The following is a 110,258-nucleotide window of genomic DNA, read 5'->3' on the forward strand; positions in this document are numbered from 1 at the left end:
CAAAACGGCTGTTACCAGCAATCCATATCCGATAGCAGAAGAAAGACTTACCCCTTCCAGTCCTGAAGTAATCTCAGGAAGATCGAGACCAATGAGTACGAATACCAGACCATTCAGCACAAAAGCAAGACTTTCCCAGACATTCACTCCGCGTATACGAGATGAGGTACTTAAAAAAGTATGCCTGTGATTGGATAATAATAATCCTCCGCTGACAACCGCTAAAACCCCTGAACTGTGCACCTCTTCAGCTGCCATATACATTACATACGGAGCAACAATCGTCAGAATAGTATCCATATTGGCATCTGTCGGAAGGTATTTCTGACCTTTCATAAACAACCAGCCTATCAGCAGGCCGATACCTATTCCGCCAATAACCATCCATGAAAAATTGAGGGCTGCTTCATACCAGATAAACTGCCCTGTAGCTACCGCAATCATAGCAAATCTAAAAATGATCAGCGAGGAAGCATCATTCAACAGGCTTTCCCCTTCTAAAATAGAAGACATCCTTTTAGGAATTTTCACAAACTTTAAAATCGCACTTGCACTTACCGCATCAGGAGGAGAAACGATACCTCCCAACAAAAATCCCAGAGCAAGAGAAAATCCGGGGATAAAATAATTGGCAACAAAGGCAACAGAAATTGCTGTAAGAAAAACCACCACAAAGGCAAAACTTCCTATAATACGCCGCCATTTCCACAATTCTTTCCATGAAATAGACCATGCTGCTTCATACAGTAACGGAGGAAGAAATATGATAAAAATAAGCTCGGGATCTATACGGATCATAGGAATTCCGGGAATAAAACTTATCATTAATCCGGCCAGTACCAGTAAAACGGGATAGGCCACCTTAATTTTATTGGCCAGCATTATAAGCAGAATAATCGCTACAATCAGCGACAAATAGAAAGGGAAGTTTTCTATCATATTGTGTTGGGGATTTTAATCTTACAATGATAAGGATTTTGATTCTTACAATCAAGCAGTTGTCTCAATATGATTTTATGTTAACAAAACCAATAAAAAAGGAGACCTCTGCCTCCTTAACTTTTATGATGATCATTTGTATCCCTTCAAAAAGAATTATCATTAATATAACCTTTGTACGGATAAAAATAATTCTCTGGTATTATCTGCTGTATTTCCGTCTGTGGTGGTAGCATTACTGGATCCCGCCGTAGATTTATTATCAACCCGGAAAGCATAGTATACTCGGTACCATCTCGGTTCAGGTTCCTGAAGTGTAATATCGAAAGTCACTGTTTCATTGTGAGTCTGTGAAAGATAAACCCCGTCATCAAACTGTCTGTAAGCTCCCGGGGAAAGTTTTATATTTCCATTATCCGAATCTCCGGTATGCGTAGACATTTCCGAAACCCACATTTTAATATCTCCGGTTCCCACATTATACAGTCTCGGATTAAAGGTTGTCACTGCACCATTTCCGGATGAATTACCATCAAATTGGGCATCCAGTCTTAAAACCCCACCTAAAACAGGAAGATCACTCAGATAAGTGCTTGCCAGGATATTCGCTCCCGAAGTACTGGCAGGAATACTTCCGTGGTAATAAACCAATTCGCCCACGACAATATCATCATCTGTACCCCCGAATGCAAATTTCCAGGTTTCTCCGTTATACATATAGTATCCCGGTTTGTCAACCTTTGCAGTTTTTAACGAAGGGGCTGTAACTGCCTGCGTTACATAAACCAAAGCTCCAATCTGATCGTTTTGATAAACAGCGTCTTTTGCCCTTAACTCATCTCCGGTAAGTTTCGGGGCAATTACCCCATCCGGAGAATCTGCAGCCGAAGGTTTTCCAACTACGTCTAACGTAGCTTTTGGAGACGCTGTATTGATCCCAACCTGGGAAAATACAGATATTGAAAAAAAGCTCATCATGACAGCACACAAAGATAATTTCATCTTCTTCATTGTTTTATATTTATTGTTTTTCTGATCTGTTTCTTTTATTTCCTACCACTTCACTATCTTTGCATAAACATTACATATTAATCAGTTATTTAGTTGATTTAATAAAGCATAAATGAATTTTCGGGATAAAAAATATTTTTGAAGTCACAATATCTGAATATGTGATTGAAATTTTACAGGGACAAAGTTACTGGGATAATCAAATCAATTTTGAGCTCTCTCAATGAAATTCTAAAATTCATTTATAAAAACACAAAACACTATCAGTCAAAACATTAAAGCAATCATTTTTGACATTTGACTGATAAAAACACAAATAAAAAAATTTGACTTAACTTAACACAACAACACTGATGGCTGAGGATTATTCGAAAACTCAAAAAATAGAAAAATATAAAAGAGAACTCATCCGGAATTATATGATTCTGATGGCTGTTGTACTTTTTATATTTGCTATTATTTTCAATTTTTTCATTGAAGATAAAATAATGGCGTGGTATACTGCAGGAGGATTATTTCTGTTAGTTTATTCTTTTATTATCATTCGCAGAAATTATTCAATCAATATTTTAGTTCATTCCTATATTATTATTGCGACTATTTATGACTTTTATATCATGCTTGCTTTTTGGAACAACTCGGTTGCCAGCTTTGTATGGCTGATCCCTATTCCACTTGCGGCTTATGTCTTTTTTACCCGGAAATATGTTATCCTCTACAGTATTTTTGTTCTGTTCTGTATTATTTCAGGGTTTTTGATCTCAAATTATTTTGATTTCAATTTTATAAAACACAGTACGGATGATATTAAAATTACAGACACCATTCTGGTGCTTTCAAATGTTGCAGTCATTTCTCTGATTATTTATTATAAAGACAAGATCAGAAAAGTGGAAGTTTATCATGAAATTGAGGAAAAATACAAGACAGAATCTAAATTTGTTACTCATGCAGAAAATGAGCTGCCTGTTCATGATGAATTATTTGACAGAATAGAACTGGTCATGAAAGAAAAAAAACTGTTTAAAGATGTCAATTTCAATATTTCAAAATTATCGGCTGAGCTGGAAGTTAACAACAGTTATATTTCAAAATCAATAAGAAATCAGGGCTATTCCAATTTCAACAATTACCTTAACTTATACAGGATCAACTGTGTAAAAAAGCTTTTGCAGGAAAATGACCTGGAAAAAGTAACCCTTATGTATATTTATACGGAAGCAGGGTTTTCAAATCAGTCTACTTTTAACCGCGTTTTTAAACAGATTGAAAAAATTACACCTTCAGAATACATCCAGAATACGCCTACATCTGCCACTTCTTACTAATCGTTTTTTCCGATGAATATTATCGAAATAAAGCGTTTTACCAATCAAAAATAATTCAGGAACTTTACCTCTATAAAATTCCGCTAAAAATTCATTTTTAAGAGGGATTCTAACGTCATTACATCATGAATACGACAGAAAAAGCAGACAGACAAAGTAAGCGTTTTCGATATATAAAACTTTGTATCTTTTTTTCGGGGCTTTCGGTATTTGCACAGCTTTATCTCTTCCAGCCTTTGCTTCCGATGGTCACAGAGCACTTTCATACGAGTGTAGGTGACAGTTCGTTACTGGTTTCATCAGCAACTATTGGCATGGCTCTGGGTTTATTCTACTTTGCTTTTAAAGCCGACAGTTATTCCAGAAAGAAACTGATGATGTTTTCATTATTTTCATCAGCTATTCTTACCATTATTTCAGCATGGATCCCAAGTCTGACGTTGCTTATTTTTATTGGTGTCTTAAAAGGTTTTGTAATTTCCGGAGTTTCTGCGGTGGCTCTTGCCTATCTTACCGAAGAAGTTGAAGCAGGTGTTGTGGCATTAGCGATCAGTATGTATCTCAGTGGAAATACCATTGGTGGAATGAGCGGAAGAATTTTAGCAACCATCCTTGCGGCAGAATTCGGCTGGCAGAATGCCGTTTTAATCATAGGCCTTGAAAGTTTAGTGCTGGGAATTATTTTCTGGAATTTTTTTCCGGAATCAAGATTTTTCAATCCTCAAAAAACGGATTATTCTTTAAAAATGAAGCAAATGAAAAGATTCTTAACAGACTCTTATATGCTTCGTCTCTACATCATCGCAGCACTGTTAATGGGAAGCTTTGTAAGTGTTTATAATTACCTGACCTTCAGACTTGAATCCACTCCTTTTTCATTAAGCCACTTTTTCATTGCATTTATTTTTCTGATGTATACTTTCGGAGTATTCGGAACGATGATTACCAGCAGACTGTCCAAAAAATTCAATCAAAATACTATTCTGAAAGGAGCTATTCTATCAATGCTTTTCGGGATTATATTTTTGATTTCTGAAAATCTCTATCTTGTTATTTTTGGACTTGGCCTTTTTACCCTGTCTTTCTTTGCCGCCCATACGATGGCCAGCCAGATGACCGCTTTAAGAGCTAAAGACGGGAAGTCTTCGGCAACTTCAATATACTGGCTTTTTTATTACTTCGGATCCAGTATTCTAGGAAGCGGGACCGGATATATTTTACATGCCACTTCATGGACATCGTTTATTATCATTCTTATAATAGCCATATTAACTGCTTTGATTCTCACCCTAAATACTTCATTTCAAAGACTGAAAAAAGCATAGACATTTCTTTAAGATACCACACACATACCATATAATTATTTTTTTATAAAATCATGATTATGATAGTATTTTCAATATATTACTCTAAATCATTTGTTTACATTAAAAAAATTAACACAATAATTAACATAACATTAAAAATATATCATACGTAAGGCATAGTATTTGCAACTGTTCTTTTACCAATCACTCTTACAATAATAACCTTAACACAAAATATTATGAACGTTGCCGATCTAAAAATTAAAAATTTAGTGGAATATAAAAATCAGATCTTTACCATCTCTGAAATATTCCAGAATAATGAAAAAGATTATTTTGTTAAAATTGAAAATGACATTCACAGTATTTCTGTGCCTGCAGAAGCTATCAGACCTATACAGATAACCGAAGAATGGCTTGAAAAATTCGGATTTTCAAGAACGTATAGTTCAGAACAGAGAATTCGTTATGAAAGACCGGAAACTTTTATCAAATATGATATTGATCTGAGCTCAAGAAAAATTGTTGAGGGATTAAAAATTTACGGAAATTCTATAAAGTGTAAATACATTCATGAATTTCAGAACATTTTTTCATGTTTGTTTGGTAAAGAACCGTCACCCGTCAATTATGGGTTGATAAAGACCGAATCTTAACTATAATATATTACTACAAAACGGCTGTCAGAAAATGACAGCCGTTTTTTGTTTATACACACGCCTTAGAATTTTATAAAACAATCTGAATATTTTGTAATTAATAATTGAAAAAATAATTTAAATAAAAATGAATTCAACACTGAGCAATCGGTTGAATTGTTAAATAATTCAATAAAATTTAAATTAAATTAAAAAATAATTAATACATTCGCTTATTAATTTTAATAAACACAATTCATTAAAATTGTATAATACTTAATTTTTAAAAAGAAAATCATGTAATATTTAGTTTATCTCACCAATTAACAAATTAATTCAAACTATGAAAATTAACATTAAAATGATGCTATCTACAGTAGCATTCAGCGCAGCATTTGTCTTATCAGGATGTAGCTCTGACGATTTAAAAACCGAAATTGCCGAAACATCCAGCGAATTAAACAATGAAGTTTCCGGAGATATTATTCCTCTAGCTAACTGTCTCGCACCAGGATGGGCATCTCAAAACGGCGGAACAACAGGAGGCGGAACGGCAGCAGAAACCACAGTCTCAACCTATGCCCAACTGAAAGCCGCTCTTGAAAACACTGCTGTAAAAGTTATTAAAGTAACCGGAACCATCACGATCACTACCCGACTGAATTTACAGGATCAAACTGGAAAAACCCTTTACGGTGCAAGCGGTGCTAAACTGGTATCTACAGATCAGACCGCAAGCGGATCAGGGATTATCAATATCAAAAGATGTAATAATATCATTATCAGAAATCTGATTTTTGAAGGCCCGGGAGCTTATGACACGGATGGCTGGGATAATGCTATTCTCGATGACTGCCGAAACGTATGGATCGACCATTGTGAATTCAGAGACGGAGTTGACGGAAATTTCGATATTAAAAATAAATCCGACTTTGTGACTGTTTCCTACACCAAATTCCACTATTTAAAAACGCCAAAACCTGGAGGATCAGGTGGGACAGATGACCACAGATTCTCGAATCTTATCGGCTCAAGTGACGGAGCCACTGTTGATGCAGGAAAATTAAATGTAACTTTTGTTCGTTGCTGGTGGGCACCAGGATGCAGAGAGCGTATGCCAAGGGTAAGATTTGGAAAAATTCATATTATTAACAGCTATTTTAACAGCTCTGTGAGCAATAAATGCATTGCTGCAGGAGTTCAGGCCAATATTCTTGTTGACAGAAATGTTTTTGAAAACGTAAAAGAACCGATAAACTTAATGAGTGGCTATACTGCCGTTACCGTTAGTGGAAACAGTTTCGTCAATACCACCGGAAATATTACAGGAAGCGGAACAGCTTTCACTCCACCCTATTCTATTCCTGCATTATCAGTCTCTTCTGTAAAAGCTGATGTTACAGCAAATGCAGGGGCAACTCTGGGAGGAAATATCTGTAATACATTATAATATTTAGGTATTCTTAGATATTGCATGATTAATTTCGGGCGAGACGTGGTCTCGCCCGAAATTTTATTATTTATTTTGTTCAACAATAAGCTGATAAAAACATGAGCTATCATCCTTAAGTTCTTTTACATCCATTATAATATTTACATCAAGACCCATGGCATCACAAGTCCCCTGTATGAAAGGTTTAAGAACAGGCCATTCCAGCTGATCGGCAATCTGTAATCTATACGCGATCCTGTGATACCGGTCAATACCTTTTATCAGAACTTCCGCTTTTTTATCACTTAGCTCAACAAATTCAAAACTATATTCGGGACTGGATGTAAAAATTGTCCCTACAAGTATTTTTGCTAAAGATGAAATACTTTGTGGCAAATTAGGATACTGAGCTTTGTTTCTCATCACAATTTTCGTTCCCAGATCATGCATAAAAGCATCAGAAAGCTTAGTAATTGCATCATCTCCATAAAGAACACCTGCCTGTTTGAGCATACCGCCGTAAAATAATCCTGTTATTTCCGACAGACGACCGACAAGTTCAGGAAAGGTGGCCGGGAAAAAAGCTGAAATAATCTGTTCCTGATTCATTTCAGGAAGATATACATCGTTTTTTCTTAAATCTGAAAGTGCAGTGTAAGTTTCAGGTAATAGTTTTTCTGTAGTGTTCATAATATCGAATGTTAAAAGTTTTCAGAATAATTTTTAATTCACGAATAAATGAATTTAGATGAAATTTACTGAAAATTTAAATACAAATCATTAAAAATAAACTAATTACAGCATAGCAACTCCAAAAAACATAATGGCCTAAAAAAGAAAAAAGCCTTTAAAGATTGAACTTTAAAGGCTTTTTAACTTTTATAATTATCATTTAATATTTAAATAATCTTTAATAATTTTCAGCACGCCGAAATTATCATTTGTACAGGCTTCAAAACTGGCCGCTTTTTTTACTGAAGGGTGCGCATTTTTCATGGCATAGGAATATTTTGAATTTTCAAGCATCTCAATATCATTCATATAATCTCCGAAAGCCATGGTTTGCTGAGGCGAGATGTTCAAAGCCTTCTGTAATTTTTCCAGGGCATTGCCTTTATTGATATTTTTGTTCATAATATCCAGCCAATATTGCCCGGAAATTACAATTTCTAGCCCATATTTTTCAAATTCTTTTAACACCGGATATACATTTTTTTCAGACCCTTCAGGATGATAAACTGCAATTTTGAAAATACTGTCATCAACTCCCAGTGTAAGATCTTCACGTCTTTCATTATCAGTATAAAACTGTGAAATATAATCGATAAAATCCTGATTTTCTGTTTCTACGTAAGCTTTCTTTTTTCCAGACAAAACAGCGGTAGCTCCAGGAATGTTTCGTACAGCGCTGATGATCTCAGCCATATGATTCTCCTCCAGCTTATCTGCAAACAATTCTTCGTTTTTATAAATCACATAGCCTCCGTTTTCAGCGATAAAAGCCATTTCGTTTTCTATTTCGCCAAAATACTTTGTGATCCCCAGCATCTGTCTTCCACTTGCAGGCACGAATAAAATATTTCTTCTTTTCAGTTCTTCATAAATTTCAGGAAATTCCGGACTTACTTCGTGTGAAGAGTTCAGGAAAGTTCCGTCCATATCGGTAACAATTAATTTAATATCTTCCATATACTGTTGTAAAAATAAATCTATCAGGAGATTTCAGGTATAAAACTACTGAATTCATTTTTAAAATTTTAGTTTATAATTGGTTTTATTCTTTTTTTATGACAAGCTTTTGCGTTAATCCCGAGGTGAAAATTATATTTACCATACTATTTTTAAGACGTCAAAATTTCATTTATGATAAGGGGTTTACCACGTACAACTGAGTCATCTTTTTGAAAACTTTATTCTTTTAACTCTATTCCATAAAATAATTAAACTCTTTTCTGTATTGTGAAGGGCTTTTCTGAATATATTCTTTAAATGTTTTATTAAAGTAGCTGAAATTATTAAAGCCTGATTCAAAGCAGACTTCCGTAATACTCAACGGCTTTTCCGCCAACAGTTTTAATGAGTGGGTAATCCTGTATTCATTAACAAACTGTGTAAAAGTTTTGTTGGTGATTTTTTTAAAATAGCGACAGAAAGACGGCACTTTCATATTCGCCAGCCCAGCAATTTCTTCCAATGTAATCTGTTCTTTAAAATGATCTTTTACATAGTTGAAAATAACATTAATCCTTTCATTATCTTCAACTTGTGTCTGAAGGTAGTATTTCCCTGCATTCAAAATTCTGTAATCCTGAGTGGAAGCTAATGTTTCTAATATTTCCAGAAACTTTACAAGCCTCTCCAAAGATGAAGATTCATGCATTTCCACAATCTTTTTTCCGACGGTTTTCTTTACATTTTCACCAAACACAATTCCTGCTTTTGATCTTTCAAGCAGATGGGCAATTTTGTGCATTTCAGGTAATTCCCAAATAAAATCCCCTAAGAAATCAGGTTTAAACTGAATCACCATTTCATAATCATTATTTGTATTTTCATTGGTCATTCCGCAATGTGGAAGGTTGCTTCCCATTAAGACGAGATCTCCCTCTGTAAAATACGAAATATTACTTCCGATCTGCCTTTTTCCAGAACCTCCGCAAACAAATATCAATTCAACCTCAGGATGATAATGCCATACATGGGATTTAATATTTTCATTCCGAAAAAACATGAGACTTGTGAAGCTGCTTCCGATATTGGGCTTCACCGCTTCAAAGGCAGGATTTGAATGCTTCATTTTACAAAAATTATTTCATGTACAAAATTAACAATTAATATTAAATAAAATAATTTAAAGGTTAATATAGCACATAAATATGAAAATTGTATTATAGATTAAGTCCATATCCTGCTATACATTTGCAGTATAAAACTTATTATTATGAATGCATTATTAAAATCTGCTTTTCTTATAGGGTTCTTATTTACATCATCTAGTCTGATGAGTAAAGACCGAGATTTTTCTCTTTCCTTTAAGACAACGAAAGCAAAAACCATAAGTTTTGAAGTTCTGAATGCACAAAATATTTCTTTGGTCATCTACAACGATACTTACGGAGAACTGTTTTCTGAAAAACTGGAGAAAGAGAATAATGTAACCAAATCATATGACCTTAAAGACCTGAATTCGGGAACTTATTATCTGGTTGCAGAATCTAATCAGAAAATTGAAAAATATAAAATAAATATAAGCAATACCAATACTTTAGAGATTGAAAAAACTCCATTTTCAGAAATTTATAAGCCTGAATACACCATTTCAGGAAACAAGGCAAAACTTCATCTTTCAGGACTGAAAAACAGCGCAACTATTTCTGTATCCGACTTTTCAGGAAATGTCTATTACAATGCAACTAAAAACGCAAAGGATGGAGAGCTTGAGATGACTTTCGATCTTAATCCAAAAACATCTGACAGATATGTGATCAGTGTTGAGGAAATGGGAAATGTTTTTAACAAAATAGTTACTCTTAACTAAAACTAAGAGATTCATATATTTCCGTATTTATATCGGAACTAAAATTTTACGTACAGTTAGCATTGGGGCAACTCTTCTTTTTTAAATCACGAAGAACGAGTTGCCTCAATTTTTTTAATTATGATGCTTAAGATCAAGTTTAATTTTTTTCAGATCATCCAATTCATGAACAGGTCGTTCAATCTCATAAGGAATCGGCATTTTTGAAAATGTCTGGAAGTACAACAGACATGCATCTTTCCACCAAACAGCATCTTTTGACTGAACTTTGAGTTTTGACTGAATCTGTCTGAATCTTTCAGCGTCTACATACGGTTCCATTTTATCCCATGTTTTCTGATATGCGCGAACATTTTTTACGCCTGAATCATATTTAAAACTTATTTCTTCCCATAAGGTCTTGCCATCTTTCATTTTATAAGTCCAGGGTACATGGTGAAACCAAAGAAGAAGATTTTCCGGGCAGGTTTCTATATTTCCAAAAATAGCATTTAATGGCGGAAAATATTGTGAAACGGCATTACTTCCTGTTTCCGTCCTGTCAAAACCCAGTCCGTTTTCATCCGCTTTGTGATAATAAACCGGCATCCAGTCCGGTCTTCCGCCGGGAATATCTCCCCAGGGTTCCGGTCCGTAATGATGATCGAATGCAAAAATATGATGTAAGCCCAGCGGCATCATATAATCAACGGTTGTTTCGCGTGACGAAAGCATCATATCTTTCACTGGATTTACAAATTCCTGCTGATTGGTAAAAGTCATTTTAATCCATTCATCAGCAATTTTTTCTGAGCTTAATTCATGGTTCCACGCTAATCTTCCGAAAGCATACCAATTAGCCTGAGCGAAGATATTTCCGGTCCAGTTGGTATCTTCACCAATATTGGCAACACCAGCAATGGCCGTTATTTTAGTATTCCGTAAACTTCCGTCTGTAATTTTAGCTACTGTTGAACCTTTTCCATCAGCGTAAGTATCACTCTCCAGTGTTTCTTTAAACAAAGGTGCTAAAAAAACCAAGTGGTTTGAAAATCCCAAATATTCCTGTGTGATCTGAAACTCTGCCATTTCTGAAGTCTTTTTCAACGCTCCAAATAAAGGATTAAAGGGCTCACGAGGCTGAAAATCAATAGGTCCGTTTTTAATCTGAACAATCACATTATCTCTGAATTTTCCGTCTAACGGAAGAAACTCCAGGTAAGCCTGTTTTGCCCTGTCTTCTTTGCTAGGACTGTAGACAAATGCTCTCCACATTACTATTCCTCCAAAAGGTTTAAGAACATCGGCCATCATATTGGCGCCATCAGCATGAGTTCTTCCGTAATCCTGTGGTCCGGGCTGTCCTTCCGAATTGGCTTTCACTAAAAACCCTCCGAAATCAGGGATTAATTTATAAATTTCTGCAGCCTTATCTTTCCACCACTTGTGGACCTCTTTATTCAATGGATCTGAATTTTCAAGACCACCCAGTACTTTTGGAGAAGAAAAATTAACCGAAAGATAGACTCTGATCCCATATGGTCGGAATATATCTGCCAATACTTTTACCTTTTGAAGATAATCTGTCCGAAGCATATTCGGGGAAGCATTCACATTATTAAACACCACAGAATTGATCCCGATTGATGCATTTGCTCTCGCATATTCTTCATACCTGGGGGAAAGTTTATTGGGTAAATCATCCCATTTCCAAAGCGATTTTCCGGCATATCCTCTTTCCACACTTCCATCAAGGTTATCCCAATGATTGAGAATTCTTACGTCATAAGAGGGCTTTTCTGTTATGTTCAAATGGCTAATATCAGATTTAGTTTGCTGAAGCCTCAATATATGGTACACGCCATACAATAATCCGGTTTGTTTTCCGGCGGAGATTACAATCTTTTCAGGGGTTGAATAGATTCTATAGCCATCTTTCAGATAGTGCAATGATTTTTCCGTGCGAAGTTCTACTATCTGACCCTGCCAGTAAGTTGTTAATTCCTTTTTAGCAATATCGAGCGTCAGGTTTTTACCCTTCGAAATGATTTTAGCAGCTGAAATTCCGTTTTGGGAATCGGGAAATCGAAGCCAGAGCTTGCTTCCGTCTTCTGCGAAGAGAATTAATGGAAATAAAAGAAAAATTAATAAATAGGTTCGGAGGTTTCGCATTTGAAATGGTTTTATCTACGTTTATTTGCTCCATAGGTTTTAACTATGGCTATTGATATTGAACCCTTCGGGTTCTGTGGAATTGATAAATTATTCTAAACCTTCAATTGTTTTGAAAGTTCCGTCTTCATTGTACTCCAATTCAACAACTTTCATGCTTCGAAGCCAAGTTCTTCCACCACTCGGAACAGAATCATGGAAAAACAGATACCACTTTCCTCTAAACTCGACGATACTGTGATGGGTTGTCCAGCCAACAACGGGAGTCAGAATCACCCCCTGATAGGTAAACGGACCATAAGGGTTATCACCAATGGCATAACATAAAAGATGGGTATCTCCTGTTGAATAGGAAAAATAATATTTCCCATTGTATTTGTGCATCCAGGAAGCCTCAAAAAAACGATGCTCATCTCCGTGAAGCAAAGGATTTCCGTTTTTATCAAGAATTAAAACATCTTTCGGTTCCTCAGCAAATTCCAGCATATCATCACTTAGAAGAGCAACTTTTGAAGGAATAGCAGGCTCATTATTTTCAGGAATTACGGCAGATTCCAGAGCTTTGTTATTTCTGTACCGCTGTAACTGTCCGCCCCAGATTCCTCCGAAATACATATAATATTTTCCCTCTTCCTCAAAAATACAGGGGTCAATACTGTAGCTTCCCATCATCGGATGCTTTTCAGGAATGAAAGGACCATACGGTTTATCACTCACTGCCACCCCGATTCTGAAAATATCATTTTTATCTTTTAAAGGAAAATACATATAATATTTACCGTCTTTATGGGCTACATCACAATCCCAAAGCTGTCTTCCCGACCATAAAATGTCTTGTACAGAAAGCACAACTCCATGATCTGTAATTTCTCCATTTTCAATATTATCTATAGAAAAAACATGATAATCATTCATATCAAAGTGATCGCCGTTATCATTTTCTTCAATTCCGCTTTCTCGGTCGTGAGAGGGATAAATATATAATTTGTCTTCAAAAACATGAACAGACGGATCTGCCATGAAGTCTTTTGGAAATAGATATTTTGATTTGTTCATTATTTATAGTAGAATTAGATTTTAGATATTAGATTTTCACCTGCCTTCTTCAGCAAGCCTAATAAGTTTACCGACGATTGGTTTTGATTTATATTGACGGTCAAAAAGCAGTGGATAATCTGTTCGTCCTTTGATCGGAAAATCATTTTTCCAGGACAGATTATCGCTTACTCCCCACAATGTCACTCTCCGTATATTTTTTTTATGTTTTAAAAATAATTTAAAAAAATCTTCATAACGATTTTCCCACTGGATCTGAACATCTTTTGGAAGTCCGTTTCTGTATGGATTCATTTTTTCATCATATTGTACTTTATCCGAAATATTAGCAGAAGTTCCCCAAGGTGAAGGGAGTGCACTGATATCCAATTCTGTAATATTTACTTTCACTCCGGCTTTCGCATAGTCAAGAATCGCTTTTTCATACTCCCCAATAGAAGGGGAATCCATCCCAATATGCGCCTGCATTCCTACAGCATCGATACGGATTCCTTTTGCTTTTAAATTTTTCACCAGCTGAGTCACTGTTTTCACTTTCCCCGGATGCCATTCATTATAATCATTGTAATATAATTCGGCATTTGGATCAGCTTCCTGAGCATACTGAAAGGCTAAAGGAATAAACTCTTCACCCAAAATTTCGTAAAACTTAGATTTTCGGTAAGATCCATCTTCGAGGATCGCTTCATTCACCACATCCCAACCTTTTACTCTTCCTTTATATCTTGAAACAATGGTTGTGATATGATCTTTCATTCTTTGTTTTAAGACTTTAGAAGAAACATTATTTCCGTTTTTATCGGTGAAAAACCAATCCGGAGCCTGAGAATGCCAGATCAGCGTATGTCCGATAATGAACATTTTATTTTTGTCTCCAAATTCAACGAACTGATCAGCGTCATCAAAGAAAAACTGTCCTTCCTTAGGCTGCAGATACATACTTTTCATACAGTTTTCAGCAACAATCGAGCTGAATTGTTTTTTAATAATGTCTACAGATTTTGTATCTGTTCCGTGAATCTGATCAAGGTTCATCGCTGTTCCGATGTAGAACTTATTCTGAAAAGCCTTTTTTAAGGAATTATCTGATTTTTGAGCATTAAAACCGGTAGCTGCAAAAGTCATTATGCTCCATAACATGATTCGTTTCATTGTATTTATTTTTATCAAACCAGACAGGTTTAGTTTAACATTATTCAACAGATTATTTTCTTCTTTCTGCCAGATCTTTTTCAATCTGCACTTCCATTTTTTTATTGATTTCATAAAAATACAGAAGTCCGCAAGCCACTATAAAAGGAATTGCCGGAAAAATACTTACCAACATTTTAGCACCGACGGCTACCGTTTCAGGCTGAATAACATGCTGCGTTCCTCCAGAAGAAATGTATCCGTATTTTCCGATAATTAATGCCACCAGTGAGCTTCCGATGCTTAAACCAACCTTTAAACCAACCATCATTGCAGAAAAGATAATAGCGGTTGCTCTACGGTTATTTTTCCATTCCGAATAATCGGCTACATCGGCAATCATCGTCCATAAAATCGGGGTACTTATACCGTAGAAAAAACCGTGACAGATTTGGGATAAAAACATCAGACCCACTGATTTCGGAGGGTAAAAAATAAATAAAATGATAAATAGTGTCGAAATAAAAAGCGATGCCGCAAATACATCTCTTTTTCCGTATTGATCGGCAAATCTTTTAGAAAATGTAATTCCGACAATCATCATAATAATCCCCCCGGCATTGAATAGACCAAAGCCTGCAGATTTTGCATCTTCCCCAAAGAAATTCATTCCGACAGAGTCAAAAAATGAAATAATAGGGGCTATAAAGTTTTTCAGGGCTGCTTCATCTACATAATTGTTAAAATAGTAGACATACGAACCTCCTTTCATTGCCAGTGTAATGAAAATCAAAGCCGTAACAGAAAGCATAATAACCCATGGTTTATTTTTAAACAGATCTTTTACATCTTCTTTTAAACTCGATTTTTGTTCAGGTTTAGGAATCACCCTTTCTTTGGTCGTGAAAAATGTGATCAAAAGCATGATGGCTCCGATAATAGCCAGCCAAGTCATTACAATCTCAATTCCGACTGCTTTATCACCGTTTCCGACAGACAGAATAATCGGTAGCATAAAAACCTGTACAAAAAACTGTGAAAACATCACCGCCACAAAACGATACGAAGAAATACTGTTTCTTTCTCCCATATCTCCTGTAATAACACCACTCAATGCTGAATAGGGTAAATTATTTGAAGCATACAGCAACAATAATAACGAATAGGTAACTGCTGCATAAATCACTTTTCCTTTATATGAAAAATCAGGGGTACTGAAAGCCAGTAAAGCTGCAATTCCCAACGGAACGGCAGTAAATAAAATCCAGGGACGGAACTTCCCCCACTTGGTATGTGTACGGTCTGCTAATGCTCCCAACAATGGATTGAATCCAAAACCGGCAATCAAACCGACAACCAGAGTGATAACCGAAGCATCTTCGGCTTTTAGGCCATAAATATCTGTATAAAAATAGGCCAGATAAGTAACCAGTGTCTGAAATACAAGATTGGCCGCCAAATCTCCGAGGCTGTACCCTATTTTTTCAATAACCGATATTTTTTGAGAATTATTCATAGTTTAGATATTAGATAATAGATATCAGACTGAAAGCAACCTTTTACAATCCAAGGCCTATTTAGTTTTTATATATTTTTTAATTCAATTGATGTCTGCTATTCGGTGGTGAAAGGAGACGCCGGCAAGCCTCTTTTATTTTTAAGATTTGCATCGGGATTGTCTGCCCATGCGTATCGGACAGCAATCGGATTTTTAATTTCATCATTCCACAGGATGATTTTACTATCTTCTATTTTTGCATTTGCCCATTTAAAAACTCCGTCATTTCCTTTGATGGCAAAGCCTTTTAATTCTGAAACTGTTACAAAATCATCTGTTCCTTTTTTAAATGATAAAATAATTCTGTTGCCATCAGTTTTCATGGATTGATACAGGGGACCGTCTGCTATGATACTTTGGTCAAAAAGAACTTTTTGAGCCTGTAGGGACAATCTTTTTCCGACTTCTTTTTTGTTTAAAGGATGAATATCATTCCATTCTCCGATATCAATAGTCACCGCAAGTCCTGTATTGGGTATGGTTTGTGAAACTTTTCTCTGTTGCTCTCTTAATTCGGCCCAGTTACTGTCAACAGGTTCCGTTTTTCGTTCCATAAAATTGGCCAGCTGAACAATAAAGAATGGTAAATCTTTCTGATTCCATTGGGTACGCCAGTCCAGAATCATGGTAGCCAGCAGATCCTGATATTCTTTAGGTTTTGCGGTGTTGCTTTCGCCCTGATACCACAGAACAGCTTTTATCGGATACTGAATCAGAGGATTCAGCATAGCATTGTACAATCCGGTCGGTTTCCATCTGATGAAAGTTTGTCCGGGTGCCGGGCGGTTCATAATCGTCCCCACTTTATATTTCCATTCTCCTTTCAGATCAATTTTTTCTGAACCGATCTGTAAAAAATAATCTTTATCTTTTATAAATTCTCCTTTTCCGCTGCCGTTGATGATTCTTACCGCAATACTATTTTTACCTTCTTTTAAAATCCCAGGCGGAATATCATACCAGCGTGGAGGATATTCGTAAGTAACATTTCCTACTTTCTGACCATTAATATAGGTGACATCAGCATCTTTGATTCTTCCTAAATTCAGAAATGCACTGTTTTTTTCTGAACCTTTTGGAATAAAAATTTCTTTTCTGAACCAAACAGAACCATCAAATGATTTTTCAAGATCTTCCCAAGAGCCGGGAACATTCATTTTCTTCCAGTCAGAATCATTAAAATCAGGTTTTTCCCAATGATTTTTAATACCTGCATCTCCGTTGTCCAATTCTGCATACCATGCATTACTTAAAGCTTTTTCCGAAGACTCGGTCTGAGAAATGAGTTCATTATTTTTCCATTTTTGAGCTTCGGAAAGATATTCGGGATATTTTTTTAATGACGCTGCATTCATCCATGCCTGAATCGGTGAACCTCCCAGACTTGAATGAATAATTCCCACCGGAATTTTATTATACAGATACATTTCTTTAGCAAAAAAATACGCAACCGCAGAAAAATTCTGTATGGTCTGAGGATCTATTTCTTCCCAAGTGCCACCATCTAAATCATTCTGGGCTTCGTTAAAATTATATTTCTGAGGAACCGTAAAGAAGCGGATATTTGTGTTCTTTGCCGATAATAATTCCTGAGGATATACTGTTTTTACCCTCCGCATCGGAAGCTCCATATTGGATTGACCGGAACATAGGTACACATCTCCAATTAAAATATTTTTCAGCGTAATTTCATTGACAGTCATAATATAAGGACCTCCGCTCTTCATTTCAGGCAGAATGATCTGCCAGTTTCCGGAATGATCTGTAACCGCCGTATATTTTTTATTTTGAAACTGAACGTCAACTTTTTCTCCGGCATCAGCCTGACCCCAGATTTTCAGTGCTTGATCACGTTGCAGTACCATCCCGTCTGAAACCAGTTTAGGAAGTCTGATTTTGGCATGAACGAGACCAAAAACGCAAAAAATGACGGCAGAAAATATGATCCTGAAAAATTTTGTTTTATTCATTTTTATCATAAGTTTTGGCTAAAGCCTTCATGAATATTTATTTTTTGTAAACGAGCTACAGCCCTTTACTATTGATAACCTTACTGATATTCATATAATTTTACATGAAGAATTTGGAAATCATCGACGCCGATCCGGACATGCCTGCCCTGATGGGTCTGATCTCCGTTTAACCTTCTTATCGGAATAAATTTTCCGTTTTCATCAATACTGATTTCATCTACCGGACCGATTCCGGCTCTTTTTCCTCCAGCCCAGCTATTCAAAGTCTGTGATTTTCCCCCTTGTGTTGCAAAACCGTCTTCACCTAAATCTTTGACGTGAATTTCTTTTTTCTCATTTTCTTTTTCAAATTCGACAACAATACCGCTTCCTGCGATAATGTATTCATCTTTTGCCAGTCTGAGAATCAATCCTCCGCCTTCCGGCCATGTCGTTCCGTCTTTTGCACGGGAATCCCAGGGAAGCGAAAAAAAATGCTTTGCTGTAATTTTCAGGTCATCGAAGTTGATGATACGTTCTGTATTTTTCTGATCGAAAAGCAAACCTTTGGACTGTCCTTCTCCCTGATATTTTGTGAGCACCGGCATCAGCTGCTTCAATTTTGAATACGCTTCAGAAAGTCTTTTACTCCCTGCCTCCGAATTATTTTCAATGGAAAATGGACTGTATCCGATTGCATCATGTTCCCCAAAAGCATAAAATGCCTGTACTCCATTATTCTGAGTCATTTTAATTTCGGGAACAAACAACGGATTGTTGTGAAGTCTGTATTTTGCAGACCAGCTTGAAAAATCACCATCATACAAATCCGGTGAAAGCATATCGATATTGGGAGCCCCGGCATGCCAGATATCAATCAGATGAGCCAACGGTCCGCCTGCAGGATATTCTCCGGGCTGCCTGTTTCTGCTGTTCATCGCCGCATTGACGTATAAAGGAATATTGTGAATGGAGCGGGCTGTTTTTGCTAACTTTTCTACATACTGGGCATAAGAATAAGCAGTGAATAATTCGTCTGTATACAAATCAGCACCAAAAATTTCCTGCCAGTTTCCTTTGGTCTTAAAACCTTGCTTACTCCATTTTTCAAGTAATAAAGGATGAAGTTCTTTTCTATTTTTAGTTAAAAATTTCACGAGTGTTTCAGGAACCTGAGTATTAAATGCTGCATTAGCTTCCTTTGAATAATCGCGGGCACCTTCCAGCATTCCTATTTCATTTTCGACCTGAACCATCACTACCGTTCCCTGAGTTTTATCAACCGTTGAAATATGCTTCATCAGTTCACCGAAAACTTTATTATCAGCCTTCAGTACATTTTCAGAAAAGGAACTCGCAATTTCCATTGGCTTTCCGGCTTTTGAATAAGCTCTCAGATATTTTTTATAGTCTTTTTTAAACCAAAGCGGAGCATAGCATGTCATCGAATTTTTCCAGGCTCCGAACCATAGGAAGATCACTTTAAGATTGTTCTTTCTGGCCTGCTCAATCGTTTTGTCAATTAAGCTAAAATCAAATTTCCCCTCTTCCGGTTCTATCAAATCCCAGTATGCAGGCACCAAAACCGTATTGAGCTGCATTTGCTGAAGCTTTGGAAAATCTCTTTCTATATCCTGAAAAGATGATGCAGAAGAATTTCCCAATTCGCCTCCTAAAATTAAAAATGGTTTTTTATCTACGACAAGCTGTGTCGCTGTTCCTTTTTTCTGCAGGCGGGGAATCTCCTGAGCCTGAGAAAAAAATGAAAGGAAAATTCCGGAAAGAATCAAAGCTTTATGCATATTCATCGTGAAGGTTATTTATTTTTAACTTAAAAAACTTAATAATAATTCATATTTACCATCTAAATATTTCGTGATTTTTAAAAATAAAAGAAAGTATTTACATATAAAACAGTTTGAGGATACTGAAGATTTTACAGATTCGTTTCAGGAAAAATTCAACATATCTTTTCTTTAAATCAAGACTACCTTATCATAAAAAATAAGATTATAAAACTTCGTCAATACAATCGTTAAATCAAAGGAAATGTATTCATATTGAGTTTCAGATTATTTCAAATAGATGCAAAAAACTGAACCGTGAAAACTTATCATATTTTTAACAATAAGCCTTTTGAAATGTAAAGCTTTCGCAGTAAAAATATCCTGTTTCAACTTTAACATTAATTTAACATTTGATTCATCTTATTTACTTCAGTTTTATATATAAAATCAATATTATCTACTTAAGATTTTCCCCTAAAACGCTCTCTAAAAAGCATTTTCATTTATTATTATTTAGCTGAAAACCTGTAGATTGTTTTTGTTTCGTACTTTTCACCTATTTTTAATACCACCGATGGAAAAGATTTTCGATTGGGAGAATCAGGAAAATGTTGTGTTTCCAGACAAATTCCTGTACGTGGATTATTTTTACCTCCTGTTTTGGTTTCAAATTTCCCATCCAGAAAATTTCCGGTATACCCCTGAATTCCGATCTGATCTGTAATGACTTCCATCTTTCTGCCACTCTCCGGATGATACAGTTCCGCCACCAGCCTCATGCCTTCTCCATTCAAAACCCAGCAATGATCATAGCCTTTTGCGATTTTTAACTGTTCATCTTCTGCATCTATATCTTTACCAATTGTTTTAAAATTTCTAAAATCAAAAGGGGTCCCGGCCACTTCTCTAAAACCTTCCAAAGGGATGGAAGAATCATCAGTTGCGATAAACCGACCGGCATTCATTTGAAGTTCATGATCTGTAATTGACTGTGAAAAATTCCCTGAGAGATTAAAATATGAATGATGAGTCAGGTTAATTACCGTATCTCTGTTTGTTGTAGCTTCATAAATAATTTCCAAAGCATTTTCATCTGTCAGTGTGTAAAAAACAGTTACCATCAATTCTCCGGGGTAGCCTTCTTCACCATCTTTACTTGTGTATGAAAGTTTGAGCGACTGAGTATCTGAGATTATTTCTGCTTCCCATACTTTTGCAAAAAATCCGTTTTCACCGCCATGAAGATGATTTTCACCATTATTTTTATTCAGATTAAAATTTTCCCCATTTAAACTGAACTTTCCATGAGCAATTCTATTAGCAAATCTTCCGATGATGGCCCCAAAAAAATAGGAATTATCATTGAAATAATTTTCAGGATTTGTAAATCCCAATACCACATCTTTATATGCTCCATTTCTGTCAGGAGCTGTTAAAGCCGTTACAATTCCTCCAAAACTGATGATCTCTGCCTGCATTCCGTTTTTGTTGATGAGTGTATATTTCTTTATGATGTCTCCTTCTTTCGTTATTCCAAAATCTGAAATCTGAATATTTTTCATTTTGTATTGGTCTTTTTTAATTTAGCTTGAGTTTGGGATAAAAACCTTCGCAATTCAAGAGTTTTCTGTCATGAAATGAAAAAAAATGTATTAAAAACATTGATCAAATTAAACTTTTCAATATAATTTTTTACAAAATCTACCCGAACTGACATTGTCTTCTCTAGAAACTCAAATTATTGTATATTTTGGTTTAGTTATCAAAATCACTCTCCGGGGCTCCAAGATATGAAGGCTTCAGGCCGCCAGTATCGATCAGGATTTTTTCAAGAACAATTCCCGGATCTAAAACGCGGAAATGCAGAATGTGTCTTCCCGGTTTCGTGATCTTATGTTTTGTCTGTGATTTTATAATGTGCTCTGATTGCCATTGTCCGAGTTCGCCCCGATATGCTCCATTGAAATTAACCATCTGTGGTTTTTCGTCATCAAAAGAAATCTCATAGCGAAGCCCTTTGTTATTGTTAAAATTTAAAGTTGGCGCCAATAGCAGCTGCAGTTCAAACTCACCTGTGGAAGAAAAATCCATTTCATATTCAACATATATATTTTCCTTTTCTTTGGGATATTTATTTTGTGGAAAAGTGGTGATTCCTGACAATGTCTTTCCAAAATCCGGAATCACTTCCCACTGAATATTGTCCGAATTATTTTTGCGTGAAAAATGCTCGGCTTCTATTGAAATGTAACCGTCTTTTTCTTTAAAGACTTTATTTTTTGTCGCCTCATTTTCTGAAATATAAAACACTTCAGGCATTATATTTTTTTCCGGCTGTTGCCAGTTGCTGTATCCAATTCTGGTCTGATCCATCATATGCTGCCATTTTCCACCGGAAATTTCATGATTGTATTTATTCTGTAAAACAGCATCATATTCAAAATTTCTCTTTGCATTATCTGCAAAACCATTGGCTTTTCTGTCTTTTTCAGAAGCAAGCCGGTGATTTTTTGCCACATTAAAATAAAGCTCATACAAATTACTGCAGGCATCAATCGGATAAAGAACCAACTGGAAATAGGCATCTTTATATTCTTCGGGAATCTCGTTGTAGAGCCTGTTCGCATCAAGAGATAAATTTCTGTAATCGTTGACTGCCTTTTCAAATTCATTATAATTTTCAAGACTATAGGTATTCCAATTAAGGGTTTCGGGAGTTACACGACGGTTGTATTTTGCATAGGTATTAATCATTCTTGCAATGTCTTTTGAATATTGAGTTCCAAACTGTTCTTCAGACCAGTTTTCTGTGAATTCCAAAAGATTGTCAGCTTTAAACTTCTTTGGATTCCAAGCCATTTCCATGAAAAAACTGATGGGAAACTCCATTGGTTTCAAATCTCCCACATTCACGACCCAAAGTTTATCTACTTTATGTTCGTAGCTCAGATTCATCTGCTCCCAAACTCTCTGAATCGGACTGATATTAATCCATTTGGAATTCCTCGGTCCGCCTACGTAATCAAAATGATAGTACATTCCGTAACCACCTTTATGCAAGGGCTTCGAAAGGTCCGGAAGCTTTCTGATATTTCCCCAATTATCATCACAGAACAGTAAAATCACATCATCCGGCACACGCATTCCTTCATCATAATAATCCTGAACCTCTTTATACAATGCCCAAACCTGAGGGATTTTATGTGCTTTTTTTCCGGTTACCTTCTCTATAATTTTTCGTTGATCGTGAACAATTTTCTCCAATAACGCAATATTGGTTTTATCTCCCATTGCTTCATCACCATCACCACGCATTCCAACGGTAATCAGTTTTTCCCAGTTTTTGCTGCGTTCCAGTCCTGATTTCCAAAATTGCTGCAGGACTTCTGAATTTTTAGAGTAGTCCCAGATATTTGGCAGATTATTCTTTTTAATGTACCGATGCCAGTCGGTTTGTGCCAAGGCCATCGGCTCATGATGGGAAGTTCCCATAATGATACCCATTTCATCTGCCAGCAGTCCGTTTTCAGGATCATCGTCATAGAAAGCCTTTCCCCACATTGCAGGCCAGATATAATTACCTTTTAACCGGAGAACCAGCTCAAAAACTTTTTCGTAAAATTGGGAATTAATTCCGCCAAAACCAGCTCTTGCCCAGCTTCCCAGTGAAGGTTCTTCATCATTGAGGAAAATTCCGCGGTAGTCTACCGCCGGTTCCCCATCTGTATATATACCTTTTTTAAAATAGAGATTTTCTTTATGAATTACCGGAACATCAGCCCAATAATACCAAGGCGAAACCCCTATCTGCCGTGAGAACTCATAAATTCCATAAATCGTTCCGCGTTTATCACTTCCTGCAATAATGATCACTTCAGAAGCTCCGTTGAAATCTTTTGTATTCTGAATGATAAATTTTTCTTTTTTACCTTTCAGCTCTTTTTCATTTAATTTTTTTTGTTTTATCAACTCATCAATGATCGAATTGGTTCCGATAGTTCCAATCACAATGACCGGAGATTGAGAAGCTGAAATCTGATCTGAAAAACCAGGAAAAACGCCTGTTACTTTCTGAAAATCAGATTTAAGATTATTTACGGCCCTTAAAACGCCTTTATCAATTCCTTTATCTGTAAATAATGAAAACTGAGTAGACTTTTCTTTAATAACAAGCACATCCGTTTTTTTTTCTGTCGTGATAAAAGGCTCTGCCGCTTTTATTTTAATTCCACAGAACAAAAATAAAAGCAGGACAACCAGTGATTTTGATAAAGAATTCATCATGTGAAATTTGTTATTGATTAGAAAAAATTAAGGCTGAATATCATTCGATGATGTAGCATACAAACCAATCAGACTTCCTGTAAATCCTCCTGCCACATCCGTTGACAGAATATCTCCGGAAACTTTTCCGCCCAGATTATGGAAGTTTTTACCATCTACCGAATACCTGAACTGGTAGTTATCTTCTTCGGCCATCACCTGAAGCCGTATGTTTTTTGAAAGTGTGATTTTTTCACTTGAAACCAACGTTGAATTTCCTTTTTCCGTTCTTGCCAATACCAAATAAAAATCTTTCTCTTTTTTTGTCAGTCCGAAAACATAATTTGAATTTTCACTCTGGTAACAGGTGATTCCTGCTAATTCTTTCTCTGACTTTGGCTTAAAATCTAAACTTACCGTTGCTTCAAACGAAGCATGCTGCTGTCTGTGAAATAATGCAGAAACAGGAGCTTTTGCTTTAATATTAGTTGTAAAAGGATTAATTTTCAATCCATTTTTCGTAGAGGAGATAAAATTTTCGCGGGCTCCTCTCATGGCTATCCATCGGAAGTCGAGCTGCGAATTTTTTAAATGATCATTAAACGTGAAATTTCCGTTTGGAAAAAATCCATTTTGACCTGTTTGATTTTTAGCTCCATCCGGCATTTTCAACTTGGGTTTCATAGGAACCAGACCATTTTGAAACACAGGATATGTTCCGCTCCAGTCTACGGGAAGAATAAAGGTTTCCCGACCTGTATTCACTCTGTTTTTCTCATTCGGACGTATCCCCAGAAATACTCCGTAATATTTACCATCAGGAGTTTCGACCAAATCTGCATGGCCAGCCCAATCTACTTTATCTTTTCTGTCTTTCGGAAAGTATCTTTGGGTTAAAATAGGATTATTGGCAGCAGGAACAAACGGACCTTTCGGATGATCACTCATAAAAATAACTTCACTGTGATTTCCTCCGGTTCCACCTTCGGCGCACATCAGAAAATATTTTCCATCTTTTTTATACAGATGCGGGCCTTCGATCCAGATTGGTTTTTGAGTAATATCTACACCACCATTGACAATAATTTTATCCGTTCCGGCAACAACCTGGTCTTTTTCCAAATCGTAGTCCCAAATTTTGATCACGCGATGACCGCTATATTGCTCTGTTCCTTTTGGTGGTGCATCATTATGAACAATATACGCTTTTCCGTTATCATCAAAAAAAATGGAAGGATCAATCCCGTCAAAATTCAGTTTTTGAACCTCACTCCAACCCTTTTCAGGGTCTTTTGTTTTTACGATCATGTTTCCGATACCACTCGCAATCTGAGTGGTAACCATATAAAAAGTATCGTTGTATGGATTATATTTGATATCAGGAGCATAAATCCCTTCAGAAAATCCGGCTTTTTCTACTTTCAGTTGCGACGGACGGTCTAATACATGCCCAATCTGCCTCCAGTTCACCAAATCATTAGAATGAAAAACAGGAACTCCCGGAAACATGGAAAATGAAGAATTCACCAGATAGTAATCATTTCCTTTTCTCGTGATACTCGGATCGGGATAACAGCCCTGAAGAACAGGAGAATAAAATTCGTTTTCTTTAAGAGGATTTTCAACGTATATTTTATCGTTGCCTTTATAAATAAAATCTGAGAAAATTTGTGCTGAACTATTTTCAGATAAAAATAAAACAGCTATTGCAAAAAGAGGTTTTGTAAAAAAAGTTTTCATAGTATTTTATGATTATGGCATGGAAAAATTGAGCTTATATTTAAAATCACTTATTTTTTGTCGTCTTTCATTTTATCAAAACAAGTGGATAGATTTAATTCAAACTAGAAAAAACAAGGTCAAGTCAAACTAATATGAATGACCTTGTTTACTAACTATATAAAACTGATTGTGATTAATTTAAACGCCGCTAAAAGCACTGAAACCTCCATCAATAGGAAGTAAAGCTCCTGTAATGAAGCTTGCCGCGTCCGAACAGAGAAATTGTACGGCTCCATTCAGTTCATCAGCATCTCCAAAACGTCCCATAGGTGTTTTTGCAATGACTTTTTTACTTCTGTCGGTTAAAGAACCGTCAGGATTCAATAAAATGGCGCGGTTTTGATCGCCTATAAAAAATCCGGGAGCAATAGCATTGACACGAATTTTGTCGCCGTACTTCAATGCCAGATCTGAAGCCAGCCATTGGGTAAAATTGGTAATTGCTGATTTGGCTGCAGAATATCCCGCAACTCTTGTAATTGCAGAATAAGCCGCCATTGAAGATATATTGACAATACTTCCACTTCCCTGTTCTGCCATTACTTTTCCGAAAACATAACTCGGATAGACCGTTCCGTTGATGTTCAAATCGGTCACCTCATCCCATCCATCCAGATTCATATCAAAAAAAGACTGCTCGGGAGAAAGAGTCGCCGCAGGAATATTTCCGCCGGCAATATTGAGTAAAATATCAATTCTTCCGTATTTTTCAAGAATCTTTTTTGATGCTGATTCAAGGCTTTCGATATTCATAACATTGGCTTCAACGGCAAATGCATCACCTCCTGATCCTGTTAATTCTTTAACACGATTATCCAATGTTTCCTGATTCCGTCCCAAAGCAACTACTTTTGCTCCGGCTTCGATGAAGCTCCTGGCAAGGGTTTCTCCTAGAACTCCTGAAGCTCCTGTAATGACGGCTACTTTATCTTTTATGCTGAATATTTCGTTCATTGTATTTTGGTTGATGCTTAAATGTTAATGGATAATTGTTGATTGTTTTTGATAAGGTTTTATCCTGGTCTTTAACTCTTTTTCTTTCTTTACTTTTTAAAATAATTATTACAAACTGTTGAATTAGCTTTGCGGTAATTCACTTTGTATGGTTGCGATCACCCCCTGGATCTGCCCCAAAGCCAACATTCGCCCCAGAAATGAATATCCCGGATTGTAGCCTTTATCAATATCATCTGTCAGCAGACGACCGTGGTCAATACGCATCGGCAGGCCTGGATTTTCTTTCTCAAAAATCCGGATCACATCGATAATTTTTCCTCTTCCTTCTAAATGATGAGCTTCTATAAAATCTCCGTTTTCGAAGACATTTGTACTTCTGAGATGAACAAATTTTGTACGGGAAGCGTATTTCTGAGCCAGTTTGGGAACATCATTCTGCAGCCCTGCACTCAAGGAGCCTGTACAGAAAGTCAGTCCGTTATGTGGATTGTCAACCGCATTTAAAAACCAGTCGATATCTTCTTCGCAAGTTATTATTCTTGGTAATCCCAGTAATGAAAACGGAGGATCATCGGGATGCACACACATCTGAATTCCGTACTGTTCGCAGACCGGCATTATTTTTTCGAGGAAATATTTCATGTTTTGACGCAGCTGATCTTTATCTATTCCGTCATATAATGCCAATAAGCTCTTAAAAATAGCAACCGGATTCTGATCGCCTTCTTTAATATTACCATTAACAAAACCTTGTGTTTTAACAATAATAGAATCAATTAATTCATTTTTATCCTCTTCGGTAATCGTCTTTTTTAATTCCTCAACTTTAGCAAGAATTTCGGACGTATATTCCTTTTCGGCATCTTGTCTTTCCAGAATATGAATTTCAAAGTAGGCAAATTTTGCTTTATCGAAATACAGTGACGACGAACCGTCTTCCCATTGATGAAAAAGATCAGTACGCGCCCAGTCGAGGACTGGCATAAAGTTATAACAAACCGTTGTAACTCCTGCTTTCCCTAAATTTTCAAGGCTCTTTATATAATTTTCGATCAGGAAATCCCTGTTCTCACCACCATATTTGACCGCTTCACTTACCGGAAGACTTTCTACAACAGACCAACGCAATCCGAAGCTTTCTATGTAATTTTTATATTCATTAATTGCTTCCAGAGACCAGATTTCTCCATTCGGAATATCGTGAAGAGCAGAAACAATACCTTCTACCCCAATCTGCCGGAGCATATCTAATCTGATTTTATCTTTTTTACCAAACCAGCGCCATGTTTTTTCCATAATTTTTGATTTTTATTAAACAAAACAGGCGGGCCAAATCACCTGCTTTGTTTTTTTGATATGAATGTAAAAAATTAATTTTAAAATCCCTTAATATCCCGGATTCTGGTAAGCTGCCAATTCTGCCTGCGTCCCCTGCATTTTGTCTATCTGATCCTGAGGAATTGGTCTTAAATACAAATAATTAGATATATTTCTTGTAAACGTCTGCGGAGTGTGGTTTCCCACTGCCGGACCACAGATCGTATAGTTTTTTGCCAGGTCTCCCCATCTTTGAGTACGCACCAGATCAAACCATCTGTAGCCTTCCCCATAATATTCGCGGGATCTTTCTGCCAGAATATAATCGATTGTAATTGCTGAAGGCGTTGCTGCAATCATTGCTGCGCTGTTGTCTTCTGTTTTTGCAATGTTTCCGTTGTTATCCCAACGCCATTTTCCGGCGCGGGCTCTTATCACATTAATTAAATCTCTGGCACTCATTGCACCTGAAGCTCCTTTTACCACAGCTTCTGCTGCCACAAAATAGAACTCTGAGAATTTAGCTACCGGAAACGGGCGGGTAATTCCTCCGTTTGGCTGTCCCAGACCTGTTCCGTTATCTGTTCTGTAAGTTCCTATTTTCCAGAGATTCGGATAGGCATACCTGCTGATTCCGCTTGGAGCAATCACAAAGTCGGCTCTCCCGGATACCACTCCTGCTCCTACATTACTTTTGTAGATACTGTTCGAATAATCTATTGTTCCTGCAGGATCATTATTTAAGAAAGTCAGAATTGCACTTCCCGGCTGTACCGGAAGTCCGTTTGCTCCGTACAAGGTAGGTGTGGCAATGCCGGCTTTGTTCCAGTTTCCACGAAAAGTAGTGACAAAAGTTCCGTCATATCTTGAATCGTTTGTTTTATCTGCAAAAGTATTTTTCACCACCTCAATAGTCGGAGCCATTGTTTTCCAAGGTCTTCCGTAAGCCTGGGCAGCTTCTCTCTGTACAGATCTTACAGGATTAATATTGTTTTGTGCATTAAACTGCCACTGTGGATTTGGAGAACTTTCAAGGAAGGTATAATCCCAGGTTGTCATCCATGCGGCAAAATTTCCCGGTGACGCTCCTGTATTGTAAGAATGGCTGGAACCGTCGTAATATTCACTGGATTCTGTGTGATCGGCATAAAGCATCATTTCTTTATTTCTGTCATTCTGTGCAAGATTCACATCATAATAGGTAGACTGAAGACCATAGTTTCCAGGGTTGTTGATACCTTCCAATGCCATATCATATGCATGCTGAAAATACCACGGTGCAGCTTGTCCGTTCGGATCTATTCTGTCCGCCTGCGGATATGTGGGAATACCGTTTGGATTCTGAAGCCACCATCCGTACGTAAGATAAGCTTTTGCTAAAAACAGTCTGGCTACATTTTTAGTTACTCCACCTGTTATGCGCGGGGCGCTTGGTAGATCTGCCAGAGCTTTTATTAAATCCGGAAATATAACTTTTGAATACACTTCCGGAACCGTATTTCTTTTTGAACTTCTGGATGTACTAACATTGAACTGCAGTTCTCCGGAACCTAAATCCAAGGGAACACCTCCAAAAGTCTGAACCAGCATAAAATAATCAAAGGCCCTGAAGAATCTTGCCTCAGCAATGATCGCATCAGAAACTCCTACGCCCGAACCTTTGGCAATCACTCCATTAGCGGTATTAATATTTCTGAAAGCATTATTCCATAAAACATCGGCACGGCTGGAAGACGGCGTTAAATTTCCGGCTCCCGACATATCCATATCTTTGAAATTCCCGTCACCGGCATGTCCATAAGTATATTCATCAGTTCCTGTCTCACAAGCATTTAACCAATATCCGTTTCCGTAGATATATCTTAAATGGGCATACATCGAAGTAATTCCACCTAAAACCCCGCCTTCAGTCTCAAAATATTCCGGTGTATAGATATTGCGCGGCTCTTCTTCCAAAATATCTGAACAACTGGAAAGTACCACTGTACACAACAAAATTTTTGCTGCAGTATTTATTCTGAATTTTTTCATGTGAGTAAATTTTTTAGAATGTTAAGTTTAAACCAATCATATAATTTCTTAAAGACGGTGTATTTGTTCCTATGGTCAGGAATCTTGATGGAATTTCGTTGTTCACAGCCTGATTTTCGTTTCCATATGAGTTGGTTTCAGGATCCATTCCTGATGCTTTATGATAAGGTGAGAAAAATACAAACGGATTCGTTACCGTAGCATAGACTCTCATTTTACTGATTCCTGCTTTTTTAAATACTCCCTGTGTAAAATTATATCCTAAGGTGATGGTTCTGATTTTAAGATATGAAGCATCAAAATAGGCTAATGTACTGCCATATTTAGGATTGTTATTGCTTTGAATACTTCCTGGTCTCGGGTAATAGGCATCTGTATTTTCCGGGGTCCAGTAATCGACATCTACGTTATTTCTCCGTCCGTTCATCATGTTCAGATATCCGGTATTTCCATACAGTGTACTGATTAAGATACCACCGCTTTTAAAAGCTCCGACAATGCTCAGATCAAAATTTTTATAGGCTAATCTTGTATTAAAACCACCCTGAAAGTCCGGATCAGTATTCATAATCTGTCTGTCTTCAGCATTAATAGCCCTCATTGGAGTTCCGTCTGCATTATAACCTCCTGTATATAAAACTTTAATAGAACCCTCAATCAATTTAGGGTCGCCCGGCTCCAAAATACCCATGTAAGGATCGCCCGGTTGCCACAGTCCGGCATATTGATAATCATAAATAGAGTTGATTGAATGCCCAACGAACCACCAGTTTCCGGTATTTCTTGTTTCTCCGTCAGACAATGAGGTAATTTTATTTCTATTGGCATAAAAATTCACACCCAAATCCCACGAGAAGCCATCAGGATTATTGATAATTGAGCCATTTAATGACACTTCAATCCCTTTGTTACTTGTAGATCCTACGTTTCCGGTATAGCTGTTTACGCCCGAAGTTGCAGGTAATTTAACATCTAAAAGCAGATTTTTGGTATTGGTCGTATAATATTCCACCGTACCTGTCAGTCTGTTTCCGAATAACCCGAAATCTAAACCGTAGTTAAGTGTTTCTGAAAATTCCCATCCTAATTTGGAGTTGGGTAATGTAGAAACATAGGTTCCGATCGCATAAGTATTTCCGAAATTATAAGGTTCCGTAGTCAGTCTTCCAAAAGTAGAATATGGCGCTACAGCCTGATTGGAAGTTTCTCCGTATCCGAAACGCAGTTTCAGATTATTAATGTATCTGGAGTCTCTTAAGAATTTTTCTTTCGCTACGTTCCATCCTGCAGAAAATGCGTTATAGATATTCCACTGATATCCAGGTGCCAGTACCGAAGAAGCATCTCCTCTTATGGAAGCGGTGAACATATAACGTCCGTCATATTCATACATCACACGGCCCATCCAGGATTTAAGTCCTCTTTTATAGTAGCCCTGGTTATCCGGATTAATGATAACTTCTCCCTGAGCATGTCCTAAATTATAAAACTGAAACTGGTCTGTAGGGATATCTCTTGCCGTAATATACGAGCTGTTAAATGTTCTTTGTTCCTGAGACTGCAATGCCACAACATTCACTTTATGTTTGCTCGCAAAAGTTCTGTCATAGGTTAAGATATTTTCATTTACCCAATGTGTCAATAGAGAATTCCCGATTGATGCTGTAGATAAATTATTCGGTTCTGAACTGAAAACACCCTCTCCTGTATAACTTCCGGTATTGGTCGTTTTAAAGTTCAAACCTACATTGGTTCTCAGGGTAAGACCTTTTACCCACGGGATTTTAAATTCACCAAAGACATTGTTATAAGAACTGAATGCTATTGCTTTATCAATCCATGCATCTCCTAAGCTTTTGATGCCATCTCTTGTGTACACATATTGTGTATCTGCGGACATTATCACACGTTGTTTCAAACTTCCGTCAGCATTATAAGGATTGGCAACAGGAGTATTGCTTAAGGTATTATAAAGCCCAAGATTGCTTCCTTTATTTACTGTATAAGCATTATTTGTAGTAATTCCAATTCTGAAATACTGTCCTAATTCCTGATCAAGGCTTCCTCTTAAATTAAATCTTTCAAAATTTTGCCCTGGAAGAACAGACTGCTCATTGTAATAGCTCATTCCAAAGTTATACGAACTTTTTTCTGTCCCTCCTGAGATTCCAAGATCATGATTGGTAACGATCCCGTTTTTATACATAAGATCCTGCCAGTCGGTATTGACTTCTTTGGATTCGTCGGCTCCATATTGAGTAAAAAGTCCGGCATCTTCACGAAGTTTAATAAATTTCTGAGCATCCATCATTGGATATTTAGAAAAAACAGATGTAATACCTGTGTATGTATTATAACTGAATGTTGCTCGTTGACGCTTTCTACCTGTTTTAGTCGTTATTAAAATAACTCCATTGGCACCTCGGGATCCATAAATTGCCGTTGCAGAAGCATCTTTAAGAATATCCATACTCTGAATATCATTCGGACTGATATCTGCCAGTGATCCCGGAAAAGGAATCCCATCCAATACGATTAGCGGATCATTATCTGCTGTTAAAGAACGTGTTCCTCTGATTCTGATCTGCATTGGAGCTCCGGGCTTGCTGGAAGTCTGTGCAATGTCAACTCCGGCCACTCTTCCCTGTAAAGCCTGACTTACATTTGCAGAAGGAACTTCTCTTACCACATCTCCTTTTACAGATACCACAGATCCTGTTACGGCCTCTTTTCTTTGTTTTCCATATCCAATTACAACCACCTCATCTATACTCTTCTCCTTCTCAACAGTATCTTTTTTAACCTGTGAATACACCATGCCAGAAGGCAATAAAGCCATTGCAAAGAATAATGCAGCCTTATTTGTTTTGGCAAAATAAAATCGGTTCATAATTATTATTTTTAAATATTAGGATTGAATAAAAAGGCCGTTAATCATTATCAATATTGAAATTCCTTAGTGTTTGGCAGCCTTTTTACTGATATTAGATATACATATTCACGATCGCTTCAAACAGTTCCTGTTTTCCGCTTTTTGGCTGAGGTTCTCCGATTTCGTGGGCGATTCTCTGAAGATCTTCCAGAGTAAGAGCACCATCTTCGAATGCTTTTCCGTTTCCGTTGTCAAAAGAAGAGTAACGGTTTGTTCTTAATTTTTTATAATCAGAGTTTTCAAGAATATCTGCCGCAGCCAAAAGCCCTTTTGCAAAAACATCCATTCCCGAAATATGAGAGATGAATAAATCTTCAGCATCGGTAGAATTTCTTCTGATTTTGGCGTCAAAATTAACTCCTCCATTTCCTAAACCTCCCGCAGGAAGCAGTACCAGCCAAGCCTGAACCATATCGTAATAATCTATCGGGAACTGATCTGTATCCCATCCGTTTTGATAATCCCCTCTGTTGGCATCAATACTTCCCAGAAGCCCGGCATCAACAGCAGCCTGAAGCTCATGCTCAAAAGTGTGCCCGGCCAACGTGGCGTGGTTAACTTCAATATTTAATTTAAAATCTTTATCTAATCCGTAATGTCTTAAAAATCCTATCACGGTTTCTGAATCATAATCATACTGGTGTTTTGTAGGCTCCATCGGCTTAGGCTCAATCAGGAAAGTTCCTTTAAAACCTTGCTGACGCGCATAGTCTCTTGACATCGAAAGGAAACGCGCCAAATGATCTTTTTCACGTTTCATATCGGTATTTAAAAGGCTCATATATCCCTCTCTTCCGCCCCAGAACACATAATTTTCTCCACCAAGAGCGATCGTTGCATCGATAGAATTTTTAACCTGAGTTCCCGCACAGGCCACCACATCAAAATTCGGATTGGTAGAGGCACCGTTCATGTATCTTTCATGAGTAAAAACGTTGGCTGTTCCCCATAGAAGCTTGATGCCAGTTTCCTGTTGTTTCTGTTTTGCATAGTCTACAATAGACTGAAGGTTTTTTTCATAATCTTTCCAGTTGTTCGCAGGATCTACCAGATCAATATCATGGAAACAGTAATACTGAAAGCCTATTTTAGACATAAATTCAAAACCGGCATCCATCTTTTGCATCGCTCTGGAAACGGCATCATGTCCGGCATCCCACGGATGATGAATTGTTGGCCCGCCAAATGGATCGCTTCCGTTGGCACATAACGTATGCCACCATGCCATTGCAAAACGGGTCCAGTCTTTCATGGGCTTTCCCATAATTATTTTTTCGGCATCATAATAGCGAAATGCCAATGGATTTCTGCTTTCTTTACCTTCGAATTTGATTTGATCTATTCCCGGAAAATATTCCTTTGTACCTGTTAAAGTGCTCATATTTATTTGATTTTATTTTTAATTTGTTTAATGATGACCGTTTGAATATCTGAGGCTTCGAAAAGTTCATTCTGACTATGCTGATTATCAATCATTGGTAGTAGAAATATCAAACACAACCTGCCAAATTACATTTATAAACCATTAATTGTCAAGCATATAAAATACAAACACAATAATAATTTATTTTAAAATTTAGCATAAGAATCCCCTTCTCACCGATTTTGAAAGTCGGTAAGAGCAATGGAAAACTCCGTTGTAAGGTGGATTATATTATTTCGTTAAGATGCTTTGTCCATCTTGAGTAAGATTCTAAATACTGATCTCTTTTTTCGTGTTCAGGCTCTATCACTGCAATTTTTTCGAGGGAAGAAAAGGCTTCTTTAGAATCTGCATAAAAACCGATTCCCATTCCTGCAGCTCTTGCAGCTCCTACAGCTCCGTCTGTATCATAAAGCTCAATCACCGCATTACTGACACTGGCAAGCGACTGTCGAAAAATTGAACTTAAAAACATATTGGCATTTCCGGCCCGGATTACCTGAATATCCATTCCGATATTTCGCATGATATTCATTCCGTATTCATAGGAAAATACGATTCCTTCCTGTGCTGCACGCAAAATATCTCCTTTTGAATGGATGTTAAAATTAATTCCGTGAATCGAGCAGCTGGTATCTTTATTTTCCAGCACTCTTTCTGCACCGTTTCCAAAAGGAATAATGCTTAAACCTTTAGAACCAATCGGCGAAAGAGATGCAAGATCATTCATATCGCCATAAGATGACAATGATGTTGCAAAATTATGTTTTAACCAGGAATTTAAAATACCTGTTCCGTTGATGCACAGTAAAACGCCTAATCTTGTCTGTTCCGGAGTATAATTAACGTGTGCAAACGTATTGACTCTGGATAATTTATCGTATTCAAGCTGGTCCAGAACACCATACACAACACCTGAAGTACCTGCTGTAGAGGCAATTTCGCCAGGATTGAAAACATTTAATGATAAAGCATTATTAGGCTGATCACCTGCTCTGTAGGAAATAGGAGTTCCTTCTTTCAATCCTAATTCCTGTGCTGCTGTTGCAGAAACTGTGGATTGAATTCCAAAAGTAGGAATGATTTCAGGGAAAAAGCTCTTTGGAATCCCGTAATGATTGATCACATCTTCAGAGATACAGTTATTTTTAAAATCCCAGAAAATCCCTTCAGACAGCCCTTCGATGGTCATTCCGATTTCACCCGAGAGTCTCATGGCGATATAATCTCCAGGAAGCATTATTTTATCTATTTTTTCAAAAATTTCAGGTTCGTTTTCTTTTACCCAGGCTAGTTTTGAAGCCGTAAAGTTCCCCGGAGAGTTTAAAAGATGCGACAGACATTTTTCTTCTCCGATTTCTCTGAAAGCCTTCTCACCATAAGGAACAGCGCGACTGTCGCACCATATAATCGAAGGTCTTAATATATTCTGATCTTTATCTACTAAAATTAAACCGTGCATCTGCCATGTAATCCCGATTCCTTTGATATCTTCAGGATGAATTCCTGATTCGTGCATCACGGCTTCGTGCGCCAGTTTCAGGTTGGTCCACCAGTCTACAGGATTCTGCTCTGCCCAACCGGGATTGACAGCAATGATTTTCATCTCTTTTTTCGGAGAAAAGTCGGATGCAATAATTTTTCCACTGGAAGCCTCGATGAGACAAACTTTCACGGAAGAACTGCCTATGTCATATCCTAGTAAATACATAATTCAAAAACGGTGTTATTTTATTAGTTTAGTATTGTTTTTCTTAAAAATTTTAGCATCAAATCTGTAATATCTTGCAGCGCGATGCGAAACATTGGTTTCTATTTCCTCCAATGGAATAATATAGTTGAACGATGAAATCTTCTTATGAAAATTTTTAATATCAATTCGTTTTTCACTTAAAGCACTGTACAGCTGATACAACTGTCTTATGGTAAATCTTTTCGGCAACAGTTCGAAAATAATTGAGAAATCAGATTCTATCCATTTTCTGATCTCAACTAAAGATTCACTGATAATTTTGTTATGATCAAACGGAAGCGACGGAACCTCATCTATCGGATACCAGTCTACCGTATCATATTTTGTACTGTTGATCTTATGATCTATTTTACAGAGAGAAAGATAAGCCACCGTAATAATTCTGTCGATATGATGCTTATATTCCATTCCCATCCATTTTATATCATCCTGACTGCTGGCACGTAAAGGATCTGCAAAACATTTAAACTGCTTAAGAACCATTTTTTTAATGCCGGTCAGCTCATGAAGCACTCTTTGTGCTGCATCATCTACATCTTCGTCACTAAGTATTAAACTACCCGGCAATTTTCTCTGCCTTTCTGTAGGTACATCATCCAAGCGGCGCTGTACCAATAATATGTTGAGTCGGTTTTCGTGGTCAAAGCCAAAAACTACACAGTCGACAGAAACATACGTATGAATAAAATTCGGAACCATTTCTATGTTAACATTTACGTAACATGACAAATATAAAAATTCAGTTGAATAAAAAAAATAAAATTACAATTACTTACTGCTTATCAATAGTTTACATATCTATTTCTGATGATAAGAATACCATAAAAAATATGATAAGGTTATCGTAAAAATGATGATATATTTTTTAGAAAGAATTCAAAAAGAGGTTATTATGAAAATAAAAATCTAAAAAAAATTAAAATATTTTTTTAAATTAAAATATGATAAGAAAAACTTTAAAATTTATTTAATTTTTTTCAAAATCATCCTCAAAAAGTATCATTTCAGGGATAAAAAGAAGGTTAATTAAAGAAAAAAATTCACCAATTTTAACACTGAGATTGCAATTTTATCAAGCAGAGAAAATAATTAATGAAAATAAAGCATAGAATTGCTCATATCATCACTAATTATACATTACAGGAGATGGCATATTTAAAAATGAAAACAAAAAAGCCTTTAAAATCATGATTTAAAGGCTTTTGGTTATTTAAAAAAGTATAAAATTCAGTTATTCATGAAGACACTGCATTTTGTGAATCATTAAAAAAATAAGGCTTTAAGATATGTTCAAAATTATAATATCCTTTTTCTTTATTTTTAATATTCTTAGCAACGAATAAAGCTCCGTTCCCAAATGCTTCTCTTGAAATAGATTCATGTACCAGACGTACGGTCTGATAAGGAAATCCAAAAATAACTTCATGTTTTCCGACTATTCCTCCGGCTCTGACAGAATTTATACTTTCTGCATCAATATCCAGGGTTTCAGCAATTTTAACGGCGGTTCCTGAAATTCCGGATTTAGCCTTAAAATGTTCTTCAATGACTTCAATATCTACATCCGGCGCAATATTTTTAAGTAAAGAAGCTGCAAATAACAAATAATTGACGCCAACGGTGATATTAGGCGACCAGAAAACAACCGAATTTTCCGAAAGCTTTTTCAGGAATTCCTGTTCTTTCTCCTGATAATGCGAAATCGCAGAAATAATCTTAATTCCCTTTTCTGAAGCCGCTTTTCCGTAAGTGTAAATACTGTCTTCCGTCGAAAAATCAATAATAAAATCTACAGGATGATTTTCAAACAGCGTATGAATGTCTATATTTTGCTGTGAAAAAATATGTGCAGGATCATCACTTGAAATGCCTAAAAATTCCTTTGCTGAAGCGAGCTGTAATGTTTTGGTGTTTCTCAAAACCCATTCTAAAGAAAAATCGGGGTTTTGCAGAATGACATTTGCCACTGCCTTTCCGGCTTTTCCAAATCCTATTAAACCTATTTTCATATCAGTATATTTTGTCGTTAATTATCAAATTTACTCTGCATAAATTAAAAGAAAACACAAAATATTAAGCCTATTTGTGATGCAGAATTTGGGAAAAAGTATTTTTTTTCCGCTTAGAGACTTCAATATATGGAAAATATTTTAGATTAGATTTTAATAAGAAGTGAGTACCAACAAGCTTTATAAATACCAGTCTTTATACCTTTTCAGTGCTTCCAGAAAATAATAATCTGCATAAATCAAAGGAACATCAATTTCAGAATGCAGAGGTAATGCGCCGGTGCTGTGCATCAATAGAAAACCTCCGTTCTCGCCTAATTTTGGCTGATATTTCTCCCCGGACAAACTGATTAACATTTTTTCAGCAGTTTCTACATAGTTTTTATTTTCTGATCCTTTTGTATATTGACCCAATTCCAATAAAGCAGAAGCGATAATCGCAGCGGCAGAAGCATCTCTTGGAACATTGGGAATCTTCGGGTCATTAAAATCCCAGTACGGAATTTTATCTTCCGGTAATGTGGGGTTGCTAAGAATAAATTTCGCAATATTTTTGGCCTGGTTTAAATATTTTTCATCTTTTGTAAAACGGTACATCATGGTATAGCCGTATAATGCCCAACCCTGCCCTCTTGCCCAAGCAGAAGAATCTGCATATCCCTGAAACGTTTTTTTGCTTAAAACTTCCCCTGTATTTTTGTTATAATCAATAACATGATAGGAACTGTAATCGGGGCGAAAATGATTTTTCATTGTAGTATTGGCATGAGCAACCGAAATATCTTCCAATTTTTTGCTGCCTCCATTTTGAGCGGCCCAAATCAACATCTCAAGATTCATCATATTATCTATAATAACCGGACCTTTGAAATCTGCCATTTTATCCCAGGACAGAATCGCCTGCATTCCCGGATAAAACCTTGTGGATAATGATTCTGCAGAGGTGAGAATGGTCTCTTTATATTCTGGTTTTTTGGTAATTCTATAGGCATTGCCGAAGCTGCAAAACATCATAAAGCCCAGATCATGATCTCTGGTAAATGTTTTATTGGATTCAATAATTGACAATGCCCTTTCAGCTTCTTTTCTTATATCCTTATTTTTTGTCTGTTCATAAATCATCCATAAAGATCCGGGATAAAAACCGGAGCACCACCAGCTGATATCTTTGGTCACAACCTTTTTTTCAGAAGCATTGTATGACTGCGGCATTTTATCATTGGGAATGGCCTTCATCAAATATTTATACTGTTTTTCGGCAAACTGAAACTCATTTTTAATCAATGCAGACATTTGTTTATTATTCTGTGCATTGATTGTAAAGCAAAAAACAATTGCCATACTAAGGGATATCTTATGTAAAATCATCTGATATAATTATTCTATATTATAACTATATCAAAAATAACAATCTCATACTTATTTTCATTAATGGCAAACAAAAAACTCCGGATTAATTTCCGGAGTTGATTTATTTATATTTCTTCAATTACTTCTTCATAACTTACAGGATCTGCAACCTCCTGATAGTGTTCCCATTCAGCTTCACGCTGTTTATTGGTTCGCATTTCTTCTTCAAGCTTTAATGTTTCATTATACTGCTTTGCTTCTGCCACCATCGTCCATTTACAATTAATATCCATCGATTCCAAGTAGGACTTAACATCATTTAAACCTAATTTGAAAAACTCTTTTCTAGGATTACATTTATTCACCTGTTTTTTCAAAAACTGTTTGTGAATCTGCCTTTCCAAAGCTGGTGCATCTTCAGAATAAATCATTGCATGGACATCAAATTCAAACGGAACACTTGCATCACCCAATTCACGAACCCTATCTAGCGGATCTAGGCGTCTGGTCATGCCTATTTTATATACATTTTCTCCAAAAGAACCAATATTTGAGATCACGTACACATTACCGGTCTTGGTCTGCTGAGCCATTGAAATTGCCCGCTGATTTTTCTCCTCTGTCTGCTCAAGCTTATTTTGCAGCTCTTCTAATTTTTGTTGGAAAAGTAATTTTTGTTCTTCATTTGCTCTGGCTACCTGAGATTCTGCCTTTTCAATCAATCTTTTTAAAGTTTGTTCTTCTTTTTCGGCCTCTTTCATTGCTTTTTCGAATTCTCTTCTGGCTTTTTCTTCCTCGCGGATCTGTTCTCTTATCTGTCGCTGCTCTTCCTGTTCCTGAGCTTTCAGTTCCTGAGCAACAACTGCCCATTTCAGCTCTTCGAGCCTCGCCTGATGATATATATCAGATATTCTGGCATTTCTGAAAGCCTTACCATTGAAATTAACTAACTGGAAGGCATCATCCATTTTTTGTTTTAAAATTCCAAAATTATCTTTTTTAACTGAAGCCAAAATAGAATCTACCTTACCATTATAAGCATCAATCACAAAGTCTACAGCCGTAATTCGTCTTTCATCATCCATATATTCGCAAATTCCGGCTTGCCTGCTGATGATCATCAATTTATTATTCTGGCGTAGTTTTTTAAGATTTTCGCCAGCTTCTTTATGTCCAAAATCCTCAGCAAGCTCATCCAATAAAGTATAACTAGGAACAAGATATTCGTTTCCATACCCTTTGATCACATTTTGCATAGCCTTTATTCTTTCAGCAATTTCACCGGCTTCCCGTATACTTCTGTACGCATCACCAGCAATATTCTCCGCATTATTTTCTGCGTTTTCTATGATTCGTTGGGATTCTTTTAGTGCGTTTTCATACAACAGTTCGATCTCGCGTTGTTTTTTCTCAGTATACTCTCTTGTGATTCTGCGTGATTCTTTAGACTGTTCCTTCGCGGCAGCAAGTTCCAGCTCAGCATTTTCAGTTAGTTTAAGGCTTTGTCGCTGAGCTTTTTGAAGAAGATATTCACATTCTACTTTTACATCAATGATATCCTGATATTTCTTCAATTCATCATTTTTGCTTCTCAGTGACACCATTTGATTATCCAATGAACGCTTATCCATCTGAAGATTGGATACTTCACTTCTTAAGCGTTGAATTTTATCATTTAATGATATTTTATCTGAGTTCAGGCTTATATTTTCAGAATTCAATTGCCCTATTTTCTGGTTCAGAAGAGTCATCTGAACATCTTTCTGAGTTAATTCTTTCTTTAATTTGTTGATCTTAATGAATGTAAAAATTACAAGACCAATCAATACAATGATTAATACAATTCCCATGATTATTTAAATTAGTTTTCGTTTGCGAAATTATACAATATTATTTAATTTAAAAGCTTATCCTCTACGGAAAACCGTAAAACCGACTAACAATTTTGTAAGTTCTTTCAAGCCCAATTTCAGTTATTTACCTTTGAACATCAAAAAAAATCATAATGGAATTAACAGAAAATATTACGGCATTTCATCATGTCTCAATTAAGGCTCAAAATTTTGGAAAAACCGTTTCATTTTATCAAAAACTGGGCTTTGAAGTAGTTCACGATTGGTCATTACCAGATTTTAACCTTGAAATATGTGCAATGTTGCATCACAAAGCCATTAATTATTATCTTGAAATATGTGACAAAAATGCTGATATGCCTACACAGGGCAGAAAACGCAAAGATCACGATGAATATATAGAAAATGCTTTACTTCATATTTGTTTTACAGTGAAAGATGCTCATCAGGCAAGAATAAAAGCAATAGAATTAGGTGCTATAGATTTAAGCAATGGTGAATTTGAGCTCGATTTAATTAATAAAGATAAATCAGTCCGTGTCAAAAACAGCCTTGTATACAGCCCAAATGGCGAAGTGATAGAATTTCTGGAACAGGTACATTTTGGATAATTTAATCCTGAAAATCTGAAAGTGATTTTAAAATAAAATCCAATTTTCTTCCTTTGTCCGTTAATGAATAGACAGAAGACACCTTATTTTTCTCCTTAGAAATCAGCCCGTCGTTCTGTAACTCCTGCAGCTGTCGGGAAAGTGTTCGATCGCTTATTTCCGGCAGCAAAATTTTAAAATCAGAATAATAAGTATCATTCTCAAGCAGTTTAAATAAAACAGAAAGTTTCCAGCGTCCGCTGATCAACGCCAACGTTTTTGAAGCATTGCAAAAATCCTGCATTGCTTTTTCATTAAATAAATTGGTAGAACTTTCTTTTCTCATGTTTTATTCAGGTAATTTTGGAGGAGTAATTCTTTGAGTTCTTGTAGATAAAGTTCCTAAAAAAGCTTCCAGTTGAGAAATTTCTTCATCCGTCAAATCCAGCAACCTCAGCATTTGAGATTTTTCAGAATGCAGCGCAATGCCCTCATACACTGTAGATTTTTTTTGTGGCGGCTCTGAATTTCCTTTATTGTAAAAATGAATAACGTCCACAAGCGGCATAAAAGATCCGTTGTGCATCCACGGTCCTGTTCGAGTCACTTCTCTCAAACTTGGAACACGAAATTTTCCGACATCCTCAGGCTTTTTCGTCACAAGATACCTGCCCAAATCTTCATGTTTTGATCCCAATAAAGAGGTTCCTACATTTTCAAATCTGTTATTGGAAAAATACCCTGAATTATGGCAATTGATACAATTTGCTTTGGTTCGGAAAATATGCATTCCCATCACTTCATTATCTGTAAAGGCATTTATTTTTCCATCGATAAACAAATCAAATTTGCTTGGCGGACTTTTTATTGTTCTTTCAAAGGTAGCAATCGCTTTAGCAATTCTGTCTTTGGTAACTGTTTTATCACCAAATGCTTTTTCAAACAGTATTTCGTATCCTTTAATCTTAGCGATTTTTCCGGCAGCGATATCGATATGTTCGCTCATTTCCTTTTTATCCTGAATCGGCATCTGAGACTGCTCTTCCAAAGATCCTGCTCTTCCGTCCCAGAATAGAGATTGAGCATAGGCAATATTAAGAATGCTCATTGCATTTCTCGTACCCAGCTGTCTGTCGTGACCGAAAGAAAATGTCCTGTTGTCGCACCAGCCCAGCTCAGGATCATGGCATGAAGCACACGCAATCTGATTGGAACCCGACAAACGTGGATCATAAAAGAGCGTTTTTCCCAAAAATGATTTATCTGCAGAATATGGGTTATCCTCAGGAAACTGAACTTCCGGCAAATGTCCGATTTCAGAGAAATAGGGCTTTGCTTCTTCATCTAATAAAGGAGCCGGCCATTTTGAAGAATCTCCGGAAGAATACATCTTCCTCAGTTTTGCAATAAACGAGGTTTTTTGATTGATTTCTCTCTGAACTTTAGTGCTAAGGCAATTGTTCAAAAGAGATACAGTGAGAAATAAAATTAAAATCCAGCTTATAGCATTCTTCATTTTTCCGGCTAATTTCAACAAAAATAAGTATTACATTTAAAATATTCTAAAAAACCTCCTTAAAGATGAACAAGAGGTAATGAGATTTAATATCCTGGATTCTGTTGCATATTGCTGTTAAGATCCAGGCTCTTTTGAGGTATAGGAACTACAAATTTATTATTAGGATAAGTAGGATTACAGTTATTTGAAATACAGCCGTTATTTCTTACGATATTTTTATGATTTCTCATCAAATCGAAGAAATATTGATTTTCAAAGACAAACTCTTTCCTTTTTTCTTCCAATAAAACATCAATCGAAACAGAGGATAAAGAAGACAATCCGGCTCTGTTTCTGATTGTATTAATATCGTTTAAAGCTTGTGTTGTATTTCCCAGGTGGAGCGCTGCTTCGGCTCGGATAAAATAGATTAAACTTAATCTGTAGACTAAATTACTAGTTGTTTCTTTATACTTTATTGTAAAATTATAGGGTAAGTTAGTGGTACTACCGGTTGTTTTTAAACTTTTTACTTCAAAAAGATTTTTTCTTAAATCATCGGATGTATACAAGTTATAGATATCATCAGACGCTACATAATTTGCATAAGAGCTACCAGATCCCACATTATAAAGACTTTGAAGAGGTGATGCATTTGCATTTTCTCCAATTTCCCAAATAGTCTCAGCAGTAGCCCAGTTGGATATTAATTCATTTTGGATCGTTAGACTAAATCCTGAACCTGAAATAATTTCATTACTGTAATCATAAGCTTTTTGCCAGTCGTTTTTATAGAGTGCAATTTCTGCTGCGATTGATTTTGCTGCCGTGGGGTTAATAAAGTTTTTATTTTCTCCTACAGGAATTGCATGATTTGGCTGAATGAAATTCAATGACTGAGTGATATCATCTTCAAGTAACGTAAAAGTTTCTGCAACGGTTTTTCTGGAAGGATAGTCTACCCCAACTTTTAGAGGAGCTGTATTATAAACAATTCCCAAATGAGAAGCATCTGATGTATAGGTATAATTCTGGGCATAATGTTTATACAGCTGAAAGTGAACAAACGCTCTTAATGCCAGAGCCTCAGCTTTGATTTCTTTAATTTCAGATTCACTAGCATCTGTTAGATTATCAACATATTGCAAAATTAGATTAAGATTATTAATGATAGAATAATTGTCATTATAATAATAATTTAAGTCACTTTCTGACGCTTCGTCATCAAACTGATAAATATTTTGAATATTGGTAGCAACTGATATATTTCCATTAGTTCTTGGGGAAAATTTCAGGTTACCGGATAGTAAATCTCCATAAGTATAACCCACCTCAGAAAAATAGGTAGAACGAAGACTATAATACGCTCCGTTTAAAGCTTCCAATACACCTTTTTTTGTAGACAACTGTGTATTCACAGAAATTGTTTCCACAGGTTCATGTTCAAGAAAATCTCTACAGGAAACTGTAGACAATAATGCTAACGATAGAAAGAATATTTTTTTCATTATCTTTAAATTTTAAAAATTAGCTTTAAATCCAAAGCTAAAAGTCCTCATTTCAGGATATAAATATCGAAACTCACGAATTCCGTTTTTACCGGTTGGAGATTTTTCTTTATACCAATACAAAACATTTGTACAGTCTATGAATATGCTTGCATTTTTTATAAAACTATTTTTAATAGTACTTAGAGGAAGTTGATAATTAATATTGACATTTTGAAGTTTGACATGGCTATTGTCATAAACATATTTGCTCGTATTTGGAATTGTTGTTTTACTGGTAGGCTTTCTATTTTCTGCAATATCACCTGGTACCATCCAATAATCCAATGCATTGACGCTCATATTTCTGTTAACCAAATTACTGTACTTATCAATCAATTCTGAACCGACCAGAGCATCTCCCCCCCATTCAAAATTGATAAGAAATGTCATACTTAAATTCTTATAACTTATCCTGTTGCTAAGACCTCCTGTAAAATCAGGTTGAGTATTTCCGATAATGGTATACTGCAATTCATTATTCGCTGTAAATTGTCCATAATCTTTAAGTTCTCCATTTACCAAATATGTATCAAGTCCATTTGCCGGATTTACTCCCATCCATTGATATCCCCAGATTGCAGATGTAGGTGATCCTATTTTCTGTGCACGTGCCAATGTAGAACTAGAAAACTTATCGGACAAACCAAAAAGATCAGTCACTTTATTTTTTACGGTTGCAATATTAAATGTTGTATTCCATTTAAAATTTTTCTTGGTAAACCAATTTCCACGCATAGAAAATTCGATACCTTGGTTATACATTGCTGCCCCATTTATTTCTGCACTACCATACCCCGTTTCAGGAGGGACATCACGATTAAGAATCATATCGGATATATTATTTCTGTATACCTCTACCGTAAAATCCAATATTTTTAAAATACTAAAATCTAACCCCAAGTTGATTTTTTCATTTCTTTCCCATGAAAGTTCTCTGTTAGGAGGAGAACTGGTATCCGGATAAGCATAATCATAATTGTAGTCAAAACCATTATAAGATACTTTATATAAACCAGATGATCTGTAGCTTCCGATTCTTGAATTCCCGGTCATTCCCCAAGAAGCACGTAAACGTAAAAAACTCAGAACCTTATTGTTACTCAAAAAATTTTCTTTTGAAATCAACCATGAAGCACCAATTCCTCCATTAAGAGTTGCATTGATATCTTTTCCGAAAGCAGAACTTTCATCTCTTCTTATTGTTGCAGAAAGAAAATATTTTTTATTAAAATCATAATTCAACTGTGAAAAAAAGCTTCTCCCACTGTTTTCTTCAGTAAGAGCTTTGAAAATCGGAGTATTAATAGAATTCCACGGTAACTGATAATTTGCAAAGTCTTCAAAATTGGTTCCTATGTTAACCTCTTTATAATCTTTGTTATGACGTAATTCCATACCTATCAAAATATCCGCATGATGTTTTTTAAGAAAATCTTTTTCATAATAAAGATGTGTACTCCAATTCCATTTTTTACTGTCAGAAGTATTTATTCTGCTTTTTCCAAAATTTTTACCCGTTATTCCACTTTCATTAAGTCCTGACTTCCAGTTTACATTATTTTTATAGGATAGATCAGCACCAAATAAACTACTTACTTTTAACCCCTTAGCCAGCTCATAGCTTACGTTTAAGCTTGAAATTAAAGAATTATTTTTAACATTACTTATATTTTGGGTAGTCGCCTGAAGTGGATTGGGGTTACCATTAAAACCACTGGATGCATAACTTCCATCATCATTATATATTTTATTAACAGGAGCCAGTATGAAATTAAAATATGTATTAGGCTGATCTTTTTCAAAGTTATTATAAGCTGTATACAGACTGATTTTTAATTTCTTGTAATCAAATCCTACACTTGCATCAATTCCTTTTTTTTCTAAAGAATTAAGAACTTTTGATTCATTATTTTTGGAATAATCCAAACCTACTCTGTAGGTAAAATATTTATTTCCTCCACTTGTTGTAAAATTGGTCCTGGAAAAGTCTCCGTTACCATTCATCACTTCAAACCAGTTGACATCTGTTCCATTCCATGGATATCCGGAGCTGCTTGCATTATTATTTTTCAAATAATCATTATAGAGCTGAGCATATTGCTGACCATTCAGATATTTTACTTTATTGATACTCTGAGACACTCCATATTGTGTAGAAAAAGAGTAAGTCGCTTTTCCTTTTCGTCCTTTTTTTGTTGTAATCAAAATGACTCCATTAGCAGCTTCTGCTCCATACAACGCAACTGCTGCTGCATCTTTTAAAATATTGATGCTTTCAATATTATCAGAATTAAATCTTGCCAATGGATTGATATTTAATTCAGAATTAGCTTCCGAGCCATCAAAATAGGCTTGATCAAAACCATTATCTTCCCTTATGATCACACCATCTACGATGATTAACGGTTGTGTAGACGTACCAAAATTTCCATTAATAGGCACCAGTGATCCTAATCCCCTGATATTAATGCTTACAGGTTTTCCCAATTCAGAATTATTTACAATCTGAACCCCCGGTGCCAGACCCGCGATCATTTTGTCAATACTTTCAAAAGGCTGACTCGTGCTGATATCTTTATCGGTGAGAGTCACAATGGAACCTACTACCTCTTCTTTCAGTTTTTTGGTTCCGTAAGAAGAAGTGACAACCACCTCTTCAATCGATTGCACGTCTATAGAATCTTTTTTTTCTGACGAGGTCTGTGCATGTATAGAAACAGCTCCACAAACCATCAGAATGCTTGCAACGAATTTCTTCATTTATCGGAATATAAATTTTGGATATAGATTAATTAAAGAACTGATGGTTTTTAACGGAAAAATGATCTGCAAAAACAATTGTAAAATCGCGATGGTAGGAAAAGAATATCTGCCTCATAAAAACCTCTTTAATTAGAATTAATAAAAATAATTGCAAAAATAATCATTATAATTAATTAACGCCTGTTTTAAACCCATAAAAATATCAAATACTTAAAAAACTATATCTTTAAATAATAAAAAAAATAATATCTATTTCATGATCCCGGTCATATCTTCAAAATTCTGAAAACAGTATTTTTATTTAATCATTTATTATCTATCATAATGAAAGCAAAGCAAATTTCCGGTATACCCGAACAAAAAAAAGGAGGCTTTCATGATACCGAAAGTCGGCATTATTTTGATAGTCCCTTTCTTGCCCGGCAGCATTTTGAGATCCTGAAAAAAAGATTTTTCTCTATAAATCAATGGCAAAATTTCTGTAGTGATCAATTAGCTGATTTCAAATTATTTAATGATTGTGGCACCGCTATAAACGATATTCCACAAATAGGAAATTTTATCCGTATTGATATTCCCGGTCCGGGAAATACTGAAGCTAAAGGATATGATTGGGTAAAAATTATCTGTATTAAAAAAGAAAATACCGATATTTCCGAAACCATACTCATCAACTGTAGTCCTTCTTCCTCTCCTCAGGATAAAAATACACACATTGCCCATTTCTATTCTTCAGAGGCAACGTCTACGTTTATGATTTCTTGGGAACATAATCTTATAAAAACTGCTGTTTACGGAAGAAATGAAACTCCTAATTTTAATACCGACTTTTTTAATAAAATCAGAAGTTTATTAATAGCAATCGGAGGAATAGTGGGTGTTGCAAAAATTCAATGGAAATGCCTGACCGACGGATTATTAAAATTTAAATAAAGACGCTTCAGTTTATATCCTTACCCCAGAATAGAATTAATCATTATATTTTTTGTCAAAAAAACGTTAATTAAATTAATCTAGACTAAATTTAAATTAGACTATCATCTTAAAATTACGTATAAATACTGAAATTACCGCAGTTTCATCTGTCTAATTTTGATGTAAATAAAAACTGATACGTATGATTAAGAAAACGACCGAATACGCTATTCCAGGCTAGTTACCCAGAATAATTACGAGTTGATTTTTATCCGTCTTTCATTCAACGGACATGATCAGCATGCACTTTCTTAAACACCGATAGACAAAACCTTAAATTTAATGAAAATGATTACTAACAAAATCTTCAACGTTGATGATTATTATTTTGACATTTTTAGGTCGATTTCAGAATCCCTCACCGGATTTTCAGTAAACGAACTACAATCTACAGCTTTGACAGAGACCTATTACGAACATATTTCAGGTCAGATTGAAATCGCAACTTTCATTGAATTTCTAAAGCCGTTGGATTCTCAATACAATGCAGGACCAACTTTTCAATATCCTACTTATTAATAATCATAAAAAACAATAGACCATGTTAAAAAGAAAAAAGGAAAGTTTTGAAAAAGGAAGCCAACTTTTAAAAACTTCAGCACCGGCACAAGAACAGAAAGGTTATCTTGCTAATCTTATGGACGGTTACTCAAAATTACTTATCGATGATCCGGTAAGACCTTTCAGCGAAGAAAATTTACAGGAAATAGCCAATAATGTTGATTATGGCATTCTTGCCGCACTGAATGGCACATGGGTAAGCTACAATGCCAATTATAATCAAAACATAGAAAGACCCTCACTGGGAAGTGGAATCCACACGACTATTATGCCTTCTCCGGGTACCAATCCGAGTACCATTCCCGGTAAATTCAGTTTTGACAGTGAAGAGTATATTGAAAAACTGACATTCGAAGTTGTTCCCGGCGGTGTCCGTAATCGTGGTGGTGCTACCGAATTATTTTGTGGTGCCATAAAATATGATCAAACCATTAAAAGCGTAAACAAAGTAGAAGGAAATCCTGAATTACAATATGCGGGCATCCACGAAGAAAACGGGATGTATCTTTGGTTAAGCGATGTTTACAATTATGCTGCTACTGAAGAAACGATTAAAAAAGACCGCGGAATTCATGCTTTCTCTGAAGAAGATTATAAAAACTACGGATACACAGGAGAATACAGAAACGAGCCGCTGGTTGAAGTAAAAAATGAAAACGGCAATTCTTCATACATCCTTTTAAGCGATTTAAAAGAGGGTCAGAAATATTATGAAATCATTCCAGCACAGGAAATCAAGCCTATGGATGGAATTACCGGACCTTATTTTATCCCAGATTATTCGATCTCAAGAAGTGGAGTTATTCCTCACGGAAGTACAATTACCCTGCTGGGAGATATTACACCCGAAAGTATAAATAATAAAGTATATTACCTTAGAAACGGCGCTCCACAGTTCCCTACCGGCAATAAAACTTGGGATCCTCCTCATCTGGCTATCTCACCAACAATGGGTGGCGCAGGAGCAAGTGTTACAGATCCTATCAATCTTGACGAACCCGCACCAGCCTGGGTTCATGAAACACTGACTGATAAAAACGATCCGGGATCTAATAAAATCTATACCCAGCGAATACTTGCTGATGACCTGTATCCTTATTCTGTACGTCCTGATATGCGACTAAGAGATACTTTGAGCGGACAAAAAGTTGATAATTATGTTCTTGTTAAATTATCATCAAAAAAGAAAACCGGGGCACAGGGAGGAATTTTGAATGTTCCCTTTGTTAACCGTTTTGTTCCCACTGTTGAAGTGGATTTCAGTCTATGGATTGAAACAGTGATCGAAGACGGAAAAGAAATTCTTCAGCTTCAATATGAACAAATTATATTCTTTGAATTCGATTTCGGAAATGACGGTGGTACTACAAGCTGGCCTCACATCCAGGTCAACACCCTTCGTAAAATCGAGGATATTCCTGCAGATCAAAGAAAAGTGATTGAAGAACAGTTCTTCAATGCTCCTACGGGAATGAGCTTAACAACTTCTTCGTCGCTGGCTGTTGAAAGTGTAAATCCACCTCCAGGATGCCCTTATCATAAAGGCTAAAATACATCATGATTCAACCTTATAGGGTTTGAGATCAAAAAATGAAAAATATAATTACCGTGAAAATCAATTATCTTCCATACACAAGGGTTCAGATTACGATTCTATTAATCAACCTTATTTAATATTGAAGTTGCTTTTCAGTAGACCGAAAAAAGAAACGGATAAGTTTTATTTTAAAATTAAAACTCCTTCAGATTTAAGGATTTGAAGGAGTTTTTAGTATTTATTTTTCCACGATTGGAATTTCAATTTCCGACAGCATCATTTTATACTTCTGAAGCTGACTGTTAATCGTGTTTAATTCTTGTTTAAAAAAGCCTGAATCCACAAAAAGATCTTCGTAGTAACTCACTCCCTTAAAAAGGTTTTCTTTAAAGGTGTTCCACTTTTTATACTGCGAATTGGTGATCGTGTCTGAAAAATTGATAATCTCTTTCTTCAGATGATCCACATACATTTTTAGTTCGTTGATAAACATGTTCGGGCGATTATTTTCAGGAAGAATGTTTGTATTACCATAAATATGTTTCACCATTTGAGAAAGAGAAACTTCTTTGTCAAAAAAAGCGAGATTAGGTCCCGGACAAATCACAACGCCCTGTTTTTCACCTTTTATTTCAAGATTCTGCTCCATATACGCGGCATTCACCAAACCTACACAAAGACAGGCTTTTTCTGTTATTGCTTTTTTTCTTTTTTCAAACTGTTCCGGATTCAAATATTCTTTTTCAGACTCCAGATTACCAAGTTTAATATCCTGATATTTTTTGGATGCCGTACAAATTCCTTCGGGGGAAAATTCTTTACTTAATGCCAGCAGTTTTTTAGGACACGAACTGCCATATCGGTTTTTATGGTTATTATTTTGTCTGAAAATTTCATTTGATGTTCCCTTTACAGTATTAAAAGGAACTCCTAAAGGCGAAATATTGCTTAAATAAAAATCTTTTTCTTTTGACCGCACAAGCAATTCCCGCGTTGCATGATCTACAGAAGTAGCTTCCGGAACCAGTAAAAACGGAGATCCCCAGCCGACACTGTCTACCTTATAATTTTTCAGCAGAAAATCATGCTCTTCAGAGGTTCCTACCCCACCCTGAACCGTAATTTTCATTTCCAGAGGATCCGAAACAGACCATTTACCTTTCTGTTCTAAAGCACCGACCATTAAAGCGTGTGCAGACTGAATCAATTCCCCTTTTTTCTGCTTAAATTCCTCCATAATAGGTCCAAGCAAAAGACCTTCTGTTGCAAAAGCGTGCCCTCCGCAATTCAAACCGGATTCTATCCTGTATTCTGAAACCCAAAGCCCTTTTTTAGCCAAGAAATTCCCCTGAATCATGGCCGACCGGAAATCACTGACTTTCAGAATAATTTTCTTTTTTAGGCTTCCGTTTTCGTCTGGAAAAAAATCATCAAATTCTTCAATATAACTGTATAAACGCGGATTCATTCCCGCAGAAAGGACCAGAGAAGAAGACAGTTTGCTGTTTGCAAAACCACGTAAAGAAGCATGTGCGTCGTTAAAAATAACAGGCAGCTGTTCTTTTTTCTTAAAATTGTCTTTATCAACTTTAGTCATAATATTGACATCTATACTCCCAGGAGCAAGATTTTTTTCAATAAAATGTTTAATTGAAGCGGTAAAATTTTCCTTTTGATTCAACAGATTCTGTAATCCGTTTTTCAGTTCTGAAGTATTGGGAAGCATCTCCACAAAGCTTTTCAGTGCAGTTTTATTTTTTGCAATCTCCTGTTTGAAGGCTTTAAATTTTTCATTGACGATATCGTCTACCATATCCAGATAGGCTGTAATTCTTTTGGCTCGATAATCATCTGTTTTTGTCGAAATACTTCCATAGTGCAAATTGAATTTTTTACTATAAAAGTTTTTCATTTTCTCTACAATCTCATCATCAATTATAGATACAACGGAAGATATTCCGTATTGTGCCACACGAATAGGACTGTCTATCGTGTAAGCTAATCCCATCACAGGAATATGGAAATTGTGCAAAGGTTTTTTGATCATTTTTAACGTTTGATTAAAATAATGTTTCCTTCTAAATTCCCATCAACTAAAATTCACTGCTGTAAAAATATGAGTTTAAATTTAACTATGTGTTAAATAATACATGATTTTATTCAAAATATGCTTAAAATCATTCATTTAAATTTAAAAATTCTTTTAAGTTAAAACAATTTCACAAACAAACTGTAAATATTTTTTGAGAAACCTGTAATTACTAGGTTTTAATCGTTATATTTACCGAATTATTCAGCCTACTCAACATAAAAGACTGAAAATCAAAGTTTAGATGACAAGCAAAATTACAGGTGTAGGCAACTACATCCCTTCAGAAACCATTACCAATTTATTTTTTGATAAACACTTATTTTTAAATGAAGAGGGGATTGCATTAAAAGAAAACAATGCTTCGATTACCAGCAAATTGCAAAAAATTACGGGTATTGAAGAAAGAAGATACGCCAGTAACAATCAGGTAACCTCAGATTTGGGATTAATTGCAGCTCAGGCAGCTATAGAGAACTCCGGAATCGATCCTGAAACTTTAGATTATATCATATTTGCTCATAATTTCGGTGATGTACGTTTCGGTACCATACAGTCTGATACCGTTCCTAGTCTTGCCTCAAGAGTAAAGCATCTTTTAAAAATCAAGAACAACTTCTGTGTGGCTTATGATGTATTATTCGGATGTCCGGGATGGATTGAGGGAGTCATACAGGCTAATGCATTCATCAAATCCGGGATTGCAAAAAAATGTCTGGTCATAGGCGCTGAAACCCTTTCAAGAGTGGTCGATATCCATGACAGAGACAGTATGATTTATGCTGACGGTGCGGGGGCTGTGATCTTAGAGGCTGCTGATGATGAATCCGGAATACAATCGCATTTATCGGCATCTTATACTTTGAAAGAAAAAGATTTCCTATATTTTGGAAAATCATATAACAATGAAAGCTGTCCGGATACGAAATATATCAAAATGGATGGCAGAAAAATATATGAATTTGCTTTGATCCATGTTCCTGAGGCGATGAAAAAATGTCTTGATAACAGTGGATACTCCATTAATCAGCTTAATAAAATCATCATCCACCAGGCCAATGAAAAAATGGATGAAGCTATTGTCAACAGGTTTTACCAGTTATACGACAGTCCGGTTCCTGAACATATCATGCCAATGGTCATCAATAAACTTGGAAACAGCAGTGTCGCTACCATTCCTTCCCTGCTTGCGATGATCCTTAAGGACGAACTGCACCAGCATCAGATTGAAAAAAATGATATTGTTTTATTTGCTTCGGTAGGTGCAGGAATGAATATTAATGCCTTTGTTTATAAATTTTAAAAATAAATTATAAAAAATTTTATACTAAAAATAATTCTTCAAAATAAAGAGAAATCGACTCCTGACATATCTGTTTGGGAGTTTTAGGCTATTAATATGAAGGAAAAATGGCATCAATAACTCTGAATATAAATATATTTTTGATAATCAATCATTTAAACTAGCCGTTATCCCGTTTATTTATCGTACATTTGCAAAGCATATATAAACAGGCCTCTGCCTTTGCTATTCTGTAATAGTTTAAAATCCCAATTTTTTCTTTCAGTTTTGCTTTTTCAGCTGCCAATTTTCAACCTTATACATTTATAGAATGAATATGAACAACGGCCAACTGAAATTTCAGAATACAAACAGCAAATACAAAGTCTGCATCCTTTTTTAAAAGGAAGGTTAGTTTCATAACAGAATAGATGAAGACATGTTATGAAAGAATGACACGCCATTGCAAACTCAAACAATTATATTCCGGACTGAATACCATTGTCTCAGTAAAAGCAAAGTAAATGATAAATTAAAGAATCGTTCATTCTTGATTTAAACATTTATAAAATACACCAATTTTAGATCCTGATAAAAGGATTTAGTCCACAAAACCGGAAATCCGGAATAATTTATAATGAGTTTTAAAAATTTAAATTTAATAAATCCAATTATTCGTGCTGTCACAGAAACGGGGTATTCAAAGCCCACGGAAATACAGCATTCCGCGATTCCACATATCTTAATGAGAAGAGATATTTTAGGATGTGCACCATCAGGTTCCGGGAAAACAGCAGCATTTGCAATGCCGGTCCTGCAACTTTTGAAGAAAAACACAACCGAACATAAAGAAATAAGAACATTAATATTAACCTCAACCAGCGACAGAGTACTACAGATTGAAGAAGATATTAAAGTATACAGCAAATATTTACCTTTATCGCTGCTTTCCATTATTGATGGAGCATCAACAGGAAGTCAGCTTGCTGCTCTGAGAAAAAGAGTAGATATTTTGATCTCATCTCCGGAAAAATTACTAGATTTAGTAAGTCAAAGACATATTGATCTTTCAAAAATCGAAATACTGATTCTGGATGAAACCGACAAGATGCTTGACTTGGGTTTTGTAAGTGATTTAAAAGCAATCCTTGCACTGACTCCTAAAAAGAAACAGACCTTATTTTTCTCCGCGGTAATGGAGAATCATATCAGAAAGTTTGCAGAGGGTATATTAAAAAATCCTGTAGAAATTACAGTAAGTCCAAAACAATCAATAGATCAGGCTAATGAGCAGCCAGTTTATTTTGGTGAAAAAAAAACTGATTTGACTAACGATACAATACAAGACTTGTCTATTTTGAGTACACCAAAACAAAATAAAACATTTCAATATATTAATTAAAAACAAATATAATTTATGGGGGATTCTTTCTCTAAAAAAGAAAATTTCAAGAAAAAAGTTCAAAAGCAAAAAGAAAAAGCGTTAAGACGCGAAGAACGTAAAGAAAATAACAATAAAGGCAAAGATCTTACGGATATGTTTTTATATGTTGACGAGTACGGAAGATTAACATCTACACCTCCTACACACCGTGAGGAAGTAAACCTAACAGAAATTCAGCTGGGAGCTGCTCCTATTGAAGAGGAAGAAGTTAGAAAATCTGGTATCGTTACGTTTTTCAGTGAAAAGGGTTATGGTTTTATTACAGAAGACAACACCAAAGAAAATGTGTTCTTCCATAATAACAATTGCAATGAACCCATAAAAAAAGGAAATAAAGTATCCTACGAAAAAGAAAAATCTCCAAAAGGTTTCTCAGCAGTAGATATACAAATAATAAAATAAGTACAACAACAATTTTTAACAATAATTACAATGCAAGAAGGCACCGTAAAATTTTTTAACGAAACAAAAGGTTTCGGATTTATTTCTCCAGCAGATGGAAGCAAAGACATCTTTGTACACTCTTCAGGATTAAGCACAAGAACAATTCGTGAAAACGATAAAGTAACTTTTGATGTTCAAGAAGGTAACAAAGGATTAAACGCGGTTAACGTAAAGTTAGCGTAACTAATCCCCACAACATAAATAAATGACAATTCAGAACACAGGAATTATTATTTCTGTATTTGAATATATTGTTCAAACGAACATTTGATTGTAAGTAACAATTATTTTTTATATTATGTTCATTTATCTCCTGCTTATTGCAGGAGATTTTTATTTTTTGAGGATCTTTCTCCTGCTATTTGCACTCGTTATTTTATGTATTGGTAAGCATCTGTAACATCCTGTTAAAGATTATTTTCTAATATTATGTTTAGATATTTACAGGGATGACAAAGCATTTAAAAGCAGCTAAATTAAAAGTTTAAACAACTTCATCATAAAAAAAAGGCTGTCCAAATAAGGACAGCCTTTATAAATAATTTTCACTGTAATTCTTATATCGTTCCCATTACAAACATGTTTTCCATAGTAGGAACTTCACTTCCACCCTGTTTTTCAAGAGTTATCGCAAAAGCCTGTGCATTCGGAATATGAGCAAGGACTATTTTACTGTCTTTTTCTTCAGTGTACATTCCTGCACTCACGGGTTTTCCGTCAGCAATTGCCCAAAGCTGATATTGCATTCCTTCAGGAGCTTTTGGAAGCTCTTCGGCGTTCAGATATACTTCCTTCGAGTTTTTATCCCAGAAAACCATGGCTTTTGTGTCAGGGTGTTTTTCAACACCTTTCAGCATAACCATCTTCATATCCGGATTTGACATCATCTTCCATTTTTGCTCCATTTTTTGATAGGCAATGTTCTGAGACTGTTGTTCGGTCTGGAGTTTTGCAATCGTAGCCTTAGTTTTAGACTGATCATTCATCCAGAAAAGATTTCCGGCAACACTTACTAAAAATAGAGCTGATGCCGCAATGGCATAAACTTTCCAATTGTTATTCCCCTGAATTCGGATTTCTTCCTGAGGCTTTGCAGCTGGAATATCTGTAGAAACTACAGGTTGTGTATCTTCAACAGTCTGTTCCTGCTTAATTTTATTCCAAATTTTTGATTTTAAATCATTTGGAGGCGTTACAGCCTGAGCTGTAGCCAAATCTTCCAATGTTTTTTGTGCTTCCTCAAAAGCAGCCTTTACTTCAGCATTGTTCTTCATCACACACTCCAAAATCCCTGCTTCCTCGGGAGAAGCAAAACCTAGAATATAAGATTCTATAATTCCGGATGATATGTATTCTTTAGTGTTCAATTTATTGATAATCTTTTAGCAAATCCTTTAATTTTATCAGTGCATTCCGCATCTTCGTTTTCACCGTTCCCAGCGGTATCTTCAGTTTTTCGGATATTTCGTTTTGGGTATATCCCTGATAGTATGCCAAGTCAATAAGCTCCTGCTTATCAACCTCCAGAGTTTCAAGAACATTATTAAAACCGATAAAATCGGAAGAATTATTAGTCGTTGAAAGTTCTGCAGAGTTATATACGAAATCCGGAAGCGGTTGGTTTTTTAATTCGTTTTGGAAACCTTTTGATTTTAAATAATCTATGGCTGTATTTCTGGCAATATTGATCATCCAGGTATAAAATCTTCCTTTCGTAGAATCATACTGATGGATAGAGTTCCAGATTTTGACAAATACATCCTGAATAATTTCTTCGGTGTATTCTTTAGACTGTACAATTCGGAGAATCACTCCATACAACGCACCAGAATAGTGGTCATACAAATGATGAAAACCGGCTTCGTTTTTTTCTTTCAATAAAACGATGAGTTGCTCTTCCGAATAGTTTGTTTTAATAACGAATATTTTTCAATCCAAATGTAATAAAATAAAATCTATAACAAACAATATTTAATAATTCTTTTAAATATTCAATGATTTTGGCTAAATATTGAAAATTTATAAATAAAAAAGCAAGACATCGGCATTAAAAACAAAATTTAATCCACTGTTTTTCAATCACTTGTGATTTTTATTGATTTTTTTAAATCTAAATTCAAACCAAGGTCGTAAATGGTTTTAGAACAACATCAAACAAATACAACAATAAAAAAATCAATACAATGAACACAAGATCAACAATCGCAGTTTTTGCAATGATGACATTATCATTTGCTTTCAGTGGAAACCTAACTGCACAAACGATGAAAGAAAAAACGGTAATGGTAGGAGGCGCTGCCATGTATCCTTCAAAAAATATTATTGAAAACGCTGTCAATTCCAAAGATCACAAAACACTGGTCGCAGCTGTAAAAGCAGCCGGATTGGTAGAAACGTTACAGGGAGCAGGACCTTTTACTGTTTTGGCTCCTACAGATGCAGCTTTTGCAAAATTACCGAAAGGAACTGTTGAAAACTTAGTTAAGCCCGAAAATAAGGCAATGCTTACTAAAATTTTAACCTATCATGTTCTTGCAGGAAAATATAGCGCAAAAGAAATCTGGGCGGCCGTAAAAGCAGGAAACGGGATGAGCAAAATGAAAACGGTAGAAGGTGAAGAACTGACTTTCTGGACTAAAGGAAAAGATCTTTATATCAAAGACGCCAAAGGAAATAGTGCAAAAGTAACGATTGCTGATGTTAATCAGTCCAACGGAGTTATCCATGTGATAGATACGGTTCTGATGCCGTAAGTGGTTTTATTAGTTTTTAAACAGCATAATTTTTATGCTGTTTTTTAAGCTTTTTCAGAGATTAATTAATAAAACACATATTCACGATATATAAACCTAACACTTAAAAAATAATATTATGAAAAAAACTATTAATGTTTCTAATCAGGGGGCAACCTTAGATACAGGAAGAAGAAATTTTTTAAAACTAAGCGGTGTAGGTCTTGCAATGGCAGGTCTCGCATTAGTAGGCTGCGATGATAACGATGATTTTCAGATCATTGATAATAATGTTTTTGACCTTGGATCCGGTGATGTGGGTATTCTTAATTATGCCTATGCCCTTGAGCAGCTTGAAGCTGATTTTTATACCAAAGTCGTTAATAACTTTTATACCGGAATTTCAAGTGCCGAAAAAGAAGTTTTCACAGATCTTTATCATCACGAGGTGATCCACAGAGATTTCTTTAAAGCAGCTATCAGTGGTGCGACTTCAAATATATTGCCTACTCTGGAATTCCAATACCCGAATGTGAATTTCAATGACCGGAATTCAGTTCTGGCTACAGCAAAAGCTTTGGAAGATACAGGAGTAGCAGCCTATAACGGTGCCGGAAAGTATATTACCAATCCTACGTATCTTGTAATAGCCGGAAAAATTGTTTCGGTGGAAGCTAGACATGCTTCAGCCATAAGAAATTTAATCAATCCCGGATCTGCAGATTTTTCCGGTGATGATGTGATCGATGCCAACGGACTGGACGTTGCCAAAGAGCCAAAAGATGTTGTAACAGCAGCTGGAGGATTTTTCAAAACGCCTTTCACATGGAAAGAAAGAGGTATTAACTAATCATTCACTTTAAAAATCTATTATTATGAACATTTTAAAATTATTAGACAGACTTTCTAACGATAAATTCTTCACGACTGAAGCTTCAAGATTAGAAACGCTTACGAATATAAAAGATTTCGGTACCAAAGCAGCTGTTGCGGCAGTCCCTCTTGGTTTAGGAACATTCATGTCGACCCCTGCAAAAGCTGAAACGGTAAACCAGACAGTTTCCGGACCTACTTATAAAAGTGCATTAACAGATGCCCTGCAACTGGCTCTGGTTTTAGAATATCTGGAAGATGAGTATTATAAAATAGGACTTTCAACATTAAGTTTAATTCCGAATGCTGACCGTACCGTTTTTATGCAAATCTCAAAGCACGAATCAGCACACGTTACGTTTCTGAAAAGTACATTGACTTCTTTAGGAGTAACTCCCGGTGCAAAACCAACTTTTGATTTTACGGCAGGCGGAAACTTTACTCCTTTCACCAATTACAGTCAGTTTTTAACTTTAGCCCAGGCTTTTGAAGACACTGGTGTAAGAGCATATAAAGGACAGGCGGGAAATGTAATGTCTAACCAGGCTGTTTTACAGGCTGCCTTACAAATTCATTCGGTGGAAGCCAGACACGCTTCTCAGGTACGCAGAATGAGAGCCAATAAAGGCTGGATAGAGCTTGCCAACGGAGGAAATATGCCACCGGCAACCAATCCTGTATATGCAGGTGAAGATCTTACCATGCAGGCCGGATTCAATACCGCTACGGCTTTTGGAGCTGCGGCGGGCTCTGCAGCTTATGATGAAGTTCTCAGTGGAAGTGACGCACAGGCAATAGCATCTTTGTTTATTGTGTAATGCGATTCTTTATATTTAGTTGTTAATCCTATCCTTTTTTGCGGATAGGATTTTTTTATAGTAATAAATTCATTTCAGAGTATGTTTAAATTTTTATCTGAAGCTTTTTCCAGCTCTAAGAACTCGCTATTTTTCATGTTTCGGCGAGCCTTTGGCTCGCCGAAACATGAAAAATGAGCTCAAACAAATTCTTCGATCTGGGCTAGGATGGCGATTATCATTTTCAATATTTGAAAAAACATTTACTAAAATTAAAATAAATTCTAAGTAAAAAAATAATCGAAATTTCATTTTTGCTTCACGGATTGGTTAATTTGTATCTTAGCCATTCAAAAAAATTAAGATGTCCAAATTACTCTTTATTCCCTTTTTATTTTTGATTCCATCTGTAGATGCGCAGACTAATTTACAATTATCACCGGGAGACACCATCCGATATACTCCAAAATCAAAAAATCCAGCCTGGATTTCTGTAAGTTCAGATCATGCTAATCTGGCACTGGCTGTTTTCAAAGATGGGGAAAAGATAAAAGATCAGGACGATTCCAGAGGGATAAAATCGGTCGAAAGATTTTATTATTCTCCAGAAAAAAATGGAAAGTATGAATTTAAAATCTGGGCAAAATCTTATGTGGAAAAAAGTAAAAATATCACTATTGGCATCCAAGAATCAAAAAACACCTCTGCTCTGGATGGAAAACTGAGTACAGATCGATACCTTCAGGATTTAAAAATCTTCCGGTCTATCCGCGAGCAGGCAAATTCCGGACTTTACGTTTACAGAAGCAGGAAAGAAATTGACAGTATCTATCAATGGGCTGAAAAAGAGACTCAAAAAGCTCAGCACATTTTTGATTTTTATAAAATTATAGTCAAGCTTACCGTATTTGAAGGAAGCTGCCATAACTTTACAGATCTTCCCAATCACGCTTCCTATTATCTGACTCAGAAAAATGAGTATTTACCGATCACTTTAAAAAATCTGGACGGACGCTTGCTTCAAAATTCAGCGGGCACCCCTATTCCACTTTCTGCAGAAATCATTTCCATTAACAATATTTCGTCTAAAGAAATGATCCTCCGATTTTCTCAGTATTATTATTCTGACGGATTTTCTGAAGGCTACAAAGAAGCCAATGGCTTCGAGAAAGGAATGCTGGATAAATTTTATATCGAATTCGGGACCCATAAAAATTATACGGTCAGCTATCGGTGGAATGACAAAATTCAACAGATTACCTTGCCCGGAATTTCTCTTGAAAAGGCTAAAAAACTTCAGGAGGACCGTCATTCTCTTATTTTAAATAAAAAATTAAATGCAGAGAAATATGCTTTAACCAAAGATGGAGAAAATCTTTACCGGCTTTCTGTAAGAGGTTTTGATTTTGCAGTTGGTAAAGAAGATCCTGCCTATAAAAAATTCAGTGATTTTCTTGATCAGATGATGATCACTCTGGAAAAAGAGAAAATAGAAAATCTAATGATTGATTTAAGAGGAAATACTGGAGGTGCCGGAGCTTTATACGAAAAAGTCTTTACCTATCTTACGGAGCGCCCATTTCGTGACAGTCAGTATGCATACACAAAATTTAATAAAATTCCGCTTAAGGAAAAGCTTGTTATCACTCCTTTTCTGCTTTCTAATGGCGTGAAAGACGGGCAAGGAGTCGATACGTATCTAAAACAGATTTATCCGAAAAGTGTTCAGGAGAAATTTTACTGGGCTGATGATAAAAACGTTCTGATTCTTCCTAATGAGAAAACTTTTAAAGGACAACTCTATTTACTGATTGATGAAAATGTAGCCTCAGCAGGATCTCATTTGGCATCGCTGATAAAATCTTATACCAATGCCATTGTTATCGGAAGAGAAACTGTGGGCGGATACTACGAACATAACGGTCACTTGCCGCTGGTTTATGAATTACCCAACACCGGAATTCAAACCGGCTTTTCGATTGTACATGTGATACAGGATGCCCAGATACTTCCGGATCAGAAAAGAGGCAGCGGTATTATTCCCCACATCCCTGTACAGCAGACAGACAAAGAATTTCTGGAAAGTACAGACCCTTATTTAAAAAAAGTAGATGAAATTTTAAAAACTCAATAATATTTCTGTAGAATTTAAGTTATAGACTTGACAACTTAAAAAAATCCATGAAAATTAAAGGGTTTGCGAATATAAATTCACATTCCGTTCACCAAACATGGAATTAATAAGTTTATATTTAATATTTTTAGACTTTTATTTACTTTAAACATACTAAATGCAGACATTATCCTTTAAAATTGCCACTTCCGCAGCAGCAATTTGTTTCAGCACAATCGTTTTTGCGCAACAAAAGTACTCGATAAGCGGCACCGTAAAAGATAACAAAAATGGAGAACTACTGATCGGAGTCACTGTAAAAGTAGCTGAAGATCCCACAATCTCAGTTATTGCCAATGAATACGGTTTTTATTCCTTATCTCTACCGCAGGGAAATTACACAGTCATTGTTTCTAATCCGGGGTATAAAGATTTTCAGCAAAGCGTAACGGTTGATGCTAATACGAAACTCGATTTGCAGCTTAATCCTGAAGAAAAACAAGATGCAGAGGAAGAAAAAATAGGAAAAATTGATGAAGTTGTTATTTCAGGAATCAGAAAAGATAAAAATCTGACATCTGCTCAGATGGGAACCGAAACATTAAGCATTAAAAATATTGAAAAACTCCCTGTCTTATTTGGTGAAAAAGATGTTATGAAAACCATTCAGCTTCTTCCGGGAATCAAAAGCAATGGTGAAGGAAGCAGCGGATTCAGTGTAAGAGGCGGTGCTACTGATCAGAATTTAATATTACTTGATGAAGCGCCTGTTTATAACGCTTCGCACTTACTGGGTTTTTTCAGCACCTTCAACAGTGATGCCTTGAAAGATGCCAGTATCATCAAAGGAAATAGTCCCGCTCAATATGGAGGCCGTCTGTCTTCCGTGATGGATGTTAAAATGAAAGACGGAAATAACAAAGACTACAATGTCAACGGAGGGATCGGATTAATCAGCAGCAGACTGAGCGTTGAAGGACCTATTCAGAAAGAAAAATCATCATTCATCGTTTCGGGAAGAAGAACGTACGCCGATTTGTTTTTAAAATCAACCGAAGATTTTAAAGACAGTAAACTGTATTTCTATGATCTTAATTTAAAAGCCAATTATCAGATCAATGACAATAACCGTCTGTATCTGTCCGGATATTTCGGAAGAGATGTTCTGGGATTGGGAGATACCTTCTCAACAGACTGGGGAAATACAACAGCAACGCTTCGCTGGAACAGCATTATTAACAGCAAATTATTTTCAAACACCTCTTTAATTTACAGTAATTATAACTATAATGTAAGCCTTCACAGCAACAACAATACATTCGGACTGGACTCCCAGATTGAAGACTGGAATCTGAAGCAGGATTTCACATGGTTTGCAGGAAATAAACATTCTGTACGTTTCGGATTACAGTCTATTTATCACACCATCACGCCAAGCAGTGCTTCAGGAACAAGTGTAAGCAGCTTTCCGAGAAATCCGAGAAAATCCTGGGAGAACGCCCTATATATTAATGATGATTTTAAAGCTACAGATAAACTTACCGTTAATTATGGTTTAAGGCTCTCTTCATTCAGTATTCTGGGTGGCGACACCTATAACACCTATGAAAATGGAATATTAACAGACTCTAAAGCTCTGGAAAAAGGTGATTTTGGAAAAACCTATGTCAATCTTGAACCCAGAATTACAGCCAATTACCGTATCAATGAGGTCAGCAGCGTCAAAGGAGGATATTCAAGAAACACGCAGAACCTACATTTATTAAGCAACAGCAGCAGCGGAAATCCTACCGATCAGTGGATCGGAAGCAGCTACAGTGTGAAACCGGAAATCGCAGATCAGATAAGCGTCGGCTACAGCAGAAATTTCAGGAATAACAATTATGAATTAAATGCTGAAGTATACTATAAATCAATGCAAAACCAGATTGATTTTAAAAACGGAGCACAAATTTCATTTGATACCGCTGCAGATGTAGAAAGTGAGCTCTTATTCGGAAAAGGCAGAGCTTACGGACTGGAACTTATCGCCAAAAAGAAAAGCGGAAAACTGACAGGCTGGATCTCTTATACCTTGTCAAAAACAGAAAGAAAAATCAACGGCATCAATGATAACGACTGGTACAATGCAAGAATGGATAAAACCCATGACCTTTCCGTTGTGGCAACCTACGAGCTGAATAAAAAATGGTCTTTATCCGGATTATTCCTATACAGTACAGGAAATGCCGTTACGTTCCCAACCGGAAAATATGAACTGAACGGACAAACCATCTTCCAGTACAGCAGCCGAAATGCAGACAGAATGCCTGCTTATCACAGAATGGATCTTAGCGCAACGTATGAACCGAGCAGTAATAAGCGTTTTAAAGGCTCGTGGTCATTTGGTATTTACAATGTATACGGAAGAGAAAATGCATATACTATTAATTTTGAAGACAACCCCGACAAACCGGGAACTACCCGGGCGATGCAGACTTCCCTATTCCGTTGGGTTCCCAATATCACTTATAATTTCAAATTTTAGATCATGAAGAATATATTGTTTATACTATTATCGCTGTTTACTTTAACAGCTTGTGAAAAGGAGATCGATCTGGATTTGGATGATCAGAGCGGAAATATAGTTATCGAAGGGAATGTCACTGATCAGGCTGGACCTTATTTTGTTAAAATAACTAAATCTGTAGCGTTTACAGAAGGAAATCAATACCCTGCCGTTGAAAATGCCAGCGTTATATTAAGTGACAATACCGGACAAACGGAAACTTTACAGTATATAGGCAACGGAACTTATCAAACGTCTACCTTCACAGGTGCTTCCGGCAGAACATATACTTTAAAAATCGATGCCGAAGGAAAACAATACACAGCTCAGAGCACTATGCCTCAGGCTGTTTCATTTGATGATCTGGAACAGGATTCTTTTATGATCGGTGGTGAAACAAGCTACACGCTTTTACCGGTTTTCATGGATCCTCCGGCACTGGGAAACCGTTACTTATTCAGTTTTACAGTGAATAATCATCCTAAGAAATATTTTCAGGAATTCTCAGATAATGTGAATAACGGAGCGGCAAACCAAAGACCATTACTGCTTCCCAACGATGATGAAGATGACGACGATATAAAAGTAGCTGTGGGTGACACTATCCATGTAGAAATGCAATGTATTGATGAGAATGTCTATACTTTTTACTCTGCTTTACTTCAGATTTCAAATGGCGGCGGTCCGGGTGGCGGCGTTACCCCTTCCAATCCTCCGAGCAACATCAGCAATGGAGCTTTAGGGTATTTCTCAGCACATACGGTACGAACAAGAAGTATTGTGATTCAATAGAAAATAAATTAATTTTATCAGCTGTTTCGAATTTTCGGAACGGCTTTTTATTTAAAAAAAACTCTTTTATATTATTTTTTTTAAATGCTTTTTTTAATTAGATAATTGATAACGGTTAATCGGGAAAATTTATTTAAAAACGAAATACATGTTTAAAAATTTAAAATTTTTAGTATTCATTCTATTATGCTGTTCCTGTCAGGAGAAAGAAGATCAAGCTCAGCTGGGACATAGAATAATTTCAGACAACCTGCCTGTCTTGTTAGATGGTTTAGATTATTTTAATATCGCTAATACTCCATTATCGGCAGAATTATATCCATATGTCGGCAGAATTGAATCTGATGAACAAACCCTGATCGATAAATTTCAGGATAAGTTTAATTTAAATAACGAGAAAATATTCAGTGGTACCATTGAAATTAAAAAAATACCTGAAAAAATAGGTCATTATCTGCTTTTTTTAAATAAACATGATGATTTTACGAAACGTAATAACAGAATAAACATTTCTTTTGTAAATCTTATAATCAGTAAAAATAATCGTTATGCGTGTGTCGAGGTTGTTAAATCATTAGGAATTGGTGCAAAATTTGAAGTTTTTTATTTTAAACAGGTGAATGATAAATGGATATTCGATGGGAAAGAGGTTATAGCATTAGGATAATGAGGTATGTACTATTTTTATTAAGCCCTTTTCTATCCTTTGCTCAAAACATAAGCATTGAACTAGCGGATAGCAAAGCAATTGAATTTTATTCCGGAAAAAACAATCAGATTTGCATTAATATCAAAAATCATTCAAAATATGAATACGAAATCCCTTTTGATAAAGAAGGCTTCAGTACTTCAGAAAATGAGGCTGTTGATGACTCTGACATTGGCATTGCTGGCTTTAGAATATTTAAAAATGAACTTTTAATTAAGCCGATAACCGGTGGTTCTTATGGATATCAAAGGGAGCCTTTAGAAAATGACACCGTTGAAGAAAAAGAACTTGCATTATTTACCGAAAACAATAAAACTTTATTTAAACAGCCGTCAGAGTTTTTCAACTCCTATAAAATAAATAAAAGAGTGGTCAGTTTAAAGCCTAAGGAAAATAAATCAGTATGTATGAATATTAATTTACCTATTTATAAATCCTTTGCAGATGATGGCTCATTACTTTATAATCTGGAAGATGGCAAAATGTACAATTTTCAAATATTTCTAAGTATACCTCAGAAAAGATTAAGAAAATATATCTTATTTCCGAAACTAAAATCAAAGATTTTTACAGGATCATTAGTTTCAAATAAAATCTTATTCATCTATAAAGATCATCCCGATCTAAAATAGAAAATTATAAATATAAAAAATATAAAACCTTGAAATTCTTACTTTTAATCTTCGTTATTTTTTTACATCAATCATTCTATGGTCAAAATGGTATAGAAATCAAAATAATAAATGATACTATCAAGAAAAACTCTGTTTTTGATGTAAATAATGTCTGTTATGACATCATTAACAAATCTGACAAACCGTATTATATCGTGATTGATGATAAGGAATTCAATACTGCTGCTGATGAGTTTGTAGAAGACCTTTTCCTTGGGCTACCTGATTATAGGGTATTTAATGATAACTCATTAATGAAAGCCGAATCTGGGATAGCAAATATTAGGACAACAGAAGATTATAAATCTACAAAGCCAACTGATAAAGATCTTAGAAACTTTAAGAAAAAATATAAAATAAAGTCAAAAGACTTAACAGAAATTTTAATTTCATATAAAATATTTCAAAAGACAAAAATTTTACAACCAAAGCAGAGCAAGTCATCTTGCACAAATGTTAATTTTCCTTTTTATATTGCTTCGTCATATCCAAGTGTGAAAATTTATGAATTAGAAAATAACTTGCCCTATTTTTTCCAAATATTATTAAATATTCCTAAAGAGATCATTGATAAATATTTTGTCATGCCAAAAGACAGTTCAAAAGATGTAAAGATTTTTACCGGAACTGTTTATTCAAATAAAGTTCCTTTAGTTTACAAAGTTTATAATGGCAAATAGTATAGAATCGATAAAGCCGCTATTAATGAGCGGCTTTATTCTTTTATAGATTTGTTACGTAATAAATTTCCTGAAAACCTGGGTTTCATACATTAAAACAATAAAACTCTCGCCTATAATGTACTACCCGAACCAATAACTCACTGCTTACGAATACGATACAATCTTCCACCATCTGTTATCGCATATAGTGCGTTATCTTTCCCCTGAGTGATATCTCTGAAACGCTGGTTTTGATCGGCAAGAAGTCTCTCTTCTCCTACTACCAGATTATTTTCGACTACCAATCGGGCAATATGCATTCCGCTGAGTGAAGCAACAAAAAGGTTGTTCTGCCACTCCGGAATATTATTTCCTTTATAGAATGTAATTCCGCTTGGAGAGATAACAGGATCCCAATAATAGACAGGCTGCTGCATTCCTGTCTGTTGCTGAATACCTCCGCCGATAACGGCTCCGCTGTATTCAATTCCATAAGTGATGGTAGGCCATCCATAATTTGCACCGCCCTGAACGCGATTGATTTCATCGCCTCCTCTTGGTCCGTGTTCACTCTGCCATAATTCCCCGGTTACAGGATGTATCGCCAAACCTTGTGGATTTCTGTGTCCCATACTATATAATTCCGGTAATGCTCCACCCTGACTAAAGGTAGGGTTTCCCGGGGCCGGCTGACCTTCTTTTGTAATTCTTACAATTTTACCGAGAGCAGCAGTAACCGATTGTGCCAAAGGTCTCGTTGACAAATCAGAACGTTCACCTGAGCTTACCAGTAAATTTCCGGTGCTGTCAAATAAAATACGTCCTCCATAGTGGAGCGTCCCTACATTGGCAGCAGGATTAGCTCTGTAAATAACAACAGAATTTTCAATACTTGTTTCTGAATTGGAAAGCCTGCCTTTAGCAACAGCCGTTACATTTCCGCCGGTAACATTTTCAGAAAAAACCCAGTATACCATTCTGTTAGCGTCAAATTGCGGATCAACACACAATCCTAAAAGTCCGCCCTGCCCTCCGGAGTTCACCGCAGGAATTCCCGTAATCGGGTTACTTAAAGTCCCTGTACTGCTCACAAGTCGCATTGTTCCGCCTTTTTCGGTAATCAGCAATCTTCCGTCCGGCAAACTTGTAATTCCCCAAGGTGCAGAAAGTGAAGATGTCAGAACATCCGTTTGATAAGGCGTGGTTGTTTTTACTCCATTAACTCTCGTCTGGTTGGGAAATGCAGGAGAATAAGTAGTGTTTGCAGGATTCGTTTCTACAGGAGGAAGTGAAGGTCCTGCTTCAGGTTCTTCGATATTTTCATCGATACTTTCCGAACAGCTTGCAAAAAAAATAGATGATGCAATCATCAAATGATACGCTTTGAATTTCATATTTTAAATATTTTGGTGATTTGATGGATAAGTCAATAATTTTGATACAAATTACTTGCCGTAATTCTCCAATCAGTGGCTTTTTATTAAAAAAAACGCATCAAACATCAATATTTATTCAATCGATTGCATTTACCTGTAAATTAAAACTGCTTTTTAAGGGTTTTTTAGTAAAATTTTAATCTAATACTTTACCTTTAAGATACTGGGTTCTGTAGATTTTCGGGGTGATGCCCGTAATTTTTTTAAAAAGCTGCGTAAAATGTGAAGCCGTGTGAAAATTTAATTCGTAAGCAATCTCTGCAATATCTTTACTAGAATGAAGCAAGGCTTTGCTGTAATTGATATCAATTTCATTAATCCATTGTTTTGGAGACTTCTGGGTAACATTCTTTACGCATTTATTCAGATAATTTTCAGTAACGGATAATTTTGCTGCATAAAAAACCACTTTCTTTTCCGTAACATGATGTTTGAATAATAGATCACGAAACTGAAGGGATAATTCCATTGAACGGGTAGCCGATTTATGATGAATATTCGAATCTACGCTCAACATTTTTATAAGAATAAGGTGCAGCATAGTCACAACAATATCATTGATATTGAGCCCGTTGATCCACAATTCCTGTTCCATGATCGGAAGAAGTTGGGTAATGGTTCCGTACGTCAGGCTATCCAGCTCCAGAAAAGGAGTCATAAAAAAAATACTTGACTTATGTTTGGGCAATTCCTGCTCAGACAGCACGTTGTTTTCATAGGCCAGAAAAAAGCCTTCAATATCTTCTGAAAGCTCTAAAGTAGCTGTAATCGTTCCCTGTTTAATGAAAATAACACCTCCTTTTTCAGCATGAAATTCTTCATTCTCAAGATACTGCTTGATATGACCTCTGGTCACGAAAATAATAAAATTGAAAGTCGTACGATACGGAATCACCGGCATCAGAATTCCTTTTAGATAATCCTCCAACCGATACAGTTGTATCTCGGCATTATTTGCTAATATTTTTCCCGTGATATTGGGAAGAAAAAGCTTTTTGTACTGAAAATTGGATAATATTTCCATATCCTGAATTATAATGATTAAAGTTAGACATTTTTTATGATCTGGTGCTTGAGAGTTATTGTGTGGGAGGATTTTAGTATGAAAATGCATTTATTGGTTGGTGCAAAGACACAAGATTTTATATGCAATAAAATACTCCAATTCACTCATCCTAAAAACCTCCTACACTCTGCCTCTAAAACTTATAATAAACACCTACCCTCACCCCAAAAGGGCTTCCCGGTGTATAGGTAAGATCTGTAATGGGTTCTGCTTCACCTTTTAATTGAGTTTCTGTTGCAAACTGGGCCTCATTCCAGTTGACGTTGAATAAGTTGTTGACCTGAATATTAGCACCCCATGTTTTACGATTGTAAGAAAGCATCAGATCATTCACAAAATAGGCTTTCGTTTTAATACTGTTATCTTCAACAGCCGGTCTTGAGCCTAAATAACGGTATTGTAAGCCAAGTGAAAAACCGTGTAGAAAATCCCAGTTTACAGACCCCGTACTCGTTACCACAGGCGCGAGCGGAACATAATCTTCTCCTTTTTCTTCTTCGATAAATCTGGCGTGGGAATAATTGATATCAGCATTTAAATAAAAATTTTCCAATGGCTGAAAACGGATTCCCAGATCTGCCCCAAAACGTCTTGATTTTCCTGAAGGCTCTACCACGGCGTCATCTCCTACATACACAAATTCCTGCTGCAGATCCATATACCATAAAGTAGGAGTAATAATCAACGATTTCAAGGGATGCAACCTCACCCCGAAATCTGCACCGATAGAATACGGAAGCGTATTTTCATTTTTATTAGGAACAACAACTCTTAAGTCATTTGAATGAAAGCCCATTCCGGTTTTCAGAAACCACATCACGTTGTCATTCTGAGCATAAGAAAAATTAAGTTTAGGGCTTAGTCTTGTCGCTTCTTTTGACTGTCCGGAAGGCAATTGCTCAGGATCCAGCAAATTATGCATATTAAAAATAAAATGATCTACTCTTAAAGCCGGATTGATCGTCCATTTCCCTGTTTTCCAAATTAATCCTGAAAACGCATGAAGATTAGTTTCCGTTCCGTTCACATCCGCCATTTTATCTAATACTAAATCTCTGTGATACACATGATTCAATTGCAATGTTCCGATATCATCATTTCTGAAACCTACTCCGGAAATCCAATTTAAAGAACTGTTTGGTAATGCAAAACTTTTCGTGTATTTAACCTCAGCACCGTAAATATTTCTTCCGTCTGTCTGTTGAATTTCATCGCCGTGATCTTTATCTTTCAAATAAAATGTAAAATCCGAATACAGATTAAAATTATACTTAGAATAAAATGCCATGGCATCAATCTGTTCGGAAGACGAAATAATATGTTTAAAATTCATCTGAACATTTGTTCTTGACGTTTTTCCACCTTCCGTTGGATCTATGCTTCCCCATCTCCCGATGATTCCTTCATCTACGGCACGTTCCGGAATTTGTCCTGAAGCATTCCAAGACGAATTAAAGGTTGAGAATTGAATATTAAAATAGTCGTTATCCGTAATCCATTGGTTATATTTTCCGAAAATATTGATTCTGTTGAAATTTTGTTTTACATCAAAAGGACCATCCGTATAATTATATTCTGCTGCTAAATACGCATTTTTTCTTCCTTTGTCATCGTTCAGAATATTAAACATTCCCAAGATTCTTTTTGAGTTAAATGAGCCTCCTTCGAGTTTTACCATACTGTTGTTTAAACGGTCATAGGTTTTGAAATCAACATATCCGGCCGTATTGAAATCTCCCCGATCCATATAATAAGCTCCTTTTCCGAAATCGATATTATTTACCGTTTCAGGAATTACAAAATGGAGATCAGAATATCCTTGACCATGGGCATGAGACACGATATTTACAGGCATTCCGTCAACATTTACACTTACATCTGTTCCATGATCAGCATCAAAACCTCTTAAAAAAAGCTGCTCTGCTTTTCCGCCACCGGCATGCTGAGCGATAAATAATCCTGGAACTTTTCTCAATAAATCCTGAGCAGAATTGACCGGAAATTTATTTAAATCAACCTTTGTAATCGCCGTTAAAAAAGAATGATGGTTAATAGAAACCTCCGAAATCTGGAAAGGTTTGTGCTGTAAAAAAATAACTTTATTTTTATCGTCATCATTTGTCACAGGCCATTTTACCTCATCGTAGCCTTTATGACTGATAATCAATGTATCAGGAGTCGATTTTATGGCAACTTTAAAAGAACCGTCGGTTCCGGTATGTGTGTGACTATTTCCGTGATCATATTGTATCAGTACATCGGAAATAGGAAATTTATCGTCTGCATCTTTGATTAGCAACTGTTTTTCTGTTTCCTGAGCAAAAATTTTACTTTGAAAAGAAAGTGCCAGAAATACGGCTGCTATGGTAGTAATCTTCATTTTTTTATTTTAAGTTTTGGCTAAAGCCAATTTGAATTTTATATTTTTTATAAAGGAAGTTCCTTCGACAAGCTCAGGAGAACATTCGCATTCCTATGGATGAAAACTTCGTATTTTTAACCATTAAGCTTGAATTAAGTTGTTAAAAAAATTTAAGTTGAATATCTATTTAAGCTTAATAAACCTTAACTTCTTCAATATTCTTAATGGTTCAGTTTGAAACTTGTCTTTTTTTAACAAATAATTTTTGAATTAAAAGTGCAATCCAGGTTCCGGCTACAAAAGGAAAAGTGAGTACACCACCCACGATATCCAATACATTATTATCCACTAAAAAGTCATCAATAACCACAGTGATGACAACAGCTATCAAAACCCAAAGTCCATCTTTTTGTTTGAATCCTGAAAATACTATTGCCGAAAGTACCGCATTGAACCCAAATAATCCCATGTGAATTTTATCAATTGATTCACCATGAATATGTGAAATATATGCACCCACTACAGAGCCCGCCAAACCATATAATGCAGCCACCGGAGAACTGATAAAAACAGCAATAAAAAAGATAATTCCTGAAAGGATTCCGCCCTGAAAGATTACTTCTCCAAAACCATTGGTACAGGTCAGAAAATCATCATAATCGACTTTTCCAACCGGAGCGGAAAGCATATCTGACGGTGGAATTTGTGTAAAATGATGCAATGTAAAAATGCAAACCCAGGTCACAATGATAAAAGGAAAGGTAAATACCGGAATTTTTCTTTTAATAAAAAAATGCTGAATAATACTCGCCAGGGCGCCACCAATAATGATCAAAATCCAGATCAGTATTGTTGCCTGAAAAACGAATGCCAGCGCAACGCCTACCAATGCGGCGCTAAAACCATACAAGCCTGCATTAATTTCAGCTTTATCGTATTTCAGTTTCATGGCGGTGAATGTTCCGACTGCCGTTGAAAGCAAAACGGCAACTCCACCCTGCCAGCTTCCCATAAAAATTCCGATAATGAATAAAAGTCCTGTCCATCGGTTTTCCTGAAGCATAATCTGCCCAACCCCTTTTAAGACATGATCGATAAAAGGGTATTTTTGAAAAAATTTGTCCATCGTTTTGATTGTTCAATGTTTAAAATTTAATGTTCAATGTTTTTAGTATAGAGAAAAGAATCAGATAGCTCTATTTCAAAATTGGTCTTCATTAACTTCCAGCCTCAATCTTCCCTCCTCATTTCTCAATCTACCATCCCAAAAACACCATTCCTATTCCGCAGACTGTTACCACAGCTCCACTCACGACACCCATATAGCGTTCCAGTTTTTCGGTGTTGAATAATGTTGAATATCCGTAACGCCCTAAAAGAACCATTCCGAGCATTGTTAAAACGGTTGTGACCGTGAATGATGTCACCAAAACAGCAATTTCGGACATGGAATGTTTTACTCCTGAATAAAATAATAACGGAATCAGCGGCTCGCTTGGTCCCATCACAAAAATCATGAAAAGAACGAGTGGTGTTACTTTTATTCTTTTTTGAGGTATCACCATTTCAGTGTGATTGTGTTCGTAAACGTAAACATCATCACCCATCACATCGAAATGTTTATGAGGTTTATTTCTGATCGCCTGAATCAATCCGTAAATCAGATAAATTCCTCCAAAAGCCAATAATGCCCAGCCTGAAAAATTGCCTCTCAAATCCTGAAACCATGAGATTTTATTCAATTGCCACCCGAGAAATACACCGATAAAACCTAGAATTAGCGAACTGAAAACATGCCCAAACCCGCAAACTACGGTTAGAATTGCCGTTTTCATCCCACTCCATTTTTTAGATTTTGAAATCACAATGAAGGGTAAATAATGATCCGGACCCGAAGCCGTATGTATAAAAGCTATTGAAACAGCACTGATTAAAAGTGCCCAAACTGTACTATCCATTTTTATTTGTTTTATCTAAATCCCACAGGATATCCTGAACGTGCAGGAAAAAATTATACATCACTTCACCGCCGTGTCCCAAAGCTCTTACTACAAATCCATTTTCTTCCATTGCCGAAACCCCGACTTCCATTTCGTCTTTATACTGTTCGGCTGATTCTACGATCGTTTCAATAAGATTATCTTTTTCAACACCCGCTTTGGTACTGTAAAAAATCAACGTTCCCTGATGAGTATATTTTTCAAGATTTCCGATGCTGTTGATAGGAATTAAATCAGGCTGGATTAAAACATTATCTTTGATGATCAATTTGTTTTCGTGATAAATTTCCATCAGATTCTGGAAACGTTTTAACTTAAAAACTTCTCCGTAATGCTTCCTTCCGCAGGTAATAATTTCACTGATGATCAACTGGCTGTTTTTCCCAATATCAATTCTGGCCTGGCTCTTAAAATTCGAATCTTCATGCGGAACCACGGGATGCGGGACATATGCGAAAGACGTATCATCTTCCATCAAAACATTGAGCTCCTGAACCGCTTTATCCTTCATATTGAAAAGCCTTTGATAAGACTGTGACTGCAGTTGCAACGATGCCCCCTTTTCCAGATTGATATCCAAATAATAATGGTCTCCATCCAAAATTCCGGGAGAAGAGCTCATCACCATCTGGTACAATTTGTTGTCATTTTTACGCTGACCCACAGAAACTACTCTGAACGGAAGCGAGACATACAGGTCTTTGATATAAGACTTTCCGTTTTTGAAACCTGCGGCAATTTTTAAATGACTATCCATTTATCTTACCAAATTCGGTTCTTCAACATCTTCTAAAAGTCCGTATTTTTTGATCCAGCCAATCACTTTATCCAAACCTTCATCCGTTTTAAGATTCGTAAATACAAAAGGATTTCCGTTTCTCATTCTTCTGGCATCTCTTTCCATCACTTCAAGGCTGGCTCCAACGTGCGGCGCAAGATCGATTTTATTAATAATCAATAAATCTGAACGTGTAATTCCGGGACCTCCTTTTCTTGGAATTTTTTCACCTTCCGCAACATCAATGATGAAAATTGTAACGTCGGCAAGATCTGGACTAAAAGTTGCAGACAGGTTATCGCCCCCACTTTCGATAAGCACCAATTCAATATCGGGAAAACGTGCTGCCAATTCATCTACTGCTTCCAAATTCATACTTGCATCTTCACGAATTGCCGTGTGAGGGCAGCCTCCTGTTTCAACCCCAATGATTCTGTCGTGAGGAAGAAGGCTGTTTTTAGCCATAAATTCTGCATCTTCTTTGGTATAAATATCATTGGTGATTACTCCCAAATCATACGTTCCGAACATTTTTCGGCTTAATCTTTCCAATAAAGCTGTTTTTCCGGAACCTACAGGTCCTGCTACTCCTACTTTTATATATTTTCTATTTTCCATTTTTTAAATTTTTATTTTGTTTTTTAATCGCAAAATCTGTTAGGATTTTTTTGATTTTTTGTTGTGTGTATTTTTGTTCGAAGGCGTTCTACTCAGCAATAAAACAGTGATTTGATGAAAATTATTCTCAATCATGTAAATTTCCAGCATCCATCTTCCAACTTCCTTTCTTTTACTCTTTTTAAACCACCCCGTCAAAAATTTCTTTGAAATTTTCGCCACCCCTCCAGAGGAGGGGAATTTTTTACCTTATTATTTTAATTGACCATGAAATGAATTCACTATTCATCATTCATTTTCTTAAGACATATACAGTCTTGAGTACAATCTTTCATGTTGCATACATCTGATGTCAAAAGAAGTATTACAAAGCCCTACTAAGTCTCTGTCGATTTCAATGGTTTCTGAGGCTACTTTTTCCATGACATCATACAGTGAGAACAAAATATCCTGACCGTCAAGCTGCCCCAGCGGAACCAACTTCACAGCATTGGTTATCATTCCGGCAACTGAAGTGTAATAAAATCCCAGCAAAGCCTGATGCAAAGGAATTTTCATTAATGAGGCATACATTCCGAAAACAATACAGTAATGAGAATTCGCTTCTTTATTTTGAATCGCTTTTTCGTACGCTTCCATCAAAGGAAAACTTTCCCTTCGTTTAAATATTTTAATTAATCTTACCCCCAATTTCTGGCTGGCCTGTCGAATTTCTCTCGGACATTTCAGAGCATTGCATTCATGATCAAGATTTAATAACAATTCTAAATCTTCATGTTCTGCTGCTTCATACGCCAATTTTACAAAAGCTCCGTCGTTGTATTTCAGATTGTACCGAAGCATATTTTCAACAAATTCTTTTGCCGTAACTCTGTCATGAACAATTCTCTGCTGCACAAAAGTCTCCAGGCCGTTCGAATGCGTGTATCCGCCAATCGGTAACGTAGGATCTGACAAATGCAGCAATCCTGATAAAAAGTGTAGATTCAAATTATTCATCTTTCGGAGCTGCCATTTTTAAGATTTTAGTAAAAATTGTTGAACCCAAACTTCCGTGTCCGTGAGGTTCCACATTAGATTTCAGAAGATTCAGCAGTTTTACAAATTCTCTTTCAGGTTTAAAACCGCTTGCTTCCAGCCATCTGAACATCGGCATTTCAAAAGGCAACAACACTTTATCATCCTGAATAAAAAGCGGAATATGCTTGTTTCCGATTTCATAGCAAACCGTTCCCATTTCGAGCAGAGAACCCGGAGACATGACAATTGCTTCAGTCTCTACAACATTGATGGCGATTACCTTTTCATCATCTTCAAAAAGGATATCCCCTTCTCGTAGACGCTGCCCTTCTCTCAGAAATTTGATGGCAATATCTGTCCCGAACCTGGTTTTTTTACGCTGAATTCGTTTTGTGGTTTCAAACCATTCCAAATCCAGATAATCAACAGGTTTCGTTGTCGGATTCAGGATAATATTCCCTATTGTTTCGTTAATTATCATCTTTTTTTGATTTTTTTCTGAAGTCGAAATTCTTGGAAATTCCAACCCCGAATGTTGAACCGCTGATTCCTGCAACATATGTTTTCGTCCAGCCCTCTTTCGCTTTGGTCTGCAACATCGAAAGTTCAGCAAACTTGAATTTCAAAGCCCAGCCACTCCCTAAAAGAATTCCAATCAAAGGATAAGCACGAAGGCGGTATCCGTTGAAATTCTCCATTGATTCTGCTGTTCCTGAAATCTGCTGTCCCCAAACGTAATGTGCATCAACCTGGGCAATCAGTACGAAGTATTTTCCAAGCATTAATGACGGACTGTACCAGATTCCGGCTTCATTCTGTTTATAGACCACACTATGATCTACGGCATTTTGAGAATACGCATAATTGACTCCGATAAGGTCATTATTATTGATAAAATATCCCAAACCGATGGGAGCACTTGAAACCGTACTGCTGCTGCTTGAAGGGGTCGTCACTTTTGAATAATCCAATGAGCCATACACCATAAACTGACCTTTTGGTCCGTTTTCATCGCTTTTCAGTCTCATTCCGCCTAACAGCTGACCATTCATTTTTGCGGAAAATATCGACATTCCGGCTACTGCAAAGGAAAAAACTGCTTTATTAAAGTTTTTCATTTTTAACTTACTTCTGTTATTATTTAGATGTTCTTTTAGAGCCTGTTTAAATTTCTTTAAAATATTTTTATTATATTGATTTCCAACAATTAACACTCTTGTCTTCGACGGGCTCAGACTGACAATCCTAATACTAAATGTATAATTTGGCGATGTCAGATTGAGCTTGTCGAAATCTTAGGTATTTTTTAGGACTAAATTTAAACAGGCTCTTATAGAAACCTTATAGATTTTAAAAATCTATAAGGTTTGTGTACGTTTAGAATAAATAATACAGTTGGGTAAGCGGCAGTTTTTCTGCTGGCTCACAAGTGATGTATTCACCGTCAACAGTTACTTTATAATTTTCCGCATTCACTTCAATTAAAGGCGTTTTATCGTTGTGAATAAGGTCTTTTTTGGAAATATTTCTACAGTTTTTTACCGGAAGAATCATTTTCTCCAACTTATATTCTGCAATCGTTCCGTTGTCGATAGATATCTGAGAAACGAAATTCGCACAGATTCCATATTTTGCTCTTCCGTGTGCTCCAAACATATTTCTGTAAATAATAGGCTGTGGCGTAGGAATCGACGCATTCGGGTCACCCATTTTTGCAGCGATAACAAATCCTCCTTTTACAATCATTTCAGGTTTTACACCGAATAATGCAGGTTTCCAAATTACCAAATCGGCTAATTTTCCTTCTTCAATAGATCCTACATATTCTGAAATTCCATGAGCAATAGCAGGATTAATCGTGTATTTTGCCACATATCTTTTTGTACGGTAGTTGTCGTTATCTGTTCCTTCATCTTCCGCCAAAGCCCCTCTTTGCTCTTTCATTTTACTGGCCGTCTGCCACGTTCTGGTAACCACTTCACCCGGTCTTCCCATCGCCTGAGAATCTGAACTCATAATGCTGAAAACACCCATATCATGAAGAATATCTTCTGCAGCAATTGTTTCCGGACGAATTCTTGAATCTGCAAATGCCACATCTTCAGGAATATTTTTACTTAAATGGTGACAAACCATCAACATATCCAAATGCTCATCAATCGTATTGATCGTGTAAGGACGCGTAGGATTTGTAGACGCAGGAAGCACGTTCGGATACATTGCCGCTTTAATGATATCCGGCGCGTGACCTCCACCAGCTCCTTCTGTATGGAATGTGTGAATGACTCTTCCGTTGATCGCTCTCATCGTATCTTCCAGAAAACCTCCTTCATTTAACGTATCGGTATGGATCGCCACCTGAACATCATATTTATCAGCCACTTTCAATGCCGCATCGATAGTGGCAGGAGTTGCGCCCCAGTCTTCGTGAATTTTTACACCTAAAGCTCCCGCTTCCACTTGTTCTTCAATAGGCTCTTCAGCCGAACAGTTCCCTTTTCCGAAAAAACCTAAGTTCATAGGATATTCTTCAGCTGCTTCCAGCATTTTCTGCATATTAAACTTTCCGGGAGTTACCGTTGTTGCGTTAGTTCCGTCGTTGGGACCTGTTCCACCACCGATCATGGTTGTAATTCCGCTATAAAGAGATGTTTCAATCTGTTGTGGACAGATGTAATGAATGTGCGTATCAATTCCACCCGCTGTTACGATATACCCTTTTCCACCATGAACTTCTGTAGAAGCACCAATGATCATATTCGGAGAAACACCATCCATTGTATCAGGATTACCTGCTTTTCCGATGCCTATAATTTTACCGTCTTTAATTCCGATGTCTGCTTTTACAATTCCCCAGTGGTCAATGATAACAGCACCTGTAATGCAAAGATCAAGAACGCCTTCGCTTCTTTTTGCCGTCACATTTTGTCCCATTCCGTCACGAACGGTTTTTCCGCCTCCAAAAACAGCTTCATCGCCATAATGTGTGAAATCTTTTTCAATTTCAATGATAATTTCAGTATCTCCCAGCCTGATTTTATCTCCGGCAGTAGGTCCCAATATATTGGCGTATTGTTTTCTGTCTACGTTTAAACTCATAATGAATGATTTTTAAAATTTAACGCCTCCACTTTTTCAAGGCTTATTTTTTTCTGTTCTTCAGAATCTACCTGTCCGTCCACAAGGTTATTGAAGCCCATTGCCTTTTTTGTTCCTCCGATTTCCACCAACTCCACTTCCTTTTCCTCTCCCGGTTCGAAACGAACTGCAGTGCTTGCAACGATATTCAGCCTTTTTCCGAAAGCTTTTTCACGGTCAAAGCTCATCGCTTTATTTACTTCAAAAAAATGGAAGTGGGAACCCACCTGAATCGGTCGATCTCCGGTATTAGTTACTTTTATTTTTGCGGTTTCTCTGCCTTCATTGCAGATAATTGTACCTTCTTTTACGAAAATTTCTCCTGGTATCATAATGAATATAAGGTATTAGCGGATTGGATTATGAACGGTTACCAGTTTGGTTCCGTCCGGAAAAGTAGCTTCGATCTGAACATCGTGAATCATTTCTGCCACGCCGGGCATTACATCATCTATGGTAAGCAGATTGGCTCCTTCCTGCATCAGCTCTGCCACTCTTTTTCCGTCTCTTGCTCCTTCCAATAAAAAGTGACTGATAAGGGCGATAGATTCAGGATAGTTTAGTTTAAGACCTCTTGCTTTTCTTTTCAGAGCCAGTTCGCCCGCCAGGAACAGCATAAGTTTTTCCGTTTCTCTCGGTGTTAAATGCATATTTTTAATATTTAAAATTGAACATACGGTATCTTATCTGCCTTATTGAAAAGGCAAATTTGAAGTCCATGTAAAGTCGAAAAATGAAAATGATTCTTGTGGACTTGTATTCAGATACAAATCAGAGAATCAATATAATAAAGGGAAAATATTAGCAGCCCGCAATTTGCAGAGAATGATACAAAATGTATCGCGGAGCTGAAATGTAAATACGGTTTTGAACGGCCGCAACCGGTATATTAAAAGAACAGTCGCTGAAAAAGTAGCTTAACCATTCCTGTTCTACAACTGAATAATCAAATTTTATTTTTTCAACATCGTTAGCATCCTGAGAATCCTGAAGATCTGAAATATTATAAATTTCAGGATGACTCTGATGATTTGACTGTTGCTGAAAATTATTCTTTAATGAAGTATCCGGGTACGAATTCACTTCCGCCTTGTGCGCCAAAAGACCAGCACATAAAGTTGCAAAAAACAACACGAAAGAGAACAGTAAAAATCTTTTTTTCATACCCACTATTGTAGACTGTAAAATTAGAACTATAAATAAAAAATGAGGTATCTAAAAGATCATTTAAAATGTTCAAAATCGTGACAAGTCTTTTTTTTGAATCAGAATTATTTAAAGTTTTCCCTGACTTTTCTTATGAATTTATTTTCATAAAGTTTATTATCCATGTAGAAATCTAAAGATGCTATTATTAAATCGTGCAGAAAAATTCGTGTCTGGTTGGTGCAGGTAACAAAGTTTGTGGTTATTTTTCCGATCCTGAAAAGATAACTGCTACCCTAGCCCTGATCAAAGCATTTGTCTGAGCTCATTTTTATAATTTCGGCGAGCCAAAGGCTCGCCGAAATTATAAAAATAGCGAGTGCGGAGAGCAGGAAAAGCTCAAAATAAAAGCTTATACAGGTTCTAGAATAAAAAACAGCAGTTGTACGGCAATAACTAAACAAGTCCGAAAAAAATCCGGACTTGTTTATGGCTATCAATTATAATAATTTATGAACTCAAGTTATTTATTATTCTATTCTGATTTATTTTTCAGTAACATTAAAAGGCTGTATGCTCCTTTCTGAACGATTTTTTTATCTTTAAAATTATCTGCTTTTAAAATTTCCGTGAAATTCTGGTCTGATATCCCAACATTGACGGGAATCATCTGATATTTTTTATTGCCAAGGTCTTCAAAAATATAATTTTTATTTTCGAAAGAAACGACAGACTCATTCGGCAGACCAATCGTATATCTGCTGCTGATATTCACCTCAGCATTGATGTACATTCCCTTGATAAAATCAGGATTGGGAGACGAAAGCTTCGCTATTGCAACCGAAGAGCCTCCGTTTTCGATACTGGGCACGATACTTACAATTTTCGCATTCGATTTATTATCAGGATTCTGATTGTTATACACCAAAATCTCCTGTCCTTTTTTTACATCATTCACGTCATTTTCAAAGACTTTGAGTTCAAGCAACAAGCCTGCAGGATTGATGAGTTCGAACAAGGTATCCGAAGGATTGATATACTGCCCGTTATTCACTAAAATTTTACTTACAAAGCCACTGAAGGGAGCATAAATATTAATTCTGCTTCTGATATTTCCTGTATGGAGGCTTTTAGCATTAACACCAATAATCCTTAACTTTTCTTCCAAACCTTTTAAAGTGGCATTTAATGTTGCAAAATCGGCCTGTGCGGTTTGCAGGGTTTTGTCGCTGCTTGCTTTACTTATGTTAAGATCTTTCTGGCGGTTGAGATTCAGCCTTGCGGATTCAAGCTGAGCCTTTGTTACCAGAAAATCCTGTTGTAGCTGGATAAACTGAGGGTCTTCCACAACTGCCAGAATCTGCCCCTTATTAAAATGGCTTCCGTTAATCACCTGAATCGATTTGATATGTCCACCCATAATGCTGGAAACAGAGCTTATATGTGAAGGTGCAATATCTACTTTACCATTCAGGCGGACAGATTTCTGCATTGTTTTTTTCTGAACCGCAGTTGTGGTCAATCCAACCGACTGAAACTGTTGAGCAGAAAGCTGAACCGTATTCTGTTCAGTTTTTGCAAATTTTTTATTTTCATATACCGTTTTTTCTTCTTCTTTTTTTCCGGAGCATGAAGATAAAAGCAGTATTAAGCTTAGGCTGTATATTGATATGATTTTTAAATACATTTTGCTGTTATTTTGATAGTAAGAAATTAAGTTCGGCGCCGATTTGGTTAAGTCTTTCGAGACTATCAATATAATCTACCTTCGTCTTTACCGCCTGATTGGTAAGAATCACCCAGTTTAAATAATCGATTTCGCCTACTTCAAGCTGTTTTTGAACAGTTTTTAAAATTGTCTCGGATTTCGGAAGCTGCTTTTGCTCGTAGTTTTCAACAATTTTCAGTTGATTCGTATAATTATTCATTTGCTGCATCAATCTGTTTTTCAGTTCAATTTCTTTTCGGTGATACTCATTTTCAGCAATAGCTACCTTTGCTTTTACAGATTTTGCCAGTGCTCGCTGACCTTTTGTAAATAAAGGAATTCCAACACCGACCTGAACAGCATTAAAACGACTATTATTAATATTTTTCATGCTCTGATTCGTATATCCCACCAAAACATCCGGAAGCAGCTTAGATTTTTCAAGCTGAGCCGCGGCTTCATTAATTTTAATTTGTTGATTTAAATACTGAAGCTCAGGATGTTCTTTAATCATTTCTTCAGAAACCTGAGTATTAATATTCATTATCGGTTTTTCAGAAACGGGTTGATACTGCTGCTCAGACTGAAGCAATACCTGCAATTGAAGTTTCGCAATATTAAGGTCATTTTCAAGCATATCCAGTTGAGTTTTTGCCTGCTCCCGTTGAATTTCCGCAGTTGATTCTTCCAGAATATTAGCTTCTCCTTTTTTTAGTCTTAAACTGGCTTTATCGGCAAAACTACTGTAGAGCTTACTGATATAGTCAATGATTTTTTTCTTTTCCTGAAGCGTAAGAACCCTGTAAAAAACATCGGAAACTTCTTTTGTTAACTGTATTTTTGTAAGGTTTTGAGCCGTCACTCCTGCGCTCCATTCTGCATCCAGCATCTGTTTTCTTTTCGTATAAACCGTGGGAAAGCTGAAACGCTGTGATACCGTAAAAGAATTATCTGTTTCTATCCCATTCATCTGTCCGATCTGGGCACTCACTTCCGTTTGTGGAATATCGAGATAAGTGGCTTTTAATTTTTCCTGATATTCAGCAATTAATCTTGAATTTTTTAAAGTTCCGTTTTGCTGAAAAGCTTTTTCCAAAGCCTGCTCATAGGTGATATTTTCCTGTGCACTGATCATTCCGAAGGAAACCAGAAATAATAATGCAGTAAGCTTGTTATGAGTATTTGAAAATTTCATTTTTTATTGATTTTAAACGCCACAGGCGATATTTTTAATTGAGGTTTTGATTTTTCATTTGCCGGCACTTCATTCAGCTAAGATTTAGCTTCTCTTAATTTTTTTCTTTTTACTGATTCGTTCAAATAAAACATAAAGAATCGGCAAAACGAATAATGTTAACAGTGTAGCGAGCATTAAACCACCAATCACTACGGTTGCCAACGGTCTCTGAACTTCGGCTCCCGCTCCGTTGCTGATCGCCATTGGTAAAAATCCTAATGAAGCTACAAAAGCCGTCATTAAAACCGGACGAAGACGGATTCTGGTCCCCATCAATACGATTCTGCTCAGGTTATTTACTCCATCTTTTTTTAATCGGTTAAATTCAGAGATCAAAACTATTCCGTTTAAGACAGCTACTCCGAAAAGAGCAATAAATCCTACACCCGCACTGATGCTGAAAGGCATACCTCTTAAAGCAAGAAAATAAACACCGCCAATAGCAGATAAGGGGATTGCCGTATAAATCAGCAAACTATGTTTTACGGAACCGAAAGCAAAGAATAATAAAAGGAAAATCATCACCAAAGAAATAGGAACGGCAACTCCAAGCCTCGCTTTAGCTTCGTTTAAATTTTCAAAAGCACCGCCATACGAAATCGTGTACCCCGGAGATAATTTCAGATCTTTCTCTACCTTATGCTGAAGATCTTCCACAATAGTCTGAACATCTCTTCCACGAACATTAAAGCCAACAACAATTCTCCTTTTGGTATCTTCTCTCTGAATCTGATTCGGACTTTCCTTTAACTCAACTTTTGCGAGTTGCGATAAAGGAATCTGCTCTCCGCTTGGTGTAGGCACCAGTAGATTCCGGATGCTTGTGATGTCTTTTTTCTGTTCAGTAGCCATTCGGACCACTACATCGAATTTTCTTTCCCCTTCATATAAAGCTCCTGCAATTTGCCCTGCAAAAGCCATATTGATCACTCTGTTGATTTCTGCTACAGAAATATTGTACCGTGAAAGTTCGGCACGGTTATAATCAATCACCACCTGCGGAGCCCCGACAACGGGTTCTAAATACAGATCCTGAGCACCTTTTACTGAAGTAATAATTCCACCTAATTTTTTAGCATAGATTGCAAGGCTATCCAGATCTTCTCCGTAAATCTTGCAGACAACATCCTGCCGTGCTCCGGTCATTAATTCATTGAAACGCATCTGTACCGGAAACTGAAAACCGGTTGTCAATCCCGGAATCACTTTCAGGGCATGACTCATTTTTTCTGAAAGCTCAGGGAATGAATGTGCGGAAGTCCATTCTTTTTTAGGTTTTAAAACAATAATCATATCGCCGGCATCCATAGGCATCGGTTCTGTAGGAATTTCGGCACTTCCTATTTTAGTAACTACTTTCTGTACCTCAGGAAACTGTTTTAACAGAATCTCAGCGGCCTGAGTGGTTGCTTTTTTGGTTTCTTCGATATTGCTTCCCTGCAGAATACGCATTTCTACAGCAAAATCTCCTTCTTCCAACGACGGAATAAATTCGCCTCCCATTCTTGACAAGACAAAAACAGCTCCGGCAAAAAGTACAACAACTGCTGCAATGATGGTTTTTCTGAATTTTAAGGCTTTCATCAGCAATTTCTGATGTCCGATTTCCACTTTGCCCATCACTTTATCCGAGAAATTTTCTTTTACTTTTTTCTTTCGGCTCAGCACCAAAGAACTCATCATCGGAATATAGGTTAGTGAAAGTAAAAATGCGCCGATCAGAGCAAAAGCTACCGTTTGCGCCATGGGCTTAAACATCTTTCCTTCAATACCCTGCAATGTGAAAATAGGCAGATAAACAATTAAAATAATAATTTGTCCGAAAACAGCGCTGTTTACCATTTTTGTAGCAGAATTTGAAACCTGGTCGTCCATTTCTGCCTGTGAAAGCATATTGTCTTTTCCGAAATGTTTTTTATGAGCCAGCTGATGCAGAACGGCCTCTACAATAATCACGGCTCCGTCTACAATCAATCCGAAATCCAGAGCTCCGAGACTCATAAGATTCCCTCCGACTCCGAAAATATTCATCATGATAATAGCAAAAAGCATCGCTAAGGGAATCACGGAAGCGACCAATAAGCCCGCTCTGAAATTTCCAAGGAAAAGAACGAGAATAAAAACAACAATCAGTGCCCCTTCCATTAAATTGGTTTTCACTGTGCTGATTGTATTGTTCACCATTTTAGCCCTGTCCAGAAACGGCTCAATAACGACTCCTTCCGGTAAAGATTCCTGAATTTTATCCAGACGCTGTTTGATATTTCCAATTACTTCATTGGCATTTTCACCTTTTAACATCAGAACAATAGCTCCGGAAACTTCTCCCGTATCGTTGAACGTCATAGCTCCGTACCGTGTTGCAAAGCCAATTTTCACATCAGCAACATCTTTGATATGAATAGGAATTCCGTCTTTTGTATTCGAAACCTGAATATTTCCGATATCTTCAGAACTTCCAAGCAAGCCTTCACTCCTTATGAAAAGTACGGTTTCTTTCTTTTCGATATAAGCTCCGCCTGTATTCTGATTATTTTGCTCCAAAGCATTGAAAACATCATTGATATTGATGTTAAAAGCCTGAAGTTTATTAGGATTAATAGCGATTTCGTACTGTTTTAGTTTCCCACCAAAACTGCTGACATCAGCTACGCCTTTTGTTCCCAGCAGCTGGCGGCGAATCACCCAGTCCTGAATGGTTCTCAGTTCGGTTTCATCATAAACGTGTTCGTAGCCTTTTTTGGCTCTTACAACATATTGAAAAATCTCTCCCAATCCTGATGAAATAGGTCCCAGCTCTGGTTTTCCGATTCCTTCGGGAATATTTTCCTGAACCAGCTGCAGACGTTCCTGAACTTGCTGACGAGCCCAATACACATCGGTATCATCATCAAAAACAACGGTTACTAAAGATAATCCGAAACGTGAAAAGCTTCGAAGCTCTGTAATTCCGCTGATGTTGCTGGTTGCCTGCTCAATAGGAAATGTAACAAGGCGTTCAATATCTGCTGCTCCATATGAAGGTGCAACGGTAATCACCTGAACCTGATTATTGGTAATATCGGGCTGTGCATCTATAGGAAGTTTTGTTGTTTCATATATTCCCAGCAGAATCAGCCCAATGGTAAACAGAGCGATAATGAGTTTATTCTTTACAGAAAACTCAATAATTTTATTTAGCATGAAAAATTTATTAATTGATAATTAACAAGAAATGAGTGCTTTAAAGGAAAATCCCAAAGCATAATAATAACGTTTAAAATCAATTAACAAGAGCGCGGTGGCTGAAAAATCTGTGAAAGATAACTGCTGGAAAAGTCTTTTTCCTGATAGACAGTCGTTGTTTTAGAAATAATAATTTCCTTTATTTTTTCGATATGAAAAATAGTTTCAGGAAGCTGAGCATGAATCATCAGTACCACAGGAGGATTGATGAATGGAAGTTTTTGGTCTGTATCCCAGTCAGCATCTTTTTTGTGATTATCATAATGTTCAACAAAAAATTCTGAAAAGCTTCCTGGATATTCCATTAAATGTTCTACAAAGACAGGTACCTTCAACACTTCCGCTATATTGGTTGTTGCAAGCACATAAATCATCGAACATAGTATGGAAACCCATCTCAACATGGGTGCAAAGATAAGATTTAATTCTTTTTTTCCATAATAATTATCCTTAATAAAGCGGATAATAAGTCACTGATCTCAATTTTCATCAGTTCTGTAAAAGTTTTCCCTCTTCATTTTATTCATCATGTAAAAGCTTATCTATCCGATTTTTTTAGTAAAGATTATTCGTATCCGTTTTATTGTTAGAGGACTAAGGAAAGTGAAATTTGCTTCACGAAGATTGGAAAATACGGCTACATCAAATCAACTTAGCTGATTCTTCTTTATTCACTTCAATAAAACTGAAAAAAAAGATCAGTTATTCAGCCAGTTTAAACATTCGGCAATCTGTCTTTTGCTTATAAAAACCTCAGCATTGATTTCCGGAGCAGGAGAAAGTTTTAACTCCACTTTCTGACTCGAATGTTTAATAATTTCGGTAATTGCTTTTTTGTGAATGATAAATTTCCTGTTTACCTTGAAGAAAAACTGTGGATTGAGCTTTTGAATAATATCTTTAATGGTATCGTCATAAATATAGGTCTGATGATCTGTGGTTGTCAGAAAAAGATATTTTCCTGAAGCAAAAAAATAGGCAACATTATTTTCGTCTACTGACTTCAGTTTATTTCCTTCTCTGACCATAAAACGTTTCATCATATCAGGGCTATCCGGCTGACTCAGCCTGGAAATAGATTGGAGTACCGGCTCAGGATCGAAATTGGAACGGATCGAAATGAATTTTTGTAACGCCTTATGTAAATCCTCTTCTTCAAAAGGTTTCAAGAGATAATCTATGGTAAAATGTCTGAAAACCTGCAAGGCATATTCGTCAAATGCTGTAATGAAAATGACAGGAGTAAAAAGCTCCACAGATTCAAAAATTTCCAGACTCATCCCATCTCCGAGATGAATATCCATAAAAATCAAGTCCACAGAATGATTTTCAAAAAAATCTATTGCCTGTTTTTTCGAACGAAGAACTACGGTTTCTGTAACAGAAACAATATTTTGTTTGTTCAATAAATCTTTCAGATAATTTACAGCCAGTAATTCATCTTCTATAACGGCAACTTTCATAACATTTACAAAAGTACAAAAAAACCGCTAAAACAATTACGTTCAAGCGGTTTCAGGGGTGTTAATATGAATATTTTATTAAAAAATTACGACACTCTATTGATCGGATTTCATCCAACCGTTTATTAAATTATCCCTTCGGGACTAGACGTTTTTTGTAATTATCGCCTTTTATTTTGCCGTAATTTTAATCTAAAAATAATATCAGTGTATATTATAAAAAAGGATTATTTTTTCTGGCACTTTGCGGGAACTCTATGGTGTATCTCACGTCGTTTTGCTGAAGAATATAGTCCTGTCCGTTAATTGTATGGGTAATTTTTTTCTGATTCGTTCTTCTCAAATCAAACCAACGCTGCCCTTCCAGTGCAAATTCTCTGAATCTTTCATCTAATATAAAACTCATGAATTCTGTATCGTCCATAGCATTGATTTCGCTCTGAACAACAGTGTATCCTGCCGGCGTATATCTGTTTTTTAAAACTTTAAGCAGCGTTTCTTTAGCTTCATTCAGCCTGTTTAACTTAACTAAAGCTTCAGATTTTATAAAATACAATTCTGCAGTTCTGAAAGACACTCTGAAATCGGAGCTTCCGCCCTTGATTACTTTGTATTTGCTTCCGTTTTTTTCAAAATAAAGAGCAAATCTCTTGTCTGTGGTGCTGTTGTATTTTGAAAGCAGTTCTGAAGAGGCAAAAGATAAATTCTGAACAGAGCTGTTAAATGCATTGTCCAGAGCTACGATCGATTCTACTGAAGCATAGTGGTTAGGTGCTGTGGAAGTGGTATTCAGGTCACTTAAATCACCTTTAATGGCCAGTGCCTGATTGGAATAATGTAAAGCCTGATTCCAGTCAGACTGATAAAGAGCGGTTCTTGCCTGAAGAGCATTTAGTCCGGCTTTTGAAAATCGGTAATTGATTCCCAACGGCTGTTTTTCTTCAATCATCAATCCTTCTGCTTTATCTATATCTGCATGCACCTGATCGTAAACCTCCTGTACACTGGCGGGTTTTAAAACTTTTTCAAGATCAATCTCAAGATTGATCGGTACGCCTCTGTCTGAAGCTGCAGTAGCACTGTTATAGGGTTTCCCGTATAAATTGACCATGTCAAAATACACATAGGCACGAAGGGCATACGCTTCCGCCAGAATCTGATTCTTTTCAGGGGAATCTGCCATGGTTTTGCTTCCTTCATTAATAATCTGATTCAGATAAAAAACTACCGAATAGAAACTTACCCACGGAAATTCTGTGGTAGCCTGATCTGTATTTGAATCTTTCCACATCGCGATCTCACGATAGGAAATAAAATCACTTGTATTCTCATCAATACTCATCTCATCCGTACGAAGAGCTGTTAATGATCTGTGAACGGGATATTTTGAATAAGCTGACGTCAATACTTTTCTGTAATCATCAACAGTAGTCGGGATGATTTTCCCTTCAGGCTGAATATCTAAAAAACGATCGCATCCGATGCTGGAAAAGCTTAATACTGCAAGCGCTATAATTGTTGTAATTTTTCTCATTTTTTTAACTTTTAAAAAGAAATATTAAATCCTACTGTAACTGATTTTGTAATTGGCTGTGCATAGATATTTCCATACGTTTCCGGATCAAAATATCCATCATATCCATTACTGAACACAAACAGGTTACGGGCTTCAAGGCTCAGCCTCAAACTACTGATTCCCATAGGATTTGTAAATTCTTTAGGCAGTGTGTAACCTAAACGGATGCTGCTGATCCTGATATAACTCACTTCTTTTGCCCATACATCCAATAAACTGTAAGCATTGGAACGGTTGTCGGCAAACCATTTATTCGCCATCCAACCCGGGTTGCTGTCCATATCCGAACTTGTAATCCCCGGAAGCGTGGTACCCGCCTGATAGATATCTTTTGTGTAGTTTCTTCCTCTGTCCAGCTCCATTCCACGGTATGAAGGAGTACGCATAATCGTTTGCTTTAAGTTGAAAGCCGCTGAAATCGTCAGATCAAAGTTGCGAACTTTAAAGGTGTTGATAATTCCTCCTGTAAACTTAGGATCTCTGTCACCTACATAAGTGAAAAGACTTCTCAGTTCCGCATTAGAAAGCTTGGTATCCACCAATTCTCCAGGAAGGAAATCTGCATATACATCGTATAATTTGAAGAAATCTTCTGCTGATACTTTTTCGTTTCCTCTCCAGAACATTGGGTTTCCGTTGGCATCCATTCCTGCCGTTTTTAATGCAAAAACAGCATTTACCGGAAGTCCTTCTCGGGAAGGAAGCAAAGCATTGTCACGAGGCTGCTCGCTGAGAACTCTGCTTTTGTTGTGAGCAAAATTGATGGTTGTTGACCATTTGAAATTTTCTTTATCAATATTTCTGGTTGATAAAGCCAGTTCAAAACCTTTATTGGTTAAACTTCCCCAGTTCATCATTGTATATTCAAATCCGGTTTCAAGCGGAGTTTCCTTCATGCTGATCATATCTGTTCCCTTTCTACTGTAGACATCTGCAGTAAGGTTTACACGATTCTTAAGCATTCCAAGGTCCAGACCAAGGTTTACATTGGTTGTTTTTTCCCAACGAAGTTTATCATTTGGCGGACTGATAACATTAATGATATTTTCTTTTCCTCCGGGAAGTATCGTGGCATCACTGTATTCGCCAATAAAGAATGGTGACGTATTACGATCTATATTTCCCTGTAAACCGTAAGAAGCTCTTAGTCTAAGATTAGAAATCGTAGAAAGATCTTTCATAAAGTTCTCTTTGGTCACTAACCACGAACCGGAAATGGCCCATATCGGCAGATATTTATATTTTTTGTTAACCCCGAATAGATTGGTTCCGTCATATCTTACACTTCCGAAAAAGGTATATTTCTGATCAAAAGTATAGGAAGCCGTTGCAAACATTGATGCGTAGGCATTTTCTATCGGCGGCATTTCGCGGTAGGTTTCATATTTTCTTTCTGCTGCAAAACTCGAACTTGGGAAAACAATCGGAGTAGCTCTTCTGGTAACAGAATCATAGCCGAAGGCTCTTGTAACCGTGGTATTATCTTCCGTTTTACGAAGTTCAGTTCCGGCCATCAAATCAATCTCATGCCTTGAGTTGATCTTTGTGCTGTATGTACCCTGTAATTTCCAGTTGTATTGGAAGAAATTATTATCCCAATTCTGTTTTACTCCACCATCCGGCAAAAAATAACGGTACGCACCATCTTTATAATAGCGTGTTCCCTCTCTCATTTTTCTGGTAAAATAGGTATTCTGGGCAGCAAACTTTTCTGTCTGGTTACCATCATACTGAATTCCCAGCTGAGATGTAATTCTCAATTCTTTTGAGATTTTATACTCTAAATCCAAAATGGCCTTTAAGGAATGATTCTTCAGTGTATAACTTGTATTTTCTCTTTCTTCCAGAAAGTTGAAAGGAATATACCTGTTTTCGAAGCCATCAATATCCTGATCATATCGGTAGCTTCCGTCTGCATTGAAAGGTGTAAGATAAGGATTGGCGTTTCTTGAATAATTTACAGGGCTAATAGAAGCATCGGCGTCTGTTACAAACGATTCCCGTTCGCTTTGAGTACCAAAAATAGATATTCCTGCATTTAATTTATCACTTATTTTATAATTATTTTTTAAGGTAAGGTTATATCTTTTAAAACCTGTTCCGATGGTTGTTCCCTCTTCATCGTAGTATCCTAATGAGAAGTAGTAGTCCGAACGGTCACTTCCACCGGAAACACTTAACCCATACTGCTTATTGATGGCATTTCTGTATAACAGTTTTCCCCAATCGGTATTGCTGTTTCTCAACCCGTCAATCTGCTGGCGCGTGAATCCGTTTAAACCGTCTAAGCCACCGGTTCTGAAGGCATCCAGCTGGTTATTTTTCATTAAAATCCTCATCACTTCCCCTTTATCGGTACGATAGGTAAGATCGGTACGTTGGGCAAGCATCAATTCAAGATCAACTTTTTCAGAAGCATTCAATAGATTAAGTCTGCTGAAATCAGGACGGGCAGTCACGAAAGTATCTGCTGAGAAGTTTAATTTTAAACTTCCTTTTTTCCCTTTTTTTGTCGTAATGGAAATTACCCCATTGGCTGCTCTGGCTCCATAAATAGCAGTGGCTGCAGCATCTTTAAGGATCGTAACATCTTCAATATCATTAGGATTAAGCCCCGCAATGGAAAAATTCTGAAGCTGATCAATATTATCTTTATCACTGAAATTCGGAACATCATTTCCTTCCAGCGGAAGACCGTCGATCACCCACAGCGGATCCTGGGGACCGGAAAGAGAAGCCGTACCTCTGATTCTGATCTTCGCAGGACTTCCGGGAGCTCCGGTCTCCGGTGTTACCACCACTCCGGCAATCTGACCGGATAACATCTGATCTACACTGGCAACACCAGCCTGATTGATATTATCCATCTTAACCGTTGAAACAGAAGAAGTCTGTTTTCTTTTTTCAATTTTCTGATATCCGGTAATGATAACTTCCTGTATTTTATTTTTATCTGAAACTTCCGGTACCAGCCTTACAGTATAATTGGTCTGATCTTCACTGATCTGAATAATTCTGGATTCATAGCCCGGATAGCTTACCAGTACGGATTTTGTGTCAGCAGGGATTTCAAGTATAAACTTCCCGTTCTTGTCGGTTACTGTACCTACAGATACACTTTCAATAATTCCGACAAGATCGGTTTTTGTAGAGACAGACTGTGTTTCGATCTTTACAGATGCACCAGCTATTATGATCGAAGTATTTCCGTCTTCGATTTTTCCTGTAATGGTTTTCTTTTCCTGAGCCAACGCAATCTGAGCTGCCAAAAGAGGTAAAAGTATTAGCGTTTTTTTCATAACTGATTATTTATTTAAGGCTTCATTAATACGAATGATTAAGTCTGCATAATGAGCCTTGGAGGCATCATCTCCTTTGTTTTTAGTTTTATTCAATAGGTTTAATACTTTCTGAAGCTCTGCTCTTTTGTAAGTCGTTACTTCAGATACTCTTTTCATCGATGAATAGTTGATATTCCTAAGATTCTGCTCTTCTTCATGAAAATTACAGATCGTGGGAATATTCAGGGTATTATCAACTTTTAATGCTTTGACAGCTGTTTTTTCAAATAATTTATTGACCGAAACGATCAGTGCATCCACGTAATTCTTCTGGGTCATTTTTTCAAGAATCGTCAGGTTTCCTTTTTTATTGAAAATCGCTCCCCTAACCTGGTCAAATAAATTTTCTACCGTGTAGATTTCTTTTTTTGAACCTGAAACTTCCTGTTTCAATTCATTTTCAAGCATTCTGAGCAATCGGTCATCCATAAATAATGAATACAGATTGCCATACTGCATACCTCTCGCCAGTGTATACGGAGTCTGTTCGAACGGTCCCATCGGAGAGTTTTTCACGGGATATGTTTTTTCTGTAATCGGATTAAAGAACAGCCATTCCGGAAGATTGATCGAGTTTTTGATCAGATAATCAACCGCTCTTTTCTGAGTTTCGGCAGGCACAGCTTCGTAGGCTTTTTTATTATTTCCGAAAACGGTATTATTCAGATAAATACCTCCCACATTAGCCATCACATGTCCTGTATAAAGGTCCCACTGTCCTATTGTCCCTAAATACAATTTCCCTGCATCCGTATAACTTTTACCATCTTCATAGGTCCATTTTAAAAGGTTGTCAACAACGATTTTCAGGTTTTTCATCCCATACTCACTCGCTTTCATCGCATCATCTCCCAAATCTTCAGATTGTGATCGGGGATCAATGGTTTCCAGATAATTCTGCTGTTCACCATAGAAATACATAGGATCATCCTGATGTTTTTCTATTAAATTTCTCAAGGCCTTTTTCTCAGATGCAGCATCCGGATACCAACGGTACCCCCACTCAATTGCATACTTATCATAAACTCCGATTTTAGGCGTAATGGCAGTTACTCCATCTTCCGGCTGGGCTACATAATTGTATCGGGCATAATCCATAATGGAAGGAGCCGTTCCCCCCATTTTGTCTGTAAATTCTTTTGAACGAAGAGATTCTACAGGAAATGCGAAAGAAGCCCCCATATTATGTTTCAGTCCGAAAGTATGACCTACCTCATGAGAGGATACAAACCTGATTGCCTCGCCCATATGCTCATCACTGAACACGTTTCCTCTTGCTTTCGGATCTATCGGCCCGGTCTGAATTCTCATCCATTCCTGAAGAGATGTCATCACATTATGCCACCAGATGATATCTGATTCAATAATTTCTCCGCTTCTCGGATCTACAACTGAAGGTCCCATAGCATTGGCTTTAGGTGAAGCAGCATACGTTATGACGGAATACCTTACGTCATCAATATCAAAATCTTCATCCTTTTCATCCGGCATTTTGGCGATGACAGCATTTTTAAAACCTGCTTTTTCAAAAGCAGCCTGCCAGTCATAAACTCCTGCTATGATTTTTTCGCGCCATTGTATAGGCGTTGACGGATCAATATAATAAACGATCGGTTTTTTGGGTTCTACCAACTCTCCTCTCAAATACTTTTCTTTATCTTCATCTTTTGGCTCCAGATTCCATCTTGTAATGAAGCGTTTTTCGTCCATCTTCTGCTGACGGTCATTGAAAGTCCAGTGTTTTTCGCTGAAAAAGCCAACTCTTGAATCATCTATCCTTGGCTGCATAGGCGTTTTGGACAGCAATACAATATTACTGGTAACTCCAAGGGTTACCGGAAGATCTACTCCACCTTCGTTTACCGATGTAGTCAATTGGGATTTCACCACAAGATTCTGAGGAAAGGTTTTTACATTTTCGATATACGAAAGATTTGATTTTACCGAACCTCCAAGCCCTACATTGGCCAGAACATCATTAAAGCTTTTCTGATTACCGTCAAAAACTTTATTGACCTTAATAGCTACCGAAGTAGAATCGTTGTTTTGAGCTTCAATATCAAAAACTTCAATCACAGACTCTGAAAAATTATCTTTCACTGATTTTGTAATGACATCGTTTTTAGGCGACGACACCTGTGGCACTACGGTTTTAACCCACACTTTCTTTGCTACTGTATCACGGTGAAAAGAAATGACTTTATTTTCATAGTTCATTCCTTTATTCAGACCTGCTTCATTCACCTGCATAGGCACCTGAGAAAGTTTGTTGACCACCAAAAACTGACGCCCCATCAAACTGTCCGGAATTTCAAAATAAACATCCGTTTTAACCTGAATCGTATTAAAAAGTCCTTTTTTATAGGTTCCTTTTTTGATCAGGTCTTCTATTTTTTTTGTTTTTTTTGATGAAATATCTGCTTTATCAGTTTTTTCCTTATTCGTTTTTACAGTATCTTTTTTCTGTGCGAGTACTGTGGGTGAAGCCATTGCAAGCCCCAGGTACAGTGCCAGTCTGTAATTCTTCATTAAAATAGTCCGATTCATTCCAAATTATTAGATATCTTAGTTTCAACCGGCAAAACTAGAGGTAAAGAAATCATCTCAATAGTATTAGGGAGTGAGAGGTTAAAATTCAGGAGTGAGTGGATTTTATTTTCACTCAATTAAAGGCAAAAAACATACAAAATATTCACCTTCTATAGAAATATTAAGAGAATTGCTTTTAAAATAATCATAAACCTGTTTCAAATAGTCAATCCCGAATTTCTCACCCTGTACTGTATCATCAGCTTTCGGCTGCCATGTATTTTTAATGATAATTCCTTCTTTCTCAACGGTAATTACAATCTCCAATGGGCTATCTATTGTAGCTATATTGTGCTTTATAGCATTTTCCGTCACCATCTGAAGTGACAGATACGGAATCTTTTTCTCTAAACCCGAAGAATTGTTGATGATTAAGTCAAAACTCATTTCCTCATCAAACCTGCTTTTCAGAAGTTCCATATACTGACGGATAAAATTGAGTTCCTGCTCTACAGGAACGATATTTTCTTTTGGCGGTACAATAAGATATCTGTATATTTTAGAAAGATTCATGGTGAATTTCTGTGCATTTTCTTTATTGATGCCGATCAGCATATAAAGAGAATTCAGAGAATTGAACAGAAAATGAGGATTTATATTATTTTTAAGCTGCTGAAGCTGGTTCAGGGCTTCCGCTTTATGCATTTTCTCATTCTCTACAAGCAGTAGATTTTTCTCAGACTGTATTTTTTCTTTCTCCTGATACGCCATACTCCGGGATCTGTAAAACAAAATAAAAACAGTCACGATGAGAAATAAAGCTGCCAGAAAAATATACAGAGTATACATTTTCGTTTTATTTACACTTTCATCGATGAGAAAATTAACATGATTGATCACTGCATATCCCTCAAAATTATCAGTTTTTAAAGGTTTTATAAAACGGGTTACTTCAACATTCAGATATTCGGAAATAGCACTTCCTTCGGTATATCCCGATTCTGTTTTAGCAGATAAGGTGTCTTCCGGTTTAATATTCGTAAAATCAAAAATATTTTTTCCTATATATTTCTTTTCAGGATGGGTAATGCAGATCCCTTCTTTCGTAAAAACATAAGCATAGTTATTGGGTGTTTTATCTATATTGATAAAATACTGATGGAGGTCATCAAGACTCACAGAAGAGCCATAATACAATGTACTTTTGTTGGGCGTCGACAGAGAATCATAACTCACCCAAAACATACTGTCTTTACGGGTCAATAAGAAATCACTGAAATGTCCGGATCCGCTGTTTTTTATTCTGATATATTTTTCGTCACTTCCTTTATTTGTAAAAACGTGGGATAAAAGGCTGTTGCTTCCTGATTTCCCGGAAATATCTTTATAATAGTACCAACTGTAAGGCAACAAATGGCGTTTACGGTTCAGATCATTCAAAACTGATGAATAATCTCTATAGTTTTTAAAACCATCTTTCTGAATCAAAGCACGAAGCAGAAACTGATAATCTTCGATATTCCGAAATTCTTTTTCTATGGTTTCATACTTTCGGAAAAAGGTTTTTCTTGCAAATTCTTCATTATTTTTCCGGCTGTCCCGCGTAATTAAAAAACTCAGAACAGCAAACGCTACTACTGCTATTAAACACACCGACAGAGCAGCGATGTAAACAGATTTCTGGGATAATGTATGTTTAAAATTAATATTCAATTTGTTTTAAATTATTGTTTTTATACAATTAAATTTTACATATTGAGTGCTATTTTAAATCTGGTGTTTGATAAAAAATCGGATATCGGATCGAAAGGAAATAATCTTGTTACAATCACTCCCGGATATTAAGAAAATGGCTTATACAGCGTTAAAAGAAGCTGTTCTTATTCTAATTCCCCCTATAAATCAATTATTTGCGTGCAAAAATATAACAAAGATTTTAAAACCTGCAAAAATATGACATGATATTGTTCTGCTTATTCTTTTTTAATTTTAAACCTTTGTAAAGCTCGATAGTTGAAAAAATAAAGACGCAAAACTGATTTAAAAAACATTAAAAGTCCAAAGATTTTATCTTTAATACAATTCACTCTTATTCTTATTATAAAATAATTTCTTACAATCAACAATGATATAAGTCTACCCGTCGTGTATTTTGCGAAATTTTGGTATTAGATTCGTCGGTTAGAGTGTTTTTTGTAAAAAAGTGGAGAAAAGATTCATCTTCAAAATTACAAACTTCTCGATACGATTTTTTTTCAAAAATCTACTCGAAGTGACGAAAACAAATTAAAACGCACAACGGGTTAAGTCTATAAATTTTTAATTATTCTAAACAAGAAAAAGCAGCATCTGCGCAACTGAGCAGTGAACCATTATCCTAAACTTGTATATTTGCGAAAAAAATTACACTTAGTTAGATCAACTGATATAAAATAATTATGCCGACCGATGCTTCCCACAAGCTTATCCCCATGACCACTTTTGTCATCGAGTATTATTCAAATGAAGGATATGCCGATCTTCAGACATTGAATATGATGAAGAATTATGCGAATTTTCTGAAAAAACCTTTGACATTAGGAATGTTTATTCCTGTGGGTACTGATGGAGCCCTGTTGAAAGCGCCAAAAAACTATACTTCATGGAAATCACTGAAGCATAACCGTGAGACGGAGCATAATGAAAATGAAACTGCTCTTTTTGAAGAATATAAACTCTATCAAAAAGCAGAAAAGAAATGCCTCTTCAAAGGCTTTACCCTGGAATATAACGGATATTCATTCATAAGAATTACAGCTTCGTACAACAGCTCTATCGAGCTTACGTTTAACACCAACGATCTTAAGTGCAAAACTTTTGAGGACATTGAATCGCTCACCGTACTGAATGACATCTATCTGGATACAGCAGCCCTAAAAATCATTGGAATTAAAAAATAAACTGACACTGAAGATAAGCAATCAATGCTGCTTTGTTTTTTTTCTTAAATCCCGGATTTTTAAAGTCAGTAATTTCCGTAGATTGGTGTGATATTCTCTGTAGCTTTTGATGCTTTTTTCCAGTTTTTTCTTGTTGTCTAGATAGTCTTCATACAGCTCACACAATTCTGAAGCCTTGGCTATAGCATCGCAAGAATGAATATTGGAATCGTCTGTTTTCTTCAGCAAAAAACGGTAGTACTCCATCCGTTTTGTCAGATTACTGTGAATTTTTGGCTCTATACCCTGCATTTTTTACATTTATTTAGAATTTAACTTTAAAAATCCGATAAAGGGGCTGTCACTTTCCACAATAACTTTTGCTTCCTGAGACGGTGACTGAATATGGGCTGATTTTGAATAAATTTTATTTAAAACCGAAGCAAGCAGAATCTCATCAGAATCTCCCAAAGGAAGCAATGGTAAACCGGAATATTCATTCACCGGAATCTGTGGCGTAATCCCATTGCTGTATCCACCTTCCCCATTGGCATTGAATACCTTATAAATAACCGGATGCATTTGCCAGCTTATTTTCTTCGGCTTTCTTTTATCATCAATTACAAATCCTGCCATATCTTTTCCCAGCGTTACATTACCAGCCTGGATGACCTGCATATAAGGTTTAAGATTGTTAATAACGATTTCCGAAGCGGAAGCCGTACTGCCGGAAGTAAGAATATAGACTTTATTTAAGTTTAAAGAATTGGCACGTAAAGTACTAAAATCAAGAGCGTTGGAATCATATGCAATCTGCTGGGAAAATGTTCTTTTTACTTCACCGCCGTTTTTATTTCCTTTATAGGTAATAAATTGGGAGTTTGCAGAGATTCCGGCAGGAATCAAAGCACAAAGGGCTGCTGCAGATGATACCGAACCTCCATAATTATATCTCAGGTCCAGAACCAGTTCCTGTACTCCTGCTGCTTTAAATTCTGTAAATTTTTGGTTGAGTGCTCCGGTCATTCCATCCGGAAAATCATAAATATAAAGATAACCCGTTTTTTTACCGTTCTGTTCGAAAACTTTAGCCATCAAAGGCTGTTCAAATGAATATCCGTAATAGACCGTAATATTTTTTTCATTGATTACAGATCCGTTATTCCACGTTCCGACCGTCAGTTCGAGAATATTCTGATCAGGAATAGATGACGTTAACTGTTCTGCATTAGACGCAGTAATGGTTTGTCCGTTGATTTTCCTGATGATCATTCCTCTTTCGAGACCGGCATTTAAAGCGGGAGAACTTTTCAGTACTAATTTTATCACAGTCACTACTTCTCCGTTGCCCAACTGCAGAGTAGCATAGTCGAAACCGTACATATTGCGGACTGAACGAGGATATGTAGAGGAATCAGCGGTGTTAACAATGAAGGAAAACCTATCCTGAGGAGCCAGTAAACTTTTGAAGAAATCTTTTACCGAGAGATGGTAATCCGGTTTTGCGGGCATCTGTTCTGCCCAATAATAATACCTTCTCATACTATCCTGTACCCATACATTTACAGATTCTGTACTTCCTTCCGGAAAATTGGGGGTTTCATCATCGGTACGGCTGCATGAGATGATGATAGCTGACAGCAGTAATAAAACCGAGCCCTGAATTTTTAAAAATTTCCGCATACAATTTAAAGTCATTTATAAATAATCGGCAACGTCTATTTCGCCTTTCACTACCAAAACTCCGTTCTCAATTTTTTCCTGAAGGACAATCATATTGGCACCGATGTCCTGTTTGAGAGTAGCTTTAATTATATTGGTTCCGGTGTAAGGTTCCGTAGTTCCGGGTTTGTATAATTCCAGATAAACAGACTCTGTAGCACTGAAAAAAGTATATATTTTCACCGCTGTAAAGTCTTTTCTCCCTATTGTTTCGAATTCTGCGAGTACGGCTCCGTTTAATCTTTTCAGAACACCTTTCACATTTTCTGAAGACGCCCCTGAAAATTCGCCAAGATTTGGAAATATAAATTCAAATCCCACTCTTCCCAGATTCACCTGAGGTTTTACCGCGTAGGTTTGAAGGAAAATTCCCGGCAGATTAAAGAAATACAGGTTTTTATAATCGTTGATATTATCGTAAGTAATATTGTATTTTGCTATTTGAGCTCCTGTCTGATTGTTGTAAATTCCCAGTTCTTCAGCTTCACCCTGGTCCAGTACAAAACTGAGCTGGGTTTCTATTTTTTCGGTATAAGAAGAATTTCCGTTGATGGATATCGGAGCTCCGCTAAATCTCATCTGAATGACATCAGGTTTAGAATATCCTTTAATATTGACCTGTGCAGCTCTCTGAACTTTATCATAAAGTTCCAGGCTGCTGTTATCAGCACATGAAAGAAGGATGGTAAATAAGGCAAATGCTAAAATCTTTTTCATTGATATAATTTCAGATTGTAAAAATTCAAATTCGGAAAAATTGCCCCGGCCCGAGAGTTCAGGGCAATATTTAATTATAAAAAAAGTATGTTGGATGTAATTTCCATTAATTATTTTCGGTTTTCATGATTATCCTTTTTTACCCAGGATAGAGGTTTATTTTTTTATGAATTTCAATCTCTCAGTGATGATTCCGTCGGATACTACAGCGATATATGTTCCGGCTGTAAGTTCTGATACATTTATGTTTTTAGAATATTTTGCCTTAAGAATTTCCTGACCTGTCATATGATAAACAGTTACAGTAGTATTATTTTCTTTTAATCCTGAATTCAGTTTCAGCTGTAATGAGGCTGTTACAGGATTTTCTTCTATTTTCGTTAAAGATTTTCCGGTCTGAACGTCTTTTGTTCCTAAAACGGTTGCATAAATCGCCATCTCATCAATATTGATATTCTGAGAATTTGATGCTGCCCCTGACGAAATTCTGTTTGACCAAAGACCGATGTAAATTTTCTTTCCTGCAAAAGCCGAAATATTAACTAAACATTCTGCAAACTGAGTAAGATCAGCAGGTAAATTGGCACTTGTCGCATTGAATTTATAAACTGCGCCACCAGAATTTTGGGCATCTGTAGCCATTTGCTGAAAATCTGCAAGCTGTGGAACTTCTTTTTCCGGAGTACTTACAAAAATGTATATATCTCTGCTTACCAGCGTGTGGGTAGATCTTTGTCTTCCTACATATCCTGCCAGTGTAATTGTTCCGCCTGTTCCTGAAAGATCGATCATCGGAGAAACGATCCAGTCATTTTCAGTAGCAAATCCTGTTGCATTTCCTGTAGGCACCAAGTTGATCGAGTGACGAAGAACTCCTGATGTTCCATAGGCTAAGGCTGTCCCGTTGTGGTAAATATTCTGTCCCTGGATCCATCCGTTCCCATTGCTATTTGTATCATAGAAAGTCCATCCCTGCAGAGAAGCCGGAGAGTCAAAAGTATTGCTCCATACAGGAATCTGTGCAAATGCAGCTTGTGCTAAAAGGATTAGAGGCAGTAAAATTATTTTTTTCATAACACCAATTATTAAATTTAATTTTAAAAAGAAAAAAGCAGGGAATGGAAGCATACACATTCCCTGCATGATGAGATTAATCGATTACTGAGAAATCATATTTTGTCCAGATTCCCTGGAAGTTTCCACAGTTTCTTGGAGATACATTCCATCCTCCGTTGTTGAAGAAAGGCTGACTCATTCCAAATAAAGCTGCAGATGAACCTGTCAATAAATTGGCAGCAGGGATTCCTGATGTACCTGCACCAGTAACAGAAGTGGTAAATCCGTGTACTTTGATTGAGCTGTACACAGAAGCAGAAGATAATTCTGAACCTGTACCTTCTACTCTGATTCCTGTAGGATATCCTGTAATCACAGCGTCATTTAACGTTAATCTACCGTTTCTTCTGATATGGATACCGTTTTCGTAAGCCGGTCCTACACCAGAAACTGATGAAAGTACATTTGTACTTGGTCCTACAATCGTAAGATTGTTGATGACAGGGTGAGTAAGCAATGCAGTAGAAGAACCTGATGCGTTGTTATCCAACTCAATTCCGTTTGTATCAGAAACACCTCCACTTGTTGTGTGTGAAGAATTTGTATCTGCCAAAGATAATGCGCAAGTAATAGTTCCTGTATATCCGTTGTCAAAGTCAAAATTATCATCTTCAGCAGCGAAAGAAACTAAATTTGTAGCGTTTACAGTACCTCCGAAGAATTCGAAAGAATCATCCTGACCGTAAGATACCTGGATGTGATCGATCGTAGTTCCGTTTCCAACACCAGCTAATGTAAGAGCATTAACTTCGTTTCCTGAATTAGCTCCAACAAAATCATACCCTGCAAATTCGATACGAACATATTTCATAATTCCTGCATTATGAGCTGCATTGGAACCACCAAAATAATAATCGCTACCTGTTAAACCTTCTACAGTAGTTGTAGTAGGTACATTGGTAGGAGCATCTCCTAAAAGAACCACTCCACCGAAATCTCCAGGAACCGCTGTTGTATCTTCGTTACCGTCCAATAACTTGTAACTTGTAAAAATAATAGGCTGAGATTCTGTACCTGTAGCATTGATTTTACCTGTCTTTGTAATTACCAATATACCAGAACCTTCCCCAATAGCATTAGGCTTAGCCTTGATAAATGTTCCAGGCTGAATCGTTAATGTAGCACCATCTTTCACAGCAACTGTACCATCGATTTCAATAACACCACTCCAAGTTGTATTAGTGGTAATCGGACCGCTAACAGTTGTTACAGGAAGTGAAGAAGCAGTGATATACTCAGCAGAAGTAGATTTCATATCAAAAGTGCTTGAAGAGTCTGCTAAAGATTCATGTTGGCAAGCAGTAAGAGATAAAGCTGCTGCTGCGATTAGAGTTAATTTTTTCATTGTTACAATTTTTAGATTTATCCGGTTTATGTTTACCAGATATTTTTTGGTTTTTTAGGAACATTCTCCTCTATATTCCTGCGATTTGGTTATTTTTTTATGACTCTGCATTCCAGGAGGAGCCAGGATGGAGAGTTCCCTATTAATATTGTCAATACTCCGGGAAGAGCAGCTGACATCGGTTTTTATTTGAATCTCTACGATGTTGCGCATTCATCAGTAGCATCTTTGATCCAGTTTCAGGTCTCCGAAACCTGTACGTTGCATTACGAGCTCTTTTCTTCTGTTTTTTATTTAAATCTTTTCTAAAATGTATAGTTCACACTTAGTCCGAATATTCTTCCGCTGTAAGCACGAAATACGATTTTATCAATATTTTTATCATATTTATCGGTAGCCCCGGGTAACAGTTCCCACATTTCTCTTTCGGTCTGAGAAGTCCCGCCTTTTGATACTGAATAAGAATTATTATTGTTATAATATTCTTTCACTCTGTTGAAAAGGTTTCTGGCATTTAATTTCACTTCAAGATTTCTGTCTTTAAGAAACCGGTAAGAAATCTGGGCGTCTGCCACTGCATAGGGTCTTTGAATTTCTTCTGCATTGTAAGAATATCCTACCGTCATATACTGATCCCCTTTGGCATTATATAAAAAGCTTAATCCTAAACGTTCTCCATCATACAGTAAACCTACATTGTAAGCATAAGGAGTCTGCCCGTATAAAGGTCTTTCCACTTCGTAAGTAGCATCTTCGTCTGTCGTTTTTTCGCGGTCTTTAAAAGAGATCACTTTGGTCGTATTGTAAGTGAAATTTCCGCTTATGAAAAGCTTTTCAAAAAAAGAATCTCTTGAAATGAAGCCCAGATTTTTTCTTACTTCAGCTTCAACACCTTTTAGCTTGGCATTTTTAGAATTTCCGTTATAAAGGTGTAAATTTCCTTCATTCGAAATATATCCTTCTCTTTCAATCGGGCGGTCAATATTTTTATAATACAATCCCGCTGAAAAGATTTCTCCCAACCCCGGAAACCATTCAAATTTAAAATCATAGTTATTCACTACAGACGAAACCATTGCTGTATTATGAATCAATCCGTTTGCGATAGGATCAAAAAACGGAAGTCCTGTTCTTTCATTAAACTGAGGGCGAATCACCGCTTTGTTATATGCCAGTCTTACATTGATTTTAGTAGTCGGGCTGTAAGTGAAATTGGCAGAAGGCATCCATTGCCACGGCTTGTCTTCCACAGGAACTTTATTGACATTCTGAGGATCATTAGGATCCATTTGCTGAGAAATAAGACTATACTTAAAATATTCTGCACGCAATCCCCAGACCAATCTGAATTTATTTTTCCAACGGTTGTCAAACATTGCAAACATCGCATGCTGCTCAACCTTACCTTCATATTTTTCATCACTGTATAAAGGTCTGGTTTCCCAACCTATTCCTCCCGGAGCGTAATGCGAGCCGTCGAACCAATCAGAGAGTGCTCCGTCTAATGTCTTGATATTTCCACCGCCATTCGATTCGTCTACTCTTAATAAAAACTTCTGCTGAATATTGGTATTGCTTTTTGAGGCGCCTGCATACCCGGCTTTCATATCATTTTTAAAGTTTCCGAAATTCATATTCCATTTTAGGGAAGCTCCGTAATTATAGTCGGTTTCTTTGTTTTCGATATACCCTCTCGCAAAATCGCTCGATGAATTATTAATCTGATGATAAGCAATGATTTCATTTCCTATAAAATTATAAAGCGTCTGATGCAGCGTATAATCTTTGGTATCGGAAGAAACCCCCGTTCGGGCTGCAAACCAGTCGATATCTACATTTCCTATTTTATGATTCCCTTCCAGTTTATTTTGCAAAAGCGTCTGATAAACGGGATAATCGGCATTATCGGTATAAGGTCTGTCTAAAGATTTTATCTGTCCGGGATCATTATTGGGAACAATTCCGTTATAAAAATAATTGTAGGATAGTTCAGCGTTGCTGGGTAATCCGGTTCCTGAAGTATACTCGTTCCATCCTGTAATCCTTGTCAACGTATTATCATAAATATGCGTATAAGAATTTCGGAAAGAGAGCCTGTTTTTTCCTAACTGCAAACCAAAATTCAACATTCCGGCCAATGTAGAATTGTAGGTATATGAAGCTCCCTTATTTTTAAAATTATAAAACTTCACGGGCGACTGCTGATAATCCGGAGAGTCTGCACTGGTGAGATAGGTCGTATCCAGCCAATTTCCTCTTCCTGTGTGATCTATTTCCAGTTTATTCTGTTCATTTCTCACTACTAAGGCACCTGCAAATCCCCATTTATTATTGTTTTTAAGTCGATATGTTCTTCCTAATGCCAGCTGCATATTGCTTCCCATATCGGCTGTCGTTGCATAATTCGAGAAATTATCCTGGGTAAACTGCTTCGACTGCTCAAAAAACAATGGGTTTGTCCAGTTCATGGCCTGTAATCCTTTTGGAAAATCTCTTGTTCCGTCGTCATAGCCGAAATAATCATATCTTCCGCGCTGTCGGGTAAGAGCTTCCTTAAAAGTCGCCAAATCGTTATAAGAAGTTCCCACCGTTACGGTTGTAAAATTTTCATTGGGAATATCTTTGGTTTTTATTTCTACAAAACCACCTGCAAAACTTGCATTCATATCCGGAGTGGCACTTTTACTTACCACTACGCTTTCCACCATTGAGGTCGGGATAATATCGAATGAAAAATTCTGATTATAAGCTTCCGTACTTGGAAGATTGATCCCATCCATTGCCGCAGTATTCCAGCGCTCCCCCATAGAACGTACCACCACATATTTATTATCAATAGTTGTGATTCCGGTTACTCTTTTTAGTGTTCCACCCAAATCATTGTCGGGTGTTTTTGCAATTTGCTCGGCCGAAATCCCGTCGCTCATCTGAGCTGCTTTCTTCTGCTGAGCCAATAATCCTGCCTGAGTATCTGCCTTACGGTTTCCTGTAATCACCACTTCCCTGATATCCGTTATTTTATCTGAAGCCGTCTTCATCGCAAATGAAACGGAATTGGTTTCGTTTGCTGCCACCTTCATTTTCTCTACCCGTAAAGCATTATATTTAGGAGCTTTTACAGTCAGCGTATATATTCCGGATGGAAGTTCTAAAGAGAAATCTCCATTGTTATCTGTCACTGTATTTTTTCCGGCGGCATTTATTTCTGCCCCTGTCACAGGGTTTCCCACTTCATCAACGATTTTCCCCGAGATTCTTCCGTTTCCCAAAACCGAAACACTATTTCCATCATATTTTATTGAAATAAGATCTCCCCGCAGGCGATAAACGACAGGAAGTCCGTTGGTAATATCTTTCAGACAGGTATTAACGGGGATATTTTCGCATTTCACTCCTTTTACCTTTAATTCTTTAATATCTGATTTAGAATAAACCAACCGCATTCCCGTTTTACCGGAAAACTCTTCCAGAACATCTATCAACGGTTTTCCTGAGGGAACGGAAAATGATATTTTCTGCACCAGCTCCTGAGCCTCTGCTGTCACCGTAAAAAATATTGCTGCTATCGTAAGACCACATTTCAAACTTTTCATTATCACACTCTCTTTTAATTAAATTTTATCTGATTATTAGTTTTTGGGTTCTGAATTATGGCTGTTTTTTCAGGATATATATCTGTTTCTCTTTCTGAACTTCCAGTCCAAGGATAAATGCTAAAGCTTCAACATTTTCATCCGTATTTCCACCCGTAAAATCGGCCGTTATTTTCTTATCTGCCACTTCCTTCGGATATATGATATTGATATTGTAATTTTTCTGTAAAACTTCAGTTACTTCTTTTAGAGTAACATCATTAAAACTTAAAGACAGTAATGACGGAAATTCTTTTTTAGATTTGTTTTCTTTTTTAAATGAAATAATTGCGGCAGTACGGGACACCCCGAAATTGGTCCATTTCTGATGAGGCTTCAGAAAAGTAACGGGCACACCCGCATAAGAAACAGCCACTTTTCCTTCATAAAGATCTACAGCTTTATCATTACCTGCCTGAGTAATTTTGAATACCGTTCCCAAAACTTTGGTACTGAAGCCATCTGCCTGCACAATGAAGGGATGTTTTTTTGATTTCGCTACCGAGAAAATAGCATCTCCTTTCAAATCTACAACCCTTGTATCAGCAGGAAAAGATTTTTTTACCGTAAGCTCTGCTCCGGGAAATAAAGTCACCACTGAACCATCGGCTAAATAAACTTTTTCATTACCGGATTTCGCCACATAAACATCCGGCTTAAAGAAAGTATGATAAGTGAAAATTCCTCCTATTGAAAAAAGAAGTATTATAACGGCTGCGATTTGGTAAACATACTTTCTAAAGCCATTCGGATGATTTATAATCGGGGGTTGAATAAAATAAGATTCCAGTGAAAACAAAACCCTTTCTGCGGATTCTTTCATATGGTTTTTATCCAGACTCTTTTCTACATGAATTTTCCATTGATCTAAAAGTTCAGTTTCTTTCTGGGATATTTTCTCTTCAGAAACTTCTCTTTGCCAAAGTCTGAAGACAAACGCTTCAATATCTTTATACTTTAAGTTTTTCATAAATGCCTGATGTAAGTTCATCGTTACATCTATAAAACATCGAAAATGAAAAACTTCCCCAGGTCACTTTTAATATTCAATTCACATTATGGTCAACCTGTTAAACAATTTGGGCATTTTTCATCATTTATAAACATTTGATTCATATTTTACCACTTATTTTCAGAAATAATTAATCTTGAATTCCCCAAAGTTCACAAAAAGTTAATTTTCCTTTAGGTAATTTTGTACCAGCAATATGAATCAGACAGACCATAGTTTATTAGTGAAAATAAAAACAGGCGACCGTCCTGCTTTTGGAATATTATATGAACGGTACTGGGATAGTTTTTACCGTTTTGTTTTTGCACGCACAAAGGATAAGGAAGCTGCAGAAGAGCTTTTACAAAATCTTTGGATAAAAGTTCTTGAAAATGCAGAAAGTATCCAGACAGACGATCGGGGAAGCGCAAAAGGTTATCTTTTAAGATATCTTCATTACAGGGTAATCGATTACTTCAACAGTTATAAAAAAACATCATCTACCATAAGTATCGACGAATCTGAACATTCCATTGATATCACTGATACCGAATACTTTGAAATCTTAGAAGAACACGACGTTTCAGCTCTGTTTTCTATGATTGATGAAGTGGTTTCACAGCTTCCTGTGACAGAACAGAAAGTCTATGATTTTAGAATCCGTAAAAATATGTCTGTAGATGAAACGGCCGAAGCTTTGGGGTTAAGCAATAAAACGGTGAGTAATAAACTGAGCAAAACACTGGGCGAAATACGGGAACAGCTCAATCCCGAGTATCAGTCTTCCAAAAAGCTTGTTTCTCTATTAATTTTAATGGAAATGCTTGCAAGATAGGAAGGTCATTGCCGGTTCTGAAATAATTACAAAACAAAACCCCTTCTAAATTGCTTTAGAAAGGGTTTGTCATTCATATATATTATAATTGTAATTAAATTAGGGTCTAAACCTTAATTTTTCCTTTACAAATTCGGTCTCACGACAAAAGTCTGCTCGATAATCATTCCGTCGGTACCATCTGTGGAGATGCCTCCGATTTCTGAGT

Annotated in this window: 86 protein-coding genes (1 of these 86 cut by a window edge); 25 read left to right on the plus strand and 61 right to left on the minus strand. The window is 36.5% G+C overall.

Going from position 1 to position 110,258, the window contains the following annotated elements; translation table 11 throughout:
* Both M2373_RS03215 and M2373_RS03220 read right to left on the minus strand, forming a co-directional pair.
* Nucleotides 1-939, minus strand: the 5' portion of a protein-coding gene (locus M2373_RS03215; RefSeq protein WP_259107397.1) for a Na+/H+ antiporter. 645 nt of this gene lie to the left of the window's left edge; the window shows 939 of its 1,584 coding nt (coding positions 1-939); it begins with the start codon at nucleotides 937-939; its stop codon lies off the left edge, out of view.
* Nucleotides 940-1,101: 162 nt separating this feature from the next.
* Nucleotides 1,102-1,950 carry a hypothetical protein gene (locus M2373_RS03220; protein WP_259107399.1) on the minus strand — a complete coding sequence of 283 codons (849 nt, stop codon included), beginning with the start codon at nucleotides 1,948-1,950 and terminating at the stop codon, nucleotides 1,102-1,104.
* A 353-nt stretch (nucleotides 1,951-2,303) separates the two neighbouring features.
* Here M2373_RS03220 and M2373_RS03225 point away from each other — a divergent pair, with 353 nt between their 5' ends.
* From M2373_RS03225 to M2373_RS03240, 4 genes are all read left to right on the plus strand, one after another.
* Nucleotides 2,304-3,278, plus strand: a complete 975-nt coding sequence (locus tag M2373_RS03225; RefSeq protein ID WP_259107400.1) for an AraC family transcriptional regulator — start codon at nucleotides 2,304-2,306, stop codon at nucleotides 3,276-3,278.
* Between the two features lie 125 nt (nucleotides 3,279-3,403).
* Nucleotides 3,404-4,603, plus strand: a complete 1,200-nt coding sequence (locus M2373_RS03230; protein ID WP_259107402.1) for an MFS transporter — start codon at nucleotides 3,404-3,406, stop codon at nucleotides 4,601-4,603.
* A 221-nt stretch (nucleotides 4,604-4,824) separates the two neighbouring features.
* Complete coding sequence (locus tag M2373_RS03235) at nucleotides 4,825-5,241, plus strand: hypothetical protein (RefSeq protein WP_259107404.1); 417 nt, start codon at nucleotides 4,825-4,827, stop codon at nucleotides 5,239-5,241.
* A gap of 325 nt (nucleotides 5,242-5,566) precedes the next feature.
* Nucleotides 5,567-6,673, plus strand: coding sequence for a polysaccharide lyase family 1 protein (locus M2373_RS03240; RefSeq protein WP_259107405.1), 1,107 nt, complete (start codon nucleotides 5,567-5,569; stop codon nucleotides 6,671-6,673).
* Nucleotides 6,674-6,739: 66 nt separating this feature from the next.
* Here M2373_RS03240 and M2373_RS03245 read toward each other — a convergent pair whose 3' ends face one another.
* The 3 genes from M2373_RS03245 to M2373_RS03255 all read right to left on the minus strand — a co-directional run bounded on the left by M2373_RS03245 (nucleotide 6,740) and on the right by M2373_RS03255 (nucleotide 9,452).
* Nucleotides 6,740-7,345, minus strand: coding sequence for a hypothetical protein (locus tag M2373_RS03245; protein WP_259107406.1), 606 nt, complete (start codon nucleotides 7,343-7,345; stop codon nucleotides 6,740-6,742).
* A 198-nt stretch (nucleotides 7,346-7,543) separates the two neighbouring features.
* Nucleotides 7,544-8,344, minus strand: coding sequence for a Cof-type HAD-IIB family hydrolase (locus tag M2373_RS03250; RefSeq protein WP_259107408.1), 801 nt, complete (start codon nucleotides 8,342-8,344; stop codon nucleotides 7,544-7,546).
* Between the two features lie 235 nt (nucleotides 8,345-8,579).
* Nucleotides 8,580-9,452 carry an AraC family transcriptional regulator gene (locus tag M2373_RS03255; RefSeq protein WP_259107410.1) on the minus strand — a complete coding sequence of 291 codons (873 nt, stop codon included), beginning with the start codon at nucleotides 9,450-9,452 and terminating at the stop codon, nucleotides 8,580-8,582.
* A 144-nt stretch (nucleotides 9,453-9,596) separates the two neighbouring features.
* Between M2373_RS03255 and M2373_RS03260 the strand changes: the two genes are divergently transcribed.
* Nucleotides 9,597-10,193 (plus strand): hypothetical protein, encoded by a 597-nt coding sequence (locus tag M2373_RS03260; protein WP_259107412.1) that lies wholly within the window; start codon nucleotides 9,597-9,599, stop codon nucleotides 10,191-10,193.
* Between the two features lie 114 nt (nucleotides 10,194-10,307).
* Here M2373_RS03260 and M2373_RS03265 read toward each other — a convergent pair whose 3' ends face one another.
* The 19 genes from M2373_RS03265 to M2373_RS03355 form a co-directional block, all read right to left on the minus strand.
* Nucleotides 10,308-12,344 (minus strand): alpha-glucuronidase, encoded by a 2,037-nt coding sequence (locus M2373_RS03265; RefSeq protein WP_259107414.1) that lies wholly within the window; start codon nucleotides 12,342-12,344, stop codon nucleotides 10,308-10,310.
* A gap of 90 nt (nucleotides 12,345-12,434) precedes the next feature.
* A complete protein-coding gene (locus M2373_RS03270) occupies nucleotides 12,435-13,400 on the minus strand; it encodes a glycoside hydrolase family 43 protein (RefSeq protein WP_259107416.1) in 966 nt (321 codons plus the stop codon).
* A 36-nt stretch (nucleotides 13,401-13,436) separates the two neighbouring features.
* Complete coding sequence (locus M2373_RS03275; protein WP_259107418.1) at nucleotides 13,437-14,552, minus strand: endo-1,4-beta-xylanase; 1,116 nt, start codon at nucleotides 14,550-14,552, stop codon at nucleotides 13,437-13,439.
* A 52-nt stretch (nucleotides 14,553-14,604) separates the two neighbouring features.
* A complete protein-coding gene (locus M2373_RS03280) occupies nucleotides 14,605-16,047 on the minus strand; it encodes an MFS transporter (protein WP_259107419.1) in 1,443 nt (480 codons plus the stop codon).
* 98 nt (nucleotides 16,048-16,145) lie between these two features.
* On the minus strand, nucleotides 16,146-18,059 hold the full coding sequence (locus tag M2373_RS03285; RefSeq protein ID WP_259107421.1) for a sialate O-acetylesterase: 1,914 nt from the start codon (nucleotides 18,057-18,059) through the stop codon (nucleotides 16,146-16,148).
* Nucleotides 18,060-18,139: 80 nt separating this feature from the next.
* The gene (locus tag M2373_RS03290; RefSeq protein WP_259107423.1) at nucleotides 18,140-19,849 is read right to left on the minus strand and encodes a DUF5597 domain-containing protein; all 1,710 of its coding nucleotides are present in this window, start codon (nucleotides 19,847-19,849) and stop codon (nucleotides 18,140-18,142) included.
* A 488-nt stretch (nucleotides 19,850-20,337) separates the two neighbouring features.
* Nucleotides 20,338-21,390, minus strand: a complete 1,053-nt coding sequence (locus tag M2373_RS03295) for an aldose epimerase family protein (protein WP_259107427.1) — start codon at nucleotides 21,388-21,390, stop codon at nucleotides 20,338-20,340.
* A 193-nt stretch (nucleotides 21,391-21,583) separates the two neighbouring features.
* Nucleotides 21,584-24,112, minus strand: a complete 2,529-nt coding sequence (locus M2373_RS03300; protein ID WP_259107429.1) for a glycosyl hydrolase 115 family protein — start codon at nucleotides 24,110-24,112, stop codon at nucleotides 21,584-21,586.
* A gap of 27 nt (nucleotides 24,113-24,139) precedes the next feature.
* Nucleotides 24,140-25,831, minus strand: a complete 1,692-nt coding sequence (locus M2373_RS03305) for a glycoside hydrolase family 43 protein (RefSeq protein WP_259107430.1) — start codon at nucleotides 25,829-25,831, stop codon at nucleotides 24,140-24,142.
* Between the two features lie 180 nt (nucleotides 25,832-26,011).
* The gene (locus M2373_RS03310; protein ID WP_259107431.1) at nucleotides 26,012-26,827 is read right to left on the minus strand and encodes an SDR family oxidoreductase; all 816 of its coding nucleotides are present in this window, start codon (nucleotides 26,825-26,827) and stop codon (nucleotides 26,012-26,014) included.
* Nucleotides 26,828-26,950: 123 nt separating this feature from the next.
* Entirely contained in the window at nucleotides 26,951-28,126 is a 1,176-nt protein-coding gene (gene uxuA, locus M2373_RS03315; protein ID WP_259107433.1) for a mannonate dehydratase, read from the minus strand.
* 90 nt (nucleotides 28,127-28,216) lie between these two features.
* Nucleotides 28,217-30,178, minus strand: coding sequence for a RagB/SusD family nutrient uptake outer membrane protein (locus M2373_RS03320; RefSeq protein WP_259107434.1), 1,962 nt, complete (start codon nucleotides 30,176-30,178; stop codon nucleotides 28,217-28,219).
* A 13-nt stretch (nucleotides 30,179-30,191) separates the two neighbouring features.
* Nucleotides 30,192-33,068 carry a SusC/RagA family TonB-linked outer membrane protein gene (locus tag M2373_RS03325; protein ID WP_259107435.1) on the minus strand — a complete coding sequence of 959 codons (2,877 nt, stop codon included), beginning with the start codon at nucleotides 33,066-33,068 and terminating at the stop codon, nucleotides 30,192-30,194.
* 94 nt (nucleotides 33,069-33,162) lie between these two features.
* Nucleotides 33,163-34,491: a xylose isomerase gene (xylA, locus tag M2373_RS03330; RefSeq protein WP_259107436.1), complete on the minus strand. Its 1,329-nt coding sequence runs from the start codon at nucleotides 34,489-34,491 to the stop codon at nucleotides 33,163-33,165.
* Nucleotides 34,492-34,759: 268 nt separating this feature from the next.
* Nucleotides 34,760-36,244, minus strand: coding sequence for a xylulokinase (locus M2373_RS03335; RefSeq protein ID WP_259107437.1), 1,485 nt, complete (start codon nucleotides 36,242-36,244; stop codon nucleotides 34,760-34,762).
* Between the two features lie 15 nt (nucleotides 36,245-36,259).
* Nucleotides 36,260-36,985, minus strand: coding sequence for an NrtR DNA-binding winged helix domain-containing protein (locus M2373_RS03340; protein ID WP_259107439.1), 726 nt, complete (start codon nucleotides 36,983-36,985; stop codon nucleotides 36,260-36,262).
* Between the two features lie 536 nt (nucleotides 36,986-37,521).
* The gene (locus M2373_RS03345; protein ID WP_259107442.1) at nucleotides 37,522-38,295 is read right to left on the minus strand and encodes a 4-hydroxy-tetrahydrodipicolinate reductase; all 774 of its coding nucleotides are present in this window, start codon (nucleotides 38,293-38,295) and stop codon (nucleotides 37,522-37,524) included.
* Nucleotides 38,296-38,475: 180 nt separating this feature from the next.
* Entirely contained in the window at nucleotides 38,476-39,636 is a 1,161-nt protein-coding gene (locus M2373_RS03350; protein ID WP_259107444.1) for a glycoside hydrolase family 88 protein, read from the minus strand.
* 134 nt (nucleotides 39,637-39,770) lie between these two features.
* Nucleotides 39,771-41,495 (minus strand): DUF4041 domain-containing protein, encoded by a 1,725-nt coding sequence (locus M2373_RS03355; protein WP_259107446.1) that lies wholly within the window; start codon nucleotides 41,493-41,495, stop codon nucleotides 39,771-39,773.
* Between the two features lie 155 nt (nucleotides 41,496-41,650).
* Between M2373_RS03355 and M2373_RS03360 the strand changes: the two genes are divergently transcribed.
* Entirely contained in the window at nucleotides 41,651-42,109 is a 459-nt protein-coding gene (locus tag M2373_RS03360) for a VOC family protein (protein WP_259107449.1), read from the plus strand.
* Nucleotide 42,110: 1 nt separating this feature from the next.
* On the opposite strand, the gene M2373_RS03365 is transcribed toward M2373_RS03360, so the two are convergent.
* The 4 genes from M2373_RS03365 to M2373_RS03380 all read right to left on the minus strand — a co-directional run bounded on the left by M2373_RS03365 (nucleotide 42,111) and on the right by M2373_RS03380 (nucleotide 47,896).
* Nucleotides 42,111-42,434: a helix-turn-helix domain-containing protein gene (locus M2373_RS03365; RefSeq protein WP_259107452.1), complete on the minus strand. Its 324-nt coding sequence runs from the start codon at nucleotides 42,432-42,434 to the stop codon at nucleotides 42,111-42,113.
* Nucleotides 42,435-42,437: 3 nt separating this feature from the next.
* Complete coding sequence (locus tag M2373_RS03370; protein WP_259107455.1) at nucleotides 42,438-43,604, minus strand: cytochrome-c peroxidase; 1,167 nt, start codon at nucleotides 43,602-43,604, stop codon at nucleotides 42,438-42,440.
* 86 nt (nucleotides 43,605-43,690) lie between these two features.
* Nucleotides 43,691-45,094, minus strand: coding sequence for a RagB/SusD family nutrient uptake outer membrane protein (locus M2373_RS03375; protein WP_259107456.1), 1,404 nt, complete (start codon nucleotides 45,092-45,094; stop codon nucleotides 43,691-43,693).
* A gap of 12 nt (nucleotides 45,095-45,106) precedes the next feature.
* The gene (locus M2373_RS03380) at nucleotides 45,107-47,896 is read right to left on the minus strand and encodes a SusC/RagA family TonB-linked outer membrane protein (protein ID WP_259107457.1); all 2,790 of its coding nucleotides are present in this window, start codon (nucleotides 47,894-47,896) and stop codon (nucleotides 45,107-45,109) included.
* A gap of 327 nt (nucleotides 47,897-48,223) precedes the next feature.
* Between M2373_RS03380 and M2373_RS03385 the strand changes: the two genes are divergently transcribed.
* The 3 genes from M2373_RS03385 (at nucleotide 48,224) to M2373_RS03395 (ending at nucleotide 50,984) form a co-directional block, all read left to right on the plus strand.
* Nucleotides 48,224-48,832 (plus strand): hypothetical protein, encoded by a 609-nt coding sequence (locus M2373_RS03385; RefSeq protein ID WP_259107458.1) that lies wholly within the window; start codon nucleotides 48,224-48,226, stop codon nucleotides 48,830-48,832.
* 330 nt (nucleotides 48,833-49,162) lie between these two features.
* Entirely contained in the window at nucleotides 49,163-49,393 is a 231-nt protein-coding gene (locus M2373_RS03390; RefSeq protein WP_259107459.1) for a hypothetical protein, read from the plus strand.
* A 22-nt stretch (nucleotides 49,394-49,415) separates the two neighbouring features.
* Nucleotides 49,416-50,984 carry a peroxidase, FMP-type gene (locus tag M2373_RS03395; RefSeq protein WP_259107460.1) on the plus strand — a complete coding sequence of 523 codons (1,569 nt, stop codon included), beginning with the start codon at nucleotides 49,416-49,418 and terminating at the stop codon, nucleotides 50,982-50,984.
* A 226-nt stretch (nucleotides 50,985-51,210) separates the two neighbouring features.
* On the opposite strand, the gene M2373_RS03400 is transcribed toward M2373_RS03395, so the two are convergent.
* Nucleotides 51,211-53,019 carry a hypothetical protein gene (locus M2373_RS03400; RefSeq protein ID WP_259107461.1) on the minus strand — a complete coding sequence of 603 codons (1,809 nt, stop codon included), beginning with the start codon at nucleotides 53,017-53,019 and terminating at the stop codon, nucleotides 51,211-51,213.
* A 286-nt stretch (nucleotides 53,020-53,305) separates the two neighbouring features.
* On the opposite strand from M2373_RS03400, the gene M2373_RS03405 reads away from it, so the two are divergent.
* The 4 genes from M2373_RS03405 (at nucleotide 53,306) to M2373_RS03420 (ending at nucleotide 56,414) form a co-directional block, all read left to right on the plus strand.
* Nucleotides 53,306-54,364, plus strand: coding sequence for a 3-oxoacyl-ACP synthase III family protein (locus M2373_RS03405; protein WP_259107462.1), 1,059 nt, complete (start codon nucleotides 53,306-53,308; stop codon nucleotides 54,362-54,364).
* Between the two features lie 616 nt (nucleotides 54,365-54,980).
* A complete protein-coding gene (locus tag M2373_RS03410) occupies nucleotides 54,981-55,745 on the plus strand; it encodes a DEAD/DEAH box helicase (RefSeq protein ID WP_259107464.1) in 765 nt (254 codons plus the stop codon).
* 15 nt (nucleotides 55,746-55,760) lie between these two features.
* A complete protein-coding gene (locus tag M2373_RS03415) occupies nucleotides 55,761-56,189 on the plus strand; it encodes a cold shock domain-containing protein (RefSeq protein ID WP_259107467.1) in 429 nt (142 codons plus the stop codon).
* Nucleotides 56,190-56,219: 30 nt separating this feature from the next.
* Nucleotides 56,220-56,414, plus strand: coding sequence for a cold-shock protein (locus M2373_RS03420; protein WP_259107470.1), 195 nt, complete (start codon nucleotides 56,220-56,222; stop codon nucleotides 56,412-56,414).
* Between the two features lie 374 nt (nucleotides 56,415-56,788).
* Here M2373_RS03420 and M2373_RS03425 read toward each other — a convergent pair whose 3' ends face one another.
* Together M2373_RS03425 and M2373_RS03430 are read right to left on the minus strand one after the other, a co-directional pair.
* A complete protein-coding gene (locus M2373_RS03425; RefSeq protein WP_259107472.1) occupies nucleotides 56,789-57,598 on the minus strand; it encodes an anti-sigma factor in 810 nt (269 codons plus the stop codon).
* 1 nt (nucleotide 57,599) lies between these two features.
* A complete protein-coding gene (locus tag M2373_RS03430; RefSeq protein WP_259107475.1) occupies nucleotides 57,600-58,109 on the minus strand; it encodes an RNA polymerase sigma factor in 510 nt (169 codons plus the stop codon).
* A gap of 305 nt (nucleotides 58,110-58,414) precedes the next feature.
* On the opposite strand from M2373_RS03430, the gene M2373_RS03435 reads away from it, so the two are divergent.
* The 9 genes from M2373_RS03435 (at nucleotide 58,415) to M2373_RS03475 (ending at nucleotide 68,149) form a co-directional block, all read left to right on the plus strand.
* Nucleotides 58,415-58,984, plus strand: a complete 570-nt coding sequence (locus M2373_RS03435) for a fasciclin domain-containing protein (protein WP_259107478.1) — start codon at nucleotides 58,415-58,417, stop codon at nucleotides 58,982-58,984.
* Between the two features lie 118 nt (nucleotides 58,985-59,102).
* Nucleotides 59,103-59,813 (plus strand): ferritin-like domain-containing protein, encoded by a 711-nt coding sequence (locus M2373_RS03440; protein WP_259107480.1) that lies wholly within the window; start codon nucleotides 59,103-59,105, stop codon nucleotides 59,811-59,813.
* A 25-nt stretch (nucleotides 59,814-59,838) separates the two neighbouring features.
* Entirely contained in the window at nucleotides 59,839-60,654 is an 816-nt protein-coding gene (locus M2373_RS03445) for a ferritin-like domain-containing protein (protein WP_259107483.1), read from the plus strand.
* Between the two features lie 343 nt (nucleotides 60,655-60,997).
* Nucleotides 60,998-62,767, plus strand: coding sequence for a S41 family peptidase (locus M2373_RS03450; protein WP_259107485.1), 1,770 nt, complete (start codon nucleotides 60,998-61,000; stop codon nucleotides 62,765-62,767).
* 157 nt (nucleotides 62,768-62,924) lie between these two features.
* Nucleotides 62,925-65,273, plus strand: coding sequence for a TonB-dependent receptor (locus M2373_RS03455; protein ID WP_259107487.1), 2,349 nt, complete (start codon nucleotides 62,925-62,927; stop codon nucleotides 65,271-65,273).
* A 3-nt stretch (nucleotides 65,274-65,276) separates the two neighbouring features.
* On the plus strand, nucleotides 65,277-66,086 hold the full coding sequence (locus M2373_RS03460) for a DUF4249 domain-containing protein (RefSeq protein ID WP_259107490.1): 810 nt from the start codon (nucleotides 65,277-65,279) through the stop codon (nucleotides 66,084-66,086).
* A gap of 148 nt (nucleotides 66,087-66,234) precedes the next feature.
* Nucleotides 66,235-66,753 (plus strand): hypothetical protein, encoded by a 519-nt coding sequence (locus tag M2373_RS03465; RefSeq protein ID WP_259107492.1) that lies wholly within the window; start codon nucleotides 66,235-66,237, stop codon nucleotides 66,751-66,753.
* Complete coding sequence (locus M2373_RS03470) at nucleotides 66,714-67,427, plus strand: hypothetical protein (RefSeq protein WP_259107494.1); 714 nt, start codon at nucleotides 66,714-66,716, stop codon at nucleotides 67,425-67,427. The genes M2373_RS03465 and M2373_RS03470 overlap by 40 nt, the downstream gene beginning before the upstream one ends.
* Before the next feature lie 29 nt (nucleotides 67,428-67,456).
* Nucleotides 67,457-68,149, plus strand: coding sequence for a hypothetical protein (locus tag M2373_RS03475; RefSeq protein WP_259107498.1), 693 nt, complete (start codon nucleotides 67,457-67,459; stop codon nucleotides 68,147-68,149).
* A 140-nt stretch (nucleotides 68,150-68,289) separates the two neighbouring features.
* Here M2373_RS03475 and M2373_RS03480 read toward each other — a convergent pair whose 3' ends face one another.
* The 23 genes from M2373_RS03480 to M2373_RS03590 all read right to left on the minus strand — a co-directional run bounded on the left by M2373_RS03480 (nucleotide 68,290) and on the right by M2373_RS03590 (nucleotide 98,487).
* Nucleotides 68,290-69,525 (minus strand): PQQ-dependent sugar dehydrogenase, encoded by a 1,236-nt coding sequence (locus tag M2373_RS03480; RefSeq protein WP_259107500.1) that lies wholly within the window; start codon nucleotides 69,523-69,525, stop codon nucleotides 68,290-68,292.
* 178 nt (nucleotides 69,526-69,703) lie between these two features.
* Nucleotides 69,704-70,591: an AraC family transcriptional regulator gene (locus M2373_RS03485; protein ID WP_259107503.1), complete on the minus strand. Its 888-nt coding sequence runs from the start codon at nucleotides 70,589-70,591 to the stop codon at nucleotides 69,704-69,706.
* 175 nt (nucleotides 70,592-70,766) lie between these two features.
* Nucleotides 70,767-73,013, minus strand: coding sequence for a TonB-dependent receptor (locus tag M2373_RS03490; RefSeq protein ID WP_259107505.1), 2,247 nt, complete (start codon nucleotides 73,011-73,013; stop codon nucleotides 70,767-70,769).
* Between the two features lie 211 nt (nucleotides 73,014-73,224).
* Nucleotides 73,225-74,121 carry an urea transporter gene (locus M2373_RS03495; protein ID WP_259107507.1) on the minus strand — a complete coding sequence of 299 codons (897 nt, stop codon included), beginning with the start codon at nucleotides 74,119-74,121 and terminating at the stop codon, nucleotides 73,225-73,227.
* A 130-nt stretch (nucleotides 74,122-74,251) separates the two neighbouring features.
* On the minus strand, nucleotides 74,252-74,953 hold the full coding sequence (locus M2373_RS03500) for a hypothetical protein (protein ID WP_259107509.1): 702 nt from the start codon (nucleotides 74,951-74,953) through the stop codon (nucleotides 74,252-74,254).
* On the minus strand, nucleotides 74,946-75,752 hold the full coding sequence (locus M2373_RS03505) for an urease accessory protein UreD (RefSeq protein WP_259107510.1): 807 nt from the start codon (nucleotides 75,750-75,752) through the stop codon (nucleotides 74,946-74,948). The genes M2373_RS03500 and M2373_RS03505 overlap by 8 nt, the downstream gene beginning before the upstream one ends.
* On the minus strand, nucleotides 75,753-76,391 hold the full coding sequence (gene ureG / locus M2373_RS03510) for an urease accessory protein UreG (protein ID WP_259107512.1): 639 nt from the start codon (nucleotides 76,389-76,391) through the stop codon (nucleotides 75,753-75,755).
* A gap of 300 nt (nucleotides 76,392-76,691) precedes the next feature.
* On the minus strand, nucleotides 76,692-77,381 hold the full coding sequence (locus M2373_RS03515; RefSeq protein WP_409013179.1) for an urease accessory protein UreF: 690 nt from the start codon (nucleotides 77,379-77,381) through the stop codon (nucleotides 76,692-76,694).
* Between the two features lies 1 nt (nucleotide 77,382).
* The gene (ureE, locus tag M2373_RS03520) at nucleotides 77,383-77,892 is read right to left on the minus strand and encodes an urease accessory protein UreE (RefSeq protein ID WP_259107515.1); all 510 of its coding nucleotides are present in this window, start codon (nucleotides 77,890-77,892) and stop codon (nucleotides 77,383-77,385) included.
* Nucleotides 77,882-78,529 carry a hypothetical protein gene (locus M2373_RS03525; protein WP_259107518.1) on the minus strand — a complete coding sequence of 216 codons (648 nt, stop codon included), beginning with the start codon at nucleotides 78,527-78,529 and terminating at the stop codon, nucleotides 77,882-77,884. The genes ureE and M2373_RS03525 overlap by 11 nt, the downstream gene beginning before the upstream one ends.
* 259 nt (nucleotides 78,530-78,788) lie before the next feature.
* The gene (gene ureC / locus M2373_RS03530) at nucleotides 78,789-80,510 is read right to left on the minus strand and encodes an urease subunit alpha (RefSeq protein ID WP_259107521.1); all 1,722 of its coding nucleotides are present in this window, start codon (nucleotides 80,508-80,510) and stop codon (nucleotides 78,789-78,791) included.
* Entirely contained in the window at nucleotides 80,507-80,881 is a 375-nt protein-coding gene (ureB, locus tag M2373_RS03535; protein ID WP_259107524.1) for an urease subunit beta, read from the minus strand. The genes ureC and ureB overlap by 4 nt, the downstream gene beginning before the upstream one ends.
* Nucleotides 80,882-80,896: 15 nt before the next feature.
* The gene (ureA, locus tag M2373_RS03540; RefSeq protein WP_259107527.1) at nucleotides 80,897-81,199 is read right to left on the minus strand and encodes an urease subunit gamma; all 303 of its coding nucleotides are present in this window, start codon (nucleotides 81,197-81,199) and stop codon (nucleotides 80,897-80,899) included.
* Between the two features lie 151 nt (nucleotides 81,200-81,350).
* Nucleotides 81,351-81,713: a hypothetical protein gene (locus M2373_RS03545; RefSeq protein ID WP_259107530.1), complete on the minus strand. Its 363-nt coding sequence runs from the start codon at nucleotides 81,711-81,713 to the stop codon at nucleotides 81,351-81,353.
* A 517-nt stretch (nucleotides 81,714-82,230) separates the two neighbouring features.
* On the minus strand, nucleotides 82,231-83,382 hold the full coding sequence (locus tag M2373_RS03550; RefSeq protein WP_259107533.1) for an efflux RND transporter periplasmic adaptor subunit: 1,152 nt from the start codon (nucleotides 83,380-83,382) through the stop codon (nucleotides 82,231-82,233).
* Nucleotides 83,383-83,389: 7 nt separating this feature from the next.
* Entirely contained in the window at nucleotides 83,390-84,598 is a 1,209-nt protein-coding gene (locus M2373_RS03555) for a TolC family protein (protein WP_259107535.1), read from the minus strand.
* Between the two features lie 84 nt (nucleotides 84,599-84,682).
* Nucleotides 84,683-87,823, minus strand: coding sequence for an efflux RND transporter permease subunit (locus M2373_RS03560; RefSeq protein WP_259107539.1), 3,141 nt, complete (start codon nucleotides 87,821-87,823; stop codon nucleotides 84,683-84,685).
* A gap of 83 nt (nucleotides 87,824-87,906) precedes the next feature.
* Nucleotides 87,907-88,239 (minus strand): hypothetical protein, encoded by a 333-nt coding sequence (locus M2373_RS03565; protein ID WP_259107542.1) that lies wholly within the window; start codon nucleotides 88,237-88,239, stop codon nucleotides 87,907-87,909.
* Between the two features lie 324 nt (nucleotides 88,240-88,563).
* Nucleotides 88,564-89,328, minus strand: a complete 765-nt coding sequence (locus M2373_RS03570) for a LytTR family DNA-binding domain-containing protein (RefSeq protein ID WP_259107545.1) — start codon at nucleotides 89,326-89,328, stop codon at nucleotides 88,564-88,566.
* Between the two features lie 214 nt (nucleotides 89,329-89,542).
* Entirely contained in the window at nucleotides 89,543-90,862 is a 1,320-nt protein-coding gene (locus M2373_RS03575; RefSeq protein WP_259107548.1) for a RagB/SusD family nutrient uptake outer membrane protein, read from the minus strand.
* Nucleotides 90,863-90,873: 11 nt separating this feature from the next.
* Complete coding sequence (locus M2373_RS03580; RefSeq protein ID WP_259107551.1) at nucleotides 90,874-94,203, minus strand: SusC/RagA family TonB-linked outer membrane protein; 3,330 nt, start codon at nucleotides 94,201-94,203, stop codon at nucleotides 90,874-90,876.
* Between the two features lie 6 nt (nucleotides 94,204-94,209).
* Complete coding sequence (locus tag M2373_RS03585; RefSeq protein WP_259107599.1) at nucleotides 94,210-96,774, minus strand: zinc-dependent metalloprotease; 2,565 nt, start codon at nucleotides 96,772-96,774, stop codon at nucleotides 94,210-94,212.
* A 129-nt stretch (nucleotides 96,775-96,903) separates the two neighbouring features.
* Nucleotides 96,904-98,487: a histidine kinase gene (locus tag M2373_RS03590; RefSeq protein WP_259107554.1), complete on the minus strand. Its 1,584-nt coding sequence runs from the start codon at nucleotides 98,485-98,487 to the stop codon at nucleotides 96,904-96,906.
* Nucleotides 98,488-99,212: 725 nt separating this feature from the next.
* Between M2373_RS03590 and M2373_RS03595 the strand changes: the two genes are divergently transcribed.
* Nucleotides 99,213-99,713, plus strand: coding sequence for a hypothetical protein (locus M2373_RS03595; protein WP_259107558.1), 501 nt, complete (start codon nucleotides 99,213-99,215; stop codon nucleotides 99,711-99,713).
* Nucleotides 99,714-99,734: 21 nt separating this feature from the next.
* On the opposite strand, the gene M2373_RS03600 is transcribed toward M2373_RS03595, so the two are convergent.
* From M2373_RS03600 to M2373_RS03620, 5 genes are all read right to left on the minus strand, one after another.
* Nucleotides 99,735-100,004: a hypothetical protein gene (locus tag M2373_RS03600; protein ID WP_259107561.1), complete on the minus strand. Its 270-nt coding sequence runs from the start codon at nucleotides 100,002-100,004 to the stop codon at nucleotides 99,735-99,737.
* A 9-nt stretch (nucleotides 100,005-100,013) separates the two neighbouring features.
* The gene (locus tag M2373_RS03605; RefSeq protein ID WP_259107563.1) at nucleotides 100,014-101,375 is read right to left on the minus strand and encodes a S41 family peptidase; all 1,362 of its coding nucleotides are present in this window, start codon (nucleotides 101,373-101,375) and stop codon (nucleotides 100,014-100,016) included.
* 15 nt (nucleotides 101,376-101,390) lie between these two features.
* A complete protein-coding gene (locus tag M2373_RS03610) occupies nucleotides 101,391-102,131 on the minus strand; it encodes a hypothetical protein (RefSeq protein ID WP_259107567.1) in 741 nt (246 codons plus the stop codon).
* Between the two features lie 156 nt (nucleotides 102,132-102,287).
* Entirely contained in the window at nucleotides 102,288-103,205 is a 918-nt protein-coding gene (locus M2373_RS03615) for a T9SS type A sorting domain-containing protein (RefSeq protein ID WP_259107570.1), read from the minus strand.
* 76 nt (nucleotides 103,206-103,281) lie between these two features.
* Nucleotides 103,282-104,592 (minus strand): hypothetical protein, encoded by a 1,311-nt coding sequence (locus M2373_RS03620; protein WP_259107575.1) that lies wholly within the window; start codon nucleotides 104,590-104,592, stop codon nucleotides 103,282-103,284.
* 99 nt (nucleotides 104,593-104,691) lie between these two features.
* Here M2373_RS03620 and M2373_RS03625 point away from each other — a divergent pair, with 99 nt between their 5' ends.
* Nucleotides 104,692-104,901: a hypothetical protein gene (locus tag M2373_RS03625; protein ID WP_259107577.1), complete on the plus strand. Its 210-nt coding sequence runs from the start codon at nucleotides 104,692-104,694 to the stop codon at nucleotides 104,899-104,901.
* Here the strand turns inward: M2373_RS03625 and M2373_RS03630 are convergent.
* On the minus strand, nucleotides 104,898-108,185 hold the full coding sequence (locus M2373_RS03630; RefSeq protein WP_259107578.1) for a TonB-dependent receptor: 3,288 nt from the start codon (nucleotides 108,183-108,185) through the stop codon (nucleotides 104,898-104,900). The genes M2373_RS03625 and M2373_RS03630 overlap by 4 nt on opposite strands.
* 55 nt (nucleotides 108,186-108,240) lie before the next feature.
* Entirely contained in the window at nucleotides 108,241-109,194 is a 954-nt protein-coding gene (locus M2373_RS03635) for a FecR family protein (protein WP_259107579.1), read from the minus strand.
* Between the two features lie 238 nt (nucleotides 109,195-109,432).
* On the opposite strand from M2373_RS03635, the gene M2373_RS03640 reads away from it, so the two are divergent.
* A complete protein-coding gene (locus tag M2373_RS03640; protein WP_259107580.1) occupies nucleotides 109,433-110,050 on the plus strand; it encodes an RNA polymerase sigma factor in 618 nt (205 codons plus the stop codon).
* The last annotated feature ends 208 nt before the right edge of the window (nucleotides 110,051-110,258 follow it).

The organism is Chryseobacterium sp. JUb7, from assembly GCF_024806495.1.
In the GTDB taxonomy this organism is placed as follows: Bacteria; Bacteroidota; Bacteroidia; order Flavobacteriales; family Weeksellaceae; genus Chryseobacterium.

Bases quoted from the DNA above. Each gene is read 5' to 3' on its own strand.
- M2373_RS03260 (WP_259107412.1), top strand. From the start codon at position 9,597: ATGAATGCATTATTAAAATCTGCTTTTCTTATAGGGTTCTTATTTACA.
- M2373_RS03275 (WP_259107418.1), bottom strand. From the start codon at position 14,552: ATGAAACGAATCATGTTATGGAGCATAATGACTTTTGCAGCTACCGGT.
- uxuA (WP_259107433.1), bottom strand. From the start codon at position 28,126: ATGGAAAAAACATGGCGCTGGTTTGGTAAAAAAGATAAAATCAGATTA.
- M2373_RS03270 (WP_259107416.1), bottom strand. From the start codon at position 13,400: ATGAACAAATCAAAATATCTATTTCCAAAAGACTTCATGGCAGATCCG.
- M2373_RS03390 (WP_259107459.1), top strand. From the start codon at position 49,163: ATGATTACTAACAAAATCTTCAACGTTGATGATTATTATTTTGACATT.
- M2373_RS03600 (WP_259107561.1), bottom strand. From the start codon at position 100,004: ATGCAGGGTATAGAGCCAAAAATTCACAGTAATCTGACAAAACGGATG.
- M2373_RS03470 (WP_259107494.1), top strand. From the start codon at position 66,714: ATGGATATTCGATGGGAAAGAGGTTATAGCATTAGGATAATGAGGTAT.
- M2373_RS03255 (WP_259107410.1), bottom strand. From the start codon at position 9,452: ATGAAGCATTCAAATCCTGCCTTTGAAGCGGTGAAGCCCAATATCGGA.
- M2373_RS03335 (WP_259107437.1), bottom strand. From the start codon at position 36,244: ATGTATTTACTAGGATATGACATAGGCAGTTCTTCCGTGAAAGTTTGT.
- M2373_RS03495 (WP_259107507.1), bottom strand. From the start codon at position 74,121: ATGGACAAATTTTTTCAAAAATACCCTTTTATCGATCATGTCTTAAAA.
- M2373_RS03565 (WP_259107542.1), bottom strand. From the start codon at position 88,239: ATGATTTATGTGCTTGCAACAACCAATATAGCGGAAGTGTTGAAGGTA.
- M2373_RS03350 (WP_259107444.1), bottom strand. From the start codon at position 39,636: ATGGCAATTGTTTTTTGCTTTACAATCAATGCACAGAATAATAAACAA.
- M2373_RS03585 (WP_259107599.1), bottom strand. From the start codon at position 96,774: ATGAAGAATTACAGACTGGCACTGTACCTGGGGCTTGCAATGGCTTCA.
- M2373_RS03555 (WP_259107535.1), bottom strand. From the start codon at position 84,598: ATGAAATTTTCAAATACTCATAACAAGCTTACTGCATTATTATTTCTG.
- M2373_RS03525 (WP_259107518.1), bottom strand. From the start codon at position 78,529: ATGAAAAACTTTAATAAAGCAGTTTTTTCCTTTGCAGTAGCCGGAATG.
- M2373_RS03300 (WP_259107429.1), bottom strand. From the start codon at position 24,112: ATGATGAATTCTTTATCAAAATCACTGGTTGTCCTGCTTTTATTTTTG.
- M2373_RS03545 (WP_259107530.1), bottom strand. From the start codon at position 81,713: ATGAAAAAAAGATTTTTACTGTTCTCTTTCGTGTTGTTTTTTGCAACT.
- M2373_RS03450 (WP_259107485.1), top strand. From the start codon at position 60,998: ATGTCCAAATTACTCTTTATTCCCTTTTTATTTTTGATTCCATCTGTA.
- M2373_RS03395 (WP_259107460.1), top strand. From the start codon at position 49,416: ATGTTAAAAAGAAAAAAGGAAAGTTTTGAAAAAGGAAGCCAACTTTTA.
- M2373_RS03410 (WP_259107464.1), top strand. From the start codon at position 54,981: ATGAGTTTTAAAAATTTAAATTTAATAAATCCAATTATTCGTGCTGTC.
- ureA (WP_259107527.1), bottom strand. From the start codon at position 81,199: ATGCATTTAACACCGAGAGAAACGGAAAAACTTATGCTGTTCCTGGCG.
- M2373_RS03400 (WP_259107461.1), bottom strand. From the start codon at position 53,019: ATGATCAAAAAACCTTTGCACAATTTCCATATTCCTGTGATGGGATTA.
- M2373_RS03375 (WP_259107456.1), bottom strand. From the start codon at position 45,094: ATGAAAAAAATATTCTTTCTATCGTTAGCATTATTGTCTACAGTTTCC.
- M2373_RS03500 (WP_259107509.1), bottom strand. From the start codon at position 74,953: ATGGATAGTACAGTTTGGGCACTTTTAATCAGTGCTGTTTCAATAGCT.
- M2373_RS03460 (WP_259107490.1), top strand. From the start codon at position 65,277: ATGAAGAATATATTGTTTATACTATTATCGCTGTTTACTTTAACAGCT.
- M2373_RS03615 (WP_259107570.1), bottom strand. From the start codon at position 103,205: ATGAAAAAAATAATTTTACTGCCTCTAATCCTTTTAGCACAAGCTGCA.
- M2373_RS03265 (WP_259107414.1), bottom strand. From the start codon at position 12,344: ATGCGAAACCTCCGAACCTATTTATTAATTTTTCTTTTATTTCCATTA.
- M2373_RS03285 (WP_259107421.1), bottom strand. From the start codon at position 18,059: ATGAATAAAACAAAATTTTTCAGGATCATATTTTCTGCCGTCATTTTT.
- M2373_RS03625 (WP_259107577.1), top strand. From the start codon at position 104,692: ATGACTCTGCATTCCAGGAGGAGCCAGGATGGAGAGTTCCCTATTAAT.
- M2373_RS03455 (WP_259107487.1), top strand. From the start codon at position 62,925: ATGCAGACATTATCCTTTAAAATTGCCACTTCCGCAGCAGCAATTTGT.
- M2373_RS03310 (WP_259107431.1), bottom strand. From the start codon at position 26,827: ATGAACGAAATATTCAGCATAAAAGATAAAGTAGCCGTCATTACAGGA.
- M2373_RS03235 (WP_259107404.1), top strand. From the start codon at position 4,825: ATGAACGTTGCCGATCTAAAAATTAAAAATTTAGTGGAATATAAAAAT.
- M2373_RS03605 (WP_259107563.1), bottom strand. From the start codon at position 101,375: ATGCGGAAATTTTTAAAAATTCAGGGCTCGGTTTTATTACTGCTGTCA.
- M2373_RS03365 (WP_259107452.1), bottom strand. From the start codon at position 42,434: ATGAGAAAAGAAAGTTCTACCAATTTATTTAATGAAAAAGCAATGCAG.
- M2373_RS03420 (WP_259107470.1), top strand. From the start codon at position 56,220: ATGCAAGAAGGCACCGTAAAATTTTTTAACGAAACAAAAGGTTTCGGA.
- M2373_RS03240 (WP_259107405.1), top strand. From the start codon at position 5,567: ATGAAAATTAACATTAAAATGATGCTATCTACAGTAGCATTCAGCGCA.
- M2373_RS03505 (WP_259107510.1), bottom strand. From the start codon at position 75,752: ATGGATAGTCATTTAAAAATTGCCGCAGGTTTCAAAAACGGAAAGTCT.
- M2373_RS03325 (WP_259107435.1), bottom strand. From the start codon at position 33,068: ATGAACCGATTTTATTTTGCCAAAACAAATAAGGCTGCATTATTCTTT.
- ureG (WP_259107512.1), bottom strand. From the start codon at position 76,391: ATGGAAAATAGAAAATATATAAAAGTAGGAGTAGCAGGACCTGTAGGT.
- M2373_RS03610 (WP_259107567.1), bottom strand. From the start codon at position 102,131: ATGAAAAAGATTTTAGCATTTGCCTTATTTACCATCCTTCTTTCATGT.
- M2373_RS03320 (WP_259107434.1), bottom strand. From the start codon at position 30,178: ATGAAAAAATTCAGAATAAATACTGCAGCAAAAATTTTGTTGTGTACA.
- M2373_RS03360 (WP_259107449.1), top strand. From the start codon at position 41,651: ATGGAATTAACAGAAAATATTACGGCATTTCATCATGTCTCAATTAAG.
- M2373_RS03220 (WP_259107399.1), bottom strand. From the start codon at position 1,950: ATGAAGAAGATGAAATTATCTTTGTGTGCTGTCATGATGAGCTTTTTT.
- M2373_RS03595 (WP_259107558.1), top strand. From the start codon at position 99,213: ATGCCGACCGATGCTTCCCACAAGCTTATCCCCATGACCACTTTTGTC.
- M2373_RS03225 (WP_259107400.1), top strand. From the start codon at position 2,304: ATGGCTGAGGATTATTCGAAAACTCAAAAAATAGAAAAATATAAAAGA.
- M2373_RS03635 (WP_259107579.1), bottom strand. From the start codon at position 109,194: ATGAAAAACTTAAAGTATAAAGATATTGAAGCGTTTGTCTTCAGACTT.
- M2373_RS03380 (WP_259107457.1), bottom strand. From the start codon at position 47,896: ATGAAGAAATTCGTTGCAAGCATTCTGATGGTTTGTGGAGCTGTTTCT.
- M2373_RS03480 (WP_259107500.1), bottom strand. From the start codon at position 69,525: ATGAAATTCAAAGCGTATCATTTGATGATTGCATCATCTATTTTTTTT.
- M2373_RS03570 (WP_259107545.1), bottom strand. From the start codon at position 89,328: ATGAAAGTTGCCGTTATAGAAGATGAATTACTGGCTGTAAATTATCTG.
- M2373_RS03405 (WP_259107462.1), top strand. From the start codon at position 53,306: ATGACAAGCAAAATTACAGGTGTAGGCAACTACATCCCTTCAGAAACC.
- M2373_RS03370 (WP_259107455.1), bottom strand. From the start codon at position 43,604: ATGAAGAATGCTATAAGCTGGATTTTAATTTTATTTCTCACTGTATCT.
- M2373_RS03305 (WP_259107430.1), bottom strand. From the start codon at position 25,831: ATGAAAACTTTTTTTACAAAACCTCTTTTTGCAATAGCTGTTTTATTT.
- M2373_RS03575 (WP_259107548.1), bottom strand. From the start codon at position 90,862: ATGAGAAAAATTACAACAATTATAGCGCTTGCAGTATTAAGCTTTTCC.
- M2373_RS03640 (WP_259107580.1), top strand. From the start codon at position 109,433: ATGAATCAGACAGACCATAGTTTATTAGTGAAAATAAAAACAGGCGAC.
- M2373_RS03295 (WP_259107427.1), bottom strand. From the start codon at position 21,390: ATGAAAAATATTCAGATTTCAGATTTTGGAATAACGAAAGAAGGAGAC.
- M2373_RS03345 (WP_259107442.1), bottom strand. From the start codon at position 38,295: ATGAAAATAGGTTTAATAGGATTTGGAAAAGCCGGAAAGGCAGTGGCA.
- M2373_RS03485 (WP_259107503.1), bottom strand. From the start codon at position 70,591: ATGGAAATATTATCCAATTTTCAGTACAAAAAGCTTTTTCTTCCCAAT.
- M2373_RS03580 (WP_259107551.1), bottom strand. From the start codon at position 94,203: ATGAAAAAAACGCTAATACTTTTACCTCTTTTGGCAGCTCAGATTGCG.
- M2373_RS03280 (WP_259107419.1), bottom strand. From the start codon at position 16,047: ATGAATAATTCTCAAAAAATATCGGTTATTGAAAAAATAGGGTACAGC.
- ureC (WP_259107521.1), bottom strand. From the start codon at position 80,510: ATGAGTTTAAACGTAGACAGAAAACAATACGCCAATATATTGGGACCT.
- ureE (WP_259107515.1), bottom strand. From the start codon at position 77,892: ATGATAATTAACGAAACAATAGGGAATATTATCCTGAATCCGACAACG.
- M2373_RS03250 (WP_259107408.1), bottom strand. From the start codon at position 8,344: ATGGAAGATATTAAATTAATTGTTACCGATATGGACGGAACTTTCCTG.
- M2373_RS03490 (WP_259107505.1), bottom strand. From the start codon at position 73,013: ATGAAGATTACTACCATAGCAGCCGTATTTCTGGCACTTTCTTTTCAA.
- M2373_RS03465 (WP_259107492.1), top strand. From the start codon at position 66,235: ATGTTTAAAAATTTAAAATTTTTAGTATTCATTCTATTATGCTGTTCC.
- M2373_RS03230 (WP_259107402.1), top strand. From the start codon at position 3,404: ATGAATACGACAGAAAAAGCAGACAGACAAAGTAAGCGTTTTCGATAT.
- M2373_RS03435 (WP_259107478.1), top strand. From the start codon at position 58,415: ATGAACACAAGATCAACAATCGCAGTTTTTGCAATGATGACATTATCA.
- M2373_RS03445 (WP_259107483.1), top strand. From the start codon at position 59,839: ATGAACATTTTAAAATTATTAGACAGACTTTCTAACGATAAATTCTTC.
- M2373_RS03245 (WP_259107406.1), bottom strand. From the start codon at position 7,345: ATGAACACTACAGAAAAACTATTACCTGAAACTTACACTGCACTTTCA.
- M2373_RS03620 (WP_259107575.1), bottom strand. From the start codon at position 104,592: ATGAAAAAATTAACTCTAATCGCAGCAGCAGCTTTATCTCTTACTGCT.
- M2373_RS03560 (WP_259107539.1), bottom strand. From the start codon at position 87,823: ATGCTAAATAAAATTATTGAGTTTTCTGTAAAGAATAAACTCATTATC.
- M2373_RS03415 (WP_259107467.1), top strand. From the start codon at position 55,761: ATGGGGGATTCTTTCTCTAAAAAAGAAAATTTCAAGAAAAAAGTTCAA.
- ureB (WP_259107524.1), bottom strand. From the start codon at position 80,881: ATGATACCAGGAGAAATTTTCGTAAAAGAAGGTACAATTATCTGCAAT.
- M2373_RS03385 (WP_259107458.1), top strand. From the start codon at position 48,224: ATGAAAGCAAAGCAAATTTCCGGTATACCCGAACAAAAAAAAGGAGGC.
- M2373_RS03550 (WP_259107533.1), bottom strand. From the start codon at position 83,382: ATGTATTTAAAAATCATATCAATATACAGCCTAAGCTTAATACTGCTT.
- M2373_RS03355 (WP_259107446.1), bottom strand. From the start codon at position 41,495: ATGGGAATTGTATTAATCATTGTATTGATTGGTCTTGTAATTTTTACA.
- M2373_RS03630 (WP_259107578.1), bottom strand. From the start codon at position 108,185: ATGAAAAGTTTGAAATGTGGTCTTACGATAGCAGCAATATTTTTTACG.
- M2373_RS03440 (WP_259107480.1), top strand. From the start codon at position 59,103: ATGAAAAAAACTATTAATGTTTCTAATCAGGGGGCAACCTTAGATACA.
- M2373_RS03290 (WP_259107423.1), bottom strand. From the start codon at position 19,849: ATGAATATGCATAAAGCTTTGATTCTTTCCGGAATTTTCCTTTCATTT.
- M2373_RS03340 (WP_259107439.1), bottom strand. From the start codon at position 36,985: ATGGTTCCGAATTTTATTCATACGTATGTTTCTGTCGACTGTGTAGTT.
- xylA (WP_259107436.1), bottom strand. From the start codon at position 34,491: ATGAGCACTTTAACAGGTACAAAGGAATATTTTCCGGGAATAGATCAA.